Raw genomic sequence first — 115,343 nt, 5'->3', positions numbered from 1 at the left:
CTCCCTGGAAAAGTATATGAATACATTACGACTGCAGCCGGACTGATGTTGTTGTATAACTGGTCGTTTATTTTGCTGTCGTCTGGTCGACTTTTAAAATCAGGCAAGTTCGATACGGTCAAACGCTGGATCGGATTGTTCCTAATCGCTACTGCGGTAACAGGGACTCTCTTTCATGCACTCAGCAGACCCGGATTCTATATAAGCTTGCTACTTGTTTCCCTGATTGGCATCAGTGACTTTATTGTGCAACGAATTCGCAAGAAAAACTCGACCAAAACTACTAACAGCAAGTCGGAAGAAGAGGAGGAAGATGAACAAGGGGCCGATGAACCATCAGGATATCACATCACAGGTATTCGGCTGCGCAAAAAAAGCAGACTTAAATGAAAAAAAGAAATTGTATGGCTTGAAACCCAAAGTAACATCCAAAACCGACTAAGGATAACCCGGAAATTAGAGCTATGCCCTTGAGTACAGGAGAAGTGAGATATTTGCGAAAAAAACTTACCGCTGTTGCCATGAACAAGTCCCACAAAAGCACGCCAAAAATGATAGCTCCACTATAAATCAATAATTGATCCATAGGAGAATCATTTACAGCTTTGGCCAGAACAGAGCCATATATACCAAGCCAGAACATGATGGAGAGAGGATTAAACAGAGACATCAGGAATCCCTGAATGAATGACTTGGAGAGTTGTGAATGATCTCCTCTCATCTGAGAGGGAGCAAGCGTTCCTGCATTTTTGATACTTTCCACACCGGTATACACGAGTACAAAACAACCAAACATCCACAAGAATACCTTTACAAAAGGGAGTTCAAGCAAATGCACGATGCCAAAATATACGAGCAACATGTAAATGATATCTGCTGCGATGGCTCCCAGTCCAACAAACCAAGCCGGCATAAACCCTCCTCGGACACCCTTGTCCAATTGTGCGGCATTGATGGGTCCAATGGGTGCTGAGAGTGTCAGCCCGAGAAAAACATACCCTAGCATGATATAAATGAAATGGTCCTCCTTTCGCATACTATAAAAGCATATTCTTCTGATATCCAATATAGGACATGTTTATTTCTTTTAAGTCATTGGAGATGCATACTTTCGGCACAACTGACCCATATTAAGCGGAAAATAAAGGAGGTGATTCTATGCTGATGCGTTGGATTAAGAATGTATTTACATCTCAAAAAAAAGAAGAAATCCCCAAAAAGCGTACTCAGCATTCGGATAACCTGGATACATCACTACGAAATAAACTCAATACCATTTTAGAGGCATTTGAGCATAGTCCTGATTTTGTGGTTCGTGATTTTCCTGCTTCTAAGGCAGGAGGTAACTCTTTAGCCGTTTGTTACATGGAAGGTCTGACTGATTCGGTCCTGTTAGTTGATCTGATGGATAATGTCATTCAATGGGTTAACTCGACTTCACCAATCGAAGAACAGCCAGCAGATGTATTAGTAAAAAGAATATTACCCTCCGGAAATATCCGAAATATAGATTCGACAGAACGAATCTATGAAGCTCTGTTAACGGGTAACATCGTAATTCTTATTGATGGTGTAAGAAACGTCTTAGCGGTACCGATCGCCGGGGGAGTCAGAAGATCTGTGGAGGAGCCGACGTCCCAAACGGTCGTTAGAGGCCCGAAGGAAGGATTCACAGAAGAATTAAACACCAACATCACTTTGGTTCGACGAAAAATACGGACACCTGACCTGAAGTTTCAAATGCACAACATTGGAGAGCATACGCAAACAGCAGTTGCGTTGGCTTATATCCAAGGTATTGCCAAGCCGCAAGTGATTGAAGAAGTCACTAAGCGTCTAAATTCTATCAACACAGACAGCATACTTGAGAGTGGTTACATAGAAGAATTTATTCAGGACGCACCCCTTACTCCCTTCCCAACCATGATCAATACAGAGCGCCCCGATACTGTTGCAGGCAGTCTATTGGATGGGCAAGTGGCCATTCTGGTTGACGGGACTCCATTTGTCCTGATTGCTCCCGTTACTTTTTTTAATTTCTTTCAAACACCCGAGGATTATTACCAGCGCTATGATATCTCAACTTTTCTGAGAACGATCCGATTAATCTGCTTCGGGGTATCTTTGTTGTTACCTTCGACTTTCATAGCATTAACCACATTCCAGCAAGAGATGATACCGACCACGTTATTGGTTACCTTAGCTGCACAACGGGAAGGGGTTCCTTTTCCAGCTTTGGTTGAAGCATTACTTATGGAAATTACGTTTGAGGTCATACGTGAAGCTGGTGTTCGAATGCCGCGGGCGATTGGACCCGCCATCTCAATTGTTGGCGCATTGGTTATTGGACAGGCCGCGGTAGAAGCAGGATTGGTCTCAGGAGCGATGGTCATCGTGGTGTCTTTTACAGCGATCGCGAACTTTGCCATTCCTTATTTTAGTATGGCAACAGCAGTGAGGCTACTGCGTTTTCCGTTTATGTTACTGGCAGGTACGCTTGGTTTATTTGGAATACTGGCTGGAGCAGTACCTTTGCTTGCACACTTGGTTTCGCTGAAGTCATTTGGTGTTGATTACTTAATGCCGTACAGTCCATTTTTCAAGTCTAATATGAAGGATCTATGGCTGAGAGTGCCGTGGTGGGCAATGAAGACGAGACCCGATGAGAAGTCCAATTCTAAAATAAGACAAGCACCTCACCAATATCCGACAGGATCGAATAATGTGGTAGACAGTATTAACGAAGCTGAGAACGAATAGGGAGTGATATCGATGATTCGATGGAAGTCCATTCTAATGTTATTTGTGTTTGGTCTAGCCACTACTGGATGTGGAAATTGGACAGAATTAAATGATCTGGGGATCAGTACGGCAACAGGATTTGACAGGCAAAACGGAAAGTGGATTATTACCTATCAGATTATTGTGCCGCCTGTTAGCAGCCAAAATGGATCTTCGTCTGGTGGTTCTCAAGCCCCCGTAAACACGTTCTCGTCAGAGGGGAAAACCATACGGGAAGCCATTGCCAAAAGCAGTGTGGAGAATCCCAAAAGGTTATATTTTGCTCATACCAATGTTGTTCTGATCGGCGAAGAAGCTGCAAAGTATGGGATCGCAGAGATCCTGGATCACTATTACCGTAATATTGGTGCTCGGGAATCTGCCAAGATTATCATTGCAGGCGGTGAAGCAAGAGAATATCTTAAGAAATTGGTTCCTCCAGAAAAACAGCCAGGTCGGGCACTATCCGACATTTTGGCACGGAACAACGAGAAGGGGTCATTTTATCCTGTCATGAATCTTCATGAAGTTGGTCTGAAGATCACTTCTGATAGTGCTTCTGCGGGAATTCCGACTCTTAAGGTCAGAGGACACAACGCGGATCGATTGAATTCAATTGACATTTTTAAAGAGATATCGTCACCCAGTAAATTGAGTCTTGAAGGATTAAGTGTATTCTATAAAGACAAACAAATCGGAATACTGAATCAACACGAAAGTATGGGGATTTCTTGGCTGACGAACAGGGTGAACAGCTCTAACTTGACCTACTTAGGTGAAAAAGGAGAGGCTAACTCTTTTCTTGTGAGGAAAGCAAAAATCAAGGTCGCACCTGTGAAAAAGAGTCATCATTACGCCGTCCAGGTGGATGCCAGAGTTGACGCGGAGCTCGATGAGAGCACATCTGGAGAAGATATTATGAGCACACATACTATTCATGAGTTGCAGCGACAGGCTGAACAAATCATCAGGGAACAGATCATGGATGGATGGAAAGGAAACCAGCGGCTCCATGTCGATATGCTGGGGATCGCAAATACAATACATCAAAGGCATCCAAAAGACTGGAAGACATTGAAAGACAACTGGCGCACTGAATTGGCAAAGATGGATATAAACATCAAAGTGGACGTAACTCTGAAACGAGTAGGTTTGCTTCAAGACTCTTTCAGCAAGTTGCTTCGTTCTAAAGATGAAGGGAAAGACTAACAGCAAGGAGATGTGTAAATCATGAGATTAGCTAGAGGACTTCGCGTATCCGAAGTGGCTGTTTGTCTTTCCCTATTTGAAGTTGGAAGTACCACCTTGTTTCTGATTGGGGGAGAGGCCAAACAGGATGCTTGGTTAGCCATGCTTGCAGGGGCTGCTGGTGGTCTTGTGTTATTATTTCTTCATCTGGCTATTCATCATCAGGAACCCGAATTGGACTTGTTCCTGTTATGTCGTCGCTATATGGGTAAAATACTGGGCACATTCGTGAACCTTTCATTTATAGGTTATTTTGCTTATGAAGCTTCACGAAATTTACGTGACATAAGTGAGGTCACTGAATTGACTTTGCTGAATAGAACGTCAATGTGGATCATCAGTTCGATCACGATTATAGTGGTTTCCAACACGGTACGGTATGGATATCGTGTACTGTTTCTCACGTGCATGATCCTGTTCCCGGTCATGATGCTGGGATATATGTTTATCATCATTTTGATACCGGCTACAGGTCTATTTCACTCAGAACTGGCTTTGCCTGTGTTAGAGAATGGCTTGAAACCCGTAATCAAAGCTGCATTCCCGGAAATAGTCTCCTTTCCATTTGGACAAGTTGTCTTGTTTTTGGTTTTTTATCCATATGCCCGTAAAAACAGGAACCTAAATAAAGTGGTAGTCATCACCTATATTATAACTGCGCTCGCATTAACATTTATTAATCAACTTATCATTTTTGTCCTGGGTCCTCAGATTGCTGCATATAGTACCCTTCCACTGTTGGAGACGGTTCAATTGATTGATATGACCGAGGTGCTTGAGCGTATGGATGCTATGTTCACTTTGCTTCTCTTCCTGGGGTTAGGCATTAAAATGGCTGCATTTTTTCATGGAGTCGTGATTGGGCTGGAGAGAGTTACTGGAGCGAACTATAGGAAATGGGTGTTACCCGCGGGACTCGTTCTATACGGGTTGTCTTTCTTATCAACGACATTTACGGAACATATTGAGGTCGGGCGAGTGTTTACGTTGAATTATACTTCACCTGTGTTTCAGATCTTTCTTCCTGCATTATTATTTATAGTTATCCTCCTGAAAAAAAGAAGGAATACAAGAAACGAAAAAAAAATCAGCGAAGAAAAAAGTTGATGCCGTATCTAAACAGAAAAATACAAAAAAAGGAGAATTGTTGTCGATTCTCCTTTTTTGTCTCATCAAATTACTTCAAAATGTGGTTAGAGCGTCGCCAGAGGAAATTTATTCTGAATCTGGTCTTTTGATTTGAAGCGGTGGGGGGATGAGCCATCCTTTTTCTTTGTTCATTTGAAGAATTCGGACACCCAATGCTAACTTGGTCACATGATATTTGGCAAAAAGTACACCAATATCTTCTCTGATTGATTGCCCGATCGTTTGGCTCGCAGAAACCAGCCCCAGAGATGTATCAGCAGCGATTTTTGCAGCAATTTCAGGATCAGTGAATCTCGCGCCAGCCGGAATATCTTCCAAAGCTACAACCGGTCTTTCCGGAAGCGTTGGCGCAGGGGCTATACCATTTTCGGTCAATAACGTATCACATTCTTTAATTTCGAGTTTGGCTTGCTCCAGCAAGGCTTTCAGGATTTTCTTCAAATCTTTATCACCTGCATGGTTCAAATAGGCTTGATAGCAGGACACTGCACCTTTGGCTATCGTGGAAGTTTGCCACACACTAAAGATTTCACCATAATGCATCGGTTCGTTTTTGGGGTTACCACCTAAAATACCCATGTTTATTTCCCTCCCAGAAGTTCATTTTTACAAACTTATGCTCTCCTACTGCTGGGTGGTTTATGCGGAAGGAATAGGATTTAGATAACTTTTCTAAATTAAATAACATCATAATTATTATGTAAACCATTTACTGAGCAACAGTGATTTAAAGAGTGTTGAAAAGTGAAAACGCCAGCAATATAGCTCTGCTGGCGTTTGACATATGATGTTTTTAAGATGGAAACATGGGGTTCCCATTCATCCCAATCCAGAGGTCTGATTTTTCAAGCTGACCAGCCAGATGTAATAACCAATCTTCACGACCTTTGGTTGCCATGACTTGTACACCCATCGGCAAACCTTCTGGTGTCACATGCAGAGGTACACTCATCGCAGGTTGACCCGTCAGATTTGCGAGTTGAGTAAAGGGTGTATATGTGAGGCTTGGCTCAAACATCTCATAGATGAGTTGCTGCTGCTCGGTCTTGTCCAGCTCGCTAATCCGCATGAGGTTACGGATCTGTTCGTCATGAGGCGTCAATTTGCCAACCTTTGGAGCAGCGGATGCGTTCACAGGCGTGACGTAGAAGTCATAGCGCTCAAACAAAGTGGACATCTGAGCTGCAGCGACATCCCATTCAGCCAGACTATGTACGAATTCAGCAGCAGATACCTTTTTGCCAGCCTCAGCCAGAACCCAGGATTCAATCTCCATATCGTCGGAGGTCAGAACACGACCCAGGGAACGTTCCATGGAAGAGATCATTGCGGCCATCTCGCCACTGTTCATCATGTAATAATTCTCCATCAGCCTGACTCCGTTGACAGGGCTCAGCTTTTCTTCCACATGATGACCTTGATCTTCCAACCAGCGAACAAGCTTATAGACAGCTTCTTTGGCTTCTGCACTAACAGGTGTGCCTACTGGTGAGGCTGTCGTGTACGCAATTTTTAATTTTCGTTGATGAGGATAGTTCATGTCAGCAAAATAACTTCCTGGGAATAATGGAGCATGGAACGCCGCTTCAGGCTGAATGACTTGCAACGTATCGAGCAGGGCAGCACTGTCCCGAACCGAGCGGGATAGAGCAAAATCAATGGATGCGCCTTGCCATTGCCGACCTACACCAGGTCCTACAGGTGTGCGTCCACGTGTTGGCTTAAGTCCAAATAAGCCGCTAAAGGAAGCAGGAATACGGATCGAACCGCCTCCATCGCTGGCTCCCGCAAGCGGGACAATACCAGAAGCTACAGCCGCGGCGGCACCGCCGCTTGAACCCCCTGGGGAGTGATTGATATTCCATGGATTGCGACTTGGACCATGAAGGCGGGGCTCTGTAATATTTTTCAACCCAAACTCTGGCGTATTGGTGTGACCTATGATGATAAAGCCTGCATCGCGAAGTCGGGACACAAAATTGGAACTGCGCAATGCGCGATGCTCACTGAACAGACGAGAGCCTGAAGTCAGGAATTCACCTTCCAAAGATTGTGAAATATCCTTCAGGAGCAGGGGAACACCGGCAAAAGGCTGTTCTTCAGGGCGTACCAAGCTGGCTTCTTGACGAGCACGGGTTTCATATGTACGAATGACCGCATTAAGCTGCGGATTCACTTCTTCCAGGCGTGCAAACGCTGCTTCCAGCATTTCGACCGGGGAAATTTCTCGTGATCGGATCAGTTCAGCCAAACCTACGGCATCATAGGAGGTATATGAGAATGAAGACATTAATATCGTTCCTCTCTGAATATAGTTCATCGTTTATTCCATATGTCATCGTACCATCGGAACAGACAAAAGACAAAAGACAAAAGACGAATAGTCGCCTGTGAACCAACTATGCAGCTCGATGTGAATAGCTAAGATGAAAACCAAGGATCGGAGGGTTAGGTGGTTCAAAGTTCGGATAGTCTTGATAGAAGGTTCGACAGATAAATGGAAGGTCCTATAGATAAATCGAAAGACAGATAGTTAAATAAGAGTAAGATCAAGCCGATGTTGATCATATATCCAATGATAGATTACAGATCAATCATTGGATATACGATCATTACTTACAAAAAAGCACTGCTCATCCATTTCGATGTGCAGTGCTTTTAGTTTTATATTTTAGCCACCAAACAATATATTCACTTATTCTGTTCGCAGCTTCGGTGCTGCATCAGCTGCTGTCGCTGAGCGTTCCTGCTGCCTGGAGATGGCGAAGAGGGCTACCCAGATCAGGATGAAACCAAGCAACTGCTCCCAGGTAATGAGCGTACGGAAGGCAATCCAGTTGACCAATACACCCGCCATTGGGAAGCTAAGTTCCGCGAGGGTTGCAACCGAAGCCTTGGTTGAGGACAGACCTTTATAATACAATAGAAGACTGAGCAAGCCTGGCAACAAAGCCTGACCGAGAATATTGAGGATCACAGCAGCCTGTTCACCTGTTCCGGATGGAAGTGTCCATGGAGCACCTTCGTTCCATGTCATAAAGATCAGGAGCGGCAGAGCGACGACGAAGCGAAGGGAAGTGACCGTTTCGTAACGCGCCTGACCAAGCATCAGTCGGCCCATAACGGTTGAACCTCCCCATAAGGCTGCGGCCCCCAGAGATAACAGGCTGCCTGCATGAATCCAGTTGTCCCATTGACCAAGTGGCAGTGTGAAGCCGAATGTAAGCAGGTACGTTCCTGCCAGAGCGATGAAGAATAATCCGCCGAAGCGACGTGGCAACGTTTCTTTCAGTAATAGTTTTGCCAAAACAATAGCGAAGAGTGGTTGCATTTTTTGAAGCAACAGCACGGTATTCGGATCATTATGTGTAAGTGCCAATGTGAATAATACCGTCGCAAGCGCTGATCCTCCCCATGATATAAAGATCACGGCAATCCAGTGTCGTGCGCGCAGGTTTTTCAGATCAGCCCGGAATTTCCACAAGACGGGAATGGCTATAAGGCTGACGATAACATGTTCGACAAGTACAATCTGTGTGGATGTCATCGTGTGAAGTAAAATAATGCGGAAGAGTGGATCGACACCCCATAGGGCGGCTCCCAGAACAACTAGCCAGAAACCGGTATTACTTCGTTCCTTGCGATAAACCGTTGATGCAGATGATGTTTTTTCCATATTCAGGACTCCTTCGTCAGAACACGGAATCTTCAGTTGGCAAAATCGACAAAATCCCCCGTATTGGCATAAACCAAATAAACGGGGGACTATCCAAGGACATGCGTCAGGAAAGAGGCCTTCCCGTGAACGGCATGTCAATGTGTTGATCTTCTCTCATCCGGACTGTACCGTCGGCCTTGGATTCACACCAAGTCAGTCGCTGAATGTCCTTAGTTAAGTACAAACAGCGAGTCGCGGGCTGGTTCCGTAGAACATCACCGCCGGTTGGGAATTGCACCCTACCCCGAAGATCCTATTCAATTCGTTAGTATGTTAAACAAGCTGTAACATTAATAAGTTCATCTTATTCCTGTAAGCGCTAGCAGTTCAAGTGTTTTTTTAGAAAACGATAGTCCAGCTTCCCTGCTGTCTGCGGAGAAGGACAATCTGACCCGCATGATAGGCGTCATGAAGCATCCAACGGGCAATTGCTTGTGCCCATTTATCTTCGGAGTCCATATAAGTAGCTTCAAGCTCGGACTCCTCTAATGCCGCCAAGTGATTACGCAATTGCTGTGCCAACTGAGCTGTATCCTCCATAAGCGTATTCCAGCCGACTGTATTGGAAGGATCGCCGGAATGCCCAAAAGTAGATTCGTTGGAGTCCGCAGCGGGCACAGAAGAAGCATTGCCCTGAATCCGACATAACAAGCGATGATTGTAGTAATACATATGGTTAACCAACTGCCATATGCTTAGTCCTCCTGAAGGTGGAATCCAGGCCGCTTGTTCTGCTGTAAGTCCTTCCAGTGCCTTCGATAATGGAACAATCCAATTACATTGATCCCAAGAGTCATCTTTCTGAATCAGTAACACATCTAATGCTGTTGTCCTCGTCATTGCTTCATTCCACTCCTTAAATGTAATTGTAGTGTAACTAGCTAAAATGGTTCAATAAGGTTACACTTAATATAACACATTAAAGACGTGGTGTAACCTTCTTTTATAATATAAGGTAGTTACAACAAAACGGAGGCTTGTATGGACAGATTATGGACTGATTTCGTAAACAGTGATTATCATGATTGGCGTGGTGGGGATCGATCGGAGGACAGGCTCGGCAAGTCGAGCTGGCAGCAAGACTTTCTGAATCGATGGCAGCTTCACGCACCCGTTCCGGCTTCCTCGGAAGATGAATTCATGATGAGAAACGTTAGAAATGAAATGCTGGCTCTGGGAGCCCGCCTATCATCAGGCATATCAATAACTGATCAGGAACAGCAGTGGTTGAACTCCATTATGGAAGCTGGGAATGTGAAGAGAAGATTAACCTCAACCGAGCAGGGGATAAAAATTCAACTTATACCAGCAGAAGCTCATTGGCTTCAGGTCATGGCAGAGGTTGCTGCTGATATGGCAATGACTTTGGTGGAGGGGGAAGGAAGAAGGATACGAATCTGCGATAATACGGATTGTCGCTGGATGTTCTATGATGATACCCGCAGCAGAACGCAGAAGTATTGTGATGACAAGATGTGCGGGAATCTGATGAAGGTCAGAAGGTTTCGGGCGAAACGAAAATCCCAAAATTGACCATATTTAACTACAGCTATATAATGTATATATACTAGCGAAAAAATAGTCATAAGCAGCACAGATTTGTATGCAGGGTGTGATCGTCTTTTAAATTATAATTAGATGGGAGATGTATCTTGTGCAGACAAGCTATCTGTTGAAAAATGGCTGTGTGTTATCGATGGATGCTCGGGTTGGGCAGTATAGCAGGGCAGATGTTCTGATTCAGGATTCGCTGATCACGGCGGTTCAGCCTGATCTGGATATTCCGGATGCAGAGGTTATTGATGCTTCATCCATGATTATTATGCCAGGGCTGGTGGACACGCATCGCCATATGTGGGAGTCGCTTGTGAGAACAGCAGGTACTAACTGGTCGCTGCCAGTCTATTTGAAAAATCTGTATTACGGGGCCCTCGGAAGTAAACTCCGGCCGCAGGACTGTTATATTGCAAACCTGCTCGGTTCCTTGGAAGCGCTGAACGCAGGGGTGACAACGGTGCTCGATTGGAGCATGCCATATTCCCCAGAGCATACGGATGAATTGATTCGCGGACTTCAGGATGCAGGCATTCGGGCAGTATTCGCTCACGGTGTACCTGGGGAGACAGAATACTGGAACCGGGATAGTCAATTAACGTATTCGAACGATGTGAGAAGAGTCAAAGAGCGATATTTCTCGTCGCGGGATCAATTGCTCACCTACGGACTGGCCATTCGTGGACCGGAGTTCAGTCATTGGGATACAACCGTGAAAGAAATCCAGCTTGCACAAGAACTGGATGCGATCTGTTCCATGCATGTCGGCTTTGGCAGTTGGGGATCTGTGGATCGCTCGATTAGTCACATGTATGAGGCGGGGCTGTTGAGTCCACGATTGAATGTCGTTCATGGGAATACGATGGGGATGGATGAATACAAAATGCTGGCTGATCGTGGTGCTTCCCTGTCAGTCACACCTGAGGTTGAGATGATGATGGGTCATGGCTATCCGGCAACAGGCTTCTTCCTTGAACATGGGGGAACGCCTACACTTGGTGTTGACGTGGTAACGTCCACAGGTGGGGATATGTTCTCTCAGATGAAGTTTGCACTTCAGGCTGAACGTTCCAGAATGAACGAACAACTTCTGCAACAAGGTGAGATGCCTGGTGAGTTGAGTTTGCAGTCCAGCCAGGTACTGAGATTTGCAACTTCAGCGGGTGCGCAAGCGTTAGGGCTGGAGCAGAAGAGCGGTTCGCTCACTCCAGGTAAGGAAGCAGATCTGATCATGATTCGTACCACAGATCTGAATATGTTCCCGGTATATGATCCGATCGGTGCTGTCGTTCAATTTGCGAATCCTTCCAATGTAGATACGGTGTTTGTGGCAGGCAGGCTTGTGAAGCGAGAGGGCAAGCTGCTGCATGTGGATCTGGACGCAATTCGCCATACGGCGATGCAGAGCAAAGAATATCTGTTGACTCAGTATCAGATGTCCGATGCAGAGAGAATACCGTTTTCCTAATGGCAATCTAAATGAAAGAGCAAGAATGAGATGCACGATTATACTTATATGAATCTTCATCTATAAGAGAAACCGAAGGGCCACATAACGCTATGTGGCTCTTTAACATACCTGCGTATCGTGGATTAAGACAGGATAAGGTAGGAAGGGACAGCGGAAAAAGACGAAAAGAGCCTTCTTTCTCATGGATTCATATAACAAGGGTTAAACGTCGTTTTAATCGGAAAATAAGACTTCAAAAAACTGCGCATAATATAAATTATACGCAGTTTTGTTTTAAATCCATTTTCATATTCACCCGTGTGCAACAGATCATGATAATTTTCGTCCATAAAGCACAAAATAATACAACTTGCCGAAATTAATTTAATCAAGCAACGCGACAATGTGTAGAAATCATTAGTTTCCTATAGGTGGTCGGTAAGATAGAACAAACGACTTTTTCATAGAACAGATGAAGCGAATAAGCGCAATTGAAACAAAAGGCATATTCATCATTTCAAATTGAGAGGAAACTGTGTATGAACCAAAACCAGGAACGATCTTCATTGTTCAGAAAAAAACTGATTGCTTCCGGAGAACATGAAAGCAACAGCGCCCTGAAAAGGGTTTTGGGCCCACTCGATCTGATGACCCTTGGGGTTGGAGCGATTATTGGTACAGGTATCTTTGTATTAACAGGTGTTGCTGCTGCAACATATGCAGGTCCCGGATTGGTGTTATCATTTCTGCTGGCAGGTATCATCTGCGCCTTCGCTGCGTTATGTTACTCCGAATTTGCATCAAGTGTACCCGCCTCGGGAAGTGCATATACGTATAGCTATACCGCATTCGGCGAAGTCATCGCCTGGATTCTCGGGTGGGACCTCATTCTGGAATATGGATTTGCAAGTGCGGCAGTGGCCAGCGGTTGGTCTGGATATTTTCAAACGTTATTATCTGGATTCGGGTTGGAATTGCCACATGCACTCACCAGTGCGTTCAGTCCTGAAAAGGGAACCTATTTTGACATCACAGCTGCGATCATTACTTTGGTCATTACCTTCCTGCTCACGCGAGGGGTGAAGGAAGCAGCGCGTGCGAACGGTATCATGGTGGCGATTAAGATTATCGTGGTGCTGATTTTCATCGGGGTAGGTGTATTCTATGTACAGCCAGATAACTGGCAACCGTTCCTTCCTTTTGGCATCTCGGGTGTGACCGCGGGAGCAGCAACTGTATTTTTTGCCTACATTGGATTTGATGCAGTCTCTACCGCAGCGGAAGAAGTGAAGCGACCCCAACGGGACTTGCCGATTGGAATTATTGCATCACTTGCAATCTGCACCGTGCTTTATATCGTGGTATCTTTGATTCTGACAGGGATTGTGCCTTATCATATGCTGAACGTGAGTGATCCGGTTGCTTTTGCGTTTGAATTTGTGCAGCTGAAAGGTTTGTCCTGGATTGTTTCCCTCGGTGCGATTACCGGGATTACTACCGTATTACTGGTGATGATGTATGGGCAGACACGGCTGCTCTATGCCATGTCACGGGACGGCCTGTTGTCTCCGGTATTCTCCAAGGTCAGTGGCAAACGCCAAATACCGGCTACAGGAACTTGGGTGGCAGGAATCATCGTAGCTTTATTCTCGGGTTTCATCTCTCTCGGGCATCTGGCGGAGTTAACGAACATCGGCACGCTGTTTGCTTTTGCGGTTGTAAGTCTGGGGATTATTGTATTACGTAAAAACAACCCGGATCTCAAAAGAGGATTTCGCGTTCCTTTTGTACCATTGATCCCTATTCTAAGCGCCGTGGGCTGTATGTATCTCATGACACGTCTTACTGCTCTGACCTGGATTACATTTTTTGCTTGGTTGATGGTTGGATTAATCATCTACTTTGCCTATGGTCGTCATCATAGTCATCTGAACCTGGCACGGCGGATACCCAACGCATTCAAATCACAGGATAAGTAGACAAGCAGGTAATCCTTCCTCATCCTAAAGCGCTCAGGCGAAGCGGGATGGGGATTTTTATTTTTTTCATGATCGTAGTGAGTTGGAAATAGAAAAATCCGAGTTGGAGTAAGAAATATATGGGTATGTAATAAGTGGTGTGCCTGTACTAGTAATTGGGTACCGGGGTTGCGGTTAAGCCAAATATGAAATATATTTGGGGGTGTGACATGCCATCAGTCATAAGAGAGGGGATGTATCATGAACACACATTTACATACCAATCAACAACACAGAAACTCGAATTTTGGATTCGCACTGGCTGACTCAGCCGTACTTGCAGAGGCGCAGATGATTGTTTCGCATTCGGGAGAGGCGGATAGCTTGCATTTGGAGATTGATCCGCAGCGCTGCTTGAAGGATGGACGTAAAGTATCCGTAGTTGCACAACATATCGATACACCGGTGGATCGACAAGATGCCAGTGTGATCTATGGTCAGGAGCTTTCGTTTGTACAATACACCGTATCCTTGCAACCAGGTAGTACATTTTCACTTGGTCCCATTGAAGGGGTAGAGCAACCTGTCCAGTTAGGATGGTCAGACTTTGCAGAAGGAGAGTACGAGCTACGAATTTCTATGCATAGAAAAACACCCCGTATTGCTGAAGGTCCGCTGGAGCCTGAACAGAATGCAATGGTCAAATACGCTCAGGTCGTAACCGTATATATTTCTCTGTTTCCTGCAGAAGGCATACAGTTGAGTGCGGCATCTGCTCCAGTGTGGAGTCGGGACAATCATGTTTTTGACTCCTATGGCAGGGGCGGCTTCATCCTCGCTGACCTTCCTTGTATGGCCCAACGCGTAGAGGAGTTGATTGGACCCGGAAACCATAATCTGATTGAAAAATTCGGGGAAGGTAATCTGTCAGATACTTTGCTTGATGAAGGTCTGATGGCTATGGCCTGGGGCGTAACTCCATGGTGCTACTCACTTTATTCCGCGCCTGATCCGCAATCCGCTTCAACACTAGTTGTGGACAAGCTTGGCGATGAGCCTGAGATGCAGGGGGTATATCGGATCGCGCCCTCCATCCAGCAATTAAGCATCGTACCAGCAAATGAACTGTTGTCTTGGCCGTCCTGTGTCCAGAAAGAATGGCCGGTAATTGATGTGGCAGGTGCAGGTGAAACACTTCATATGGATTTGTACATGCAAATATGTGAATCTGTGAGTGGGCTTCACGAAAATCCACTGCCTTCCTTTGTATTAACACGTACTGAAGGGCGACCGGAAACGATCATCCCGTTGATTAATGTTGTAATTATTGACGAATAAATAAGAAACGTGGTGACGAATACAGATGATGACCGAGGAGATTCAGGAGCAGTACGCTGACGAACTTGAAGCTTTTCACATATGGATGAAGGATGCCGGTTACACGGGATATACGGTGAAATCATACACGGGTGACGTTGCTGAATTCCTCGTCTCTATTAATGGAAAGTCACTGGAGCAGGTCAAAAAGCTGCATATATTGTCTTTTCTGTCCCGTGCCCGGGAACGTGGGGTTAGTGATGCCACGAGAAATCGGAAACATGCGGCGGTGAATTGCTTTTACAAGTCTCTTATCGAATTGGAATTGTTGACGAATAATCCGGCGTTCGGTATCAAGAAGTCCAAAACCGAGAAAAACCGTGCTCCCGTTTTCCTTGATGAAAGTGGTCTGACGCGTTTTCTACAGTCCGTAGAGGGCAAGTACCGTACACGTAATCTGGCTGTTTTTCTGTTGATGGGTTATATGGGATTGCGGGTCGGAGAAGTGCATGCCTTGAACTGCAAAGACTATAATGCGGAGCGGCGTACATTGGATGTATTCGGTAAAGGGCGGAAATGGCGTACGCTGCCCGTACCTGAGACGGTTGCCGAACTGTTATCTCAGGCTTTGGCTGAACGGTTGGAGCCGTGGCGGGCGAAGGAGGAAGCGCTCTTTGTCTCGCAAAAAGGAAAGAGATTATCGATTCGCAGTATCCAGCTCATATCCACGGAAACGTTTGAACGCTTCCAGCAGGATTCGCCTTCCAATCAGCGTCTGAACTATTCCAGCCATAAGCTGCGTCACTCGTTCGCTACCATGATGCTGCGGCGCGGTGCGGACTTGCGTACAGTTCAGGAGCTGCTCGGTCACGCATCGATTCAAACCACGACAGTGTACACACACGTAACCAGCCGAGAGAAGGAAGAGGCGATGGCATTGCTGGATGTTAAACTTCCGACATATGCGGTAACACAACCACTTCATGATTAGGAGAGATGTAACAGCATGGAAGAGGAGAAGCAGATCCTGAAGCCGGACACCCCACATTGGAAAATACGCTCTCTTTGGGAGGTGCTCCTGGTATCAACTAAGCTTGGGTTGACGTCCTTTGGGGGACCTACTGCACACCTGGGTTATTTTCACAATGAATACATACGCAAACGGCAATGGATGGACGAACGAAGTTATGCGGATCTTGTGGGGCTGTGTCAGTTCCTTCCTGGACCGGCGAGTAGCCAGGTTGGCATGGGTATTGGTATAATTCGTGCCGGTATTGTTGGAGGACTGATTGCCTGGATTGGCTTTACGCTTCCATCCGTGATTGCTTTGGTGTTGTTTGCCTTTCTGTTAAAAGGATTTGATATCAGTCATGCTGGATGGCTTAGCGGGTTGAAAATCGTAGCTGTAGCCATTGTGGCTCATGCGATCCTCGGAATGGGGCAAAAACTTACACCTGATAAAGTGAGAGTTACGCTTGCTGTGCTAACAGCTATTGTTGCTTTACTATGGACAGCCTTATACAGTCAGGTGGTTCTTATTCTGTTTGCAGGATTGCTTGGTTGGTGGCTCTACCGGAAATCACCCGCTCCGCACGTTCCTGATCTTGTAGTTCCGATAAGCCGAACCGTCGCCGTGCTGTGTTTGTTCATCTTTCTCGGTCTATTCATGGCACTGCCGTTATTGCGGGAAATTACGGGGATCGAGTGGTTATCCTTATTCGATTATATGTATCGATCGGGTTCACTGGTATTTGGTGGAGGACATGTAGTTCTCCCCCTTCTGGAACAGGAGTTGGTACCCAGGGGATTGCTGAGCAAGGATGATTTTCTGGCTGGATATGGTGCAACTCAAGCTGTGCCAGGTCCACTTTTTACGTTTGCTTCTTATCTAGGTGCCATAACAATGGGGATTTCAGGTGCATTCGTTGCTACTATAGCGATTTTTTTGCCAGCTTTTTTGCTTATCATCGGAACGCTGCCTTTCTGGAGTGCTCTTCGTAAAAATCCGCATATACAAGGGGCTTTGACTGGTGTCAATGCAGCAGTGGTTGGCATTTTGCTTGCTGCGCTCTACCAACCGCTGTGGACGACAGCCATAGTAACACCAGCTGATTTCTCGTTGGTATCCATTTTGTTTATTATGCTTGCCTTCTGGAAATGTCCGCCCTGGGTCATTGTCGTTGCCGGAATCATCGGAGGTATGCTAATAGAGCTAATATAGGGGGAAGCGAAAGCTCTGAAAAGAAAGGATTCCATCCTTTCTTTTCCTGTAAGGTATTTTGGAAGCGCTAGCATCGTTGGGAATTTTCTATTCAAAGGAACAAGGCAGAAATACAAGATTAAGTTAATGAAAAAAACGTAATTATTATTATGTAAACTATAAGGAGTGCTGTGGAAATTGAAATCTTAAATCAAACTTCCAATGAAACTGGTAATAAGACGGTCAATGGATCAGTTGCTGATTTGGTAGAACAGTTCCTGATGGTGGCGTAACGTGTGCTGGATGGCACACTTGAGAAAAATAGAAAAGAACGAATCCAGCGATATGCCACTAACAGCCAGCCATTATTCATACATGATCCTGATAAGACCAAAGGACCATTCGAATCTTCTCTAAGGAAGACACAAATGGCCCTTTTAACTATATAAATTATGAACTTTCATTGTACTGATTGGATCAACACTTCATTGATTGCCTAGCTGGATTACTCCAGTCCGGCAATCTGTTCCTTCAACTTGTTCGCGGATGCCTGGAAAGCGATTTTCTCCGTCTCATTCAAAGGAAGTGGCAGAATTTCACGCACGCCGTTGCGGTCTACAACACAAGGAACGCCCAGATAGACATCCGATACGCCATTGTAATCTTCCAGCAACGTAGATACGTTCAGAACAGAACCTTCATTGCCAAGAATGGCAGCTACAATACGATCCAAAGCAAGCGCGATTGCGTAGGAAGTAGCGCCTTTGGCATTAATAATCTCATACGCTGCATTTTTGGTCCGCTCAAAGATATCCTGCTGTGTTTCTTCATCCAGCTCCAGGTCTGTACCTGCAACGTTCGCGATGCTCCACACCGGCACTTCGGAATCTCCGTGTTCACCGATAATATGCGCGTGAATACTGCGTGGATCGATACCTTTGTTTTTACCAATAAGATAACGGAAACGTGCACTGTCCAGCAATGTGCCTGAACCGATTACACGGGAAGCAGGCCATCCGCTTTGTTTCCATGAAGTATAGGACAAAATATCTACAGGATTGGTAGCGATCAATAAAATACCATGGGAATTAACCTCAGTAATGCGCTCAATGATGTCTTTGAAAATGCTTGCATTTTTCTTCAGCAGATCAATTCGCGTCTCTCCCGGTTTCTGGGAAGCACCCGCAGTAATAATGATGATGTCTGCATCTTTGCAGTCCGAGTAATCGCCAGCCCAGACTTTCACGCCTCCGGTAAACGGAAGACCGTGGTTCATATCCAGCATTTCACCGGTAGCCTTATCATGATTCACATCCACAAATACCAACTCGGACGAACGCTGTCTTAACATCAGCGTGTATCCCGTTGTTGTTCCTACCGCACCCATGCCTACAATAACGACACGGCTTGGTTTCAGCACTGCACTATTTGCCATTTTCATAACATCTCCTTTTTTGGGTATACTTCCATCCATATTAAGGGATACACGCAAGAAAAGCGAGTGATGTCTATAAACTTTTTCACATTCGATGTCTCTTTACGAAATATCTTGTCGAAAAACATGATTTGCGATTTATAAAAGAAGCGCCTCATCGAAATGGACCGCTATCTGCTCGCCTGGAGTGGGGATGACCCTTTTCGACATCGTTTGTGGTAGAATAGGAGCAGTGGATTCGGATGAATCGTAAAAACAACTTGAATGGTCAGGCATGCGCGCCTGCTTATTGGATGAGAGAGGTGGAAGCCACTTGCGTTCGCAATGGATCAAAATCGCGCAGACAGCACTGCTGTCTATAGGTATAGCAGCTCTTCTGGCTGCCTGCACGGATACAGGACAAACCCCGGTGGCTGAGCCGCCGCAAGAGCCGGAAGATGTCGTGAATACGGGTCAAACCCTTACGGTCGTTCCTCCTGTAAACAGTACTGAATCTGCGGACATGGCGAAATACCAGATTCAGACCCGATTAACCGACTTTCAGTTGCTGAATGGTAACGGGGGATTGGCATGGGGAGTGACGCGGAATGCCCTGCGTCTGTATTACACTCAGGATCAGGGAGCTACCTGGATCAATATTTCGCCTTCGGAGAATGTTCAGTTTCCCGCTAATCCGCAATATGGTCAAAGCATTTATTTTGTAGATAGTACACATGGATGGATTGTCCGTGAAGGAATGGGCGGAACGGATACAATGGTGCTTCGCACGAACAACGGGGGAGCGAGCTGGAGTTTATCTTCCTTGTCCAAGACGGACAAGGTTACTGCGATTTCATTTGTATCTCCCGAAAAGGGCTGGATACTAACGACGTTAGATACTTCGATTGGCAAGCAGGACAAGAAGTTGTATTTTACGGAGGATGGCGGTATTACCTGGAACCAGATGGCATCAAGTGATACAGACGGCAAATCCGCATCGGCAGAGATTCCTACACGGGGGTACACCACAGGCATGACGTTCTCGGACTCGAATCACGGGTTCCTGACCGTTCTTGAGTTTGGTACGCCTAAACTGTATGTCACAGCTGATGGCGGTGAACACTGGAAGGCAGGACCGTCATTTTTTGATCGTAACAAATTCAACGGATGTGGTAATTTCAACATCAGCTCACCACAGTTCTTTGGACGTGAGGCTGAGGGAGCTTGGATGCCATTCTCCTGTTCACAGGGGGAAAGCACCAAATATAACGGTTTCTTCACTACAGATGGGGGAGTAAGCTGGCAGCTCTCCACGTTTAGTTTGATGAAACAAACCGGACTCAACCGTAACCTCGTACCTGTCTTTCTGAACGCTTCGGAAGGCTGGGCTATGCAGAAAGGCAAGACTTATCATACGAAGGATTCCGGGAAAACTTGGAAAGCACTGCCTGTAAGTCAAGTGTTGGATGGCATTCTCGAAGACTATCCGGAAATTGTGAAGGTTCAGATGGTTTCATCAAAATTAGGCTGGGTTCTGGTCGAAAACACAGATGCCAAAAGGTCACTACTGTTACAAACCGTAGACGGCGGTGTTCACTGGAAAGTGTTATAAACACATGATAAATAGCGTGTTGTAAGAAGAGGAACCTGCGGGTTTCTTTTCTTTTTTAATACTTTGTGAAAAAAATCACAATAAATCCCTTCAAATGATGTTATATTGAATTCAAGAAGAGATGGGAGTGATGAACATGAGAACGAACGAACAAGCTCAATTCACGCAGGCGGACGAATTAACCAGATATATGCTTCAATTATGCTACACATGTGATGATGCCAACCGTTGTACAACCGAGGAAGAAGTTAAAGCCTGCATGGCAAAGTACGCACAAACAGACGAGACGGAACAGGCAGATGGTGAAGAAGTAACTCGCGGATTCATGGATCTGATGTACGCATAATTTACGAAATAAATGGAAAAGTGCTGTTGTATCAACGTTATGCCCCCGATGGATTGGGGGCTTTTTTATTGGACACTCATTTTTTATTGATTTATTCCGTGACTATTTATGACGTAAGGGATGAACCCTGAAAGGAGCGGAGAACAAACATCGAGTGAGTGTACGCATGAATATGATGGCCATCCAAACGAGGAAGCCGACTCAACACAATTGCTATGCCCTTTAGATATAGTGTAGTCTATAATTTGACTATAAAAAGGGGGGAGTTTGATGGAGCTTCAAACCATTTTAACCTTTCTGGGAACAGCAGTGTTGCTCACTATTATGCCTGGACCCGACAACATGTTTACATTGGCCCAAAGCATAGGAAAAGGTAGGAATGCAGGAATATTCACTACTTTAGGGCTTTGCACAGGATTGTTGGTTCATATTTTAGCAGCAACCTTCGGCCTCGCCGCGATGATCTACCAATCTTCCTTAGCATTTTCGGTAATCAAATACGTTGGGGCAGCATATCTTTTGTTTTTGGCATATAAATCGTTTAGAGCAAAAGACTCAGGATTTGAACTTAAGAGTGGGCAATCCCTGAATTACAAAGCATTGTACAAAAAAGGTGTGATCATGAATGTGTTGAATCCAAAGATATCACTGTTCTTCTTGGCCTTTCTGCCACAATTTATAAACCAAGAAAGTGGCAACGTATCCATTCAAATGCTGGTACTTGGTGTGGTATTCTTGGTGCAGACCTTGGTGATTTTTGGTTTGATAAGCATTTTTGCTGGAAAGGTAGGCTCTTTTCTTCGGAAAACCCCCACTTTTTCTAAAAAAATCAACTATATTCAAGGTTCATTATTTACACTCATCGGGCTGAAAATCGCATTCACACAAAAATAAAATACAAACACACCAGGACTGGCTGATGAGCCAGTCCTGGTGTGGTATGCTACGTTCCAACCGCGAAAAACAGAAATCCTACGAATTGGTTTCCATTGAAGACTTAGTTCCTCCAGATCATTTGCTCCGTAAAAAATCACATTTTTTCTGCACATACAATAAGGAGAAATTTCGCTCGAAATTCTAAATAACCATATATTCACAAAATTTAATGCATATGCTATGTTTACTATGAAAGCGCAACCATGACTGGGCAGATGGATTATTCTTTATCCTATTTGATATGGAAAGGAAGATGAAAATGAAAAATTTGCTCAAAAAGGCAAGCGCAGTGATGCTGGCATTTATTCTGCTCATTGGATTGATGACAGCGCCCGTACATGCAGGCACCCCACTTTTCACCATTGAAAGCGAAGACACTCAGCTCAGCTCCGATCTTCAGGTGGTGACTGAAATTTACGGACAACCCAAGCCCGGATTCTCCGGCAGTGGATTTGTCTGGATGCAGAATTCCGGCACATTAACTTTCACAGTGACTGTCCCGGAAACCGGCATGTATGCGATCTCCACCCGGTATATGCAGGAGCTTAGTCCAGACGGCAGGCTTCAAGATTTAAAAGTTAACGGCGTTACCAAGGGATCGTATATGCTGCCCTACACGACCGCGTGGTCGAATTTCGATTTTGGCTTTCATAAGCTAAATCAAGGAAGCAACACCATTCAACTGAAGGCCGGTTGGGGATTCGCTTATTTTGACACCTTCACTGTGGATTATGCCGATCTTGATCCTTTGGATGTGCAACCTGTCCTCACCGATCCTGAGGCCACAGCGGAAACGCAACTACTGATGAATTATTTAACGGAGGTATACGGAAACAATATCATTTCTGGTCAGCAAGAGATCTATGGAGGAGGGAATGACGGAGATACGGAGCTTGAATTCGAGTGGATTCATGATCTGACCGGAAAGTATCCGGCTATCCGCGGCTTTGATTTGATGAATTACAATCCGTTGTATGGTTGGGAGGACGGTACAACCGATCGCATGATTGATTGGGTGAATAACCGTGAAGGCATTGCAACAGCTTCCTGGCATATCAATGTACCTCGAAATTTCAATACGTATGAGCTCGGGGACTTTGTCGATTGGAAGGAAGCGACCTACAAGCCGACAGAAACCAATTTTAATACAGCAAATGCGGTGGTTCCCGGTACAAAAGAATATCAATACGTAATGATGACGATTGAGGATCTGGCGGAACAGCTGCTGATTCTCCAAGATAACAATGTGCCGGTTCTTTTCCGTCCGTATCATGAAGCAGAAGGTAACGGCGGCTTGAATGGGGAAGGCGCGTGGTTCTGGTGGGCTTCCGCAGGCGCTGATGTATACAAACAACTGTGGGATCTGCTCTATACCGAACTTACGGAGACGTACGGCTTGCACAATTTGATCTGGACCTACAACAGCTATGTGTATAATACGTCTCCTGCATGGTACCCCGGCGACGATCAGGTAGATATTGTCGGCTATGATAAGTACAACACGATTTATAACCGTAATGATGGTTTGTCCGGCGTACCGAATGAGGATGCCATCTCCTCCATTTTCTATAAGCTTGTTGATTTAACGGATGGCACGAAAATGGTTGCCATGACGGAGAACGATACCATCCCAAGCGTACAGAATCTGTTAGATGAAAAATCGGGATGGCTCTACTTCTGCCCATGGTATGGCGAGCATCTCATGAGTTCTGCCTTTAATAGTCCGGCCACCTTGACGACGCTCTATCAAAGTGACTATGTCATCACGTTGGATGAGCTACCTAATTTAAAGGTTAACAATCCCAACCCCAGTGCATCCATCACACCTGTAAACGTCGAATTTGATAAATACACGCCCAATCAAAGCGATAAAGCCGTAACCGTGAATGCGAACGGCCATACGTTAACCGCTCTCCGGGCAGGTGCCAATGCATTGACCGCGAATCAAGATTACACTTTAAACGGAAGTACGTTGCTGCTGAAAAAAGAATTTCTGGCCGGGCTGCCAGTTGGCGAGCATTCGATCGTATTTGATTTTAATCAAGGACAGGACCCTGTATTAAAAGTTAAAATTGTTGATTCAACACTGAGCGCTACGATTTCGCCCGTGAATGCGACATTTGATAAAGCAGCAAATCTAGGGCAGGATGTTTCCGTGTCCCTTACCTTAAACGGAAAACAGCTTACAAGCATAACAAATGGAACGTATACACTTGTATCCGGCCAGGATTATACGGCATCAAGCTCCGCTGTTGTTTTGAACAAATCCTATCTTTCCACGTTGCCGCTGAGCAAGAATACGATATCCTTTCATTTCAGCGGAGGAAATAATGCTGTTCTTACCGTAAATGTAGCAGACAGCAGTGTTCCTGTACCCGCAGGAGACTTGACGATCCAAGCCTATAACGGCAACACAAGTGCGTCCACCAATGGAATCTCACCCAAGTTCAAAGTCGTCAACAACGGTGATTCAGCGATTCAGTTAAGTGATGTAAAACTGCGGTATTACTATACGATTGATGGGGAAGACGCACAGAGTTTCTGGCCCGACTGGGCCAGTATCGGGAGTGCAAATGTAACCAGTACATTCGTTAAAATGGCGACTCCGGTTGCCAAAGCCGATTATGTTCTGGAAGTGGGCTTTTCGAGTTCGGTTGGAACGCTTAATCCAGGCCAGAGCGCAGAAATTCAGACACGGTTCTCCAAAAACAACTGGTCCAATTACAACCAGACTAACGATTACTCGTTTAAGGCATCCAGCAGTCAATTCGCAAATAACGAACAGGTTACCGGGTATATAGATGGTCAGCTTGTATGGGGAATTGAGCCGTAATTAGTTAAGGGTCATGGGTTGGTACGGGGCTTATACCCTGCGCCAACCCTTTTTGTTGTGTTAGATTAGGCAAGTGTGCTATCACAAATTCTTGTTTTCGTTAAATAGTATGGTAAAATATTGAAAAACATCAGAGGTGAGTACATGAAAAGTGGACAATTGAGCAAAATGACATGGATTCTTGCGGCATTATTATTCATTACGATCACGGCTTGCAGTAATAACAAATTCAATCCAAATGAGTTTTCTGTACAGGATATGGCTGTGACGAAAACCGATGGTGAGGACAAGATTACGTACGGAATGAGTCAGGAAGAGGCGGAGAAAATCCTCGGTGAGGGGACATCAATCGGTTTGAATCAAATGTATAAATACACCAACGGCATCATCATTGGTTATAGGGATCATAAAGTCGTGGGCATCATTCTGGATAAAGAATCGAAAGGGCACTTCAAGACAGCTCGCGGGGCAGAGGCGGGCATGACGCACGAAGAGATTCTAAATCTGTATGGCAAGGAGCATGTTCTGGGCGAATCCGACGAGACTATCGATTATGCTTATAATAGTCAAAAGGAAACATTCTTGGATGCAAAGTCGTTGCAAGCAGAAAAAGACGATTTGGCCACATATCGTGCATCGTTCATGCTGATAGAAGAGGGACAGGTCAATCAGATTATGCTGTTGGATCATCGATTTGCAACGACGTTTAAGTGAAACCCGGCTGCGAGCATGGTATTAAATATTTGAGATAGTACTCGTGTCTATTGTATGAAGTAACCCTCGGTATTTGGGGTCAAGCTGCTACTTTTTAGAAACTGAAAATTAGGCTGTAAGCTGCTTTTGGTACTTAACCGGAGGCAGCTTATTTAGTCTTCTTCTGGTAGTTCTTTTACACTTCGCATATAAGGGTATCTGGGTTATTATAGATGTAGTTCAGATATTTACCTAGAAATGTGGAGATTACGGAGTATATAAATTAGATGTTATCGGAAATTCCAGAAAATAAACAAGAGGTGCATTATCATGAAGTCCAAATTTTACGGTTATCAAAAGAAGTCGGAAGATAAAATCAATCAGGTTTGGGAAAATTGTATTTTTGTTTATGACACCAATGTATTATTGAATCTCTATAGATATAGCCAAGCTACTCAAATGGTTTTTTTGGGATTGTTAAATCAATTGAAGGAAAGAAGTTGGATTCCCTATTATGTTGGACATGAGTTTTTCAAAAACAGACTCGAGGTAATAAAAGATCAAGAAAACTTGTATGAAAAAATTGAGCGTATGTTTAACTTCGAAAAAATTAAGAATGAAATATCTCATTATAACGACAGACATTTTTCTATTAATGTTGATGAAATCATTACAATACTTGAAGAAACTAAAGAGAAATTAACAGACAAATTGAGTGCGTCAAAAGCTAGAGACGTGAACTACCTAAATAAGGATAGTGTATTAGCCCAAATATATGAAATTTTCGATAATAGAGTTAGTGAGCCGTTGTCAGATAAGGATTTAGAAGAAATATATAAGGAAGGAAAAATAAGATATGAGAAAAAAATACCTCCAGGTTATATGGATGAAAAAGAAAAACCTGGTAACGAGAAGTACAATGATTATATTATTTGGTCAATGATTTTAAATTACTCTAAATTAAATAATAAACCAATTATATTTGTAACTGATGACAGAAAAGAGGACTGGTGGCAAGAATATAAGGGAAGAACTATCGGCCCTAGATTTGAATTGATAAATGAATTCTATATTAATTCAGGATTAGATTGCTTAATTTACAAGCCACAGTTTTTTTTGAAGTTTGCATCTCAAAAATATAATATTCCAAATGACAATAACAATGTAACTAATGCGGTTGAAGAGATAATAAAGGTTCAAGAAGCGAAACAAGAAGATAAAGTAAACTTACTATTGAGAGCGGCACTAGATACACTTGAAGAAGGATATTCAATAAGTGTAGACGACATACTTAATAGTATCGATGAAGTCGACGATGAATTTACTACTGTTGATGTAGTAAGGGTACTTGATAACGGAGACTATATCGTTGGTTTACCAATAAATAAGGCAGTAGGTAGAATATTAAGTGAGATAAAAAATGAATTAAATTTAGAGTCACTTGGGAGAACTAATATTGTTGATGATCATGGAAATGCAACAACAACACAGATTTGGAGAAAGAAATTCGCTTAGTATTTCAGGGTTGTCTGGAACATCCGATAACACAATATTCGCGCTGCGGACCATGCGGTCCTTGATCTGCCAGGAGCGTTTTCGATGAAGTTGGATCAGGCAGATACATCGATTCCCTTAAGATAGGAGTTATCTAAGGGGAATGGACGTCGCGAATACGACAACGTTATGTCCCTAAGAGCTTTAAAACAAAATAACACTTTTTGGAGGTTAATTGATGGGAGCATGGGGAACTGGAATTTTTGAGAACGATGATGTATTAGATTGGAAGGCAGATTTACTTGATTCTGATGACATCGAATTAATTGAAGAGACGATTGAAGAAGTATTAGAAGAAGAATATATTGAGTCAGATTTAGCTTCAAATGCTCTAGGCGCAATTGAGATCCTTGCAGCATTACAAGGTAGTCCTGGGAAAGAGATATTGAATAATCAAAGAAATACAGAAGATCTATATGACTGGATCGATACACATAAAGGTAAAGGAAAAAAACTCATTTCAAAAGCTAAACGAGCAGTTAAAAAAATTAAGAAAGATTCAGAACTAAAAGAGCTATGGGAAGAATCAGAAGAATATCCGATCTGGTTAAATACAATAAATGACTTAGAAAATCGATTGTAAAGAAAGTGATAGCTTTTCGAGAAGAGGGAACTTCACATAACAAAATATTCAAGCAGCGGCTCCGTTGGAACCTTAGTCTGCGGGGTGGATTTCGAAGAGGTATTTCAGCGGACAACCCCTTCGGGGTGCATGAATACAGGAACGTTAGACGAAAGTTCTGTAATACATTATTTACAAGACCTAAATTCAAATTAATTGGGAGGGCTTGATTTGTCTAAGAATTTTTCAAAAGAAGAACTTATCAACATGGATGTAAATACAATCAAGTCACAATTAGGTGAGCATCTTTACACAGATTACATTCAATACCTTATTAGAAAACACAAGAAACCACAAATTGGAGAACTTTCTTCTTACTATTTGGGCCTATTCTCAGATGATCATGCGAAATGTAGACAATCAATAGGACATGAAACTGAATCAATCGGGACAGAATTCTGGAGATTAAAAGCAAAGGATGTTTTTGATTTAGTAGCTTCAAGATTTAATACTTGGGATGAGGCTGTTACTGATTCGCAAATAATAGATATGTTTCAGAATATATCTTTTTTATATGCAGCGAGTTGTTATATAAATAAGAATTTTAGAAAGTCTATTGGTGTAAAGATTGGATTATTTTCATAGCGAATTTAAATTTATTTATGTATCTCGATGAGGTCAGAAACTTTGTTTAACACTATATTCGCGTTGCGGGCCATGCGGCCTTTGATCTGCCAGAAGTATTTTCAATGTAGAAGATTCAGGCAGACACATCCATTCCCCTAAGACATGAGCTATCTAAGGGGAATGGACGTCGCGAATACCTGAACGTTAAGTGAAATCTTCGAAAAGCATTTCTGAAATTGATCAAGAAGTCGAGAGTAAGAATAAATGGTGAAGGTGTTAGAGAGAGAGTCTGTTGTAATAAGAACCTTATATTTATAAAAAGGAGGATTGCGTAATGACTAGTTTTTACGGATCAGACTTGCCTATTATAGGCGTCGATACATATGAACTGCGATGGGTTCTTCACTGGGAGTCTGACTTGTTTGAGAATGATCATCGACGACTAACTCGGCTGCTTGCCGATATTTATCCTGCTTATACTGCCCGTTTTAAAGAGGCCTGTTCTTGGTCAGGCGCACAGCCGGAAGGACGTATTGTTGGGTATCAAGGGGAGAATGCAGTTGCGCATTTAGGCTTTGTGCGACGGACTTTACGAACCGATTCCAATGAAATCGGTATACTTACAGCTGACGTTGGGCTGGTCGGAATTAGACCCGAGTTACAGGGAAAGGGAGTCGGTCGAGAGTTATTGCAACAGGTTGCGATTGTCTTCAGAAGTTTAAACCTACCTTATGCCTTTTTGACGTGTCGTGAAGCAGTCGTTCCTTTTTATGAAAGTGGTGGCTGGTTGCGACTACTTGATTCGAAGGTCAGAATGATCGACAATCATTATCTACCTGAGCTATATACTGGACCTGCAATGATCCTACCTGTCGTCCTTCCTTTTGAACAATGGCCTCATGGAGAACCCATTATCCGGGACGGACTCGAAGTTTAGGTACTTCAGCATCTAGCTCTGGAGAGAAAATGGTCCGGCGGAAGCCCGGTCACCTCGGCATTTGCTGGGGCATGAATACAGAAATGTTAACTGAAATCATCGCATAATCAAAGCAGGCAATTAAAGAGGTGAATGAATTGATACTATGGATTAATGGGGCTTTCGGATCTGGAAAAACAACAATTGCATATGAATTAAATAGGAGAATTCCTAATTCGTTTATTTATGATCCCGAGAATATTGGATACTTTATAAGAAAAAATTCCCCTAAACAAATTCTGAAAGATGATTTTCAAGATCATCGTATTTGGAGAGAGTTTAATTTCTCAATGCTTCAAATGATATACAGAGAATTTTCGGGAACAATTATTGTGCCCATGACTATTGTGAACCCTCAATATTTTGATGAGATCGTTAATAAGTTAAGGGCGGATGGAGTAGAATTGAATCATTTTACATTACTGGCCGCTCGAGAAACATTATTAAAGAGATTAAAAAGCCGTGGAGACTATAGTAATTCCTGGCCAGCAAAACAGATAGATCAGTGTATAACAAGCTTGTCTCAAAACATGTTTAGAAATCATATTGACACAGATCATCTAACTCCTGAAGAGATACTTGATCAAATAGCAATAAAAGCAAGTATTCAACTTCAACCTGATCATAGAGGGTTATTAAAGAAGAAAATGGATCGATTAATCATAAAAATAAAGCATATAAGAAGCTAGCAATCTGTAAGTGGATTAGAGAAAAGTAATGACATCAGCCAACATAACACCCGCTGTCGGTTATATAGCACTTGATCTGCCCAAGAGATTCAAACAATAAATAATAAAGGAGGACTATAGTGTGTTAGTCAGTCCACATGAGAGAATTCTAAGTGAAATAATTGCAGATATCAAAGGGAATCTGGGACTTATTACAGATAATGCAGAACAAAACCATTTTGGATTTGCTAATCTGAAATGGAAGCTTAATACGAATTCCGGAACCTACTTTGTTAAGCAATATAATGCTTCAAGATATTCAGATAACCTACTAGTTTCGGTTGAAAGGGCATTAGGTTTTCAAGATCGTTTACAGAAGGCAGGCATTCCTTGTCCTAAAGTTCTGCCTCATGGGAGAAGGTATATTCAAAGAACACCCTCTGGTGAACGGTATATGATATCAAGCTTTTGTAAAGGTACCATGGTTAATCCAGGAGAAGTTAATACAAACCAGATGTATCATTTGGGTTATGTAACCGGTAAGCTGCATAAATGGTTAAATTACAATGCGCCTAAATCAGTACCTTTACACTGGGCACCAATTTCAAAGGAATTGATGATATCTCGATGGAAACAAAATTGGGATGAAGCGCAAAGAGGTGAGTCAAGTAAGTACATATCTGCACTGGAACTTCAGAAGAAGATCATTGAAGAAATAGATTTAGCACAATTTGAATTATGCGAAGAAGGTTGGGTTCATTGGGATTTATTTGTAGACAACATATTGTTTTATCCTAATCAAGTTTCGGGAATTTTAGACTTCGATAGAATGCATTATATTTACCCTGAATTTGATATCTCAAGAGCCATTTTGTCAGGATGTATATTGAACAATAACATCAATATTGAATCCACTAGAGCATTTATTAAGGGGTATCGCGAGAGTATTCCTTTATCGGTATCCAAGATTGTGAGATCAATTAAATTAACGTGGTGGAAAGAAGCCTCTTGGATTAAGGTTAAATCTGAAGAATATAGAACTTTAAGAAGGTTTGTTGAAGAATTAATTTGGGTAAGTGAAAACTGGTCTAATTTAGATGAGATTTTTAATGATATGTGAGTGGAAACATAAGAGGCACTGACCACAGTATTTACGCATCGGGTATTCGCCTTTGATCCGGTATAGAAGGACTTCAGGAGACATATGCAGAATGATATGACCTTGAAGTAAATACTGAAGAGTTGAATCCAATAGAATGTGCCGAAAAGAGATTAATTTTTATTAAGTCCGATCAGGATTACTCGGCATCTAAGAAATTAAGTAAAAGAGAGATTAGTGTTTCATAGAAATCGTATCTATCAGATAACAATATATTCAGCATCGGACATTCGTCCTCGGCTCGGCAGTCGCCGGACACCCAGCATGTGCTGGGTTGTGAGTATAGGAGCGTTATACGACAGAATCAAAAACAATAGAAAAAGAGGGTCAGATGGCCCTTTAAATACTAGAATTTCGCAATTCACTAAATAGTTGTAGAGCATCTTTGAAACCTTGTATGTAGATACTTCTTTCTAGGATGGATTGGAGAGAATTTTGGGCGTCTTCGTAAAGAAAAACCGTATGTTGAAGTTGATCTGGCAAAGCACCACGAAGCGTTTTGAAATATTGATCTGTCTCCGAAGAAAGCTGAGTGTACTCCGTATGGTACTCCAAAAGCTCAGCAATGAGTAATTCTAAACGTATTCTTACAGGTGGCTCTGCCAAAGATTCTAATGCATTAATGGTTACTGATATGGGAGATAAGATAGAATTATGGAGGGGAAAAGATGACCGTAATCAAGTGCAATATAAGAGAACTCATGGCAGAACATCGAATAGATGATATAACAGAATTGATGGCGAAATCGGGATTGAGTCGGAATTCAATTAATAAGCTATATAGGGAACCGAATATAGAAACAACAAAGCTGGAAACCTTATTCAAGCTATGCGATACATTTAATTGCAAATTATCAGATTTAATTGAGTATGTACCCAAAGAAAGCTAAGTGGGGACGATCTTTATACCTATATTAAAGATTGACGGGTGAGTGTTTTGTAATTCACTGAATGAAAACGCAATCATCTTCTACCATGTTATACGAAACTCTTGAAGAAGGCGAGGCAAACCATGAAGCTATTTCATTTCAGTGAAGAACCAGATATCAGAATCTTTGAACCTCGTACCATTTATAACCAACTAGATGCGAAGGTCTGGACCATTGATGAGTATCATGCGCCACATTACTATTTCCCAAGGGAATGTCCAAGAGTTTGCGTTTGGCCCAAAGAAGATACCAATGAACTGGATTTTGCGCGTTTTTTTGGAATGTCGGCAGCTAGTCGGATGATTGCGATTGAGAATAGTTGGTACGAGCGAGTGAAGAATGGCTGTATATATCGATATATTTTTAATTCTGATGAATTCGAGTTAGAGGATGCCAATGCAGGCTACTATGTGTCGAGAAGAACAGTTAAACCAGTTGGTATTGAAAGAGTTAATCATTTGATTGAAGTGATATTAAATGAGGAAATAGAACTTCGGATAACCCCATCCTTAACGCTTTTAAAAGAGCGGATTCTTAACTCTACAGTCAACTTTTCTATGATCCGAATGAGAAATGCAATTAAACATACCCATACAAAGGAAGATGAGAAATATGGATAAAGGAAGAATTTATTTTTGAATGGCGTAACCAGTTCAGGTAAAACTTCAATCTTTGAAGCGATGCAAAATTACTCTGAACCCTTTTTTTATGTTGTGACCAATGATCTTTTTGAAAATACGATTGGTGATAAACATTTGCAAACAGACTATTGGAAGTATTTAAGTGAAGTAGTAGTTATGATGTATCATACAGCAAAATTATTTTCCGATCATGGAAAGAATGTTTTAATCGATGGGGTACTTGTTGAAAGACCGGAGTTAAAGCCGCATTATGATAAAGTCCAAGATATATTTGATGGTTATCCTTTGGATATCGTTGAGGTGTATTGTCCTTTAGATCTTTGTCGTAAGCGAAATGTAGAACGTGGTGACAGAAGAGAAGACCAATCCGATGAGCAAAATGAAATAATGTCACAAAACATTCGCTATAGATACTCAGTCGATACGAGTTTGATTACGCCAGAAGAATGTGCAGAAATGATTATCGCATCATTATTCAAAAATGTTCCAGTTCTCGATTGACGTATTTGAAGAGAAAAATACATTATCGAATTTATATCAATTTTATGAATATGATTTTAGTCCATTTACCAATCAAGAGATCAATAAGGACGGTCGATATGAAGTGAATATCGATTATTTTTGGGAAGGAGACAACAGGTGGAATCCTTACTTTATTGATTTGTCAGGAACGATCGTAGGATTCGTGGTTGTATTATTTGAAAATATGGATATTGATCCAGATCCCACACATGTTATATATGATTTTATGATTTTGCAAAAGCACAGGAGAAAAGGTTTAGGGTATTGTGCAGCGAAGAATGTATTTGAGTTATTTAATGCAAATTGGGCAGTTGCACAAATGGGAAATAATGATCCCGCGTTACATTTCTGGAGAAAAGTAATACGTGACTTTACAGACCATAATTACATCGAGTCGAGACATATAGAGAAGATTCTAAAAAATATATACAACAGTTCAGTACAAAGGAATAGGATTTTCAGCGCAAAAAAACTCTTTTTCAGGAGGAGCCGTTCAAATGAACACCATTTTTGAACAAGCTCAAACCAATGATTAACGTGCGCATCAATCAATTACGTCCTGATTCACAACCGCAATGGGGCAAAATGAAGGTTGCACAAATGTTAGCCCATTGCTCATCTTTTCAGGAAATAGCGACGGGGAACTCTACATCCTCCAGAAGTTGGCTGGGGTTAATAATAGGAAAGTTCGTGAGACCTATGTTTTATAACGATAAGCCACTTCCAAAGAATATGTCCACGATTCAAAATATCATGATTGTAGAAGAAAGAGAATTTGAGTTAGAAAAGAAATCTTGATCCAAAAAATAATGACGTTTCAAAATAATGGACCCGAGAAATGTACAACACAACCTCATCCTTTTTTTGGCAAGCTCTCTCCTGAAGAATGGGGCAAGGGTATATATAAACATCTGGACCATCATTTAAAGCAGTTTGGCGTATAGCTAATGAAAAATAATCATGTCGGTTATTTAAGTAAGCGCTAACATGTAATGAGGGGTGAATTCTTCAATGGAGCAACAAATCAAAGAGCTTATGAATGAGCAAATACTTGCAAATGCTGCGAAATCTTTCGGAATGGGATTGTCAGATTTGAAGTATATCGGTGGTTTTCAAAACTTTGTTTATGAGTATGTTAAGAATGGCAAGGCCTATATTCTAAGAATCACTCATAGCTCGCACAGATGTTCAAATGGTGTAAGTGGGGAACTTGAGTGGGTCGATTATCTTTATAACAATGGAGTGTCTGTCAGTAAACCAATAGCATCCGAAAAGGACAGACTTGTTGAGAGGATAGAACTTGAAAACTCTTATTTTATTGTTACTTCATTTGAGAAGGCATTAGGAAAGAAGATCTTCTACCCGGAGTGTATGAATAATGATTCACTCTCTGAGATGTGTGGAGAAATAACAGGACAAATTCACGAATTATCAAGAAGGTATGTACCAAGTAGAAAGGAGTTCGTCCGTCATGATTGGACTGAGAACTCTTATTTGAAGGATATGAAGAAGTTCATTCCTTTAAACCAGAATCGTGTGTATGAGAATTTTGAGCAACTCACTGCTCAGATCAGTAATTTGAAAAAAGAAAATAAATATGGGCTTATTCATGGCGATATTAATGTGGGGAACTTCTTTATCGAGCACCATAAAATGACGCTTTTTGATTTTGATGAATGTCAATATAGCTGGTATGAAGAGGATATCGCCATTCAAATTTTTTACATGGTTTATGTGGTGCTTAATGATTCGATGTTGGAGAGACATAAACAGGCTAGAAGATTTTTGAAGTGTTTTCTTAGAGGGTATGAACGATACACAGCAATGGATAATGAGTCACTAAATAACTTGAGTTTATTTCTTAGACTAAGGGAGCTTATCGTTTACATCGGGATGTACAGGAGTTTTGATCTTTCTAATTTGAACGACTGGACGAGTACATACATGAAAGAGAGCCAAGAAAGACTGGAACGAGGAGTACCGATCATTGAAGATATCTTGTGAACAATAATATTCAAAACATACTAAGGAGGCACTTCTTTGTCAGCGTCTAAATTACTCGTTCGTGAAGTCGTTCAAAAGGATATACCGTTTTTGGTAGAGTTGAATTACCTATTCAATGGAGTTCGACGAAATATAGAAGAGGTAGAGCGAGATCTGTTAAATACAAGAGAAACGATTGTAGTAGCTGTAATGGAAGAACAAGTCGTCGGATTTGCATGCGGGCAAATGTATAAGTCGTTTTGTTACGCGGAATATCAGGCTGAAATAACAGAGATGTACATTCAGGAATCTGCGCGAAGAAACGGCCTAGCTGTAAGGATGATCGAGCTACTGGAAGAAATATTTAAGAATGCTGGAGTAAAGAGTGTGAAAATTTTAACCGGATTAAAGAATACAAAAGCAATAAAGACATACGAAAAAGCAGGGTATATCCAAGAAGAAGAAATGGTACTGGATAAGAGGCTAGAGTAGACATATCCGACTACGCCAGGCGCCATGAATACGGGGCATTATGAGTCATCATCGTGATATAATCAAAGTAAAACGGATGAGAACAGGAGACACATTGCATATGGATGACTTTACGAAGAAGCGGATTACGAAGATTATGGACAAGTACACTAAAAATGCAGTACCCGAACATGCGAAGAGTCAGATTCGAATCGATTACAAAATCAGAGGAAATCATGTGACATTGCTGGAAGAAAGACAAGGATTTAGGAGTGATCAATGGGTGCAGATGCCTGTAGCACAGTTCAGGTTAGATGAAAAGAACGAATGGAACATCTATTGGCAAGACAGTAAAGAAAAATGGCATTTCATAGATGATATAGAACCAAATGAAGATTTTGAGACACAATTAAAGATTGTGGACGAAGGACATAACGGAATGTTTTGGGGTTAACAATCAGAACCCCTGTCAATTTCAATCCGGATAACAAGTTCCGCGCCCATGTGCATATACATTACTGGAGACGGGTCAAGACTCCGGCTGTCCTAGGTTTGATGAACGGAGGGGAGAGACATGGGCATTGAATCATCCTGGATGTTTGATTTTTTTGGAACCGTCTTTCCGGTAGTATTTGTCCTGATTATAGGTATTGTTCTCTTGTCGGTCGGAAAAGAAGTATGGAGATGGGGACGTAATAATTCAGAACCTCTGCTTACTGTCCCTTCACGTATTACCAGCAGGAGAATGAAGGTGAGTCAGTCGCAATCTGAACCAGGGAGTGCAGCCTGTACGCTGTATTACATCACATTTGAAGTGGAGAGCGGGGATCGGCTCGAATTCAAGGTGAATGGGGATGAGTACGGCTTGTGCGCCGAGGGAGATGAAGGTCGACTCTCTTTCAAGGGAACGCGTTATGTAGGCTTCGAACGCTATAATCGTTTGTATTCGGAGCGTGTACGCGGATAAACCGACTGGCTTGCGCCATAGTGGCGTAAGCTTTTTTTTATATTCTTTTCGGGGACAAGGGTTTCGTAATAAGCCAATCGTGTTTCTATATATAGAAGAGAGGGATTTCAAATTATGGTTACTGGGATCGCTTTATCCGTCTTGCGATCCCAGAATCATCTCAATAGAGGAGGAACTGAACATGTCATATACAGATCAAGTCGTGGTTGTGACGGGAGCAGCCCAAGGGATTGGGAAAAGTGTCGCTGAGGCCTATGCGGTTGCAGGGGCTAAAGTCGTACTTGCCGACTATCAGGAGGCCGAGGGAGCGGCAGCAGCAGCTTCGATTCGGAATGAAGGTGGGGAAGCCATCTTTGTCCAGTGTGACGTTCGGAAGGAAAAGGATATTACGAATCTCATCCAAACGGCCATCGAGGAATTCAAACAGATTGATGTATTGGTCAACAATGCGGGGGTTGCCCGTTGGAAGTCTCCCTATGAGCTAACACTGGAAGAGTGGGACGATGTGCTCAATACGAATGTGCGGAGTTGCTTTCTTGCAAGTCGAGAAGCCGCCAAACATATGAAGCACAATGAACATGGCGGTGCGATCGTGAATATGGCCTCTACACGGGCGTTTATGTCTGAACCTGAGACAGAGGCCTATGCAGCCTCCAAGGGTGCGATCGTCGCACTGACACATGCCATGGCGGTCTCCCTGGGCAAGGATCAGATTCGGGTCAATTGTATCAGTCCGGGATGGATTGAGAACGGTAATGTCGAGGAATTGAAGCCAAAGGACCATGAACAGCACCCTGCAGGACGTGTGGGCATTCCTTCGGATATCTCCCGCGCTTGTTTGTATTTGTCCGATCCAAGCAATACCTTTGTCACAGGGACCAACCTGATTATTGACGGAGGCATGACCCGAAAAATGATATATGAGGACTAGAACCGGGATTTATCTGGTTTTTGTAAATTTATGTAAAAGTAGTACAAATAAGCCCAAGTTAAGCACTTGGGCTTATTTGTTTTTGATAACTCGGTTGCTATAATAAATGTGATTTTACCACAGTACAGGAATGGAGGGAGAATATGTTCGGGAAACCAACCCGGAAAGTGTTTTGGCTACTACTGCTGATTGGAGGGATGATAATGACAGGTTTTGAGTCACCTGCTGAAGCTAGCGCAGATATACGTGCAGCCTGGGTATGGCAGGCCAAGTCTGTTAGTGACGGAGGGGATGAGCTGCTGGCCAATGCAGCTAAACATAAGATTAATCGCTTGTATGTGAATGTAGATATGAATCTATCCGATGAAGTCTATCATGCGTTTATAGCCAAAGCCAGCAAGGCCGGAATTGCGGTTGAAGCTCTCGGAGGAGATCCGTCTTGGGCGGTGACCGGTCGTGAAGGTCCAATGCTTAGGCTTGCCTCATGGGTAAGCAATTATAATGGTGCTGCTGCGCCAGAGGAGCAATTCGACGCTCTTCATCTGGATATCAAACCCTATGTGCTGCCACAGTGGAAAGAGGATGCAAAGCCGCTGGTCCAATCCTGGGTTGCCAATATGAAGCTGTTGCTTGCACAGATGGAACAGACTGGAGCGGTCGAGGTCAATGTCGACTTGCCATTTTGGCTGGATTCTTACACCGTAGCAGGCAACAGAATGGCTGAAGATGCAGATAACGAATCGTTGTCACGCTGGTTTATAGACCAATTTGATCACATCACTTTATTGGCTTATCGTGATAACGCACAAGGGAATAATGGGATTATACGTTTGATCGAACAGGAAATGACATGGGCTGATGCAAGAAATGGATCTGTGACCATTGGGGTAAACACCAAACCTATGCCTGGAGAAGAATTCACCTCTTTTGCAGGCAAAGGTGCAACCCAACTGGAAAGTGTCTTAGGAGAGGTCGCATCTGCATTCAGTGACCATTCTTCCTATGCGGGTTCCGCTGTACACGACATCGTATATTGGGGTCAGCTGGAGCCCGAGGAACAACCTATGCCGGAGAACCCATCCAATCAACCGGACACCCGGGGAACGTATATCTGGCAGGCCTCTCAGGTTACGGATGACGGGGGAGATCACATTCTGGCGTTTGCCAAAGAGCGTAAACTTAACTGGTTATATGTCCGACTTGATCTGGATCAACCGCACTCCAGCTATCGCAGCTTTGTGAAACGTGCACAGGCTCAAGGTATTGAAGTTCATGCCATGGGAGGCCATCCGATCTGGGGAAAAAAAGAGAATCGGCCACGTATTCAGCGATTGATTGATTATGTGAAAAACTATAATGCCGAATCCGAGCCGGATGAACAGTTTCAGGGAATTCATCTGGATATCGAACCCTACACATTGCCTGATTGGGAAAATAATCGCGATACGCTGTTGACCGAATGGGCTGCGAATATAGCATATTTCCAGGAAGAAACGAAGAAGGACAGCACCCTTGAAACGAGTGCAGATCTGGCTGTTTGGCTCGATACCTTTGCATTACCGGGAAAAGACATGTCTGTCAGTGAATACATGATTACCACACTGGATCACGTATCATTGATGGCATTCCGTAACATTGCCGAGGGCTCCAATGGTATTGCTAACGTGGTCAGTCAGGAGATGGAAATTGCCGATCGTCTGGGTAAATCCTTGTTAATTTCGGTGGAGATGAAAGAAAACTTTGAAGGCAATCATATTTCATTTCACGGTAAGGGAACCACGGAAATGGAGCGTCAGCTTGCCTTGCTTCCAGATCTCTTGAGGGACTATAAAGCCTACAAAGGGAACATTGTTCACTCTTATGATTACTGGATAGAAGCCAAGCCCTGAATAGGCGGGTTTTATAGGAAATGTTATGTCTCGGGACTTCACTTGTGGTGAGGTTCTGGGCTTTTTTTGTGGAAAAAAGATGGAATCGTGTCACCGAATAGGCTCCTGCACAATAGGATATACGGTGATGAAGAGGTTCAACAAGGGAGGAAACAGACTATGGCTGTTATTAAAGCCAACTCGGAAGACGTCAAGCTGCTGGCTAGGCTGATGAGGGCGGAGGCTGAAGGTGACGGCGAACAGGGCATGTTGCTTGTTGGCAATGTAGGTGTGAACCGCGTACTGGTGGATTGTTTGGACTTCCGTGATATTCGGGACATTAATCGAATGGTTTTTCAGAATCCAGGCGGCTTCGAGGCTACACAGAAAGGTTACTTTTATCAACGGGCGAGACAATCCGAGATTCGTCTGGCACAGCGTGTGGTGAATGGTGAGCGTATATGGCCAGCCAGCAATTCTCTTTGGTTCTTCCGTCCTGTGGGTGACTGTCCAGCAACGTGGTATGACCAGCAAAATACAGGCCGTTTCAAGGCTCATTGCTTCTTCAGTCCGACAGGCGATGACTGTCCGAGTGTATATTAAATTTTGGGAGGAATCATAATGATTAATCAACCGTATCAACCAACAACGCAATCCATGGGTATGCAGGCTAACTCGCAAGTACAAGGGACTTCTTACAAAGTTGGAAACGGCATGCCTATGATGTCGCCAACGCCAGGCATGGTTTCACCTAGCTCTACAAGCGTACCTCCACTGGTATCCAGCGGTAGTCCCATGACGCCAGCAGGTGGTGTTGTAACAACAACTGCACCGCAGTTTGAACAGTCCTACATCGAAAACATTTTGCGTCTTAACCTGGGGAAATATGGAACATTCTATATGACTTATGAAGGCAACAAAGAGTGGAATGCTCGTATTTTCCAAGGCATATTGGAAGCAGCAGGGCGCGACCATATCATAATCAGTGACCCGAATACCGGCAAACGGATCATGATGCTGATGGTGAATTTCGACTACGCTACATTCGATGAGCCATTGCTGTATCAATATCCAGGTGTCATCGGAAACTATCCGCAAGCACCGAGCAGACGTTAATCCGTAGTGGAAAACAGAACATAATATAACTTGGTCCTACACAGGCTGTCTCGAATGTGGAATTTATTCCGCAAACGGGACGGCTTTTCCTATTTATTATAAAATAGAAGTAACCTTTTCATGAAATCAGGGCACTTAAAGATAAATACAGCAAGAGCATCATGCACATAGGGAGGAGTTAGCGATATTGAAGTTTTGGGTTGAGGGCGCAATTAGAGGAGAAGCGGAGGCTTATGAACAGCTGGTACTGCAGTTTCGAGGGATGGCATTGGCTGTCGCCTACCAAAAGTTAGAGGACATGTTCCTGGCCGAAGATGTGGTACAAGAAGCGTTTACAGAGGCCTTTGCAAATCTGTCCAAATTGGAGAAGCCGGATGCTTTCCCCGGGTGGTTCAAAGTCATTGTGGAGAGGCAGTGTTACCGTCAGTTAAGGCGCAAACAGCATGCCACCATTCCGGTTCTGGACATTCAGCATGTAATGGAGGAAGAGGATCATGCGCATAATCCGGAAGAACAGGTTTTGAAAGGAGAGGTGCATCGCATTCTGCGAGATTCAATTGCGACATTGCCGACGTCCATGCGGCTTGCTGTTGACTTGTTTTATTTTCAGGGATACTCACTCAAGGAAATATCGGAATCTCTCGGCGTCCATGTTCCGGCTCTGAAAAAACGGTTATACGATGCCCGGTCCAAGCTCAAGCGTTCTTTGCCTGTGGCAGACGTAGTCTCTGTATTTAGTGATCTATATGAAGGAGGACAAGGTATGCTACACATTATGAATGGGGACCATGCGGCTGATCGGTTAAGGAAAAGTGGGATTCAGGGTGAAATTCTGGTCTGGCGAGAGCTGTACACATTTGGGCCGGTATTCAGGCATATGGGCAATGAGCGGGAGAGAAACACACGGGCACAGTATTTAGAGCAGCATTTGGGCATTCCCCAGACTGAATATTTGAAAATCAAAGCGCTTGAGCAAAGGCTACATGCCTTTCATCAATACAAAGAAATCGTCCTGTGGTTTGAGTATGATCTTTATGATCAGACGATGTTATCTTACCTTTTGCACTATTTCAAAGAGCAGGACCTAAAGGAAACCAAGCTGAATCTGTTATGTATAGATACTTACCCGGAAATCGAACAATTTCGGGGACTTGGACAGCTTACACCGGGGCAAATAGGACGTTTATCTGGGACCTGGCATGTCATGGGATCAGAGGAGATCCGAGCGGGCAGTCGGTTCTGGAAAGCTTATACTTCAACGGATATACAGAACCATAAGAATTATTTGTTGGAAGACACTTCAGTTTATCCATTTGCGAATGCTGCATTCAAAGCTCACCTATCCCGTCTGCCTTCCATATCGAACGGATTGGGAATTATTGAGCAGACGACACTGGAGGCCGTAAAAGAGGGCGTGGATCAGCCTTATCCCTTATTCAGGCATGTAGGAGAGCATCTTCATATCCTGGGACTGGGTGATCTGGAATACTGGGCTTATCTGAAGAGAATGACAGAGGGACCGCATGCTTTGCTTCAAGTGAGCGGTGTAGAAGCCTTTCCTGATTTTCAACAGCAGCCTGATGACTTTCGTGATGGAATCTTGTCTATGACCGCTCTGGGTACTCAGGTGTTAAATGGAGAAGCAGATTGGGCCTTGTTGAGCAAAGAGGAACCATGGATTGGCGGGCTTCAGAATGGAAAAGGGGAAGAATTACCTTGGCGCTGGGACACGGTTAATGAAACTGTAGTGACATTACAGAGGGGATAAAGAAGTTGTAGTAAAGAAACCAAAGAGTATTCCCGCCATGTCTAGCATGAGCGGGGATACTCTTTGGTTGTCCAACGTTATTCTACTTGGATGCATTCAATTGCAACGCGGTTACCATCTTGCGGAATACGTCCGTATTGTCCAGATAACCTGAGAACAGGTGAGACCCGGGTCCAGAGGCATTGATAGGCACATCGTCAAAGGTGTGAACCTCCTGGCCTTCGTCATGTGGAAGGTTACCGGTATAATGTACGCCGTGCGGGTCTTTGTCTGGATTGGCAATATACCAGGTCTTATCCTTCACGCTTGGGTCCTGAATGGTAGGGCTGATCGGTACAGGATTAGCGAGGTAATCCTCATTGTTATCTGGCATATTGCCCCAGCCTACAGCAATTTTCCATTTGGAATCCGGGTTGTCCGGGAAACCGTCACCGTCTTCGTCCACGTACGTAGGGAACTTGGAATCAGCATAAGTGCCGATTAATTCTCGGAGCTCGTCGCCAGATTTTCCTTGAGCAGCTTCGGTGTTGTAGGTTCCGTTCAGGGTCAGGGAATGACCGTGGTCGGATGTCACAATGACGAGGGTATCCGGGTGTTCCTTGGCATAAGCCTTGACTCGTCCAACCGTTTGATCGAATTCAATCGCATCCCATACGGAACGTTCAAAATCCATGCTGTGGGCTTGTTTATCAATAGATGCGCCTTCGACCATCAGGAAAAATCCACTTTTGTTCTGCTCCAGCACCTGCAGAGCCGTATCCGTCATTTCCATCAGTGTAGGCTGATCTGTATCCTTGCCAACGATATCCGCATTATTTGGCTGTGTATATTCTCTATCGTAATAGACGCTCATATTGCCTTTGCGGAATAATCCAAGCAGTGATTTGGTAGAGGTGGACTTGTCCAGATTTGTTGCATCCGTAACGTAGGTGTATCCTTCTTTTTTAAACTCTTCCACAATGTTGCGCCCATCCTTGCGTTTGCCGCCGTCAGTTGCAGGAAGGAACCACTCCAGACCACCGCCAAGGATTACATCCGGTCGGTTGGCTTCATTCAGATACATCCCTGCAATCGCCTCTTGCTCGCCCCGTTTACGTGTGTGTACGGCCATCGCCGCAGGTGTCGCGTCGGTTACATCGGCAGTAGTCACAAGCCCAGTGGCCATGCCACGGCTCCGTTTGACCAATTCAACGATATTCTCAACCTTGGGATCGTCAAAAGGGTCCGGCGTATTATCCGGGTAGACACCCTCGGCATTAACGGCAGTCTTGTGACCTGTTGCATAAGCGGAAGCGCTATTTGCTGAGTCGGTGACGATGGAATCCATACCGGATGTGGTGACCATGCCCATGGCTTCCATTTGCTCCATCTCCAGCCAGCCATTGAATTTGCCTTCGTTAATACCCTTGGAAACTACACGAGCGGCAGTGCGAATATTTGCACTCATACCATCGCCAATCATCAGCACCACATTCTTGGCCTGTTTACCGTTTGCGAGAGTCGCTGTATCTTTGGAAGGATCGAATACGTTATATACGACCCGCGAATATGTACGCTTGCCAGTAGCAGTCGTTTCGGCAGTTACCACGATAGAATTGCTCTCTTTGAAGATAACATCCCGAATAGTGTACTCTGTGCTCAGATCGCTACTGCTTGTCCACGTTCCGGATTTACCGAAGTATTGGTCTGGTGACAAGCCGTTGACCCGAATTTTAATATCTCCAGATTTCAGCTTGGCACCGTTCAGCTCGACTCTGAAATCCAGCTTTTGGCCTGCGAGAATCTGAGCGCGGTCAATAGGCAAAATGGTAAATGCAGCGGGTGCAGTCTGTTGCTGTGTGGAAACGGGTTCCGCATGTACCTGCCAAGGTACAGCTGTAATAGCAACAGCTGCGCTCAAGAGAAGAGCATTCCATTTCATTGCATGTTGGCTTTTCATGAACCTACCTCCGAAATCAAATTGTTGTTCTATTTCGAAGTATATAGCTGAATGATTATCGAAGTGTAAGACAAAGGTTAAACCATCAGGAAGAAGATCCATATATTTGTTAGTAAAACGTAAAAAAACAGCGTATTCGGTACATTTGTTAAAGTATAAGCCCGTTTGCACCATTTCGTTGTCATAGGACACGGATTGACTGTGTAGTGTAGAATTATATAATAAAAGAAGCATATCCTTGTTATTCGATAGAACAAAGGTGGAGGTGGAAGCATTGGGAAATTGAAACTGCATATGAGCGGCAGAATGGCAAATATCCTACATTTTCGAAGGAGGTGGACCTATTTGCCGAAGAATGACGGCGAATAGGATGAAAATTTGAGTGACCCCTTACCGAGTATTTTAAATTTATTTATAATTGTTTTGCTCGTACTGATGAATGGTTTCTTCGTCTCGGCAGAATTCGCGATGGTCAAAGTTCGTGGGAGTCGGATTGAAGCGTTAGTAGAAATGGGCAACAAAAATGCGATCTATGCATCCAATATTGTTAACAATCTGGATGCTTATTTATCAGCTTGCCAATTGGGCATCACATTGGCTTCACTGGGACTCGGGTGGCTGGGAGAACCAGCGATTGCTCACCTTTTAGAGCCTATGTTTACCGCATTTGGACTGGGACCGGTATACGTACATGGGATCTCCATTGCGATTGCTTTTGTAATTATTACGATTTTGCATATTGTACTCGGGGAACTTGCTCCCAAGACGATGGCCATCCGCAAATCAGAGAAAGTTACGTTGTGGTCTGCGGCACTGCTTACGTTTTTTTACAAAATAATGTATCCCTTTATATGGGCGCTGAATGGAATGGCAAACGGCTTGTTGAGACTGTTTGGAATGGCACCAGCTTCGGAGATGGACTCTGCGCATAGTGAAGATGAAATACGTATTCTGATGAAAGAAAGCAATAAGAGCGGTTTAATTGACAATACTGAATTGGCGCTTGTTGATAATATATTTGATTTTACGGATACAACCGCCCGTGAAATTATGATTCCGCGGACGGAAATGATCTGTCTGAATGCCAATCAGTCGATGCTGGAGAATCTGGAAATTGCCAGTGAGAGCATGCGAACCCGTTATCCGGTATATAACGGTGACAAGGATCATATTATTGGCTTTATTCACATTAAGGATCTGATGCGATCCCAACTTACGGATACCATCTCCGTAATCCGGCCCATCCTGGCTGTGCCAGATACAACGCTGATCAGCGATTTGCTCAAGCGTATGCAGCGTAGCAAGACACAGATTGCTATTCTGATTGATGAATACGGAGGAACCTCCGGGCTTGTCACGCTTGAGGATATTATGGAAGAGATCGTGGGCGAGATTCAGGATGAATTCGATCACGAGCGTCCTGTGATTGAGAAAGTGGATGAGATGGAATACTCCATTGACGGCCTGATGCTGATTGAAGAGGTTAGTGAGCGCTTTGGACTGGAGATGGACCGAGCCGATTATGATACGATTGGTGGCTGGCTGTACTCCAGAGTGGATGCCATCCCCCCTGAGGTTGGTCAATCCGTAGAGTATGGAGGCTATGTTTTCGTTATTCAGGAGACAGAGCATAAGCGGATTTCCCGTGTGAATGTCATTAAGCTGGAACTGTTGGTTGAAGAGGAAGGTGCCTGATATGGGCCAGATATTGTGCTTGCAACATAACAGGTAAACAGGTACAAACGTATGGAGCTGTGTCGTGATCTTTGATCACTGCACAGCTTCTTTGTATTGTTGATCATTCCGCAGGCGCGTGAATAATGAGATCGGCATAGCGATCCTCTGTTACCGGGCTGCTCGATATGAATACGTTTAAGAGAAGTGCTTCCCGGGCTGTGGACAAGAGATATATCAAGGTCCCGACGATAAGCATGCCAATCAGGATCAGAAGAATACGTTTGAACGAGCCAGAGACTTCGATGTTTAATTCATTGGGATTCGAGCTGTGGCGGATGCTTGCTTTGGCGTACCCAAAAGAAAGACGCTGCCGACGTGAAAGTCGGAGCGTCAATTTTTTTGAAACCTGTCACCCAATCCATCCGTTTAATACTTTACACAAAAACAAATATGGATGTGGAGGATGAATATATATGTGGAAAATGAGTATAGCGAGTATGCTCAAAGTCACACTTGTTGCTGCATTATCGTTACCAATGATCCTGGCCATACCACCCGCCAGGGTCGCAATCGCTAGTCCAAGCATCACGTCCGGTGCCCTTACTCCACCACCACCGCCATCAGAACCAAGTATTCACGCGATGGCTACTTTGAAATATATCTTTCAGGCCGTTGGAACGATCACACCTGGAGGTGGGCTTACAGCAAATGTAAATACAATGACAACAACCTTCTCGGAAGTGAAATCACTCCAAGTCGAGTATCGGCTTGAGCGCTGGACAGGATCGGAATGGGTATTCTATCGATCCAATGCCAAAAAGAAAACTCAAGCGCAATCCCTCAATGCCCAGTCCAGTTGGACGGTTATATCGGGGTATTATTATCGAGTCGTAAGTCTTCACACGGCTAATGACGGGACCCAACAGGAAACGACAACACATACGTCAACCACGATATTATTCTAATTCATCGCTTGGTGCTGCCCGGAAATTTCTGTTCCAGCAGATCATTGGCGATAGCTATCATTTCTTCTTCGGTGAGCGTGCCGAAGAGGCTCATATTAACGGATCCCATCATCCATTGAAAGGTGTTATAGGGAGGCCCAACCGACATGAAGGCATCACTTCCATCGTCCAGCTTGACGATGCTGGTTTCTCGGAGCAAGGAGCCTTCCAGTATCTGACCAGGGTATACATAGGCATAATCGAACTGAATAATTTCTTTCTCTTTGCCCTTAAGCAAACTGAGGTAGCGAACCCTCATACGTTGCGATTCATAATAATCATCAGGGTTGATCGGATTATTGACATCCAGCATCAATTCGTATGTGATGTCTGTGAAGCGCTCGGGTATGGCTTTCGATAGGATAAAGTCACCTATAAACCCTGAGCGCGCCGTTTCTTTACTTACCACTACAGGCTCCAACAAGTGAGACTCTAATGGGGGCTGGTAAACATCTGCAGTTTCATAATCAAAGAACAGGGGGGGCTGACTAATCCCATTTTCAGGCGGGGGAGCCGTCTTGGCTGTGGATGGATCAGCACCCATTGGTTTGGCTGTACGGTCCTGAATCACAAATGTTTTTACGCCATTGCCCCAATCCTTAATCGACTGTACAAAGGGTGAGACAGCTTGCGTCCCGGTTGGCAGACTGAAGATCACTGCGCCGATCGTTACGGAAGCCGCTACGATGATAGACAAGCGCAAGGTTCGTACTCTTTTCTTGCGTGCACCAAGCTTTGTGATTTCCTTTTGTACATTGAGCCAGGATTGCCGCATATTTTCTGTATTGGTCACAGGAGGGGGGGCAGAGACGGCCTGATCAAAAGCTCCATCAAATGCCAGATCAAATGCAGCATCGAAAAAGTCGTCTTCCAGCTCTGCATTCAATTGATACGTGTGCTTATCGGACTTGCCTGTGCTCAATGCTCCCACCCCATTCCTTATGTAATTGTTTCTTGATACTGCCACGGGCTCTAAACAGACGTTGCTTCACAATTTCTTCCGATGTATCGAGCAGGTCAGCCATTTCTCGGTAGGAAAGACCTTCTTTCCAGCGTAACTCTACGAGCACCCGATATTCCGGCTTGAGCTTTTCAAGATAGAATTCAATCGATTCCTGCATCATTTGAGTCTCCACCGTGCTTTCCACGGAAGCTGCCGTCTGATTCATGGTCTCCATATCTATAAAAACACTATCCGTATCCAGTTGGTTACGGTTATTTTTATTTTTTCTCAGATAATTAATGGCAGTGTTGCGTGTTACGACCTTAAGCCATGCTTTTAGCTTGACTTCATTCTCAAAAAGGGGTTTGTTTTTGATAATTTTAATAAAAGCTTCCTGGATGATATCTTCTGCAGCAGCACGTTCTTTGATGATGTAAACGATGAGACCATGTACCATATTATAGTATTCATAGTACACTTCTTCCTGGAGTGCAGGGCCCAAATTATGGAAATCTGAGGCTAATAGTAATTGGAGCCGGTTGGCCATGATGTTCTCCTTTCTGGTGAACAATCCACAAACATTGTTATCATTTCATTTTACAACATTATATGGAAGCCTTACAATGGGGGGGGAGTCTGACAACACAATCAGATGTAGGAGTATGTAAAGGATGAAGCCATGTACCTGGCATACAAATAAGCTGTCCTGTAACCATGAGATAATGGTTACAGGACAGCTTATTAATTATTAAAAGATAATATAGAGAATAAAATAAGAGGCGTCTATATTTAGAATGCCCAGTCTCCGTTTAGGAAGATCTCTTCACGTTCCCCATTGGCCGTAATGCCGTAAATGTTCGTTTCCCGGGAACCCATCATGAAGTCCACGTGTGTGATGCTAGAGTTCATGTCGCGAGCTGCAAGTTCTTCGGAAGACATCGTTTTACCGCCCTCGATATTAAAAGCATAAGAGCTGCCGATAGCCAGGTGGCACGAAGCATTCTCATCATACAGTGTTGTGTAATACAGGATGCCGCTCTCCGAGATAGGAGAATGGAAGGGCACCAAAGCGACCTCACCGAGGTAATGTGATCCTTCATCCATGTTAATAAGTCTCTCCAGCGTATCTTGTCCTTCTTCGGCATGGAAGTCCACGATTCGTCCGTTCTCAAACGTGAGTGAAAAACGATCAATGATACTTCCACCATAACTGAATGGTTTGGTACTCGAGACCTTACCGTTGACTCCGTGTTTGGCAGGAGCAGTAAATACTTCCTCTGTCGGAATATTGGCGACAAACGGTGTACCTTGCTCATTAATACTTCCAGCCTGAGCCCAAATATGACCTTCAGGGAGCTCAACCGTTAGATCGGTGCCTGGGGAGACAAAGTGCAGGGCCTTATACTTTTTGCTGTTCAACGCGACGGCCTTATGCTCCAACCGTTCAATATGCTGCTCCCAAGACTTTATAGGATCTTCCAGATCCGCTCTTACGGCGGCGAAAATGGCTTCCCAAAGCTGTTTCATCTGCTCGGCAGCAGGAAGGTCAGGGAATACTTTGGCTGCCCAATCTGGCGAAGGATAGGCCACGCCTGTCCAGCTCATTTTATCGGCTTGCTGATACTGACGGTACTTGGACATCGCCTGACCGTATGTACGCTGATGGGTAGAGATCCGCTCGGAGTCAATGCCTTTCAGCAGGTCCGGGCTGGATGACAGTACAGTCAGGAAAGCAGCATTGTTTGCTGCCAGTTCCTCAAGTTCGGCGGCATGCCACTTTGGAGGCTCCTGGAAGGAGTCCTCGGGAGCCATTTCAAACCGCAGGCGGTTTACGGTTTCATCTCCGTATTTGACGATAACTTTCTTGGCTCCAGCTTCGTAGCCTTTGCGCACCAGCAGACGCACGAATTCGGCTGTATCGATCATGGCGCTGATCACAAATATTTGTCCCGGCTGAACGTTGGCGCCTACTTTCACAGCAAGCTCAGCGTAGCGATCCAGTTTTTGTTCAAAACTTAACATAGGTTACCCTCCATAAAATAATTGCCTGCTGACGCAGGAAAAGAGAGGAGTGGCCTCCTCTCTCATTTAACCGTTATGATTAATATGCCCAGTTGCCTTGCAGGAAGATGGGCTCTTCGTTACCCTCTGAAGTGACACCGTGAATATTCATTTCTGCCGATCCAATCATGAAATCCACATGCGTGAGACTGGAGTTCATACCATGATCAATCAGTTCCTGTTTGGACATCTTTTTGCCGCCTTCAATACAGAATGCGTAAGCATTTCCAATCGCAAGGTGGTTGGATGCATTTTCATCAAACAGGGTGTTGAAGAACAAAATATTCGTATCGGAAATCGGTGATTGATGTGGAACGAGGGCCACTTCACCCAGATAATGTGATCCTTCATCCATCTCAATCAGATTTTTCAGTGCATCGAGTCCTTGTTCAGCAGTGTAATCCACGATTCGACCATTCTCGAAAGTAAGGGAGAATCCGTCGATCAGGTTGCCGCCATAGCTCAGTGGCTTGGTGCTGCGTACAGTACCATTTACTCCAGTTTTCAGTGGAGCGGTGAATACTTCTTCCGTAGGCATATTGGCAACAAAAACATGTCCCTGCTCATTGACGCTGCCACCGGATACCCACAAATGTCCCTCAGGGAGCTCAATGGTTAGGTCTGTCCCAGGGCCAGTATAGTGAAGCTTCTTGTATTTTTTCGTGTTGAGCAGATCAGCGCGGGTGTCGAGATTCAGCAAATGTGTTTTCCATTCGGCAACCGCATCCTGCTCGCCAATTCGCACGGTTTTGAAGATGACATCCCACAACCGATCAACTTGTTGTGTTTCAGGGAGATCAGGGAACACTTTGGCTGCCCATTCAGGGGAAGGTACGGCCACAATGGACCAGCTGAATTTATCAGCCATCTGATAGGAGCGATATTTCTCCATCGCTTTGCCACGGACTTTCTGGCTGGTCACGATACGTTCCTGCGGCACACCGGTGAGCAGATCCGGGTTTTCGGCAATAACATGAAGGATAGCCGCACCTTCTTCCACCAGTTCAGTCATTTCAGCTGCGAACCATTTCGGTTCAATGGAGAAAGCCTCATCTGGTGCGAGATCATAGTGAAGACGCGTAACGGTTTCATCGCTCCAGTTTACTTTGACGAGTTTGGCACCTGTGCCATAGGCTGCTTTGACGATCAGACGTACAAAATGTGCAGCTGAGATGGGTGCGTTAACAACGAGAGTCTGTCCGGGGTGAACATTGACACCGACTTTGACAGCCAGTTCGGCATATTGCTGTAAATTAAGTTCAAAATTATTCATGCTATTTTTTCCTCCAGTTTGGTATAATGTCGTAGCTGTTTGTTATTATTGTCCTCATTACATGTATGTAAGGAGTCAAAATGGTTCCTTCATTGAATAAGGTATACGTTGCTACGATATATATTGTACAATTAACCAATAATAATTACCAAACCAGGTTTACCATAAATTGTGGAGAACCGTTACAGATGAGAGATTAAAGGAGAGAACGACTGTGAATATTGAGATTATCCGAACTGAGATGCGTCGTGAAGGCGAGAAGAGTTTTGTAGGAAATACGGTATTTCGTGTTGAAGGCGAAAAATCCGTTTATGAGATTACGTTTATGAGCAAGAACGGCAAGGATTGGGATTACAGCCTGCATTTCACCGAACAATCCGGTGATGAAGAGGAATTAATGCGTATGGACGAGCTGCTCGAAAATGATGACGATATGTATAATCAGTTGCTTGATGCAGCTCTGGATGCTTTTCCAGCGTAACGAATGCGAGGTTATTGTTCTATTATGTAATACAGCTGACTATACTAGACGGTGTATGCCTGAAACAGGGTGTACATCGTCTGTTTTTTTATTGGAAATAAGGAATAGATGTTCCAGAAAAGGGAAGTCTAGAACAGATGAATGAAACCAGAGAGACAATCCGCCTGAATGGGAGGTAACCGTGAATGGCATCTGACAATCTGATTACAGCAGGAATGACGGGACTTGAAGAAGTCGCGCACGATATCCTCAGTCTGCGTACACTATTCGTTAATGTTGTGTTCATCGGTGAGCCGGGAAGCAGGAACTGGGTACTCGTGGACACCGGAGTGGCGAGGTTCACTGATCATATCGTTCATGTGGCAGCAGAGCGTTTCCCAGGACCGCCGTCTGCAATTATTTTGACTCATGGTCATTTTGATCATGTAGGAACCGTCATTGAACTGGAACAATTCTGGGGTGTACCTGTGTATGCTCACCCGCTGGAACTGCCTTATTTGACGGGATTGAAGGATTACCCTCCTGCGGACCCAACCGTAGGTGGCGGTTTGATGGCACGGCTGTCCTTCACTTATCCGAATGAAGCCATTAATCTGGATGATCGGATTTTCAGTCTGCCGAATGATCATTCGATTCCCGGAGTTACTGGCTGGAAATGGGTGCACACTCCTGGTCACACTCCGGGACATGTGTCACTATTTCGGGAAGAGGATCGCTTCCTGATCGCGGGAGACGCGATTGTCTCTGTGAAACAGGAATCGCTCTGGAGTGTGCTGCTTCAGGACAAACAGTTGCATGGACCACCGTCATATTTCACGACAGATTGGCAAGCAGCCCATCGATCGGTTCAAGATATTCGACGTTTGGAGCCGGCAATTGCCGTTACGGGGCATGGGCACGCTTTAACCGGAGATATGCTGAAGGATTCGCTAGAGCTGCTGGATCTGGATTTTGAGCAGACAGCTGTGCCGGATCATGGGAAATATGTGGATTAATGGAGCGGATTACATGATTGCTGTTCCAAGGGATCATGAATGATTCTATATAACATCAGTGCCGTTCAGAGACAGCCGCGTAGCTTCGTAGCTGTCTTTTTTGTCATTCCCTGATGAATTTGTTCTCTATCACAGATTGGTATTTTGTGCCCTGACATGATATAGTCGAGCCGTATAATATAACCTTAGTATGCAGGAGGTACATATATCAATGACTCATCAAAATGCAGCGTTCGAAGAACAATTTGGAGGTATACCCGCCGTCTGGCTTCGCTTTAATCAATTCGAAGCGGCCGTCATTCCGAGCGTGGGTGCCAATCTGGTTGCTTTCCGTGATACAGAGCAGGGATTCCGTTATTTGCGAGAGCCGAACCCGGATCAAATGGATGATTTTATGGCAGCACCTGCTGTATATGGGGTTCCAATTCTTTCACCACCTAACCGTTATGAGGATGGTCGCTTTCCTTGGAATGGCGAAGTCTACCAACTGCCTGTGAATGAACCGGCTACAGGCAACCATTTGCATGGATTTTTACATGATGCTAAATGGAAGGTAGAAGGGTATGGATCTGACCAGCTGGAGAGTTATGTACTGCTAAGTCAAGAAGTGAAAGAAGGTCATGTGTTCCACAAATACTTGCCATTCACCTTCACCGTCACGCTACGTTATTCTCTAAGCAGTCAAGGACTTCGGCAGCAATTGAATGTTCGAAATAACGGGAAGGAACGTATGCCGAATCTGTTCGCCTTCCATACGGCAATTAATGTTCCTTTTGTGCCGGGCAGCCAAGTTTCGGATTACACTGTAAAAATTACGATTGGTCAGCGTCGTGAATTAAATGAACGTTCTTTGCCTACGGGACAATTTCAACCGCTTACACCCGATGAAGAAAAAATGAAGGGTGATGGAGTAAGTCCGTTCTTTGCGGCTATGGACAATCATTATACTGCGGAACCACAGAATGGTCGTAACTATATGGAACTTACGAATAACCCTACAGGAGAAAAGCTGGTTTATGATGTGGGCACATCGTACAAGCACTGGATGATCTGGAACAACAATATGGAAGGCGGATTTTTCTGCCCTGAACCACAGATGAATCTGGTGAATGCTCCGAATGTGCAGGGATTACCAGCGGAAGAAATCGGATTGATCGGCCTTGAGCCGGGAGAAATATTTGAACAGGTGAGTCGCCTGTATCCGATTCGTTCACAAAACTAAACATTCTAACGTTTTGCTATGCGCTTACAATTTTGTCGAAAAGGTGAAAACCTGCTCTTAAATCATGTATAATATGACGAGATACACAAGCTTTGCTCATAAAAGAAAAGAATGTATATGTATTTTCTAGAGACCCAACCATCTTTTTGGAGGAGGAGAAGCAAGTGGAATACCGCATTGAGAGAGATACGTTAGGTGAAATGAAAGTACCAGCCGACAGGCTGTGGGGAGCTCAGACGCAGCGCAGCAAGGAGAACTTTCCGATTGGCCGTGAACATATGCCGATGGAAGTTGTACGTGCCCTTGCCATTTTGAAAAAAAGCGCTGCTGCCAGCAACCATAAATTGGGTAAATTATCTGCTGCCAAGTCCGATGCCATTGCTTATGCAGCTGATGAGATTATTGCAGGCCGAATTGACGATCATTTCCCACTCGTCGTATGGCAGACAGGTAGCGGAACACAGTCGAACATGAACGTAAACGAGGTCATTGCCAATCTGGGTAACCAGTTGCTTGAACAGAAAGACAAGGAAGAGCGTCTTCACCCGAATGATGATGTGAACATGTCCCAGAGCTCCAACGATACATTTCCAACCGCTCTGCATGTGGCAGGTGTACTTGCGGTTGAAGATCAGCTCTTGCCTGCGATTGCGGTACTGAAAGCCACCTTTGCTGACAAATCCGCAGCGTTCAAGGACATTATTAAGATTGGTCGTACCCATCTTCAGGATGCAACTCCAATCACGTTGGGACAGGAAATTAGTGGCTGGGAAGCCATGCTTGATAAGAGCGAGCGCATGATTCGAGACAGTGTTCAATATATGAAGGAACTTGCAATTGGCGGCACGGCTGTAGGAACCGGAATTAATGCACACCCGGACTTTGGTGATTATACAGCCAAGGAAATTGGCAAACATACGGGTAAGGATTTTGTATCGGCTCCAAACAAATTCCACGCTCTCACGAGTCACGATGAAGTGGTATACGCACATGGTGCGGTTAAAGCGCTTGCAGCTGACTTGATGAAAATCGCCAATGATGTACGCTGGCTCGCGAGCGGTCCACGTAGTGGTCTGGGCGAGATTCGTATTCCCGAAAATGAACCAGGCAGCTCTATTATGCCGGGTAAAGTCAATCCTACTCAGAGCGAAGCCATGACCATGGTGGTTACGCAAGTCATGGGGAATGATGCTGCGATTGGTTTTGCTGCAAGCCAGGGCAATTTCGAGCTGAATGTATTTAAACCGGTTATTATCTATAATTTCCTGCAATCCGTTCAGTTGCTTGCTGATTCTATCATAGCCTTCAACGATAAGTGTGCGGTGGGTATTGAACCTAATCTCAGTCAGATTAAACACAATCTGAATAATTCACTTATGCTGGTTACTGCACTCAATCCGCACATCGGTTATGAGAATGCAGCCAAAATTGCCAAGCTCGCGCATAAGGAAGGATTATCTCTGAAGGAAGCAACACTGCAGACCGGCCTGCTTACGGAAGAGCAATTCGATCAGTATGTTGATCCTGCCAAGATGATTGCGCCTAAGGCCTAATTTCATCTTCATTGGGCATATCGCACTACTTAAGAAGAAACGACCTGTGTATGCAGGTCGTTTTTTTTGAGTGGGCAGATGATCATATCAACATTTTTCATAAATTCAGGGGCGTCTTTTAATCTACAAAATACAGAGATCGAAGGGCATTTATTCATTGATAACTATCACCCGGGAGCATTCGGATTCGGATTAAGAAAAATGCTGAACTAAAGCTTGTCAGACTATACGCATACATATAAAATACAGATGCAACTATTTTATTTATACGATCAGGGAATTGTTTATTTCATTGGAGGTTTCCGTGTTGTTTAAAAAGAGAAGATTTACGATACGCTCCAAAATTCTTTTGGGTTATCTTGTCGTTTTGCTCTTATTTGGTGTGGTTTTACTGGTTCTATCGGCCCAAATTAATGTATTACAAAAAGAAAATGATTTTATCAGCCACCATGATCTGGAAGTGCACAACTTGACTAACGCGATTGAAAAAAATGTGTTGAACATGGAAACAGGACAGCGAGGATTCATGATTACAGGCAATGAAAGCTACCTGGAGCCTTATATTCAAGGTCTCTCCCAGTGGAAGTCCAACTACGACCAGTTGAATGCACTAATTAGTGATAATCCGTCACAGCAGCAGAGTCTGCAAAACATCAAAACACACATTACACGCTGGGTTGAAATCGCGGGTGTACCTTCGGTGGAATTGAAAAAACAAGGCGATCAAGCGAGTGTTGTTGCGTTTTTCCAATCAGATCCGGGAAAAAATGAAATAGATTTGGTGAGATCTCAGCTGGCAGATTTCCGCAATACAGAGGTCGCTCTGACCGAAACGCGGGTTAACGAGCTTGCTGTACGCAGTTCGGCATTGATTACTGTGATGTATACGTTGTGGGGGATTATTGCTGCATTGTCTATTGCCGCAGCCATCATTATTTCCGGAAATATTGTCAAAACGCTGCGTGAAGTCATGCAGACGATTAGCGATATTTCCAAAGGTGGCAACCTGACACAGCGGATTCATGTGCGAACACATGATGAAGTGGGGGATTTGGGCCAAGAGACCAATAAGTTGCTCGACACGGTTCAGGAACAGAATCGATTGAAGGGCCAAATCACCGATATTGCCACTTTGCTGCAGAATCCGACCAATCTTGAAGGGTTGTCACGCTTGTTCCTGAACCAGATTGCAATTCTGCTTGAAATTCCTTATGGCGTTTTATATTACATGAAAGATAATCGGTTGGTTCGTGTTGCTGCATATGCAGCAGATGGAGAGAAGGAACGTTCGCTCGGGAAAGTGTCACTTGCACCAGGTGAAGGACTGGTCGGTCAGAGTGCAATGGAGAAACGGATGTTGCAGATGAACGACTTACCTCAAAATTATATTCGGATCTCCTCTGGACTCGGATACGCGTCGGCAGCATCAATCACGGTTGCACCCGTCGTATTCGAAAGCAAAACCATTGCTGTAATTGAACTGGCTTCCATGAAGCAGCTCCCATCCAAAGACACGAAATTGCTGACTGAGCTGATCGAAATTTTCAGTGTCTCACTTCACTCGACAGCTACACGCATGGAATTGCAGGAGTTATATAATCAATCTCAGGTACTGAATGAAGAATTGCAGGCACAGTCAGAGAAACTTCAGGTTCAAACCGAAGAGATGGTGTCCCAGACGGAAGAGTTGCATATGCAAACGGAAGAACTTCATATGCTTAATGAGCGTCTGGAACAACAGAGAAATGCCGCTGAGACCTCTGCCAGCGAACTTGCAGAGGTAGCGGATCAGTTACGGACAAGCTCGGGATACAAGTCCGAGTTTCTGGCAAATATGTCGCATGAACTGCGTACTCCGCTGAACAGTATGCTGATTCTGTCTGAGATTTTGGCTGAGAACAAACATCAGCACCTAAACAGTGAAGAACAGAAATATGCTTCAGTGATCCATGCCTCAGGCAAGGATCTGTTGAACCTGATTAACGACATTCTCGATCTCTCCAAAGTGGAAGCCGGGGAGATGGAAGTGAATTGTGATGATGTCTATCTGGAGAGCCTGCCCGAAGCGATGAATCAGTATTTTCTGAAAACGGCTGAGCAAAAAGCAATCGATTTCCGTATTCAGCTGCAAAGTCCTTTGCCGAAAACGATTGTTTCAGACGAGATGCGATTACATCAGATTCTAAGGAATCTGCTCTCAAACGCATTCAAGTTCACCCATGAAGGAGTAGTTGCTTTAACCATCTCCAGGATGAGTTTGCCTCATCCTGAAAAACCGGGGGCAGAGACGGACGTCATTGCATTCGCGGTTAGTGATACCGGTATCGGCATTGCAGACAACAAACTACTGCAGATCTTTGATGCATTCAAACAGGCAGATGGGGCTACCGCACGTAAATACGGCGGCACTGGACTTGGATTGTCGATTTCTCAATCGCTTGCGAATCTGTTGGGTGGTTCAATCTCGGCAACAAGCCGTGAGGGACAAGGAAGTGTCTTCACCCTTTTCCTCCCGCTGAGAAGAGAAGAGCCTGAAGTGATAAACTCCTCTAGATTGTTCCAGAATGAGGTCGCCGTTACTTCGCCTGAAATAACAAGTACCTCAGGCTTGAATGTTACAAATGTGGAGATGTTGTTGACACCGCTGGAAGAGTCTTTACTGAATGGGCGCCAAGTTCTCGTTGTGGATGATGATATCCGCAATGTATACGCATTGGCTAATGCACTTGAGCAATATGGCATGCATGTGATCACCGCTCAAACCGGATATGAATGTCTGGAGATGCTGGAGAGCGAGGAAGCAAAGCCGGATATTATCATGATGGATATCATGATGCCTGAGCTGGATGGATATGAGACCACTCGCCAGATCCGTGAGAGATTAAATCTCAAAGAGCTTCCCATTATTGCACTGACTGCCAAAGCCATGAAAGAAGATCGCGACAAATGTATCGTGTCAGGAGCATCGGACTATATCAGCAAACCGCTGAATATCAAAGAGGTATTGTCCCGGATGAAACTACATCTGAGTCATGAAACATTGGGAATATGATATCTTGCTTCGTGAATACACCACCATGAACCCAAGAAACCATCATGAACCCAGAATTGAAACCTATGCCAGTTGCGGAATTTTTGCTGCAATTGTGTCATAGGTTTTTTTATTTTTGTTGATGTAAGCTTTTGAAAAAGAAATGATGTTATAATACTTAACAACATTCAGGGTTTTTCGTAAAGATATGGATGAAATCAATGGTTTTATACAAGTGCATGTCTTATACAGACAATGTAAACCGCATTTTGTGTTATATATATGGGAGGTAGTGTCCATGCAACTTACGGTAAAAGAGGCTTTACAGGTATACCCATTGTCTGAGGCTAGACTGGTTGCAGGTGGTGAAGGGACTTCACGGATGATGAAATCCGTGAACGTCATGGACGCTCCTGATATTGCAGATTGGATCAAATCTGGAGAACTGCTATTCACAACTGCATTTATTATGAAAGACAATGAAACGGATGCACTTCGTTTGATGCGCCGCTTGAATGAACGTGGTTGTGCGGGACTGGGCATCAAGTTGGGCCGCTTCTGGCAGTCCATCCCTCAAGGAATCATTGAAGAAGCAGATCGGTTGCGGCTACCCTTGCTTGAGCTTCCTTTCCAGTTTACCTTTTCCGATCAGATGAATGCATTGTTCAAGGCTGAACACGAACGCAGCAATCGTTTGCTGCATGAGGTTGTGCAAAAACAGAAGAAATTGATGCAGTTTGCACTGCATCAGCAACAGCACCGCAATGTATTTGCGGAACTTGCAATCGTATTGAATTACCCGCTTGCTGTGATTGGTTCTCGTGGGCATGTACTCTATGGTAGCGAAGGCATTAACGGAGATGCTGTAGTGCAGGGCTGGCCTTGGAAATCAGTCATGCACCGTGTGAAATGGAATCAGGGCAGCTGTCATCGTGTTCCTATCAAGCAAAATGATGAAGAATATGGCTCGTTGCTTGTTTTTACAGAATCGGCTTTGTCACTAAGAGCAGAGGAAGAATTGTTTCAGCAGGCTGCGGATGTTCTTGCGTTCTATATGGATATGACGTATCGAGAGCACATCAATCCAACGGTTCAAGATGAGATGCGTACCCTCCTCGCACAGTACTTGGATCATAAAATGACTGTGGAGGAACTGATCGATCGGAGTGAAAATAAAGGGATTCACCTGTTCCAGGGAACCTATCAATGTGTGATGATTACATTGGAGCCGTCTGCCTTTGCAGAAGGGAAATTGCTAAAACAGATTCACCGCGAGTTGCAATATAATCCGCTTATGCAATTCACAGCCTCGCAACATTTTCAGATCGAAGATGGCATCCTGTCTATCTATACCTGTCCAACGGGAAGGGATTATGGAGAGGAGTTGTCGGGTTTTCTGCTGAATCGGTTCGGTGATGTGCTCGCCGCACAGGAAGCTAAGGGCGCACCCGCACCGCGGTTCTGGATTAGCAAGATGAAACATGAGCCAAAGTCGTTACGGGAGGCATATCAGGAATGTCTGGATACACGTCAACTGGCCCGACAATTCGGGGTGAAGGATCGTGCCCTTCAGTTCGAAATGCTCGAATTTGCTTACGTGTTCCAACATGTTCCTGATCATATCATGGAGAATTACTGTAACAAAGTGCTGGAGCCTTTGCTGGCAAGAGATGGTGATCCCAGTCAGGTACTGATGAACACTTTGGAATCCTTCATAGAGAATGATGGGCTCATCAACGAGGCTGCCAAGCAGCTGTTTGTACACCGGAACACCGTCACGTATCGTATGGAGAAAATCGGAAGCCTGCTGCAAATGGATTTTAAGAAGACCAATGATTTGCTAAAATTAAAACTGGTGTTCACCTTCCGCAAGTTTGTGCGAGACAAAACAGTGGCAAAACCTCAAGGACAGCGTTACTAACCTGAGGCTGGAGGCGGCAAGGTCGCTTTTTTATAAACCGTTAAAGAATATTTACACTAGCCATAACTGTCACCTGAACATGTGTTGTGCATCATAACCATACATTGCGCTGATCAACAAAAACCGTATTTCCTCTAAGGAATTGCGGTTTTTTTTGATGTTTTATTACATCTTGTGGATCAAATCCCGTGCATTGCTAACAAATCATATCACTGATGTTATGTTATATCACAAATTTGCGTAAATATCGTTGCCGCAGTATAGATCGACACTTAAAATGAAGAACAACAATCTACAGAAGACCGGAGGTTCTAACATGAGCGACTTCATTAAACTTGTGAACAACTGGTCTACTACGCAGTTCGTGCATACGTTTGGCGGATTATTCGAGGAATCACCATGGGTAGCCGAGCGTTCCTGTCTTTTCCGGCCGTTTGAGTCATTTGAACAGATGATGAATGTGATGAAAAATGTAGTTCAGCTAACGGATGACAAGGTGAAGCTGCAACTGCTTCGCAACCATCCGGATCTCGGGGCACGGATCAGCATGAGTAGCAACTCTGTGCAAGAACAAGCTGGCGCTGGACTCGATGCACTCTCGCCAGAGTTATACAACGAACTCAATACAATAAACAAGGAATATACGAGCCAATTCGGTTTTCCTTTTATATTGGCAGTGAAAGGGCACACAACCCAGTCCATCCTGGAATCGATGCGGATGCGCAATCGGGGAGGCAGGGAAGAAGAATTCCAGACTGCCCTTAATGAAGTATTCAAGATTGCTTCCATTCGATTGGAACAGTGGCTGGTGCAGAGTGGTCATGAAGGCGGTTTGACGGCGATGGCGGGAGGACGAATTACCACGCATGTACTGGATACATCGAAAGGGGTTCCAGCCGCGGGAGTTCGGATTGAACTCTATCTTCTTAACAAGGACGGAGAGCAGGATAGTAAGGTAAAGGTTGCCGAATCCGTGACGAATACGGATGGGCGTCTGGATGCCCCGTTGCTGGACAGCGGAAAGCTTGAGCAGGCCGTTTACGAGCTTCAATTCCATGTCGAGGGTTATTACGCACAACGATCTCTTGAAGAATTGGGGCAGGCGTTGTGGACGGTTGTGCCGATTCGTTTTGCCGTATCCGACGCTTCAAGCCATTATCACATTCCTTTATTAATTGCTCCAGGAGGTTACAGTACATACCGGGGAAGCTGAACATGCACGAATCCGGTTCTGATGCAGGGGAGGGTCATCCATATGACAAGATTTGATACGATCATCCGGGGGGCCCGGGTAGTGTTGAGAGATCGTGTGGCGGAACTTGATATTGGTATTACAGGTGAAAAAATAACCGCTTTGTCTACTCATCTGGTAGAGGATGAAACGACAGAAGTGATAGAAGCAGCAGGGCTTACCGTGATGCCGGGAGTGGTGGACATTCATGTTCATTTCAATGAGCCCGGACTCGCACGCTGGGAGGGATTCCAGTCGGGATCGTCATCACTGGCTGCTGGAGGAATTACGACCTATGTCGATATGCCGCTTAACGGCGTTCCTCCAACGACAAGACCGGATGCATGGGATCTAAAAATGAAAGCGGCAGAAGGTCAATCTTATGTCGATTATGCATTTTGGGGAGGGCTTGTCCCTGGCAATCAGGCTGAGCTTGCGCCGTTAGCCAATTTGGGTGCTGCCGGATTCAAGGCATTTATGTCCGAACCGGGCGGAGAAGGGGAAGATATTTTCGCCAGAGCAGATGACAATACACTTCTGGATGGCATGTACGAGATTGCCAAGCTAAACCGTGTACTGGCACTTCACGCAGAAGACGAGGCACTGGTTGCTGAACTTGCTGCCAAAGCTATAGCCGAGGGAAGAACAGGGCCTATGGATTATGTGAAGTCACGTCCAGCAGAAGCTGAAGTAACGGCCGTTGCCCAGGCGCTTCACTATGGGAAGCAGACGGGATGTGCGCTTCATTTTGTTCATATCAGCACAAGGGAAGCACTCGATCTGATCGCAGAGGCGAAAGGTCGTGGGCAGGATGTAACCTCGGAAACCTGTCCTCATTATCTAACGCTGACAGATGAGGATGTTGTTCGTCTAGGGGCTGTCGCCAAATGCGCGCCACCACTGCGTAACTCTGCTGAGCAAGAGAAGTTATGGGAAGCGCTGACGTCAGGATTAATTGATGTTATCGCTTCCGACCATTCGCCCTGTCCGCCCTCGATGAAACAATCCGATCATTTCTTCGAAATCTGGGGTGGGATTTCAGGAGCACAAAGTACACTCTTGATCATGCTGGAAGAGGGGCATATCCAACGCGAAGTATCCCTTCCGTTGCTGGGAAGAGTTCTGGCTCTGCAACCTGCGAAGCGGCTTGGGTTGGAGAGCAAAGGAGAGATCGCCATCGGCAAGGATGCAGATCTGGTGTTGATTGATTGGGAGAAGAGTACAACCTTGAGCATGGAGGACCTGCTTTACACGCATAAACAGAGTCCCTATGTGGGACGGACGTTTGGATGTAGCATCAAGGAGGTATTGTGTCGGGGCGGACGCGTATACAGCAGGGAAGCGGGATTAACTCCTAAACCTGGAGGGAAATTTATTGCTTCCAGCGTATCTCTTCCCGTTGCGATAGATGGAACGGAGGGAACAACATGACAGAGTTTGGAATACACATGCCATCCGGGATGGAAGATTCGATTATTCCTTTGCCCCAGTTGGAGCAGGTGGAGCTTCTAGGCATGCTCGACTGGCTATCTGCATATGGAAGAGATGCTCAGGGAGGCGTGACACGTCTACTGTATGACCAAGCATGGTGCGAGGCGCAGCATGCACTCGCTGCCAAAATGCAGGAGAACGGGCTGGCTCCAGAATTCGACCAGTCGGGTAATTTGTATGGCACGTTGAAGGCCGCGGATTCGGCAGCAGGCATTGAAGCACTGCCGATTGTAACCGGGTCTCATATTGATTCTGTTGTGTATGGCGGAAAGTATGATGGCGCCTATGGGGTAGTTGCTGGAGTGCTCGCTCTGGCATATTTGCAAAAGCATTTCGGGGCGCCGAAGCGTACGCTCCAAGTGGTGTCGCTCAGCGAAGAAGAAGGCAGTCGATTTCCCTTTGCATATTGGGGATCACGGAGTATAACTGGCGTAACTGGGCTGGAAGAAGTTCAGTACTTGAAGGATCAAGATGGAATTACCTTTGCGCAGGCAATCCATGAGGCAGGTTTCGGCCCAGATAGCTCCTACAGAACGGCCTCACAAACGTACGGGGCCTTTATCGAACTTCATATCGAGCAGGGCCAGGTGCTTGAACGGCTCGGCCACTCGATAGGTATTGTTTCGGATATTGTAGGACAGAAACGATTCAGCATTTCCGTAAGTGGCGAAGCGAATCATGCGGGGACTACGCCGATGTCCTGGCGCAAGGATGCACTTGCAGGTGCAGCCGAGATGATTACAGCCGTAAGAAGCATCGCGTTGGAAGCAGGTGAACCGCTCGTAGCCACTGTCGGACGGTTAACGGCAGATCCGGGTGTTGGGAACGTTGTCGCATCACAAGCTGTATTCTCGCTGGATATCCGGCACATCCGGCAGGAAAGCATTGAACGCTGCTGGCAGGATATGCTTCAGGCTTTTAGTCGTATTGCAGCCGAGCAGCAACTCGGACTGAATTGGGAAGAACATCTATCCGTTACACCCACTCCGATGAATGAACAGATCATATCAGATATTCAATACATCTGTGAACGAGAACAATTATCCTATTGGTCTATGTCCAGTGGGGCAGGACATGATTCGCAGATTTTTCAGCCGGTTTGTCCAACGGCCATGATCTTTGTGCCAAGTCAGAAAGGGATTAGCCATAATCCTCTTGAATATACCGCTGAGGAGGACCTGATACGAGGTTTCCGGGTTCTGGTTCAGCTACTCTATAAATACGGTTACGGGAGTTGAGTGAAGATGTCCAACTATAAAGAATTGTCCCCGTCCCTGCGGACGATCATGACACCGGGGCCCGTTGAAGTCGACCCCAGAGTTCTGAGGGCATTATCCTTCCCCATACTGGGCCAGTTTGATCCGGAGTTCACTTCCCTTATGAATGAAACGATGGTGATGCTGCGTGAACTATACATGACGGATAATGAGTGGTGTTATCCAATTGATGGCACCTCCCGCTCAGGAATCGAAGCAGTGTTGGTTAGTCTGATCCAGCCGGGTGACAAGGTACTCGTTCCGATATACGGACGATTTGGACATTTGCTGGTGGAAATATCGGAGCGTTGTGGTGCCGAGGTTGTCTTTTTTGAAACCAAATGGGGAACGGTATTTGATCCGGAAGAGGTGATCAAGGCCATTCATGCGCATAAGCCGAGTCTGGTCGCGATGGTCCATGGTGAGACATCAACAGGGCAAATGCAGCCTCTCACCGAGATTGGCAAAGCCTGCCGTGAACTGGATATTTTACTCGTCGTTGATGCGGTCGCTACGATTGGCGGTACGCCTGTCGAGACAGATGCTTGGCACTTGGATGCAGTGATGGGTGGAACACAGAAGTGTTTATCCGTTCCATCCGGGATGGCGCCGCTGACGTACAACAGCCGTGTGGAGAAGAAACTGATGAGCCGCAAAACGGTTGAACGTGGACTTCGGGATGCCACAAGCGCTCGGGCTGAAGGTCGTACCATTGCAAGTAATTATTTTGACCTGAGCCAGTTGCAGGATTACTGGAGTTCAGCGCGGTTGAACCACCACACGGAAGCCACCTCCATGCTCTATGGTCTCTACGAGGGGCTTCGTATTCTGCTCCAGGAAGGGCTGGACGCCCGTTTCCAGAGACATCGGGTGAACGAGCGTGCGTTGGTGGCTGGAATTCAGGGTATGGGACTCCAACTGTATGGAGATATGTCCAGCAAACTTCCGGTAGTGACTTGTATCGAAATTCCGGAAGGCATAGACGGTGAATCGGTGCGAAATATGCTACTGGATGTTTTCAGTATTGAGATTGCCAGCTCGTTCGGACCCTTGAAGGGCAAAATTTGGCGTATTGGTACGATGGGATTCAGCTGTCAGCGCAAAAATGTACTGCATGTACTCGGTGCCCTGGAAGCCGTACTGTTGCGTCATCGCTACACATTGCCGGCAGGTGAAGCAGTACAAGCGGCGCTGGACGTCTATGCAGGAAAGGAGGAAGCCTTATGCTGAACCAGATGCCGATATCCAGGGAAGTGATGGTCACCTCCCCGCATTACCTAGCGAGTGCTGTTGGAAGCTCGATTCTCCAGCAGGGAGGCAACGCCTATGATGCGGCTGTTGCGATTAGTGCTGCACTCGGTGTAGTGTACCCCCACATGACGGGTCTTGGTGGCGATGCCTTTTTCCTCATCTACGATGGAGCCAGCGGAGACATTACCGCCTATAACGGAAGTGGTCGTTCAGCTGCGGGAATTCATGCCGATACATTCAAAGCGATGGGCATGAGTACCATTCCACAGCGGGGTGTGCTGAGTGCCATTACCGTTCCGGGAATGGTAGATGCGTGGTGGGAGGTCTGGTCCAGCTATGGCAGGTTGACGTGGGAACAGTTGCTTGAACCGGCAGCACAGTATGCGGAAAAGGGATGCCCTGTATCCCGTAACCTGCGCCTGTGGCTGGAACGGGATGAAGATTTCATTATGGGGCATACACCGCTGCGAGCGGTATTTGCCCCTTTTGGTACACTTTTGCAGGAAGGTGAGCTGCTGTTACAGCCTGAACTCGCCGCCTCCATTCGTCTGATCCAGACGGGGGGGCGGGATGTTTTTTATACAGGAGAACTGGCGGATCGCCTAACTTCGGCTATTCGAGAGGACGGGGGCATGCTTGCACCAATGGACTTTGCGGGTCACAAGGGGGAATGGGTGAAGCCGGTTAGCACCGACTACCGTGGTTATCAAGTTCACCAGATGCCGCCTAATTCGCAAGGGTTCTCAATGCTGATGATGTTAAATATGCTGGAGCATGTTGATCTGTCCTCCGTTGCACGTACGTCACCCGAGTTCTATCATCTGATGGCTGAGGTGGTGAAAAAGGCTTTTCGTGATCGTGACCGCTATCTCACAGACCCGGATTTCAGGGATATTCCTCTGGACCAGCTGTTATCCAAGTTTTACGGAGATGAATTGTGGAATGAGATCCAATCGGCCCCACCTGTTGCTCAGCCTTTTCTATCCAAAACGATGGGTCAGGATACAGCCTATGCTGCGGTTGTGGACAATGAAGGAAATGCCGTATCGTTCATTCAAAGTCTATACTTTGATTTTGGGGCAGCCTACGTGCCCGGGGATACGGGTGTGATTATGCAGAACCGGGGGTCCTTTTTCTCACTAGATCCGAAGGATGCCAATGTACTGGAGCCGAATAAACGCTCTTTTCACACACTTATGCCAGGCCTCGTCACACGTAATGGAAAACCTTATATGCTCGTAGGTACGCAAGGAGGAGAGGGGCAGCCTCAGACACAGTTATCGGTTCTGACAGGTGTTCTGGACTACGGTCTGAACATACAGGAAGCGATCAGCCTGCCACGTTGGGTGTACGGGCGTACCTGGGGAGAAGAGGGTGACACGATGCGAGTAGAGAACCGCTACCATGACGACGTATGTGAAACACTTGCCCAATGGGGGCATAACGTCGAAGCCAGAGCGCCGTGGGACGGGATTATGGGACAGTCGCAAGGCATTGTTATCCGTGAAGATGGCATGATCAGCGGTGCAGCAGATCCCAGAGGTGATGGCATGGCTATCGGATGGTAGCGTTCCTGACGGAGTGGGCTGAGAAATCTGGGGATCACAATGATATAAAGATGAAGGTTGTTCTGTCATCATAGTGGCCAGTGTAAATATGCTTTAGCTGAAATTATATAGATACGGATAGGGGAGATTATCATGGGAACGATCCTGTTGAAAGGCGCACAGCTCGTCACGATGAATGCAGAAGAGGACGTATTTACGGGAGATCTACTGATCGAGGATAACAAAATCAAAGAGATTGCAGAGCATGTCGACGTTCAGGCAGATCAGGTGATTGATGCTCGGGGCAAAGTACTGCTGCCTGGGTTTATCCAGACACATATTCATCTGTGTCAGACCCTCTTCCGCGGACGTGCGGATGATCTGGAATTGATGGATTGGCTCCGCCAACGGATTTGGCCGCTTGAGGCAGCGCATGATGAGGAATCTGTCTATTACTCGGCGATGCTCGGCTTGGGCGAATTGATCTCCAGTGGCACGACAACGATTTTGGATATGGAGACGGTGCATCACACCGATTCGGCTTTCCAGGCGATGGCACAGAGTGGCATTCGGATTATTTCCGGCAAAGTGATGATGGATCATGGAGATGAAGTTCCTGAACCACTGCGAGAAAATACAGCAACTTCGCTGCAACAGAGTGTGGATTTGTTGGAGAAATGGAACGGATTTGGCGGCGGTCGCATTCAATATGCCTTCTGTCCACGTTTCGTCGTATCGTGCACCGAGGAATTGCTGGTCGAGGTACGCGATCTCTCCAATAAGTACCATGTGAAAGTGCACACCCATGCTTCCGAGAATCGCGGGGAGATTGAACTGGTCGAGCATGAGCACGGGATGCGCAACATCGTTTATCTGGATCATATCGGTCTGGCTACCCCAAGACTGGTATTGGCCCACTGTGTGTGGCTGAGTGAGGAAGAGAAGGAGATTATTCGCAAGCGAGGCGTCAAAGTTACCCATTGTCCGGGATCGAATATGAAGCTTTCCTCCGGTATAGCGGATATCCCTGATCTACTGAACCGCCAGATTGCGGTAGGGATCGGTGCTGATGGTGCTCCGTGCAACAACAATCTGGATATGTTCCAGGAGATGCGCCTGACGGCCCTAATTCAAAAGGTTCCTCATGGCCCAACCGTAATGGATGCGCGAACCGTGCTTCGCATGGCAACGATGGGCGGTGCAGAAGTGCTCGGAATGTCCAAGGAGATCGGCAGTCTGGAAGTGGGCAAAAAAGCAGATATGGTGCTGCTGGACTTGGAAGATTTCCATACGTATCCCTCTTATGAGACCGATGTGTATTCTCGCGTAGTTTATTCGGCAACACGCAGCTGCGTGGATACAGTCATTATTGATGGAAGCATTGTACTCAAAAACCGCAAGATTCAAACGATTGACCGTGGCATCGTACTACGCGAATCGGATAAAAGTATTGCAAGATTAATGAAACGAATCTGATCGCGTCTAATCCATAAAACCAATCCCGGCACTTGCCGGAGCAGAGATCCGGGATTTGCTCCTCACGGAAATGTCTTGACTCATATCTTCGCATACTGATTCTTGAAAGGTGGAGACAATTATGGAAATGCATGATCTGTGTGCAATTGCAGCCCGTGAAAAGCGCTGTGTACTTGCGACAGCGGTCAAGGTAGAGGGTCATGCTTACCGCAAGCAGGGGGTCTCTATGCTTTTGACCGATGAAGGTGTCATGTATGGCAGTATTAGTCCAGGATGTCTGGAGAGTGATCTGCAGGTACGGGTGGATCATGTGCTGGATACGGAAGAGCTGCAGCTCGTTGAATATGATATGCGTCCGGAAGATGACCTGTCCTGGGGCGAAACGATTGGCTGTGGTGGGCTAATCGTTATACTGCTTGAGCCTGTCTGCGGTAAGCTCAGATCCATTTTGTCGGAGATGCATTCCTGTTTTCAGTCTGGATCAGCTGTGGAACTAACTCGTTCGTTTCAGCATCGTTATACAAGTATTCAATATGAAATGAAGCTGTCAGATCATGCTGGCGGTCAGGCATCCTCGCGTCCTTCCCTGGTTACGAAGGATGGGGGAGCGAGTAAGGTGGGTCGTATAGAAAAAGCGATTGAAACCAAAGTGGTTGAAATATCCAAGGACCCGGTGGAAAAGTCTCACCTTTCATTGGTGATTCCTGCACATTTTCTTGAATCCTCGAATGCCGTGAATGACCCCAGGAAGAATGGTCTTACCAGAGACAGAGAGGCTTTAGCTGAACCCAATGGCTGGGGTATCCCTTTACAGATTACGTCGATATACCCGCCGAAACCCCGTTTGATTATCATTGGAGCGGGAAACGATGTTATTCCTGTAGCCAGTCTGAGCAGAGCAGCAGGGTTCCGTGTAGTTGTGGGGGATTGGAGAGAATCGTTGTGTACAGCGATGCGTTTCCCGGGAGCGGAGCTTGTGCTTGGTTTCCCTCGTGAGATCATGTCCGTTCTGGAGATCAAAAGTGGGGATTATATCGTACTCATGAGTCATCAATTTCCAAGAGAACGGGAGTTCCTTGAATTACTTGGTGATAGAACCTATTCATATTTGGGTATTATGGGCTCCAGAACACGGACAGCACGTTTGCTGAATGGCCTGCCTCCTTTTGAACACGTGCATTCGCCTGTCGGTTTGACCATAGGGGCTGATGGACCCGAAGAGATTGCAATCAGCATTGTGGCTGAGCTGATCGCTTGCAGACGTACGGGAGCTGCAAAGAGCTGCAATCCACAGAGGGGGATTGCACATGCGACTGACGGGCATAGTGCTCGCGGCAGGTAAGAGCAGCCGACTGGGACGGGATAAACTGTCTGTTAGGATGCCTGATGGCAGGTGTTTGGCTGCCTGGGCATTGGAAGCTGCCTTGAATTCCGATTTGGAACAAATCATCTGTGTGGTTAAACCAGAGGATTCATTGGCATGGATACCCTCGGCACGGCTTAATACGGCATCGTATAGATGTGATAAACAAACGAGACTTCGGATTGCAGTCTGTACCGATTATTCTTATGGTATGGCGATGTCTCTCCACTGTGGCCTTCTGTCGGCTATGGAATACGAGCCAGATGGCGTGATGATGATTTTGGCAGATCAGCCCTTATTGCAAGCTCATGATATCAACAAGGTTGCTGAGGCGTTAGCTGCCAACAAGCTGTGTGATTATGCAGCGGCTACAGATGGTGAAGGGGGTAAACCTCCTGTGGCTTTTCGTGAGCATATGCTGGGGCCTCTTTTGTCGCTAAGTGGAGACGAAGGCGCACGCAAGATTATGCGTAATATCAAGTACTCGGGCACCCATGTACTCTTATCAGATGTTAGCTTTTGGGATGCCGATACCGAACCGGAGTTGGAGCGCATACTGAAATATGTGAATGGGAAAAGATGAATGAAGATCACGGCAGAAGGAGCGATTCCTTGTGTATCATTTCTCGATGTAAAGAGGTCAGCCAGACCATCTGGTTGGCCTCTTTGTTTTTGCATGCCTAGCCAAGCTAGACACAACTTTCCGGTGAAAGTCCTGTCGAGGTAAGAGCCAATTCACCTCGTAGCTGACTGGTAACACTCCGTAAGCCCGAGGATTCAACTCGGTTCTGATAGAAAGGGTATGCCACATAATTGAGTTGGAGACATCTTTAGTAGGAAGATTTTCTTCTAAGATGTTCTTCTTTTTTCTGATGCTGATTTCATAAAAGTGCCTTCTCCCAGTAGCAATATCCCACTGTTCTGGGATTGTAGGCGCATCATACTCTTTTATAATAATAGTAGACACCAAGGGTCAGATCTGCTTTAAAAACTAAGAAAATTTCTATTCAATCCATGAGATAAGTTAAAAGAGGTGTACTTGTATGTCAATAAAAATGATTCAGAATCAAACAAAGAATGAGCGCCTCTTTAAGGCAACTCAGGAATATGTAGTATCCCCCGAGAAGCAACTTCAACTACATAAAAGAACAATGGGGATTGTCATCGTATCTCAAATATTTGGTGGTGCAGGGTTAGCTGCGGGCATCACTGTGGGAGCACTACTTGCTCAGGAGATGCTAGGAACGGACCGTTATGCCGGAATTCCAACATCACTATTTACGTTAGGTTCTGCCGCAGCAGCTCTACTTGTTGGTCGCCTATCTCAACATAAAGGCCGTAGAATAGGCTTGGCCACAGGATTTCTGGCAGGTGGGATGGGCGCGATTGGTGTTGTGCTCGCCGCTATATTCAATAATCTGCCGCTACTCTTTATTTCATTGTTGGTCTATGGTGGAGGTACTGCCACAAACATGCAAGCACGTTATGCTGGTACAGATCTGGCATTGCCAACGGAACGAGCAAAAGCGATAAGCATGGCTATGCTTTTCACTACGTTCGGTGCGGTTGCCGGTCCAAACCTAGTAAATGCAATGGGGAGATTTGCTACTTCCGTGGGTGCTCCAGCATTGTCAGGACCGTTCATGCTGGCGGCAGTCGCATATATTGTAGCTGGTTTGGTATTACTCATTTTTCTGCGACCTGATCCATTCTTCGTTGCCAAGGCAATTGCGGAGGCTAAATTAGTAAAAGAAAGGCTTAATGGCACAGAAAAATCGGAGAAAATGATACCAAGCGTCCAAAAACGTGGTATCATCATTGGCTCAACAGTCATGATTCTTACTCAGATTGTCATGGTTGCCATTATGATAATGACTCCTGTTCATATGAATCATCACGGACATGGAATAAGCGACGTGGGAATTGTCATCGGTATTCATGTTGCTGCTATGTATCTGCCTTCTTTGATTACCGGCATCCTCGTCGATAAACTTGGACGCACAGTGATGTTTTATGCTTCTGGTGTGACATTGCTATTGGCAGGATTACTTGCTGCTTATGCGCCTGGAGACTCTTTGATGTTATTTATTCTAGCATTAACTCTTCTAGGTCTAGGGTGGAATTTCGGTTTAATCAGTGGAACTGCTGCCATAATCGATGCAACTCCACCCCAAGTTCGTGCGAAGATCCAAGGTAAGGTGGATGTGTTGATTGCTTTAGCAGGAGCATCTGGAGGTGCGATGTCCGGTATGATTGTAGCACAAACCAGTTTTTCCACACTCTCATTGATTGGAGGGTTCCTATCCCTACTGCTTATTCCCGTAGTCGTGTGGTCACGAACCAAACAACAAGACTGAAAGACAGAAGAGGTGTTATTTTAATTTCCTATAGTGACCCATAATAGCCGATTGCTCAAAATGAGCAATCGGCTATTATGCATGCTCAGGGAGATCGTGATGGGCCATTATATGACGACTTCAACTGTCCTCCAATGAAATTCCAGTTTCCTACTCTGCTTCTATATGTAGAATGAAATGTTTTGTGTTAGCTTTCTGAGATTAGATCATGCATGAGGCACAAATTGATTAGCTAATTTATACATTTATCCAAAAGCATGTGAAGGTAATTGACGTTATATCTGTAGTCCCATATGATTTGAAGAATTATTTGGATCATCCGGTCACTGCCAACGCCCCGCAGATTCAAGAAAGAGAAAGGGGATGGAACGATGGTTATGCCAGCATATGGCTCGGGAGCGATGCCAACAGTATGGCAGCCTGAAGACTTGGAAGAACTTCAGGATTTGAAGAACAGGCTGAAGGGAACGTATGGTTTCGCGGCAGGCGGAACATTGCTGAGAACCCAGTGGGAAGGAGGCCTAGTTCCTACACCTGAACACATGATTAGCCTTGCACGTCTTCCGAATACGAGCGGAGTACAGTTTGATGGAGATCAACTGGTGATCGGTGCACTGACCCGGTTGAATCCATGTGCGACAAACACATTGATTCAACAACTACCGTTACTGCAAGAAGCGGTGCATACCATAGCTGCCCCCTCTATTCGCAATGTGGCAACGATTGGGGGAAATATTGTATCAGGTGTAGGGGACACCATCCCGGCGCTGCTAGTATACGACGCACAGCTGCACTGGATGACGGATCAGGGCATGGAGACTCGCAGCTTGTCTGCCTGGTTGAGTGGAGGAACTGACGGCAGTCGCAACCCGAATGATGTGTTAATCGCCATTCATATCCCGATGAAGAATGCATCTCGGGTTGATATTGATAGCCAACCGATCCCTGTTGCACGAGAGATTTCATTTTACCGCAAACTGGGTCGGCGGGAGACATTCACTGCGTCGCTCGTGACGATTGCTTTTCACGGCGAAGTTGGCGCAGATGGACGTTGGAAGAACGTTGCGATAGCCGCTGGGGGAGGTTCAGGTATGGCGATGAGGCTTCCGGAGTCGGAACGGTTACTCCGTAGTGGTGAGATCTCCGCAATGCAGGTGGCAGCTCTGGGAACCTCGGCAGCTTCGGAATTCTTGACTTACGGAGATGCATTCGCTACGGAACGGTACCGCAAGCAGACAGCCGGCAATATGCTTGGGGCTGGACTCTGGGAAGCACTTTACTCCTAGGCGATCAATGTCTCTCTGAAGAGGCGAAGCCTAAGCCTATGTAAATTGAACTAAACATTTACACGAAAACGGAGCGGGCAGAAATAACCTGGAAAAGCGGAGCTAAAAGCTTTCTGAAAGAAAAAAGGGGGAGAGATCATGCTGCTGAATCGGGAACGTAGTGGAAAACGCTGGCATCTGCGCCCAGATGGGATAGGCAAAGTGACAGGACAGCTTCAATATCTGACAGACATGACCTTGCCCGGAATGTTATACGGAAGGGTGCTGCGAAGCTCATACCCCTATGCACGCATATTGTCTATAGATATTACCGCTGCTGAGGCCATGGAAGGTGTATTTGCCGTTCTGACATCCAAGGATATACCGGGCTTGAATCGATTTGGCATTGCTACTCCGGATCAGCCTGTATTTTGCGAGGACGTTGTACGTTATGTCGGGGATGCCATTGCTGCGGTTGCTGCGGATTCACCCGAACGTGCGGCACTTGCTCTGGATGCGATTCGGGTAGAGTATCAGGAATGGACCCCGCTGGACAGCACAGAGGCTGCATTGGCCCCTGGCGCGCCAGAGCTACATGAACATGGACCGGGCAATGTACTGCATCGCACTGAAATCAAACGAGGGAGTGTCGAAGAAGCCTTCGCTACATGCGAACATGTCGTGACGGAAACCTATTATACGCCACGCCAGATGCATGCCTATATGGAAACGGAGGGCGGGTTGTTTGTTCCTGATGAAGAAGGAAGACTTCATGTGTATGCGGCCACACAACATGGGTACAAGGATCGGATGCAACTTGCGCGTATTATAGGCTGTCCCGAAGAGGATATACGGGTTATCTCGTCTCCTATTGGTGGTTCATTTGGCGGTAAAGATGAACTGAATGTACAGCCTTACGGTTCGCTTCTGGCTCTGAGGTGTGGACGCCCGGTGAAGATGCACAATTCACGCAAAGAATCCGTGCGTGCAGGCTTGAAGCGGCACCCGATGAAAATTGAAATGCAGACCGGGATCAGCCGTGAAGGCATCCTTCAGGCTCACCGGGTTCGCATTACAGCTGACACTGGAGCATATGCCACACTGGGGGCCCCTGTTTTGAATTTTTGCACAGAGCACTGCCTTGGACCTTACTCCATTCCCCATGTGGATGTGGAGGGCATCTCGGTTTATACGAATAATGGTGTGTCGGGGGAGTTTCGTGGATTTGGCGGCAATCAGGCCATCTTTGCAATGGAAGGCCAGATGGATCGACTCGCCGAGATCATGCAGATGGACCCATGGGAGTTTCGTAGACGTAATATGAGGCAAAAGGAAGATCCAGGACCGTTGAATCAACGGATATTGGTCACAGATGGATTGTCGCAAGTATGGGAGGCCATGGATCGCTCTGAATTATGGCAAAAACATCAGCATCCACCGGCATACCCTTCCCTGCTTCCCTGGATTAAACGGGGTGTAGGGGCGGCTATTGCCATGCACGGTGCCGGACTCGGTTACGGCATTCCCGATCCGGCGGGTGGACGTCTATCCCTGAATCCAGAAGGCAAAATTGAAGTGGCATTCAGTTACGAAGAATTCGGTCAGGGTCTTATTGCAACTCTCGAAATCATGCTATGTGATCTGTTCCAGTGCAGCACTTCGGATCTGAGCATTATCATCGGGGATACAGATCGGGTCCCGCATAGCGGTTCAAGTACCGCTTCGCGTTCGACAACGATGGCCTGGATGGCACTTCAGCGATTACAGACCCCATTTCGTTCCAGACTCTTGGAAGTAGCATCCGTATTGTCATCTATCCCGGCAGATGAGCTGGTGACAGGGCCTGGCGGTGTATGGCGCAGAGGGCAGCTGCCTACAGAAGTTACAGGCGAGACAATAGCTATGTCCCCGGTAATAATCGGAGACACGGATGAACGGATGAGTGGGATCACAGAGGCACTGGATACTGCGAATAACATTGCGAATGATGCGGCGCTGACATCCGGAGTTGTTGTTTCTTATGAGGATCTGGTGAAGCAGGGTGAAGCCGATGAATGGATTTTTGATACTCATTTCGAATATCCGACTACGCCGGACAATGTGGTTGGCGGACATTATTTGTATACGTACGCCGCGGTTGCTGCAGAGGTAGAAGTGAACACGTTAACCGGAGAAGCCAAATTGCTGGATACACGTCATGTGGTTGCTGCAGGCCCTGTTATTAATCCCATGGGCTTCATCGGGCAGATTGAGGGTGGCAGTGTGATGGCGCTTGGATTTACATTAACCGAGGATGCGGTTATGCAAGACAGCCGATATGTAACAACCAATCTGGATACGTATCTGATCCCAACCATTCGAGATATTCATACCAACCTGGAGGTGGAGGCGATTGAAGACCTGCCCGAAGGGGATTCATTTGGGCCGAGGGGAATTGGGGAGATCGGTTCCGTAGCACTTGCCCCGGCGATAACAGCGGCAATTCATCAGGCTACAGGTGTATGGGTGAACCGTCTGCCCGTTACGCGAGAAGAATTGATGAAACCACTGGATGTACCACTACAGGAAGGGGTGAGTCCAGCATGAGTGAACCTCTGGGCAACAACTGGACAGCGCTCGTGAATGGCGAAGAGAAACATTTGCACATTGCCCAGACGACTCGCCTTGTCGATGTGCTGCGGACTCATCTGAATCTAACCGGAACGAAAGTATCCTGCGAAGTTGGCCGCTGCGGTGCATGTATGGTGCTGATGGATGGAGAACCGATTAATTCTTGTCTAGTTATGGCGTATCAATGTGCAGGCCGTGAGATAACAACGATTGAGGGCTTGCATGGTGACGAGGCAGGCAGTCTGCATCCGATTCAACAGGCTTTTATAGAAGAAGGCGGATTCCAGTGTGGTTACTGTACCCCGGGGATGGTGATTTCCACCAAAGCGCTGCTGGATCGTCATCCTCAGCCTACTCAGGAACAGATCGAAACAGGATTGTGTGGCAATTTGTGCCGATGTACCGGGTATGGAGGAATTCTTCGAGCCGTACGAAAAGCTGGAGAAACCTGGACATCCCCATGTTCTTTTACAACGAAGAGAGAAGAAGGGCATGAACTAGATTTAGTTGAATAACGGCGTAAAGAAGACCGGGTACTGGAGTATATCTCTGCTTCGCCCGGTCTTTGTTGTCTAAGGATAAATGGACAATGTCCATCTAACCTAGTCGAATAATTCTGAGTACCATTATTGCAATGAAGTAGTTACAGGGATTTATTATAATAGAATGAATGTTATGGAGATAAGTATAGCGTTTTATCTCTAAAACGATTAGGAGGGCTTACATGTCCCTTTGGAGTGCATCCCGCATTTTCTTACTTTTACTTGTTGTGCTGTTGCTCACGAGCTTCCAGACTCTTCAGGGGGAGCTTGAACTTAAACCGTCTATCTCAATGAATGAACTGCAGGCCTTTGCTGAGAACGGAGATCAACTAGGATGGGATGATTTTGCAGCATACGCTTATGAAGATGAAGGATCAGGACTATATATCCGCATGTTTTCAATTGAAGGTGGGCATCAATTACTGGTCATTGGCAAAAGTTTGGATCGACAACCTGATCATGTGTATGTCAAACATAAAGATGGTAAGCAAATCGACCTTTTGAAAGAAAACATCGAAAAAGCGAATCTTTTTTAACGTAATAAATATTATGTAAACTTATTATTTTTGATGGCCTCCATAAGCTGTATCTATATGGCTAATTACGTTTAAGAGGTGATATTGGCGGAGTTTCTGAGGGTTTTAGTACGAAATTCGGAAGGGAAAGTCACCATTTACGATTACTTTAATAAGGTTATATTAGCTGTATAGCTGGTCTGATTTCTCTTTTTTAAATCGTTTTCGATGCAAGGCGATAAGGGAGGGTTTGTCCTCTATAAATGCTATTTCAGTGTTTTATTTATGTTGTTTAATGAAGTTAATGCGATAATTATTTCTTCTTTCAAGCTTAACATCATTAATATGGAATTTTGAGGGATAAAAGGTAATTTGGATCTTATAAGAAGGCGTTATTTGATCAAATAGATCTAAAGAAACGCTTGCTTAAAGGGAAGTGATTTTGTTCATTTGAGGAACTGCAATAAAAAGGATATATTCCCCAAAACGAGGCCGCTGCGCCTATTTTAGATCAATTTCATATGGATTTGCGATGGATTTAGTACCGCTTTCAATGTATGCTTTGGGAAATTGGAAAGGAAGTGGGAAAATGGAACGCGAACTGGCGTTGGAAATTGTCCGAGTAACAGAATTGGCTGCGTTAGCTTCAGCACCCTGGATGGGGCGGGGCGACAAGAACAGTGCAGATGAAGCGGCTACTTTGGCTATGCGCGCCATGTTCGATTCCGTGTCCATTCGCGGCACGGTGGTTATCGGTGAAGGAGAAATGGATGAAGCACCCATGTTGTATATCGGCGAGCAAGTTGGTAACGCTGAGGGGCCCGAGGTGGATGTGGCAGTAGATCCATTGGAAGGTACAGAGATTGTAGCCAAGGGTCTGAACAACGCTTTATCGGTTATTGCAGTGGCGGGAAAAGGCAACCTGCTCCACGCACCGGATATGTATATGGAGAAGCTGGCTGTAGGTCCGGCTCTGGTGGGTAAGGTCAGTATTGAAGACCCGGTTGAGGTGACATTGGAGAAGGCAGCTGCCGCATTGAACAAAAATATCTCGGATCTGACCGTTATGATTCTGGACCGGGTCCGGCATGAGAGTACAATCAAAACGCTGCGCAAAGTTGGTGTACGTATCAAGTTTCTCAGTGATGGCGATGTTGCTGGCGCGATGGCACCAGCCTTCCCGGAGGCGGGAATTGATCTGTATGTCGGATCAGGCGGGGCGCCGGAAGGGGTGCTTGCTGCCGCAGCACTGTCCTGCCTGGGGGGCGAGATTCAAGGTCGCCTGATGCCTGCCAATGCAGACGAATTCCAGCGCTGCTTGCAGATGGGAATCGACAATCCCTATAAAGTATTAACGATGCAGGATATGATCGGCACGGAAGATGTTATTTTTGCAGCAACAGGTGTGACTCCCGGTGAGATTCTTGGCGGTGTGCGTTACCTTGCAGATGACCGGGCAGAGACCGATTCCATCGTCATGCGTGCCAAAACCAAAACGATCCGTTTCATTCGTTCCCAGCATTTCCTCCCTAATAAGGAAGTGTTGCATAAAGTAAGGCAGCTTCAATCCACCCCAGAACCTTCGGATCGCGTGTCGAGTCAGGTGACCATGCTGGAGCAGGCTGAATACAGTCAATCGGCGGTGGATAACGGTGTGACGACCTAATCTAGCCATGCCTAAAGCTCGCTTGTTTCTGCGCCATAACACTTTAATCCCATGTGCTAGAGTAGGAGCTATGGAACAAGACATCAACTATACATGACAAGTGCAGGATGGGGAATCTGTTCATACAGATTTCCATCCTTTTTTTTATGTTAAAAGCATTGACAACGGTTACAACACATGAGAAAATGTACGCGCGTACATAAATATTATTTTTTAAACATTTGTATCTAATTTTCAATATTTACAGGTAACGTGAAGGAGGGGGACCTATGGCATCGCGTAAAGAAGTAGCCGATCTGGCAGGTGTTTCTGAGGCTACAGTATCCCGCGTGCTTAATGGTGTTGGTCCTATTAAAGAGGAGACCCGACGCAAGGTAATTGAGGCTTCCGAGCAGCTAGGTTACGTGCCCAGCGCGCTGGCCCGCAGCTTTGCGAGAAGCAAAAGCGGAAATATGGGTGTTGTCCTACCCTATGTGCCGAAGGCGCATTTGTTCTCTGCATATTTCTTCTCGGAAATGCTAAGCGGCATTGGGAACAAAGCCAGAGATAGCGGTATGGATCTGCTGGTCATGTTCAGGACACCCGGTGAAGTGATGAGTTATACGGATCTGTTCCGGCGCCAGAAAGTGGATGCATGCATCATCCTGGGAGCCAGAGAAGATGACGGAGAACGGGCGGCTATACAGCAGCTTCATCAGGAAGGGCACCCCTACTGTGTGATGAACCAGCATTTTGCAGGAGAATCCTTCATGGAAGTGGATGCCGATCATGTGGAGGGCAGCAGGCTTGCCATACATCACCTTACGGAACAGGGGTACCGGAATATTGCGTTTCTCAATGGCCCGGATAGTTACTCCAACAGCCAGGAGCGGCTTCAGGGCGTTCAGATTGGATTGAAAGAAGCCGGGATGAGTACACAGCCCAGCCTGGTGTTGGAGGGGAATTATAGTCGACGAAGCGGAATGGAGGCAGCTGGCATCATTGCAGCCCGGCTTGGCGAAATAGATGCCGTCTTTGCGGCAAATGACCGGATGGCGATCGGCGTCATGCAGGGTTTGCGTGAACGTGGGATCAGCGTCCAGGATTTCCCGGCTTTTGTGGGTTACGATGACTCCGATGCCGCCGAGATGGCGGTTCCGCCACTGAGCAGTGTCAGGGTCCCTTTTTATGAAATGGGGGAACTGGCCGCATCCAAGCTGATCCATGGTTCATTGGGCATAACCCCTCCACCCGGGGAGTCAGGGCACACCTCAGAAACATCGGTAAGGCAATTGTTGCCCACGGAGCTAGTTATCCGGGCTTCTTCGCTCCGTCATTAGTATGAAGTAACTTATATTCCAAAGGAGGAAATGACCATGTCAAATCGTCTTCGTGTCGGAATGGTTGGATACAAATTTATGGGGAAGGCCCATAGCAACGCTTATCGCAGTCTGCCCATGTTTTTCCCGTCAGCGCCTTTGCAGCCTGAGATGTCAGTGATCTGTGGACGTAATGAACAGGGAGTTCAGGAAGCCGCTAGCCAGTTCGGCTGGTCAGAAAGTGTAACAGACTGGCGTGAATTGGTGCGTCGTGATGACATCGATCTGATTGATATCAACGCACCAAGTGATGCCCATAAGGAAATTGCACTGGAAGCCGCGCGTCAGGGTAAACATCTGTTCTGTGAAAAACCGCTGGCACTGTCACTCGCTGATTCGCGGGAAATGCTTCAGGCTGCGGAAGAAGCGGGCGTTGCCCATATGGTCGGGTTCAACTATCGTTTCTCCCCGGCGGTACAGCTGGCAAAGGAACTGGTGGAGAGCGGGCGATTGGGTAAAATCTATCATTTCCGCGCGTTTTTCCTTCAGGATTGGATTATGGACCCTTCGTTCCCGCTGGTATGGCGCTTGCAAAAAGAAGTAGCAGGTTCTGGCTCGCATGGCGACCTTGGCGCACACCTGATCGATCTGGCACGTTTTCTGGTAGGCGAATTCAAGGAAGTGATCGGTATGAGTGAGACGTTCATCAAAGAACGCCCGCTTGCATCGGAAATGACCGGACTTAGTGCAAAAGGCAGTTCAAGTGCAGATGCACCTATGGGTGAAGTGACGGTAGATGATGCCACATTGTTCCTGGCACGATTCGCTGATGGGGCGCTCGGCAGCTTTGAGGCAACACGTTTTGCAGCGGGTCACCGCAGTACGAACTCCTTTGAGATCAACGGCAGTCTGGGCAGCGTCCGATTTGATTTTGAACGGATGAATGAACTGGAAGTGTATTTTACGAAGGATGAAGAAGATGTGCAGGGCTTCCGCCGTGTTCTGGCTACCGATCCAGCGCACAAATATGCCGAAGCCTGGTGGCCTGCGGGACACACGATTGGATTCGAGCATACGTTCACGCATGAAATGCTGGAGCTGGTGACCGCAATCTCTGAAGGCCGTCAGCCTGAGCCAAGTTTCCATGATGGTGTTGCCTGTCAAGCGGTACTTGAAGCAGTGGAACGTTCCGTTACAGAGCGGCGCTGGGTTTCACTTGAAGAGATGTAACTGTTCAATTGCTGGGAAAGTGAACAGTTACATCTTGATAGCACTTGTTCTCATTTGAAATTTGAATGGCACTTATATGAAATGAAATGAAATGTACTCGAACTGGATATTGGCCGCTGAGAGGTTTGGAGTCGGCAAAAGGTTAGAGAGCATGACAATACGTAACTTGAGAAAGCGAGTGATAGGTGATGAGCAAAGCACTAATCGTATGGGGCGGTTGGGATGGACATGAGCCGGAGCAGGTAGCTGGGATTTTTGAACGCATTTTGAAGGAAGAACAATTCGAGGTTGAAGTCTCGGACACACTGAATGCTTATGCGGATGCCGAGAAACTGCTGGGTCTGGATCTGATCGTTCCGCTGTGGACGATGGGACAGATTGAACAGGAGCTGGTCAATAACGTATCTGCTGCTGTTCAGAGCGGAGTAGGTCTGGCGGGGATTCATGGCGGAATGTGCGATGCGTTTCGCAACAACGTTGACTGGCAGTTCATGACGGGTGGACAGTGGGTTGCGCATCCGGGGAACGACGGCGTGGAGTATACGGTGAACATGAAGCGTGGCTCCAGTCCGCTCTTGGATCATATTGAAGATTTCCAGGTGAAAAGTGAACAGTACTACTTGCATGTTGACCCTGCTGTAGAAGTGTTGGCCACAACACGCTTCCCAATCGTTAACGGGCCTCATGCGGCGAATGGCCCAGTGGATATGCCTGTCGTATGGACCAAACGCTGGGGTGCAGGCCGTGTATTCTACAACTCGCTCGGACACCATGCAGATATCGTGGAGATGAAACAAGTGACGGAAATGATGCGCAGTGGTTTCAAATGGACTGCCGCAGGAAAAGCACTTGCAAAGACTCGTACGGATGCAGCCGCCGAGGTATATACGGGCATGGCCGATAACCAAAGTCACTAATACATTCTCATCTGTTCAGATGATATATTTACCCACATTACAGCGAGCAGAATGTTGTTCCGCATCGCATGATGAAGTGGGAATTACGAAGGGAGTCCCGGCATGAAAACAATGAAAGTTGGTATTATTGGCTGTGGTAAAATCAGCGGTATTTATATGGAAAACTGTCACCGATTCGAGGTGCTCGATCTGGTTGCGGTTGCGGATCTGGACCGGAAACGGGCCGAGGAGCAGGCTGCTGCCTATAACGTGCCAAACGTATATACGGTAGATGAAATGTTGGCGAATCCCGAGATCGATCTGATTATCAATCTGACGATTCCTGCCGTTCATGCAGATGTGTGTCTGCGGGCACTTGAAGCAGGTAAACATGTTTATGTGGAAAAACCACTTGCCGTTACGCGGGAAGAAGGGCAGGCCGTGCTTGAAATGGCGAAGCGTAAAGGTCTGCTCGTAGGCTGTGCCCCAGAGACGTTCTTCGGCTCTGGCATCCAGACTGCACTTAAGCTGGTGGAGGATGGTGTCATTGGCAAACCCGTGGCGGCAACTGCATTTATGATGGCTCGCGGGCATGAACACTGGCATCCCGATCCAGAATTTTATTATGCTGCTGGCGGTGGGCCGATGTTTGATATGGGTCCTTACTACCTCACTGCGTTGGTACAACTGTTGGGACCGATTCAGGCGATTGCAGGCATGACGGGGAAAGCGATGGAAGAGCGCACCATTACCAGTGAGAAAAAAAGAGGCCAGACCATCCCGGTCGAAATTCCGACGCATGTGGCGGGATTGTTGCAGTTCGAACAGGGTGCCATTGGTACGCTGATTACCAGCTTTGACATTTTTGGCGGAAGTACACTGCCACCAATTGAGATATATGGCACACATGGCACTTTGCAAGTGCCAGATCCCAACACCTTTGGCGGCCCGGTTCGATACCAATTGATGGGTGAGCGGGAGTGGACGGAAGTGCCTCTGCTTCCCGGATATCAGGAGAATACACGTGGAATCGGTGTAGCCGATATGGCATATGCTGCGAGCAGTGGGCGTGCACACCGGGCGAGTGGAGAACTGGCCTACCATGTGCTTGAAGCCATGTGGGCGTTCCATGATTCTTCAGATGAACAAGTGTTCTATAAAATGAAGAGTACATGTCAGCGCCCGGCTGCCCTGCCGGCAGATCTGCCATTGTACACATTGGATCAATAATCGAACAATACAGTCTGTATACCAACTATAGCCCTGACTCCCGATATGAGGGAAGCAGGGCTGTTTTTTTATATCCAAGCATGATCACGGTTCGAAACCGGCCTGACTGATCCAGATCTCATTCTCCGCAAAATGCTCCTTCATTCGTTGGACTACAATGTTGTAAGCCTCCGGTCTGTACCAATCTTCCTCACCCACTTGCTGGTAAAACGATTCCATACCAAGTCTTCGCGTTCGCTTGCCCTCACTGCCATCTCCCATAAAGTAGTCGTCAATACATACCCTCTCGACAAGCGGTCTCAGGATGGCTGCAAAGTTATCGCTACTAGGTAACACAGGTGCAATGGCTACCTGTGTGGGGATTCCGGCATCCCGCAATTGTTCCAGTGCACGCAATCTGCCGGCAATTGGCGGAGCTGAAGGGCTGAAATGCTTGCGCATTTCGTCCAGGTCTGTTTCCACAGTCATGCTGACACGTACTCGGTCACCTAACTGCTGCAACAGGTCGATATCACGGGTTACCAGGGGACTTCGGGTCTGAACTAATATAAAATCTGGTGTATGTTCAATCATGATTTCAAGTAAAGAACGTGTAATTTGCTCTTTATACTCGACTGGTTGATAGGGGTCTGTGCTCGACGACATAAAGATGGTGACTTTGCCTTTGGCTTGTGCACGCTGCAACTCCTTGGCAAGCACTGTGGCCGCTTCCTGTTTAATATCAACCCAGCTCCCCCAGGGTTCTTTACGAAATAGAGATACGGGCATTTGTCTTACGTAACAGTAAGAACATCCGAAAGAGCATCCTGTGTAGGGATTTAGTGTGTGCGAATACCCTTTCAGGAACCCCGTCCCTTTATTCAGCAACGTTTTGGGTACTTTATATAGGAGATTGGTTTTCATAATTTGCCTTTCTTCTGCTCACGGTAAATTGCAGGTGTGCGTCCCGTGGTTTTGCGAAATACAGAAATAAAATAAGCCGGGTTGGATATACCCACATGGCGGCCAACCTCAGCGATGTGGAGCTGCGTGCCAGTCAGTAACCTCTTCGCCTCAGTTATGCGTTTGTCCTGAATATATTGAACCGGGGTCATGCCCGTTATCCGTTTGAATACCCGATGCAGATGATAGGGACTTCCGTGACTTACACTCGCAAGCAGATCCAAAGTAAGAGGTTCCCCATAATGATGCTCGATATAGTTGGTTACGACCGATATCCATTCCTGATCCGGGACCCGTTGACCTGTTGGTTTGCACCGTTTGCATGGTCTGAACTCCCGTGTTAACGCTTCTTCGACATCGGAAAATATGAACACATTCTCCACATTGGGTGCTTTTGACTTACAGGAAGGCCGGCAAAAAATGCCTGTCGTCTTGACGCCATAATAGAATATTCCGTCATAAGAGACATCATTTTCGATGATGGCTTTCCAGTACTTTTCATCTATAGAAAGTGAATTTAATATATGCTTTGTATGACTAACCATAGGATCACCTCCATTCTTATTATACCCCGCATCCCATACGGATCAACGAGTTACCCATTGAAAAAGCAAGATATCAATAGGATAGGAAAACACACTCCCTTCATTCTGAATGAAATATAGGCTACAATATACAGGACAAGTAAACGGGTTATGACATCAGATAACGAAAGAGGTAGGTAAGAATGGTTCGTTTCGGCGTGGTAGGTACCAACTGGATTACAGAAAGGCTCCTTGAAGCCGCTGCACAGGTAGAAGGATTCGAATTGACGGCAGTTTACTCAAGAACAGAAGATAAAGCTAATGCATTTGCTGATAAATATCATGCTGCACATCGGTTCACTAATCTTGAAGAGATGGCGGCAAGTGATGGAATTGATGCTGTATATATTGCGACACCGAATACGGTTCATGCGGAGCAGGCGGAGCTATTTCTGAGAAACGGTAAACATGTATTATGCGAGAAGCCTTTGGCTGCGAATAGCGCGGAAGTCCAGCGTATGGTGGATACAGCCCGTGAAAATCAAGTTTTGCTCATGGAAGCGATGAAGTCGACCCTTGTTCCCCAATTCAAATTAGTGCAATCCAACCTGCATAAAATTGGTCCGGTCCGCAAATATATAGCAGGTTACTCCCAGTATTCCTCGCGATACGACAAGTATAAGGAGGGGATAATCCTCAATGCGTTCAAGCCTGAACTCGCCAATGGCGCGTTGATGGATCTCGGTGTATATTGTCTCTATCCGCTGATTACGCTGTTCGGTGCACCGAATAAAGTCCAATCCCAGGCGATGATGCTAAAATCGGGAGTGGATGGTCAAGGCAGCGTTATACTGGAATATGATGAGATGGATGCGATAGTTACGTACTCCAAAATCTCCAATTCTCATGTGCCAAGTGAAATTATGGGGGAACGGGGCAGTATCATCATTGATAAGATAGGCTCTCCTGAACATGCGGAGATTCGATATAATGACGGTACGGTGGAGCAACTGACGGCAGAACAGATTCATCCGGCGATGTACTATGAAGTAGAAGAGTTCGTGAATTTGGTTCAGCAGGGCAAAAAGGAATCGGACATGAACACGCATGAGCGCTCGTATGTCACTATGCAGGTAATGGATCAGATCCGGCAGCAGATTGGTCTTGTTTTTCCTAACGATTAATTCAGGACAAAACAGTCCATTCTTCATGATGAAGGTTAATATATTTAAAATCGTACACCAGAACGGGGTAGGAGGGTTATCGAATGAAAAAGGTACTTATACTTGGCGGGACGCGCTTCTTCGGAAAACGTCTGGTTGATCACTTGCTGTGGGAAGGAAAATCACAGATTACGGTTGCTACCCGCGGCAAAACAGACGTGGACTTCGGACCTGAGGTGAATCGGATCAAAATGGATCGCGAAGATCCGGAATCTCTGGCTGAGGTTGCGCAAACGGACATGTGGGATATCGTCTATGATAACATTTGTTACTCGCCGGATGCGGCGAAGTCGGCATGTGAAGCCTTTGCTGGGCGCACCCAAAGATATATTTTGACATCAACACTCTCTGTGTATGGTGATCCCAAGCCCGGATTTTCAGAAGGGGATTATGACCCGTATACATATCCATTGCAATATGGGAGCCATGAGGATTTCTCTTATGGAGAAGGTAAACGGCTTGCTGAAGCTGTATTTTTCCAGGAAGCGGATTTCCCGGTGGCGGCGATGCGCATTCCGATTGTACTCGGAATCGATGATTATACACGAAGACTTCATTTTCATATCGAGCATGTACAAAAAGGAAAACCCATTGGCATGCCGAATCCGGATGCCGAGATTGGATTCATCAATTCCACCGAAGCTGCGAGATTTCTCGCCTGGCTTGGGCATTCCTCTGTCACTGGACCAGTGAATGCGGCTTCCAAAGGTACAATTACGCTATCCGCCATGATGAAACTGATCGAAACGGTAACAGGCATGCAGTCACAGGTATTGTCCGAAACAATGAAGGAAGATATGTCGCCTTTTGGCATCTCGGAGTCGTGGACGATGGATACGTCCAAGGCAGAGCAGGCCGGGTATACATTTGAAGCTTTGATGGACTGGTTCCCGGGTCTGGTTCGTGAAGTGGCTCTCGCGCTTCAGTCCGAGGGCTGATTCGAATCAATGTCTGGCATATCCACGATAGACAAACAGGATGCAGTCAGAGAGAAATCTCCGATGCGTCCTGTTTGTGGTTCTCTTTTACCAAAGAAAGGTTCTCAAATTCGACCTGATTCAATCCAGGTATTCAGTTTGTCCAGAAGGAGCAGAGGCTGAGGCACGTATGCGCAGTTCGGATGGCATAATGACCGTTTGGGGCTCCGGCGGAGCCTTGCCTTCAATGCGGTCAATCAACATCTGCATGCCAATGGCCCCGAAGTCGTATGCGGGTTGTGCAGCAACGGTGAGGAAGGGATCAAAGGCGGAAGCCAGATCCAGATCATCAAAACAGACGACAGAGATATCGTCAGGCACACACAGTCCCCGTTTACGCAAAAGTCGAATGACACCTATGGCGAGCATGTTATTTGCTGCAAAAATGGCTGTAGGTTTGTTCTGCTGTGCTAGCAGTCGGTCGATACCCTCTTCATCGCTGAAATCGCGGTAACCGGTTCGAAGAATGAGAGCCGAATCGACAGGAAGACCGGCTTCCTGCAATCCCTGTATGTAACCTTCTTCCCGCAGCCTGGCCGTCGAAACCTCGGAAGAACCGTTGACCAGCGCAATGCGGCGATGCCCCAAATCTGTCAGGTATCGAATTAGTTGAAGCGCACCTTCCCGACTGTCTCCGGCAATCACATCGGAAGTGATACCAGGTACGGTCCGATCCAAAATGACAAAGGGTATATTACGTCCATGCAATTGATTCAGGTGAGGGATTGAACGATCCCCCGCAGGTGCAAACAGCACACCATCCACGCGTGTAGACAGAATCGTATCCACATAATCTTTTTCCTTGTTGTAGTCTTCATCGCTGTTAGCGAACAACAGCCGGTATCCGCGAAGATTGGCTGCATCTTCGGCACCACGGGCCAGGGTGGTATAGAAGGGATTGGTAATATCGGTAATCAGCAGGGAGAGCATCTGGGTGCGTTGAAGCACAAGACTGCGTGCATTCGAGTTCGGAATGTATCCCAATTCTTCAATGACCTGTTGTACACGTTCTCGTGTAGCAGGGCTAATGCGCCCGGTATGATTAATGACTTTGGAGACGGTCATGGCGGAGACGTTGGCTTTTTTGGCAATATCATAAATGGTGATCAATGGAATCGAACCTTTCCGCAACATAGTCTTCCTATTCTATAGGATAATGCCGATTGACAGCAAGATAGGCTCATGCTATGTTAGGGTTACCGATAACCCTATTGAATAAAAAAGGTGATTTTTCTAAAGGACCGCTCATTTTTTTGCTCATATCGCTTCTAGCATTCTTCATTCAAAGGACAGCAACCTGAAGCCAGATCAATAGAGCGGTTTATGGATTTTATTTATTTGTAAACGCATTCAATATGAAAGAGAGAATGACTTTTGGCATGGAATTGACATTGCTTCCACCGGGTATCGGTAAACGGTGCTATCATCGGACCAGTCAAGCTGCGCACGGATAAGTCACAATCATTCGTACCTATTCTATGAAATTATTGAAGGAGGACGTTTAAGTATGACACATCAGGATTACCGTTATAAACAGGCTTTCCCCAAGATTGGTATTCGTCCCACGATTGACGGAAGACGCAAGGGCGTTCGGGAGTCTCTGGAAGAACAGACGATGCGAATGGCAACTTCGGTTGCAGAGCTGTTAGTGGCAGAACTTCGCTATCCCGACGGTTCACCGGTAGAATGTGTCGTGGCTGAGTCCTGTATTGGCGGCGTGGCCGAAGCAGCAGCGGCGGCAGAACTCTTCAGTCGATCCAACGTGGGCGTGACGATCACTGTGACACCGTGCTGGTGTTATGGGACGGAAACGATGGATATGTCGCCAGCCATTCCTACAGCCATCTGGGGTTTTAACGGGACTGAACGTCCGGGTGCAGTATATCTGGCAGCGGTACTCTCTGCCCATGCTCAGAAGGGGATACCTGCTTTTGGGATCTATGGAGAGGATGTTCAGGACGGAGGAGATACAACGATTCCCGATGATGTACGTGAGAAATTGCTCCGGTTCAGCCGTGCAGGTCTTGCAGCCGCTACCTTGAAAGGAAGAGCATATCTGTCGATTGGCTCGGTATCCATGGGAATTGCGGGATCGATTGTGAACGATTCATTTTTCCAGGAGTATCTGGGCATGCGGAACGAATATGTGGATATGAGCGAACTGACTCGCCGTATTGAAGAAGAAATCTATGATCCCGAGGAGTATAAGCTCGCGCTGGCCTGGGTGAAGGAGAACTGTAGCGAAGGTCCGGACAACAACGCAGCCCTCCTACAGACAGATCGCAAACGCAAAGAGTACGAATGGGAAACCGTTGTGAAGATGACCCAAATCGTGCGTGATTTGATGGCAGGCAATCCAAGATTGGCAGAGCTTGGTTATACGGAGGAATCGATGGGCCACCACGCGATTGTATCCGGCTTTCAGGGACAACGACAGTGGACGGATCATTCCCCTAACGGAGATTTTCTGGAGTCGATACTGAATTCATCCTTTGACTGGAACGGTAAACGCTCGCCTTATCTGGTAGCAACGGAGAATGATAGCCTGAATGGGGTATCGATGCTATTCGGTTCGCTGCTGACACATACGGCGCAGATCTTTGCCGATGTGCGTACGTATTGGAGTCCAGATTCAGTACAGCGTGTTACAGGGCATACATTGGAAGGAAACGCGAAGGATGGCATTCTGCATCTAATCAACTCGGGTTCCGCAGCATTGGATGGCACCGGACAACAGTCCAGAGATGGTAAGCCTGTACTCAAGCCTTTCTGGGAGATTACTGATGAGGAAGTTCAGGACTGCTTGCAAGCTACATCCTGGAGACCGGCATCCGTAGAATATTTCCGAGGCGGCGGTTATTCAGCTGATTTCCTGACCAAAGGCGGCATGCCTGTAACGATGACACGTCTGAATCTGGTCAAAGGACTGGGGCCTGTGCTGCAAATCGCTCAGGGATACACGGTCGATCTGCCTGAAGATGTACATGATACGCTGGATCAGCGGACAGATCCAACGTGGCCATCGACCTGGTTTGCACCTGTTCTGACAGGAACCGGAGCGTTTACTTCGGTCTATGAAGTGATGAATCAATGGGGTGCGAACCATGGGTCGATCTCCTATGGACACATCGGTGCAGATCTGATTACACTCGCTTCCATGCTTCGCATTCCGGTAAATATGCATAATGTACCTGAATCCGAGATTTTCCGTCCGCGTGCGTGGGGGTTATTCGGAACGAGTGAGCCGGAAAGTGCGGACTACCGTGCTTGCAGCGTATTTGGCCCGTTGTATCGTTAAAGCAAATCTCCATTCCTGTCATACGCCATGTTCCTTATAGAAATTAAAAGTAGCATGGCGTTCTCTTGAAAGCTGTGTTCAGAACTTGAATACGGCTTATCAAATAGAGCAAAGGAGGCATGAGAGATGGGCAATCAGGCAACATATGTGCTTGCTGCCGATTACGGCGCTGGAAGTGGCCGGGTAGTCCGGGGAGCTTTTGATGGAAGCAGACTCTCGTTACAAGAAGTACACCGATTCAGCAACGAACCCGTGCAGCTGGGAGATGGATTGTACTGGGATTTCCTGCGTCTTTTTCACGAATTAAAACAAGGGATTGTGAAAGGAACCCAAAGCATCTCTCATCCGATTCGTTCCATAGCGGTGGATACGTGGGGAGTGGATTATGGGCTGGTAGATGGTGCGGGAAGATTGTACTCCAACCCGCGCCATTATCGGGAAGCACTAAATGCGCAGTGGATGGAAGAAGTTCTGCACATTGTGAATGAAGAAGAACTATATACCATATCCGGTGTTCTACCTCAGCAAATCAATACGGTATTTCAACTGCTGGGGAGTGTACGAGCGCACTCCGAAGGTTTGCGTCCGGATCTGCGCATGTTATTTATGCCGGATTTATTTCACTATTATCTATCAGGTCAGCAGGCTTGTGAATATACGATTGCGAGTACCAGCGGACTGTTGCATGCAGGCAAGGCTCGTTGGAATGAGCACCTGATCGGGCGCCTCGGTATACCGGAAACATTATTTCCGCGTCTCGTTCTGCCTGGTACCGTGCTGGGGCGGATAACCGATGATTTGTGCGCCGAGTTAAGGATTGAACCGATGCAGGTCATCTCTGTGGGCTCACATGATACTGCATCTGCATTGGCGGCGATCCCTGCGACGGATTCGAATGTTGCTTTTATTAGCTGTGGAACCTGGTCTCTTATGGGTGTGGAACGTGATACACCTGTATTGGATGACCGAAGCCGTGAATTGGGATTTACCAATGAAGGGACGGTAAGTGGCAAAGTCCGAACCCAGAAAAATCGTTCAGGCCTGTGGCTGTTGCAGGAATGCAAACGGCAATGGGAGCGGGAGAATCAACTTTTTTCACACGGGGAACTGGTTCAGCTGGCCGCTTCATCAACGGCGCATCAATGTTACGTATCTCCGGGAGATGCAGTGTATTTGGCGCCAGGTAACATGCCTGAACGAATACGGCAACAGTGCAGTGCCAGCGGACAGATTGTACCCGATACGACTGGAGCGTTTGTTCGCTGTATTTTGGAGAGTCTGGCGTTGGAATTCAGACAGACGCTGGATGAACTGAAGTTGATCACGGGTGCAAGACCTCGTGTGATTCATATGGTAGGTGGAGGCGTACACAATCGGCTATTATGCCAATTTACTGCGAATGCAGCCGGTGTCCCAGTGGTTGCAGGCCCGGCAGAGGCAACTTCAGCCGGGAATTGCATGCTGCAATTCCTTGCACATGGAGAAGTGAGCAGTTTAGCCGAGGTTCAGGAGGTCATGGCTTCTTCCTTTTCCCCCGAGACCTATGAGCCTGCGGATACAGAACTGTGGCAGGAAGCTTATGAAATATATCAAAGTCTGAGGAGTGGAGAAGATCATGTCTGAACAACAAGTAAGGGAAGAGTTGACGAAATATGCCCGCAGAGCAGTTGCGCAAGGATTGGTGGTTGGTCCAGGGGGGAATCTGAGCGCCCGTTCCGAGGGGACGATGCTGTTGTCACCAAGTGGTTATGCACTTGAGGATCTGGAGCCAGACGAATGGATTGCGATTGATATTGCAACAGGAGAGACACGTGTCGGATCGACACGTCCTTCTTCCGAAGTATTGATGCATCTGTACAGCTATCGTGTGAATCCTGATATTCAGGCCATTGTGCATACACACCCGGCGTATACCATTGCCCTCAGTCTCGTTTTCGATGAATTGCCACACTTGTTCCCCGATCAGTCGGCGTTGGTGGGCGATATCGGATTCGTTCCATACGTCTTGCCGACTACGAAACTTCTTGCCGATGCAGTAGCAGCAAAGGTTGAAGAACATACGGCACTCATTCTCGTCAATCACGGCTTGGTCACTACCGGCAAAAACCTCCGTGAAGCCTATTACCGTACCCAGGTGGTGGAAGAAAGCGCCAAGGTCTATATGATCGCAAAGGCAGCTGGGGAACCCAAAGTGCTCACTGCCGAAGAATACAAGGAAATTCAGTCCCTTGAAAGTGAAGCCTACCGGGTACAGCTGCTGCAACAACTCAACTCCTAACGTGGTGGCATAAATCAACTTTTTCCGACAAGTATTGCATATCCCGAAATACCGAGTATAATACTTGGTAAATAGACGAAAAGGGGATGCAATAAACGATGAAAACACATGCTGAATTGAACTCACTTCTTATTGACGATTATCTGGATCTCCTGAACATAGCGAAACAGCTGGGTGATGAGGAGTGGAGACAGGCCATTCTGCAAGCGCTGAAAGAAGAGGTGGAAGCTAATCGTCATCTGGATTCAACAGAGGTAAGGCAGGATCTATGGAGTCAATTTGAGGGAATCAATGCACAGATGCATGATTTGTTAATGCAACTGAAAAATGCAGAGCAATCTGAGGATAAAGAGAAGATTATCGAAGCAATCTGGGGTTTGAAGATTGACCGTAATGCCATTACACGCAAACTTGAAACCATTAGCCGTGCCAGCGTTAGACAGCAATAACACCTTTTAGTTAATGATTGATTATATTAATATAAATAGAAGCCGATAGGTAACCCATTATCATTCCGGGTTAACCCATCGGCTTCATTCTTTTTCTGTCCAATTAAAATTGCTTTGCTAACGTGCGTGCCTGTTCTATGGCTTTTTGTTTAATCTGATCCGCTTGATCACGGAACTGATTGTGCCCTTCAACAAATATGCCATCTAGCTCTGGAATACCTAGGAAGGACATGATAATGCTCAGATAGCGATGTCCGGACTCCATCTCGGCGGCTGGACCTTCGGAATAAATGCCTCCACGAGCTTGAATATGCAATGCCTTTTTACCCGTAAGTAATCCAACAGGGCCTTGTTCCGTATAGCGGAACGTTTTGCCAGCTACGCAGATGGAGTCGATATAAGCTTTCAAGATCGGAGGAAAAGAGAAGTTCCACATCGGTGTCACAAAAACATATTTATCTGCTGCTGCAAATTGATCGGAGAGTTCATTCAGACGATTTACTTTGGCCTGTTCATCAGCGGTTAGATCACTGCCCGATTGCAGTTTACCCCATCCACTGAATACATCTGCATCAATATGAGGAATGTCTGATCGATACAGATCCAAGTGTACAACCTCATCCGATGGATGACTGTCACGATATGCATCGACGAAAGCTTTGCCTGCAGCCATACTGAAAGAGGTTTCATGATCATGAGGGTGGGCAGTAATATACAATAAGGTAGGCATGGAATACTTCCTCTCTGTGTTGTTTTTGCGTAGATGGATTGCATTATAAGGCGACCGCTGTAGTATGTAATCGTTTATAACGTTTTATACCTAAGCATTCTTACCGTAAATAATAAATTGTGTATAATAAACAGGATAAGTATCGTCATACGTGTAATGAAGCGAGAAGGGTATAGTGATTTCAAACGATAATAGGGATGAGTGAGATGAGCGCATATGGGAATGGATATGGAAAAGCAACGATTAAGCATTGAAGCAGCCAAATTGTATTATCAGTCCGATTACAGTCAGCAGGATATTGCAGTTAGATTAGGCGTATCACGTCCAACCGTATCGCGGTTACTTCAGTATGCCAAGGATCATGGTTACGTCCGTATTGATATTATGGACCCGCTGGAGGATATCGACATTATCGCCGGAGAGCTTAAGGCCAAATATGATCTTGATACGGCACTCGTTTGTTTTGCCCCGCTGAAGAGTGATGAAGAAATCCAGAAACATATTAGTAAAAGGGCAGCAGACTATTTACAGGATACGGTTCAAGATGCAGACATCATTGGTGTTACTTGGGGAACAACGATGTACGCCGTGGCTCGTCAGCTTCGTCCAAAGCAGGTCAAAGGGGTCGAGGTCGTTCAATTAAAAGGAGGCGTAAGTCATTCCCATGTGAATACGTATGCCGCTGAGATCGTTCATTTGTTTGCGGAAGCGTTTCACACCGTTCCCCGATATTTGCCTCTGCCCGTGATCTTCGATAACATTGAAGTCAAAAAAATGGTGGAAGCTGACCGGCATATCGGAAGAATTGTGGAATTGGGCAGACAGGCTAACATTGCCTTGTTTACAGTGGGTACAGTTAAGGAAGATGCCTTGCTGTTCAGGCTGGGATACTTCAATGAAGAGGAACAACAATTGCTGATGCATTCAGGTGCAGGTGACATCTGCTCACGTTTTTTTGATGCCGAAGGCCAACTGATCAGTGAAGAAATTAACAATAGGACTGTCGGAATTGATCTGGCAGAGTTGCGAAATAAGGAGAAATCCATCCTTGTGGCCGGAGGACAGCGTAAAATAGAAGCCATTCATGCAGCGCTCAAAGGCCATTACGCCAATATTTTGGTAACCGATCAGTACACAGCTCAGGCTTTGCTTCGATTATAATTCCATGCATGACAACATCTGCCACGCAATATGGGCGGATGTTTTGCTTTCTTAGGCAGAAGCTATATGGTAATGAATTCACTCACTTAGGTAAATTAATGCATATTCATAAATGGTCCATGGGATATGATGACATAATGTAAGAATTCATCATTGAACAAAAGTTCATATTGATTTTTACATATGTTCATGTTAGGGTAGGGATATAGAAAATAACTAGTTCAGATAAGGGAGAGATTCAATTGACTACACCTCAATTAGCGAAAATGATCGATCATACCTTGCTTCGTGCAGATGCAACATTAAGTGAAATGGCTAAGTTAACCGCAGAAGCGAAGCAATATCAGTTTGCTTCCGTATGTGTTAACCCAGCCTGGGTTGCTTATGCTGCTGAGCAATTGCAGGGTACTGGCGTAGATATCTGTACCGTTATCGGTTTCCCTCTGGGAGCATCCACAACAGAGACAAAAGCCTTCGAAACCAAGGATGCGATCGCTAAAGGTGCAACTGAAGTAGATATGGTCATTAACATCAGTGCTTTGAAAGATGGCAAAGATGATGTTGTGGAACAGGATATTCGTGCTGTTGTTGAAGCGGCAGCGGGTAAAGCTTTGGTGAAAGTCATTATTGAAGCTTGTCTGTTGACGGATGAAGAGAAAGTACGTGCTTGTCAGTTAGCAGTGAAAGCTGGAACTGATTATGTCAAAACATCCACGGGTTTCTCCACGGGTGGAGCAACCCCAGAAGATATCGCTTTGATGCGTCGCACAGTAGGTCCAGATGTGGGTGTTAAAGCTTCCGGTGGTGTGCGCAGTCTGGAAGATGTGCAAAAGATGATTGAAGCAGGAGCATCACGGATCGGTGCCAGCTCTGGTGTGAAAATCATGCAAGGCGAACAATCTACATCTTCTTACTAAGTCGTTGGAGTCTGATTTGTTAGAAAACATCTAGGCTTTGCTTTGCGGGAATGGACTTGTTCTTCATGTTAATTCTTAATGTGGAGAACAAGATTCAAGCCTGAAGGAGCCTTTTTCATTTTTTTAGCATGAAAAATTAATGCAAACCGAATTTATTGTAAGCGCTTTACTTGTTTTCTGAAAGGTTCATTTCATTTAATACATGAAAAACCTTTGAGCTGATTTCACATCCGGCTTCACTAACTTCAAAGGAGAGATAGCATGAAATTTCTAATTGCCATTATCGGCTTACTCGTTGTTTTTGGACTGGCTTATATCGCAAGCAACGGCAAAAAGCAGATTCGTTACCGGCCACTGGCTATCATGATTGTTTTGCAAGTTATACTAGCTTATGCTCTGTTGAATACAGGAGTGGGTACTTTTTTAATTGGCGGTTTCGCGACCGTATTTAAAAGTTTACTCGACTATGCGAATGAAGGTATCGCATTTGTATTTGGGGGTTTGACTACCGTAGGTGCAGAGAGCGGGGGGGCACCGTTCTTCCTCAGCGTATTGATGCCGATTGTTGTCATCTCGGCACTCATTGGGATATTGCAGTATATCCGAATCTTACCTTTTGTTATAAAATATATTGGTCTGGTATTAAGCAAAATCAACGGAATGGGCAAACTGGAATCATATAACGCGGTTGCTTCGGCTGTATTGGGGCAATCTGAAGTGTTCATTTCTGTGAAAAAACAAATTGGGTTGTTGCCAAAACATCGCCTGTACACCTTGTGTGCCTCGGCGATGTCCACGGTCTCGATGTCCATTGTTGGTGCTTATATGACCATGATCGAGCCGAAATATGTGGTTACAGCTCTTGTACTGAACCTGTTTGGCGGTTTTATCATTGCTTCGATCGTTAACCCTTATCGGGTGACGGAAGAAGAAGATATATTGGAAGTGCAGGATGAAGAGAAACAATCGTTCTTCGAAATGCTTGGCGAGTACATCCTGGATGGATTCAAAGTTGCTATCATCGTAGCTGCGATGTTAATCGGTTTTGTTGCCTTGATTGCGCTCGTTAACGGAATTTTCAGCTCGGTGCTTGGCATTTCGTTCCAAGAGCTACTTGGTTATGTGTTTGCACCATTTGCCTTCATCATGGGTGTTCCATGGAAAGAAGCGATTCAGGCAGGAAGTATTATGGCAACCAAAATGGTATCCAACGAATTCGTAGCTATGCTTAATTTGAAGGAGACTGCAATGTCTGCCAGAACAACGGGTATCGTATCCGTCTTCCTCGTGTCGTTCGCCAACTTCTCCTCCATCGGTATCATTGCTGGTGCGGTGAAGGGACTCCATGAGAAGCAAGGTAATGTGGTCGCCCGCTTCGGTCTGAAGCTGCTTTACGGTGCATCGCTTGTCAGCGTGCTGTCAGCGATCATTACTGGACTGTTCTTGTAAGCTGGATTATTTGGAAGGAGTGCTTAATTCATGTCAACGTTTAAAAGAGTACATTTGATCGTTATGGATTCTGTAGGAATTGGCGAAGCGCCGGATGCGGCGGAATTCGATGATTTCGATGTCGATACGTTCGGTCATATCGCTCGTGAACGTGGAGGTTTGAACATGCCTCACATGGCAAGTCTCGGACTGTCCAACATTAAGGAAATCGAGGGTGTTCCTGTAGCGGACGCACCCAAAGCGTATTACACCAAGATGCAGGAAGCATCCAGAGGTAAAGACACCATGACAGGTCACTGGGAAATAATGGGTCTCTATATTGATACACCTTTCCGGGTGTTTGAGAATGGTTTTCCCGATGAGCTGATCCAACGAATTGAAGAGAAAACGGGTCGTAAGGTCATCGGTAACAAACCGGCCAGCGGCACGGAAATTCTGGATGAGCTGGGTGCAGAGCATGTTGAAACTGGCGCCTTAATTGTATACACATCCGCAGATTCGGTTCTGCAAATTGCAGCGCATGAGGATGTTGTTCCACTGAAAGAACTATACGAAATTTGTGAGTTCTGCCGCGAAATTACACTTGAAGATCCCTACATGCTGGGCCGGATCATCGCACGTCCATTCGTAGGTGAAGCGGGTGATTGGAAGCGTACTGCCAATCGTCATGACTATGCGCTTAAACCATTTGGTCGCACTGTAATGAACGAACTCAAAGACGGTGGGTTTGACGTTATCGCTCTGGGTAAAATCGCAGACATCTATGATGGCGAAGGCGTGACCAAGTCCGTACGAACAGTCTCCAACATGGACGGAATGGACAAGCTCTCCGAAACGATGGACGAAGAGTTCACCGGTATCAGCTTCCTGAACCTGGTTGACTTTGATGCTTTGTTCGGACACCGTCGTGATCCACAAGGCTATGCTCAGGCGCTTGAAGACTATGATGCACGTCTGCCGGAGATATTTGCGAAAATGACGAATGATGATCTGCTGCTGATTACAGCTGACCATGGTAACGATCCAACTTACCGTGGTACAGACCATACACGCGAATATGTACCTCTGCTTGCCTACTCTCCGCGCTTCAAAGAGGGCAAACAGCTTGATCTGCGCAGCACGTTTGCGGATCTTGGTGCAACCGTAGCCGAAAACTTTGGTGTGAAAATGCCGGAATACGGAACCAGCTTCCTGAAAGATTTGAAATAGGTTCGGTTCTGGGTAGATAACGCAACTTTGGAAATGCAGCACTCTTTTCAGAAAACTGGACAGGGAAGGTCGGAGTGGCCGTGGCTGCTCCGGTGCCTGTCAAGCACGATAACCAAATGTATAACTGGAGGAGATTGAAACCATGAGTACACATATTGGAGCAAAACCTGGAGATATTGCAGAAACGATTCTTTTGCCAGGAGACCCTTTGCGGGCGAAGTTTATTGCAGATACGTACCTTGAAGATGTTGTATGTTACAACGAGGTTCGCGGAATGCTCGGCTTCACGGGTACATATCAAGGACACCGTATCTCGGTGCAAGGTTCCGGCATGGGGATTCCTTCATTCGCGATCTATGCCAACGAACTGATCAGCGAATATGGCGTGAAAAACTTGATTCGTGTAGGTACTTGCGGCGGAATGCAGGAGCATGTACGTGTTCGTGACGTTATTCTTGCGCAAGCATCATGTACCGATTCAAGCATGAACAAGCTCGTATTTGGCGGATATGATTTCTCGCCAATCGCTACGTTCTCCCTGTTGAAAGAAGCCTATGACCGCGCAACGGCCAAAGGCATGAAAATTCATGTCGGTAACGTATTCAGCTCCGATTCTTTCTATCGTGATGACCGTTCCGTGACTGAGAAATTGATGCAGCATGGCGTTCTGGGCGTGGAAATGGAAACAACAGCTTTGTACACCATCGCTGCGAAGTTTGGTGTAAATGCACTGACGATCCTGACGGTAAGTGACCACTTGCTGACAGGGGAAGAGACATCTGCCGAAGAACGCCAAAAAACGTTCAACGATATGATGGTTGTTGCACTGGATACAGCAATTACGCTGTAAATCAATTCATTTATTATATCAATAGATTTTGATCGAAACTTTTGTTTTAAGCACATAGTGAAGGAAACGGAATCGATTCTGAAGAAGCGAAGCGCTCGCCTTTGTCTCCGAATTTCAACCTTATTAAAGGTGATTCAAGAAAATTTGGAGACAACAGCGATCGAAAGAACGATCCGGGGCCGGAACGGATGCTGCACAAAGTGTTCTATAAGATGACAACATGATGTTGTTGCATTTTATATTCAATAATCAATTGATTTTGATCGAAACTTTTGTTTTGAGCACATAGTGAAGGAACCGGAATCGATTCTGAAGAAGCGAAGCGCTCGCCTTTGTCTCCGAGTTTTTTCCATTGCAAAATGGATTGAAAAAAACTTGGAGACAACAGCGATCGAAAGAACGATCCGGGGCCGGAACGAGCTAACAACAAAGTGTTCTATACAAATCATTTACCCGAGGAGAGATCATCATGAGAATGGTAGACATTATTGCCAAGAAACGCGACGGAAAAGAACTGACAACAGCTGAAATTGATTTTGTTGTACAAGGATATACAAAAGGTGAGATCCCGGACTATCAGGTCAGCGCATGGGCGATGGCAGTATTTTTCAAGGATATGACCGACAAGGAACGCGCAGATTTGACCATGTCTATGGTAAACTCGGGCGAGACAATCGATCTGTCCGCAATCGAAGGTATCAAGGTAGACAAGCACTCCACTGGAGGCGTGGGCGACACAACAACGTTGGTACTGGCGCCACTAGTAGCAGCTCTGGATGTTCCGGTTGCCAAAATGTCTGGACGTGGACTAGGTCACACAGGCGGTACAACAGACAAATTGGAATCCGTTGCTGGCTTCCATGTAGAGCTGGACAAAGAAGAGTTCATCCGTCTCGTTAATGAACACAAAGTTGCGGTTATCGGTCAAAGTGGCAACCTCACACCTGCGGACAAGAAACTGTATGCATTGCGTGATGTTACGGCTACCGTAAACTCGATTCCACTGATCGCCAGCTCCATCATGAGCAAGAAAATTGCAGCAGGTGCAGATGCAATCGTATTGGATGTCAAAACGGGTGCTGGTGCATTTATGAAAACAACGGAAGATGCCAAAGAACTGGCGCATGCGATGGTAAGCATCGGTAACAATGTTGGACGTAAAACGATGGCTGTTATCTCCGATATGTCCCAACCCCTGGGTCTGGCGATCGGTAACGCGCTTGAAGTGAAAGAGGCCATTCTCACACTTCAAGGTAAAGGACCGAAGGATCTGGAAGAACTGTGTATGGCACTTGGACGTCAAATGGTATTCCTTGCTGGCAAAGCAGACTCTCTGGAGCAAGCTGAGGAGAAACTGAAAGAAGTGATCCAGAACGGTAAAGCTCTGGAGAAATTCAAAGACTTCCTGGCTAACCAAGGCGGAGATGCTTCGGTTGTAGATCACCCGGATCGCTTGCCTCAGGCCAAATATCTGGTTGAAGTCCCAGCGGACAAAGACGGATATGTAGCTGGAATCGTTGCTGACGAAATCGGAACTGCGGCAATGTTGCTCGGCGCAGGCCGTGCAACGAAAGAATCCGAAATCGATCTTGCCGTAGGTTTGATGCTGAACAAAAAAGTCGGTGACCCGGTTAAAGCTGGCGAATCCCTCGTAACAATCCATGCCAATCGTGAAGACGTGGCAGACGTGATTGCGAAAATCAAAGAAAACATTACGATTGCGGATCATGCCGATGCTCCTGTATTGGTTCATGATATCGTAACCGAATAATAAAATCAGGGTAGATGAGGATAAACTCATCCTGATCTAAAAGAAAAGACCCGAAGCTATGTCTCCATAGTTTCGGGTCTTTTTCGTTTCGTATTTTTTAAAGAGATATGTTTCATGAAGTTTATTTGTTCTTCATTTTTTCATACGCCATCACTGAATCTGCACTCGTGTAAATATAAGGCGTGGGTGGCTCCGATACAGGTGTTACCTTTGTTGCCCGAATCTCAATCGTATCCTTTCCGTTCACCTGTGCAGACCCGATTCTGCCATTGATTTGCACCCAACTGTCTGTAGGGAAGCTGTCTGCATCCGAAATATGAATCATGACGCCAAAGGGAGCTGCATCAGCGGGGCAACACATCACGAGAAATCGCCCAAGTGCAAAATGCGATTCATGATCCATACTTTTATCGCGGTATACAAACCCGGTTAAAGAGATATCTTTGCCTGCAAATTGTCGCTGGAACATGTCGATGGCACCAAGTGTCTCGGAGAAGATTTCGGGATACACCTTAATGATCGATTCTGCATATAACTTCTCTGCCAGTTCGGCAAATTCACGACTGTACTCATCCGGTGGTACGAATTGTACTTTTGTGGCAGGGACGGAGGATTCATTAGCCGTGGTATTTTTTGTTCGATCTTTAATATCTATTTTTACTGCATCAGGTAAAGGCTCTTTTCGACGAATCTCGGGGGGAGCATAGGATAATGACATGCCTTTCTGGCTGGCCATGGAACTCCCGAGAGCACGATCAGGCAATAGAAAGCCGAGTAACAATGGAATGACAATCAGACCATAGACCAACGAGTTGCGTATCCACCCGGATGGAGACGGGTGCTCACAGTCGCAATGGATTAGACTTCTGCCGAACAGACCATGCCAAGCCATGATTACTGCAATAAACAGAAAAGGAATAGGGCAACAAAGCAACAATCGCTGCATTGTTGGCGCCAGATAATAATGTAGAGAATCATTTGTGTTTAAGTGAATGATGTATACCGCCAGCCCGCCGATCCACAGTGCGCGAATCAGGTTATGCCACTGGACGGGATGTGATTTGGGGACAGAAGCTTTGGTCATCATATACCCATGATGGTTCATAACATCACCTCATTTCCGTTATTTCGTTGAAATCGTGAATACCTTCGTTTATTCGGTAAATCGACCTAACATACCCGGTTTGTTGTTCAAAATAAAATTCATGTAATTAAATATTCATGTAATTAAACATTTTCTTGAATACTTATACCAGAAGGTTAATCAACCATGACCCAGCAAAAACCAACCCAATAATCGCTAGGCTCAAACCAATAACAAACCGGGTACGGAAGGTGGAGAGCAGCATCAGGGTGCTTTTGAAATCAAGCATGGGACCAAGAACGAGAAAGGACACCAACGGCCCGAGCGCAAACGTGTGAGAGAACGCAGAAGCAACAAAAGCATCGGAAGTCGAGCAGAGGGACAATACATAAGCAAATCCCATCATGAACACATAGGAAGCAACAGGGCCATTACCGAGAGAAATGAGATCACTACGGCTGATAAAGGTTTGGATGCAGGCTGTAATTAAGGCACCGATCACCAGATATTTGCTCATATCGACGAATTCGTCTCCGGCATGAATGAAGAAGCTGCGCCAGTTCTTCACATGATTGTGGTCATGAACATTTGCCTGGGCGTGTGCATGAGGTTGAGCCATTTTAAACCCTGGATGCGTCTTGACCTCCGTCACTGTAGTCTTTGGCTTACGCAGAGGATTCTGGCGAACGAACACATACACCAGACCGCCTATAGAAGCTGCTACAGCAAAGGCCAGTCCCATGCGGGCTATCGTAATTTCAGGGTGGGAAGGAAAAGCGAGCAATGTTGCGGTAAATACGATGGGATTCACTACGGGACCACTAAGGATGAATGTAACTGCGATATAGGGCGGCATGCCTTTATGCATCAATCGCCGTACAACCGGAATCATGCCGCATTCACAGATGGGAAAAATAATGCCTAGCGACCCCGCGACCAGCACACCTCCGACGGGGTTCTTAGGCGTGAGTTTGCGAACCATTTCCTCAGAAACAAACCATTGCATGAGCGATGACAACAGCACACCCATCAACAGAAAAGGGGCGGCTTCAAGGAAGATGCCTATGAATACCGTTTTCATATTTTGCAAGGCTTCACTGTTCCATGCCTCTTTCAGATCGGGAGCCATCGTGATTAACACGGGAACAAGAAATGCACAAGGGATCAGGAATGACAAGAGCTTCAGATTGGCTGCCATTTTCATGAAACAGACCTCCACAACTAGGACTTTGCTAAAATATATGCTTGTACCCTGCGCAACATACTAAGGCAATACCAGCGTAGCTGATATCACTTGCAAACAAGTGAATACCAGAAGTCTTGGCTGACAAGGTAAGTGAAGGTGACTCATCCTTTTGGTCGCCCGGAAGGTGGGAGTACGATGGGAGAAGTGATCAACTTTTTTAGTGTCTGTCCATGATGGTTAAACGTCAGCTCCATGCAGGAATGTTAGAGACAGAAGTTGAGGGATCATTACAACGGCGGTCTCTCTTTCTTCTGTTATTTGGATTGGTACATACCGTTTATCATTCTAGGGGTGGATATTCTTGCTTTCTACGGAATCTCAGGGCTACTTATTGGTAAGCTACTGTTCCGTCAGGATCGGATACTGATACGAGCCATATTGTTGGTCAGCTTGTTATTCCTCGGTGAATTCCATGCCAGATTCATATGTAGCGGCTGCTCTTCATAATCTTATCAGGATTCCGTTCATGATAATTGCTCAGCTTTTCATGTACCCGATGCTTCTTCCGGTACTTATCGGGATATGGGCAGCACGTCAGAACTTGTTATATGGAGATATTCACCGTAAACGTCTGATTCGTATTGCGATCATTGGGATCTCTATCTCAATTGCTGGGGCGCTTCCGCTGGCCATGGTTGGTGTGAAACTGTGGACCCCACATCCTACGATGGTTGGGTTGGTCACTGATCTTCAAATGCTGACCGGACTTGCTGGTGGCTTCGGATACGCCGCAGTTTTTGGGTTTATTGGCCCGGGTACGAATCGCACAGGAATAGTCATTCGGTCACTGGGAGCTCTGGGTAAGCGATCGCTAACCTTTTATCTGTTCAATGAGGCCATGTTGGTTATTATCATGTCTCCGGTTGCGTTCGGCATGGGTAATATTTTGCATAGTACTGGAGCGTTTATTGTTGCCGTGCTCGTATGGATAACCAGCCTCTTATTAGCAACAGTTTTAGAGCGTAGGGGGATATCAGGCCCTGCTGACGTTTTGCTTCGTCGACTTATCTATCCAAATAACTGAAAAATCCAATTCCGAGCCGGAGTTAAATTGAAAATTAAAAAGATCTTCAAGTGCAATCGTGCACCTGAAGATCAATGATTATATTGAATTATGGATTTTAGCTAAAGTACAAATCGCCAAGATAAAAATCGCCGTTGCCGCTTTTTTGCGGACTAAACACAAAGGTAAGGTGCACTCCAAAGGAACCCGTCCATCCTTGTGGATAATAAATGGCTTTGTAACTTTTACTTATTTTGGTTTTGTCATTCATTGAAATCACTTTAAAATCAGCTGATTTGACGTTAATCAATTGATCTGCATATTTAGTCACTGTTTTTTTATCATTTGCTGCAATGATATCTTTAACTTTAGTCTTGAATTTATCTTTTTGATACTGCTTGCCCCGATCAAAGAAATCAATCTCGACATTTTCAATGACTTTGTCATCTATGTACTTATCAAACTCACTAGTACTGCCCGTTTTAAGTGCTTTGCCATACATTTTAATCAGGGTTAACGATTCTTTTTGCAATTTGGCTATCATTTGAGCCTCAGTTCCAGTCATCTTGATTGAGCCTGAAGTGCTCGAATTACTTGCTTTGCTTGAATCTTCAGAACCTTTGGTACCTGTACTGCTGTTGCTGTTTGAACCGCTGGACTTTCCGGTATTGCCTGAGTTGGTGATACTTACGATCTTGTTACTTACATTCAGAGATACGTTGGCTCCTAATGCTTCTGCTGTGGTACTTACAGGCAAGTAGACATCACCGTCATATACCAGTGCGTTCAGTTTGTCTCCAGCTTCATTTTTGGGTGTCCAGGACAAACCATTTACTTTAAAGCTAATGTTGCTGTCGAGTGCTGCTTCAATATCTTGAATTCCGTTTGAAGCTGCAACACCCAGGGCACCGAAAGCCAAACTGCATGCTACCAATGACCCAATAAAAGTTGTTTTTTTGATCTTCATCTAGTTCCTCCGTAGGTATAGTATAATGATACCAAAGAAGTATATCATATGAATTTGTATTGTGCATACAAATTATTACTGTAGCAGATATGGAGTTGACAAACGAAAAGGCATAGGCTAGTATCATTAAATAGTAATAATTACGATTAAATAATTAAAGGAGGACATATCCATGAGAGTCATTGTAACCTTAGCCTGCACCGAGTGCGGAGATCGCAACTATACAACAACCAAGAATAAGCGTAACCACCCGGAACGAATTGAATTGAAGAAGTACTCCCCACGTTTGAAGAAGATGACGATTCACCGGGAAACCAGATAAATTTTTTTGTTATTTTTAAATCGTAATAATTACGGAAAGAAGGAAAGTCATGATTCTATCTTCCATGCGTGATGTGGTATTTGGATACGGCAAAGAGCCTGTCATTGATCAACTGTCGCTGGATATCCATGTGGGAGAATTCGTGGGCATCACAGGTCCCAACGGTTCTGCCAAAACGACCATGTTAAAGTTGCTGCTGGGGCTATTAAAGCCCTGGAGCGGCACAGTACATATGAATGCACAGACAGTACGTGGCAACAAGCTCAACATCGGGTATGTGCCTCAGCAGGTGGCCTCGTTTAATGGCGGATTTCCCAGTACAGTCATTGAACTTGTACGATCTGGATGTTACCTCAAGCTGGGCCTGTTCCGCAGATTCAAAACCGAGCAGGAGGCCATTGTAGAGCGCAATTTGCGGGAAGTTGGCATGTGGGAATACCGCAATACACGTGTGGGTGAGTTGTCCGGTGGACAGAAGCAGCGGATCTGTGTTGCTAGAGCCTTGGCAGGACAACCACAGGTGCTAGTGCTCGATGAGCCCACAACAGGCATGGACCAACGCAGTCGTGAAGGCTTCTATGATCTGATGCGCCATTATGCAGATGTTCACGGGATGACCATTATTATGGTAACCCACGGACTGGAAGAGATAGGAAACCGACTGGACCGTATGATTACCCTGGAGCGGCAAGAAAGTGAGGAATGGCAGTGTTTGAGTACGAATTCATGCAGCGTGCGTTCTGGGCAGGCGGACTGATCGGAGTCATTGCTCCGATTCTGGGAGTCTATCTGATGCTCCGACGACAGGTGCTGATGGCGGATACATTATCCCACGTTTCACTGGCAGGGGTTGCGCTAGGATCTGTAATGAATCTCGATCCGGTGATCTGTGGATTCGCGATTGCGATTATCGGCGCATTATTGGTAGAACAACTCCGGCGAAACTATCTGACATATAGTGAAGTGCCTGTAGCGATCATCATGACGTCGGGGCTGGCTCTTGCTGTGGTACTTATGAGTTTGAAAATCAATCTGTCCAAGACATTCAGCTCCTACTTGTTTGGCTCCATCGTTGCTGTAAGTGATATGCAGTTGTGGATTATGGCGTCTGTGAGCGTCATTGGGTTACTTTTTTTCATGGTGCTGAGAAGACCATTGTACAATCTGACATTTGATGAAGAGACGGCTTCCATCGGAGGCGTACAGGTGAAGGGGTTGTCGTTTGCATTTGCCGTACTGACAGGAATGACCGTAGCTTCAGCCATGCCCATTGTGGGCGTATTGCTTGTGTCTGCCTTGATCGTACTGCCCGCTGCCCTGGCACTGAGATTGTCACGTAGTTTTGCAGCAGCGATCCTTATCGCGGTTGTCACCGGATTAATCGGTATTTTTAGCGGTTTGACGACATCGTACCATTTGAACACACCACCAGGAGGGACAATCGCTCTCATTCTGTTGGTCTTTCTACTGATTGGAATATCGGCGCAGAAGCTGATTGGACGATATAACCGTAAACGTCAACGCAAAGAGAGAAAACAACAGCGCGCAACTCTATTCATACATTCAAGGGAGAATACACCACATGAAATTCAATAAAAAATCAGCTCTAGCACTGTTATTCAGTCTTACACTAATCGTAGCCGGTTGCGGACAAAATCAATCCTCATCTGATTCCAGTACCGGTTCGGCCAACACTCCAACTCCAGCCGAGACCGAGGAAGCTAAACTAAATGTTGAAGTCAGTTTCTATCCAATGTACGAATTCACCAAAAATGTGGCAGGTGATCTGGCCAATGTCCATACACTTGTTCCTGCGGGTACGGAACCCCATGACTGGGAGCCTACACCAAAGGATATGGCGAGTATGGAGAAGGCAGATGTACTTGTCTATAATGGGGCGGGCATGGAGTCCTGGATTGATCAGGTTACCAATACTCTAAGCAATGATAAACTCATTCAAGTGGAAGCGAGCCATGGCATCGATCTGCTTGAAGGCACGGAAGAAGATGAGCATGAACACGAGCATGGGGATGCCGATACCACAGAAGTCCATGAGCATGCGGATGAAGCCAATGCGGAGGAACATGATCACAATCATGACGCTGAGGCTGAAGAAGGACATGCACATGATCATGGTGGACTTGATCCCCACGTATGGTTGTCACCTGCACTTGCCGTGAAGGAAGTACGGAATATTGAAGCAGGACTTGCACAGGCTGCGCCTGAACATGCTGAACAGTTCAAGCAAAATGCCGACGCCTACGTTGCCAAACTTGAGGCACTGGATCAGGATTTCAAGACGGCTGTAGCGAACAGCAAACGTAAGGATTTCATCACACAACATGCAGCATTCGGTTATCTTGCTAAGGAATACGGTCTTCAGCAAGTACCGATTGCTGGGTTATCTCCTGAACAGGAGCCTTCCGCAGCGCAGATGGCATCCGTTATCCATTTTGCCAAGGAGCATCAGGTGAAGACGATTTTCTTCGAAACGCTGGTTTCGTCCAAAGTGTCGGAGACGATCGCAAGTGAAGTAGGGGCCAAAACCGCCGTATTGAATCCGATTGAAGGACTCACCGAAGATGAGATTACTGCGGGAATGGACTACATCCGTGTGATGCGACAGAATCTGGAGGCTCTGAAGCTGGCACTGAATGAATAGTGTTCTTGTTTCACCTGAGTTGAATATTGGAAAAAGAATAAGCATTTGATGCCTGTCATCGAAAAAGGTACAATAATACAACATGCTGAGGAATGGCATAGCCGTTCCTTTGCCTTTTGCCACGCAGAGAGCACAGGGATGTGCTCTTTTCGTTGTTCAGGGCGACCGGAGGAGATTCCGCGGGGAATGGGAGGACGCGTCTTATGGATTTAAATGAAGAACAGGAAGTACTGCTTACGCAACAGCCCGCCCACCTGTGGCGAAGACGCAAATTGGAGCTGATGCATTGGACGGAGCGTGAGAAACATACTGTATCAGCAAAGAGAACGGAGATATGGAACGGCATTGAAGTGGATGCCGAGCTGGTAAAGGCTTTGTCTTTGCTTGAGGGTGCAGGGGTAGAAACAGAGTTTTCATGTGCAGGTGTGAGTCCGCTCGATGAACCTGTAGATCATTCCCTCTATGCCTACGTGACCCTTGTGCAAGATGAAGCAGCAGACCAATTTGTACAATATGCGCTGACTCATATGCGAAACAGATTGCTCGTCACACTGGAGACTGGAAAAGGCCGCTATGATCTGTCTTCTTTTTTCATCGGTCACAATCGCAGTTTCTGCTGGTGGATGCAGCATTGCGCTGCGCATTTCATGGGTCGAAACAATTAGAGGTACAGCAGCGTATTATAATGATAGGCTTGTTTACTTGAAGGCAAGGGAGGTAAGACAGCATTGAATAAATGGCTCAAAACCATACTGTTTCTGATGGGCTCAGCGATACTGACACGCTTTATTCCGTTTTCTTCATTGTTCCGGAACCTGGATACGATGATTCACGAATTCGGTCATGCTCTGGTAACACTGTTGTTGTCCGGCAAAGTATTGCGCATTGAATTATACGCTGATCACAGCGGTGTAACGTATTCGTCCATGCTGACACCTGGAAAATCGATTCTGGTTTCCCTGGCAGGATATGTGACGGCATCCCTCTTTGCCTTGCTGCTATTCTATCTGTACCGGAAAGGGCTACAGATGTGGGGGCTGGGCATTATGACGGCTGTAGCTCTTGTATCGCTTCTCTTCTATGTAAGGGGAGAGTTCGGCATGTTATGGCTGACAGGCTTCATTGCCCTGAATGTCGTTATTATGATTTTTGGTGCCAAAATTATGAAGTTCTATTATCTGTTACTGGCCTTCCTTACACTGGAAGAGTCCGTGGTTAGTGCCATGTATGTTGGACTGATGTCCTGGACTCAGCCTTCCAGGGCAGGGGATGCAGCGAATCTGGCTCAGCAGACTTTCCTGCCAGCCTTGTTCTGGGGAACACTATTCGCCTTGTTCGCACTGTGGTGCGCCAAAGGGGCACTGACTCTCTTTTTCCGCAAAGAAAGCACGGCTCGAACGTCAAGGTCCCGTGGATTACGAAGAGCGTAACGTATAGAAAGTTATAGAAAGCAAAGAAGGCACTTCCTTTTTTATTTAAGGAGAGTGCCTTTTACCTTTGGACTTATCTCTGATATTGGACCTAATTTCCAAGATTATCCCATAACACATAAAAGTAATAAATCTCTTCCATAATCGCCTTATCATCCTGTGCCGCAACGCCGCCCTTGATCCGAGCGAGGGTGCCTAGAATATCGTAAATCGTTTCACGCTCCACACTGAACTGAATGCGGTTGACGACTTTGTTCCAGGCTTGCATTGCGTAATCGACTTGAGACTTGGCTTCAGTCCATTTTTGGCCCACAACCTGTTTCTCTAATGTTTGTATAGATTCAAACAAGCGATCATCCGTGCCGAAGGGCTTTTTGAGAATGGCTCCGCTAGCCATAATCGCCACGAACAGGAGAATGAGGCAGATCGGAAGCACATACAGCAACCAGAAACGTGTTTTCATTCAACCGCCTCCTTCATCTAAGAGTTTAGAAAGGTCCCTCATAATCTCCCATATCGATTTTTTCTGTGAGCTTATCTTTGAATAGATCAATATACAATTTATCGTTAGGCAATATGGCAGCAAAAGCAATATCCTGTATCGTCACTTTCTGCTTTTCAAGCTGCTCGCTGAGCCAATTCGTGTCCTTGTTTCGTTCCTCCAGATTTTGCTTAATCAGCAAACCGTCAATGATAATCTCGGTCATCAGCCTGCTCTTGGGCGGATGCATATTCATGTCCTTGGCAGTTAACGGTTGATGCTCAGGTTTCAAAACAACCGAGAGGCTGCCGTCCGGCTCCAGAATGGCATAATCCACTGTGGTGATATCAAATACATCCTTTTGCCGCAGCATGACGGTCAATTCGTCGAATTTCACACGCATTTTATGCAGGTTCTGTTCAAGGATTTTACCGTCCTGGATGACCAGTGTAGGGTCAGAGTCCATCAGTTTGGAGATGGTGCGATTTTTCAACGTAATAAACTGAAAGATGATCGTAATGATCGTGAAAATGGTCAAAGCTACAAAATGAATCCACGCTTTAGATGATAGATCGGTCGCAAATGTACCTGCAATGGAACCGATGGTAATGCCGTTAATATAATCAAAATACGTCAAGTTTCCCATTTGCTGTTTGCCCAGCACCCTTGTGTAGATGATCAGGGTCAAGAAGGCAATAATAGACCGTACTGCAACAACCCACGTTTCTTCCATCATGTATGTATCACCTTCCTTCGCTTTGCCAAGCCTATTTGAAAATGTGGACACTTGAGTCGGATTTTCCATGTTATACGACAGTTTGTTGTACTATAACAAGCTTTGCCTATGCCGGATATTCTTATTCTTGAACGAAAAAAAACCGAAACCTGGTTAAATGTCCCAGGCTTCGGATTCCGCATTCGATACACTATTTAGTTCGCCTATTCTATGCAAATAGAATAGAAGTTATACACCAGAGTATGCCATAAATCCGCCATCCACAGGAATAACCGTGCCTGTAACAAAACCAGACTGCCGTTCATCTGCAAGCCACATTAACGTGCCCAGCAAATCCTCAGGTTTGCCAAAACGCCGCATCGGTGTGTGGGCAATGATTTTACTTGAACGTTCAGTCGGTGAACCATCCGGTTGAAGGAGTAGATTACGGTTCTGATCTGTCAGGAAGAATCCAGGTGCAATGGCATTCACCCGAATGCCCGATTCTGCCAGATGCACCGCAAGCCATTGTGTGAAATTGTTAATGGCAGCCTTGGCCGCACTATACGCTGGAACTTTGGTCATGGGCGATGGGGCACTCATGGATGAAATATTGATGACTGTTGCCGGAACATCACGGTCAATCATCTGTTTTGCAAAGATCTGGGTAGGAATGAGCGACCCGACAAAATTCAGATCCATGACCTGACGGAATCCAGCAACACTTACATCAAAAAAAGTAGTGATATCCGGCTGTTCCAGATCTTCCAGCCTGAAAATTTCATTCGTCGTATTGGCACTGGAATTGTTGCCGCCGGCTCCATTAATAAGGATATCGCAGGGACCAAGCTTCTCCAGAACAACAGCTGCCGCTGCCGTTACACTATCGGTCTGAGTCACATCACAAGCTACAGCGATCGCTTTCCCACCTGCAGCTTCGATGGCCGCAACGACTTCTTCGCCTTTGGACACGGTCCGGTTCAGAATGGCTACGCCTGCACCATGACGCGCAAGCTCTTCAGCCATGGAACGGCACAGCACACCTGCTCCGCCTGTAATAACAGCGGTTCTGCCTTCCAGACGGTTTGATCTTTCTTTGGCAAATTCATTCATGATTTTGACCTCCTTTGCAGGGAGTCCCAGACGCCCCACAGATACATGATTCCCAGAGCCCGGTCATAGAGTCCATACCCCGGTCTGCACTGTTCACCCCAGAGATGACGTCCGTGATCCGGTCGTGCATAACCTTCGAATCCAATATCGTGATAAGCTTCAACCACACCTGCAATATCGACATTCCCGTCCTGACTGCGGTGGGAGGTTTCAATAAAGTCCCCGTTATCGTAGACTTTGACATTACGAATATGGGCAAAAGGAATTCGATCCTGAAACTCGTGAATCATACCGATAATATCATTGTTTGGATTGGCTCCAAGAGAGCCGCTGCACAGAGTCACGCTATTATAAGGGCTATCATAAAGGTTCAGATACTTGCGAATATTGTCCTGGCTGGTAATAATCTTCGGCAGACCAAAGATCGGCCATGGGGGATCATCCGGGTGAATAGCCATTCGAATACCCAGCCGTTCAGCCGTAGGAATAATCTCCTGCAGGAAATAACGGGCGTGTTCCCACATCTGATCCTCTGTTACATCCTTATATGCTTCGAAGAGGCCGGTTAAATACTGCAATCGTTCCGGTTCCCAGCCAGGCATCGTTAATGCAGTATTTTCGGTAATACGTCGAACCAGTTCCAGCGGTTCAATATCGGCGAGTTTACTATTCTCATAGAAGAGGGCGGTGGAGCCATCCTCCATTTCCTTATGCATATCGGTCCGGAGCCAGTCGAAGATGGGCATGAAATTGTAACAGATGACTTTAACGCCGACTTGGGCGAGTTTTTCCATCGTTTTTTTGTAATTGGCAATATATTGGTCACGTGTAGGCAGACCGAGTTTGATATCTTCATGAATATTGACACTTTCAACAACATCGAGATGTAATCCTGCCTTGTCCGCAGCGGCTTTGACCGCCAGAATTTTGTCCATGGGCCATTCTTCACCTGCAGGAACATCATGCAGTGCCCATACAATACCCTCAACACCAGGAATTTGCCGAATGTGATCAAGCGTTACGGTATCATTGCCTTCACCAAACCAGCGAAAAACCATTCTCATCACGTTCACCTCATCAAGATTAGTATTATAGTGCGTGTTCAAAAAGACCGGTTTTCAGTACCGAGAAGATGGGATGAAGCTAGAAATGGAGTAGCGGAGCGTAGGGAAAACTACGTGAGCAACGGACATTTCGGCTGAATTCCATCTTCGATGCTGAGGATGCCACTAGGCATCCTTCGTAATCAAAAGCGGACTTTTTGAACAACCTCTTAAAGAACAGGTCTATCCATTATTGAAAATAGGAAGGGTATGTATCCCGCAGGACAGCCAGATCCGTGACCGTTAAATGCAGATGTTCCTCCATGATACGTTCTGCGGTTGTGGCATCATGCTGCTGTATGGCTTGAACCATGGATCGGTGCTGCTCAACCAAGTGATCCCAATGATGATCTGAAGACAGACGAAGCATTCGGCTTCGGTTCAGATGCACGTTCATGTGCTGGATCACGGACCATGTATTGCTTTTATTGCAGCCTGCAAAGAGAGTGCTATGGAATTCCTCATCCAATCCGAACATTCGTTCATCATCCGGGTTGAGCATGCATTCCTGCTGTTGTGCAAGATTTTGTTCCAATTTCATCATGGACTGATCTGGAAATTGAACACATGCAAGCTGTACAACGGCACGCTCAAGCTGCTCACGCATGAATCTCGCTTCCTCTACAAGGTCAACCTGAATCAGAGAGACATATGTACCTCGCTGTGGATAAACTTCGAGTAGGCCTTCCTGCGCAAGTCGAACAAAGCTTTCCCGAACAGGGGTCCGGCTCACATTGAATTCAAGCGAGATCTCTTTCTCCGAGATGGCGGTTCCAGGAGGCAGCTTCAAGCTCAGAATCTGCTGCTTCAACGATGTATAGACCGCATCACGTGAAGAGTAGACTTGCTTGCTCAAGGAAGAGGGGCTTTGCAATGATGGTAATACATCGGCTTTGGACGGTAACTTAGGGGTATATTCCACAACTTCAACTCCTTCATTACCATACTACCATACTTGTATGGTAGTATGGAAGCGCTTTATATTACTTGTTTATATCCTTTTTTAGTCAAGGCTTGCAGTGCGCATGGAAGAAGAGTAGAATATAATTATTAAGTTTAAATGTTTAAACCAACAGACAGAATAGTTGTAATATTTAGAATAATTGAGGTGAAACTAACCATGGGACAAAAAGCAATCTCCATTTTTCAAACCTGTATCCCCTTGTTTCAGGTACTTAGCGATAACCATCGACAGGCTATCTTGCTGATGCTCAGTGAGAAGGGTAAAATGACGGTTAATGAAATAACAGAACAATCCAGCCTGTCTCGGCCAGCCATATCTCATCATCTCAAACTTCTGCTTGAGAAGGGGCTTATCTCCGTAGAACAGAAGGGCACACAGCGATATTACTCCGCTTCATTGAAGTCATCGGTGGAACTATTGAAAGAACTGGTCGCGGCGATGGAGGAAGAGTGCTTGTAGGCTACAGTTTCTAACATGTGTAAACATGTGGGCAATATGTTCGTAGGTTTAAACGGATGATCAATAAATGAATCACTAAATAACTTGTGAAGGAGTTTTATTCAATGAGTACCATACAAGAAATAAGCGAAAATGAAGTCGAAGAGATTCTTCAGCAGCAAGGGCAATTCTTTCGATCAGGGGCCACTCGTTCTGCGGAGACTCGCATTGCACATTTAACTCGGTTGAAGCAAGCGATTCAGAAATATGAGTCCCGCCTTACCGGTGCGCTATATCAGGATTTGGGTAAAAGTGAATTCGAATCCTATACCACCGAGATCGGTTTCATGCTGGATAGCATCACGCATACGATTCGGCAAGTGAAGAAATGGGTCAAACCTGTGAAAGTAAAAACCCAATTCGCGCTGATTGGCTCCAAAAGTTATATCATTCCTGAACCTTATGGTGCGGTGCTGATTATTGGACCCTTTAACTATCCATTTCAGCTGCTGATTGAACCGCTGGTTGGCGCGTTAGCGGCAGGGAACACGGCAGTCCTCAAAGCATCAGAGAACACACCGGCTGTCTCCGCTGTTATTGGCGAAATGATCGCCTCGGTGTTCGAACCTGCTTATGTACGAGTCGTTGAGGGGGCTAAAGATACAACAACAGCGCTCATTAACGCCCCGTTTGACTATATCTTTTTTACAGGCAGTGTACCGGTAGGCAAAATCGTCATGGAAGCTGCTTCCAAAAATCTCG

The 115,343-nt window shown here is 45.8% G+C and carries 105 protein-coding genes, 3 pseudogenes and 1 riboswitch (2 of these 109 only partly in view); of the genes and pseudogenes, 83 read left to right on the top strand and 25 right to left on the bottom strand.

The window, feature by feature from the left end; all coding sequences use genetic code 11:
* A protein-coding gene (locus ACR32F_RS17795) for an amino acid permease (RefSeq protein WP_440109243.1) crosses the window boundary here: on the top strand, positions 1-390 show its 3' portion. It extends 1,053 nt beyond the left edge of the window; the window shows 390 of its 1,443 coding nt (coding positions 1,054-1,443); its start codon lies beyond the left edge, outside the window; the stop codon is at positions 388-390.
* Here the strand turns inward: ACR32F_RS17795 and ACR32F_RS17790 are convergent.
* Positions 383-1,015 (bottom strand): LysE family transporter, encoded by a 633-nt coding sequence (locus ACR32F_RS17790; RefSeq protein WP_440119932.1) that lies wholly within the window; start codon positions 1,013-1,015, stop codon positions 383-385. The two genes, ACR32F_RS17795 and ACR32F_RS17790, sit on opposite strands and share 8 nt — an antisense overlap.
* Positions 1,016-1,158: 143 nt before the next feature.
* Between ACR32F_RS17790 and ACR32F_RS17785 the strand changes: the two genes are divergently transcribed.
* The 3 genes from ACR32F_RS17785 to ACR32F_RS17775 are packed head-to-tail and all read left to right on the top strand — an operon-like array spanning position 1,159 to position 5,136.
* The gene (locus ACR32F_RS17785; RefSeq protein WP_440109241.1) at positions 1,159-2,760 is read left to right on the top strand and encodes a spore germination protein; all 1,602 of its coding nucleotides are present in this window, start codon (positions 1,159-1,161) and stop codon (positions 2,758-2,760) included.
* 12 nt (positions 2,761-2,772) lie between these two features.
* The gene (locus ACR32F_RS17780) at positions 2,773-3,990 is read left to right on the top strand and encodes a Ger(x)C family spore germination protein (protein WP_440109239.1); all 1,218 of its coding nucleotides are present in this window, start codon (positions 2,773-2,775) and stop codon (positions 3,988-3,990) included.
* Between the two features lie 21 nt (positions 3,991-4,011).
* On the top strand, positions 4,012-5,136 hold the full coding sequence (locus ACR32F_RS17775; protein ID WP_440109237.1) for a GerAB/ArcD/ProY family transporter: 1,125 nt from the start codon (positions 4,012-4,014) through the stop codon (positions 5,134-5,136).
* Positions 5,137-5,244: 108 nt separating this feature from the next.
* Here ACR32F_RS17775 and ACR32F_RS17770 read toward each other — a convergent pair whose 3' ends face one another.
* The 4 genes from ACR32F_RS17770 to ACR32F_RS17755 form a co-directional block, all read right to left on the bottom strand.
* Positions 5,245-5,757 (bottom strand): DUF3231 family protein, encoded by a 513-nt coding sequence (locus ACR32F_RS17770; RefSeq protein ID WP_440109235.1) that lies wholly within the window; start codon positions 5,755-5,757, stop codon positions 5,245-5,247.
* A 214-nt stretch (positions 5,758-5,971) separates the two neighbouring features.
* On the bottom strand, positions 5,972-7,468 hold the full coding sequence (locus ACR32F_RS17765) for an amidase (protein ID WP_440109233.1): 1,497 nt from the start codon (positions 7,466-7,468) through the stop codon (positions 5,972-5,974).
* A 405-nt stretch (positions 7,469-7,873) separates the two neighbouring features.
* The gene (locus ACR32F_RS17760) at positions 7,874-8,854 is read right to left on the bottom strand and encodes a DMT family transporter (protein WP_440109231.1); all 981 of its coding nucleotides are present in this window, start codon (positions 8,852-8,854) and stop codon (positions 7,874-7,876) included.
* 144 nt (positions 8,855-8,998) lie between these two features.
* Positions 8,999-9,152: riboswitch (FMN riboswitch) on the bottom strand.
* 83 nt (positions 9,153-9,235) lie between these two features.
* Positions 9,236-9,736: a DinB family protein gene (locus ACR32F_RS17755; protein WP_440109229.1), complete on the bottom strand. Its 501-nt coding sequence runs from the start codon at positions 9,734-9,736 to the stop codon at positions 9,236-9,238.
* Between the two features lie 141 nt (positions 9,737-9,877).
* On the opposite strand from ACR32F_RS17755, the gene ACR32F_RS17750 reads away from it, so the two are divergent.
* The 6 genes from ACR32F_RS17750 to ACR32F_RS17725 all read left to right on the top strand — a co-directional run bounded on the left by ACR32F_RS17750 (position 9,878) and on the right by ACR32F_RS17725 (position 17,396).
* Positions 9,878-10,429, top strand: coding sequence for a CGNR zinc finger domain-containing protein (locus ACR32F_RS17750; RefSeq protein WP_440109227.1), 552 nt, complete (start codon positions 9,878-9,880; stop codon positions 10,427-10,429).
* Positions 10,430-10,550: 121 nt separating this feature from the next.
* Complete coding sequence (locus tag ACR32F_RS17745; RefSeq protein WP_440109225.1) at positions 10,551-11,918, top strand: amidohydrolase family protein; 1,368 nt, start codon at positions 10,551-10,553, stop codon at positions 11,916-11,918.
* 521 nt (positions 11,919-12,439) lie between these two features.
* A complete protein-coding gene (locus ACR32F_RS17740) occupies positions 12,440-13,879 on the top strand; it encodes an amino acid permease (protein ID WP_440109223.1) in 1,440 nt (479 codons plus the stop codon).
* A 240-nt stretch (positions 13,880-14,119) separates the two neighbouring features.
* Entirely contained in the window at positions 14,120-15,196 is a 1,077-nt protein-coding gene (locus ACR32F_RS17735) for a hypothetical protein (RefSeq protein WP_440109221.1), read from the top strand.
* A gap of 25 nt (positions 15,197-15,221) precedes the next feature.
* Entirely contained in the window at positions 15,222-16,166 is a 945-nt protein-coding gene (locus ACR32F_RS17730; protein WP_440109219.1) for a tyrosine-type recombinase/integrase, read from the top strand.
* Between the two features lie 15 nt (positions 16,167-16,181).
* The gene (locus ACR32F_RS17725; RefSeq protein ID WP_440109217.1) at positions 16,182-17,396 is read left to right on the top strand and encodes a chromate transporter; all 1,215 of its coding nucleotides are present in this window, start codon (positions 16,182-16,184) and stop codon (positions 17,394-17,396) included.
* Positions 17,397-17,880: 484 nt separating this feature from the next.
* Here the strand turns inward: ACR32F_RS17725 and ACR32F_RS17720 are convergent, their stop codons facing one another.
* On the bottom strand, positions 17,881-18,810 hold the full coding sequence (locus ACR32F_RS17720) for an L-lactate dehydrogenase (protein WP_440109215.1): 930 nt from the start codon (positions 18,808-18,810) through the stop codon (positions 17,881-17,883).
* 313 nt (positions 18,811-19,123) lie between these two features.
* Between ACR32F_RS17720 and ACR32F_RS17715 the strand changes: the two genes are divergently transcribed.
* The 12 genes and pseudogenes from ACR32F_RS17715 to ACR32F_RS17660 form a co-directional block, all read left to right on the top strand.
* The gene (locus ACR32F_RS17715; protein WP_440109213.1) at positions 19,124-20,401 is read left to right on the top strand and encodes a YCF48-related protein; all 1,278 of its coding nucleotides are present in this window, start codon (positions 19,124-19,126) and stop codon (positions 20,399-20,401) included.
* A 136-nt stretch (positions 20,402-20,537) separates the two neighbouring features.
* On the top strand, positions 20,538-20,747 hold the full coding sequence (locus ACR32F_RS17710) for a hypothetical protein (RefSeq protein WP_440109211.1): 210 nt from the start codon (positions 20,538-20,540) through the stop codon (positions 20,745-20,747).
* A 270-nt stretch (positions 20,748-21,017) separates the two neighbouring features.
* Positions 21,018-21,641 carry a LysE family translocator gene (locus ACR32F_RS17705; protein ID WP_440109209.1) on the top strand — a complete coding sequence of 208 codons (624 nt, stop codon included), beginning with the start codon at positions 21,018-21,020 and terminating at the stop codon, positions 21,639-21,641.
* Positions 21,642-21,942: 301 nt separating this feature from the next.
* Positions 21,943-24,516, top strand: a complete 2,574-nt coding sequence (locus tag ACR32F_RS17700) for a glycosyl hydrolase (protein ID WP_440109207.1) — start codon at positions 21,943-21,945, stop codon at positions 24,514-24,516.
* A 144-nt stretch (positions 24,517-24,660) separates the two neighbouring features.
* Positions 24,661-25,230: a hypothetical protein gene (locus tag ACR32F_RS17695; RefSeq protein WP_440109205.1), complete on the top strand. Its 570-nt coding sequence runs from the start codon at positions 24,661-24,663 to the stop codon at positions 25,228-25,230.
* A gap of 309 nt (positions 25,231-25,539) precedes the next feature.
* Positions 25,540-26,724, top strand: a complete 1,185-nt coding sequence (locus ACR32F_RS17690) for a PIN domain-containing protein (protein ID WP_440109203.1) — start codon at positions 25,540-25,542, stop codon at positions 26,722-26,724.
* A 217-nt stretch (positions 26,725-26,941) separates the two neighbouring features.
* Complete coding sequence (locus ACR32F_RS17685) at positions 26,942-27,346, top strand: DUF4259 domain-containing protein (RefSeq protein ID WP_440109201.1); 405 nt, start codon at positions 26,942-26,944, stop codon at positions 27,344-27,346.
* A 210-nt stretch (positions 27,347-27,556) separates the two neighbouring features.
* Positions 27,557-27,970: a hypothetical protein gene (locus ACR32F_RS17680; protein ID WP_440109199.1), complete on the top strand. Its 414-nt coding sequence runs from the start codon at positions 27,557-27,559 to the stop codon at positions 27,968-27,970.
* A 316-nt stretch (positions 27,971-28,286) separates the two neighbouring features.
* On the top strand, positions 28,287-28,889 hold the full coding sequence (locus ACR32F_RS17675) for a GNAT family N-acetyltransferase (protein ID WP_440109197.1): 603 nt from the start codon (positions 28,287-28,289) through the stop codon (positions 28,887-28,889).
* 137 nt (positions 28,890-29,026) lie between these two features.
* The gene (locus ACR32F_RS17670) at positions 29,027-29,617 is read left to right on the top strand and encodes an AAA family ATPase (RefSeq protein WP_440109195.1); all 591 of its coding nucleotides are present in this window, start codon (positions 29,027-29,029) and stop codon (positions 29,615-29,617) included.
* 121 nt (positions 29,618-29,738) lie between these two features.
* A complete protein-coding gene (locus ACR32F_RS17665; RefSeq protein WP_440109193.1) occupies positions 29,739-30,716 on the top strand; it encodes a phosphotransferase in 978 nt (325 codons plus the stop codon).
* A 95-nt stretch (positions 30,717-30,811) separates the two neighbouring features.
* A pseudogene (locus tag ACR32F_RS17660) lies at positions 30,812-30,943 on the top strand (chloramphenicol phosphotransferase CPT family protein); the annotation flags it as partial.
* 151 nt (positions 30,944-31,094) lie between these two features.
* Here the strand turns inward: ACR32F_RS17660 and ACR32F_RS17655 are convergent.
* Positions 31,095-31,379: a DUF6809 family protein gene (locus ACR32F_RS17655; protein ID WP_440119930.1), complete on the bottom strand. Its 285-nt coding sequence runs from the start codon at positions 31,377-31,379 to the stop codon at positions 31,095-31,097.
* Between the two features lie 44 nt (positions 31,380-31,423).
* Here ACR32F_RS17655 and ACR32F_RS17650 point away from each other — a divergent pair, with 44 nt between their 5' ends.
* The 14 genes and pseudogenes from ACR32F_RS17650 (at position 31,424) to ACR32F_RS17585 (ending at position 41,951) form a co-directional block, all read left to right on the top strand.
* Entirely contained in the window at positions 31,424-31,645 is a 222-nt protein-coding gene (locus tag ACR32F_RS17650; protein ID WP_440109191.1) for a helix-turn-helix domain-containing protein, read from the top strand.
* Positions 31,646-31,767: 122 nt separating this feature from the next.
* Positions 31,768-32,304 (top strand): DUF6886 family protein, encoded by a 537-nt coding sequence (locus ACR32F_RS17645; protein WP_440109189.1) that lies wholly within the window; start codon positions 31,768-31,770, stop codon positions 32,302-32,304.
* Positions 32,297-32,826 (top strand): annotated as a pseudogene (locus ACR32F_RS17640) (phosphotransferase-like protein). Before ACR32F_RS17645 ends, ACR32F_RS17640 begins: the two are co-directional and overlap by 8 nt.
* A gap of 103 nt (positions 32,827-32,929) precedes the next feature.
* The gene (locus ACR32F_RS17635) at positions 32,930-33,361 is read left to right on the top strand and encodes a GNAT family N-acetyltransferase (RefSeq protein ID WP_440109187.1); all 432 of its coding nucleotides are present in this window, start codon (positions 32,930-32,932) and stop codon (positions 33,359-33,361) included.
* 14 nt (positions 33,362-33,375) lie between these two features.
* Positions 33,376-33,791 (top strand): annotated as a pseudogene (locus tag ACR32F_RS17630) (DUF1569 domain-containing protein).
* 67 nt (positions 33,792-33,858) lie between these two features.
* The gene (locus tag ACR32F_RS17625; protein WP_440109185.1) at positions 33,859-34,851 is read left to right on the top strand and encodes a phosphotransferase enzyme family protein; all 993 of its coding nucleotides are present in this window, start codon (positions 33,859-33,861) and stop codon (positions 34,849-34,851) included.
* A gap of 36 nt (positions 34,852-34,887) precedes the next feature.
* Positions 34,888-35,322, top strand: a complete 435-nt coding sequence (locus ACR32F_RS17620; protein ID WP_440109183.1) for an N-acetyltransferase family protein — start codon at positions 34,888-34,890, stop codon at positions 35,320-35,322.
* A 100-nt stretch (positions 35,323-35,422) separates the two neighbouring features.
* Complete coding sequence (locus ACR32F_RS17615) at positions 35,423-35,755, top strand: DUF3024 domain-containing protein (RefSeq protein WP_440109181.1); 333 nt, start codon at positions 35,423-35,425, stop codon at positions 35,753-35,755.
* 120 nt (positions 35,756-35,875) lie between these two features.
* Positions 35,876-36,268, top strand: coding sequence for a DUF2500 domain-containing protein (locus tag ACR32F_RS17610; protein WP_440109179.1), 393 nt, complete (start codon positions 35,876-35,878; stop codon positions 36,266-36,268).
* A 181-nt stretch (positions 36,269-36,449) separates the two neighbouring features.
* Positions 36,450-37,199: an SDR family NAD(P)-dependent oxidoreductase gene (locus ACR32F_RS17605; protein ID WP_440109177.1), complete on the top strand. Its 750-nt coding sequence runs from the start codon at positions 36,450-36,452 to the stop codon at positions 37,197-37,199.
* A 203-nt stretch (positions 37,200-37,402) separates the two neighbouring features.
* Positions 37,403-39,088, top strand: a complete 1,686-nt coding sequence (locus ACR32F_RS17600) for a hypothetical protein (protein ID WP_440109175.1) — start codon at positions 37,403-37,405, stop codon at positions 39,086-39,088.
* 159 nt (positions 39,089-39,247) lie between these two features.
* Entirely contained in the window at positions 39,248-39,670 is a 423-nt protein-coding gene (locus tag ACR32F_RS17595) for a cell wall hydrolase (protein WP_440109173.1), read from the top strand.
* 60 nt (positions 39,671-39,730) lie between these two features.
* Entirely contained in the window at positions 39,731-40,183 is a 453-nt protein-coding gene (gene gerQ, locus ACR32F_RS17590; protein WP_440119928.1) for a spore coat protein GerQ, read from the top strand.
* 187 nt (positions 40,184-40,370) lie between these two features.
* Complete coding sequence (locus ACR32F_RS17585; RefSeq protein WP_440109171.1) at positions 40,371-41,951, top strand: sigma-70 family RNA polymerase sigma factor; 1,581 nt, start codon at positions 40,371-40,373, stop codon at positions 41,949-41,951.
* An 82-nt stretch (positions 41,952-42,033) separates the two neighbouring features.
* Here ACR32F_RS17585 and ACR32F_RS17580 read toward each other — a convergent pair whose 3' ends face one another.
* On the bottom strand, positions 42,034-43,890 hold the full coding sequence (locus tag ACR32F_RS17580) for an alkaline phosphatase (RefSeq protein WP_440109169.1): 1,857 nt from the start codon (positions 43,888-43,890) through the stop codon (positions 42,034-42,036).
* A gap of 378 nt (positions 43,891-44,268) precedes the next feature.
* On the opposite strand from ACR32F_RS17580, the gene ACR32F_RS17575 reads away from it, so the two are divergent.
* The gene (locus tag ACR32F_RS17575; RefSeq protein ID WP_440109167.1) at positions 44,269-45,585 is read left to right on the top strand and encodes a hemolysin family protein; all 1,317 of its coding nucleotides are present in this window, start codon (positions 44,269-44,271) and stop codon (positions 45,583-45,585) included.
* A gap of 103 nt (positions 45,586-45,688) precedes the next feature.
* On the opposite strand, the gene ACR32F_RS17570 is transcribed toward ACR32F_RS17575, so the two are convergent.
* Positions 45,689-45,961 carry a hypothetical protein gene (locus tag ACR32F_RS17570; RefSeq protein ID WP_440109165.1) on the bottom strand — a complete coding sequence of 91 codons (273 nt, stop codon included), beginning with the start codon at positions 45,959-45,961 and terminating at the stop codon, positions 45,689-45,691.
* Between the two features lie 79 nt (positions 45,962-46,040).
* Between ACR32F_RS17570 and ACR32F_RS17565 the strand changes: the two genes are divergently transcribed.
* On the top strand, positions 46,041-46,532 hold the full coding sequence (locus tag ACR32F_RS17565; RefSeq protein ID WP_440109163.1) for a hypothetical protein: 492 nt from the start codon (positions 46,041-46,043) through the stop codon (positions 46,530-46,532).
* Position 46,533: 1 nt separating this feature from the next.
* Here ACR32F_RS17565 and ACR32F_RS17560 read toward each other — a convergent pair whose 3' ends face one another.
* From ACR32F_RS17560 to ACR32F_RS17545, 4 genes are all read right to left on the bottom strand, one after another.
* A complete protein-coding gene (locus tag ACR32F_RS17560) occupies positions 46,534-47,493 on the bottom strand; it encodes a hypothetical protein (RefSeq protein WP_440109161.1) in 960 nt (319 codons plus the stop codon).
* A complete protein-coding gene (locus tag ACR32F_RS17555; RefSeq protein ID WP_440109159.1) occupies positions 47,471-48,061 on the bottom strand; it encodes an RNA polymerase sigma factor in 591 nt (196 codons plus the stop codon). The genes ACR32F_RS17560 and ACR32F_RS17555 overlap by 23 nt, the downstream gene beginning before the upstream one ends.
* 242 nt (positions 48,062-48,303) lie before the next feature.
* Complete coding sequence (locus ACR32F_RS17550) at positions 48,304-49,536, bottom strand: aminopeptidase (protein WP_440109157.1); 1,233 nt, start codon at positions 49,534-49,536, stop codon at positions 48,304-48,306.
* Between the two features lie 79 nt (positions 49,537-49,615).
* On the bottom strand, positions 49,616-50,848 hold the full coding sequence (locus tag ACR32F_RS17545) for an aminopeptidase (RefSeq protein WP_440109155.1): 1,233 nt from the start codon (positions 50,846-50,848) through the stop codon (positions 49,616-49,618).
* Between the two features lie 214 nt (positions 50,849-51,062).
* Between ACR32F_RS17545 and ACR32F_RS17540 the strand changes: the two genes are divergently transcribed.
* From ACR32F_RS17540 to ACR32F_RS17425, 24 genes are all read left to right on the top strand, one after another.
* Entirely contained in the window at positions 51,063-51,329 is a 267-nt protein-coding gene (locus tag ACR32F_RS17540) for a hypothetical protein (protein ID WP_440109153.1), read from the top strand.
* A gap of 185 nt (positions 51,330-51,514) precedes the next feature.
* Positions 51,515-52,324 carry an MBL fold metallo-hydrolase gene (locus ACR32F_RS17535; protein WP_440109151.1) on the top strand — a complete coding sequence of 270 codons (810 nt, stop codon included), beginning with the start codon at positions 51,515-51,517 and terminating at the stop codon, positions 52,322-52,324.
* Between the two features lie 211 nt (positions 52,325-52,535).
* Positions 52,536-53,546, top strand: a complete 1,011-nt coding sequence (locus tag ACR32F_RS17530; protein ID WP_440109149.1) for an aldose 1-epimerase — start codon at positions 52,536-52,538, stop codon at positions 53,544-53,546.
* Positions 53,547-53,710: 164 nt separating this feature from the next.
* A complete protein-coding gene (gene fumC / locus ACR32F_RS17525; RefSeq protein ID WP_440109147.1) occupies positions 53,711-55,099 on the top strand; it encodes a class II fumarate hydratase in 1,389 nt (462 codons plus the stop codon).
* 307 nt (positions 55,100-55,406) lie between these two features.
* Positions 55,407-58,151, top strand: coding sequence for a CHASE3 domain-containing protein (locus ACR32F_RS17520; RefSeq protein WP_440109145.1), 2,745 nt, complete (start codon positions 55,407-55,409; stop codon positions 58,149-58,151).
* A 277-nt stretch (positions 58,152-58,428) separates the two neighbouring features.
* Positions 58,429-60,051, top strand: a complete 1,623-nt coding sequence (locus ACR32F_RS17515) for a PucR family transcriptional regulator (protein WP_440109143.1) — start codon at positions 58,429-58,431, stop codon at positions 60,049-60,051.
* 316 nt (positions 60,052-60,367) lie between these two features.
* Positions 60,368-61,264 carry a 2-oxo-4-hydroxy-4-carboxy-5-ureidoimidazoline decarboxylase gene (uraD, locus tag ACR32F_RS17510; protein ID WP_440109141.1) on the top strand — a complete coding sequence of 299 codons (897 nt, stop codon included), beginning with the start codon at positions 60,368-60,370 and terminating at the stop codon, positions 61,262-61,264.
* A gap of 42 nt (positions 61,265-61,306) precedes the next feature.
* The gene (gene allB / locus ACR32F_RS17505) at positions 61,307-62,713 is read left to right on the top strand and encodes an allantoinase AllB (RefSeq protein WP_440109139.1); all 1,407 of its coding nucleotides are present in this window, start codon (positions 61,307-61,309) and stop codon (positions 62,711-62,713) included.
* The gene (locus tag ACR32F_RS17500; RefSeq protein WP_440109137.1) at positions 62,710-64,011 is read left to right on the top strand and encodes a Zn-dependent hydrolase; all 1,302 of its coding nucleotides are present in this window, start codon (positions 62,710-62,712) and stop codon (positions 64,009-64,011) included. Before allB ends, ACR32F_RS17500 begins: the two co-directional genes overlap by 4 nt.
* Before the next feature lie 6 nt (positions 64,012-64,017).
* The gene (locus ACR32F_RS17495; protein ID WP_440109135.1) at positions 64,018-65,259 is read left to right on the top strand and encodes a pyridoxal-phosphate-dependent aminotransferase family protein; all 1,242 of its coding nucleotides are present in this window, start codon (positions 64,018-64,020) and stop codon (positions 65,257-65,259) included.
* Complete coding sequence (gene ggt, locus ACR32F_RS17490; RefSeq protein WP_440109133.1) at positions 65,253-66,848, top strand: gamma-glutamyltransferase; 1,596 nt, start codon at positions 65,253-65,255, stop codon at positions 66,846-66,848. The genes ACR32F_RS17495 and ggt overlap by 7 nt, the downstream gene beginning before the upstream one ends.
* 132 nt (positions 66,849-66,980) lie before the next feature.
* Positions 66,981-68,303 carry a 5'-deoxyadenosine deaminase gene (locus tag ACR32F_RS17485; RefSeq protein WP_440109131.1) on the top strand — a complete coding sequence of 441 codons (1,323 nt, stop codon included), beginning with the start codon at positions 66,981-66,983 and terminating at the stop codon, positions 68,301-68,303.
* A 121-nt stretch (positions 68,304-68,424) separates the two neighbouring features.
* Entirely contained in the window at positions 68,425-69,645 is a 1,221-nt protein-coding gene (locus ACR32F_RS17480; RefSeq protein ID WP_440109129.1) for an XdhC family protein, read from the top strand.
* Complete coding sequence (locus tag ACR32F_RS17475) at positions 69,611-70,249, top strand: nucleotidyltransferase family protein (RefSeq protein WP_440109127.1); 639 nt, start codon at positions 69,611-69,613, stop codon at positions 70,247-70,249. The genes ACR32F_RS17480 and ACR32F_RS17475 overlap by 35 nt, the downstream gene beginning before the upstream one ends.
* Positions 70,250-70,721: 472 nt before the next feature.
* A complete protein-coding gene (locus ACR32F_RS17470; protein ID WP_440119927.1) occupies positions 70,722-72,023 on the top strand; it encodes an MFS transporter in 1,302 nt (433 codons plus the stop codon).
* 371 nt (positions 72,024-72,394) lie between these two features.
* On the top strand, positions 72,395-73,309 hold the full coding sequence (locus ACR32F_RS17465) for an FAD binding domain-containing protein (protein WP_440109126.1): 915 nt from the start codon (positions 72,395-72,397) through the stop codon (positions 73,307-73,309).
* Positions 73,310-73,447: 138 nt separating this feature from the next.
* Positions 73,448-75,874: a molybdopterin cofactor-binding domain-containing protein gene (locus ACR32F_RS17460; protein ID WP_440109124.1), complete on the top strand. Its 2,427-nt coding sequence runs from the start codon at positions 73,448-73,450 to the stop codon at positions 75,872-75,874.
* Positions 75,871-76,413, top strand: coding sequence for a (2Fe-2S)-binding protein (locus ACR32F_RS17455; protein WP_440109122.1), 543 nt, complete (start codon positions 75,871-75,873; stop codon positions 76,411-76,413). Before ACR32F_RS17460 ends, ACR32F_RS17455 begins: the two co-directional genes overlap by 4 nt.
* Before the next feature lie 209 nt (positions 76,414-76,622).
* Positions 76,623-76,976 (top strand): hypothetical protein, encoded by a 354-nt coding sequence (locus ACR32F_RS17450; RefSeq protein ID WP_440109120.1) that lies wholly within the window; start codon positions 76,623-76,625, stop codon positions 76,974-76,976.
* 568 nt (positions 76,977-77,544) lie between these two features.
* A complete protein-coding gene (gene glpX / locus ACR32F_RS17445) occupies positions 77,545-78,621 on the top strand; it encodes a class II fructose-bisphosphatase (RefSeq protein ID WP_440109118.1) in 1,077 nt (358 codons plus the stop codon).
* A gap of 269 nt (positions 78,622-78,890) precedes the next feature.
* Positions 78,891-79,940, top strand: coding sequence for a LacI family DNA-binding transcriptional regulator (locus ACR32F_RS17440; protein ID WP_440109116.1), 1,050 nt, complete (start codon positions 78,891-78,893; stop codon positions 79,938-79,940).
* Between the two features lie 36 nt (positions 79,941-79,976).
* Positions 79,977-81,149, top strand: a complete 1,173-nt coding sequence (locus ACR32F_RS17435) for a Gfo/Idh/MocA family protein (RefSeq protein WP_440109114.1) — start codon at positions 79,977-79,979, stop codon at positions 81,147-81,149.
* Between the two features lie 188 nt (positions 81,150-81,337).
* Positions 81,338-82,066 carry a ThuA domain-containing protein gene (locus ACR32F_RS17430; protein WP_440109112.1) on the top strand — a complete coding sequence of 243 codons (729 nt, stop codon included), beginning with the start codon at positions 81,338-81,340 and terminating at the stop codon, positions 82,064-82,066.
* 102 nt (positions 82,067-82,168) lie between these two features.
* Complete coding sequence (locus ACR32F_RS17425) at positions 82,169-83,275, top strand: Gfo/Idh/MocA family protein (RefSeq protein WP_440109110.1); 1,107 nt, start codon at positions 82,169-82,171, stop codon at positions 83,273-83,275.
* 84 nt (positions 83,276-83,359) lie between these two features.
* Here ACR32F_RS17425 and ACR32F_RS17420 read toward each other — a convergent pair whose 3' ends face one another.
* Positions 83,360-84,178, bottom strand: a complete 819-nt coding sequence (locus ACR32F_RS17420; RefSeq protein WP_440109108.1) for an SPL family radical SAM protein — start codon at positions 84,176-84,178, stop codon at positions 83,360-83,362.
* Positions 84,175-84,762 (bottom strand): bifunctional transcriptional activator/DNA repair enzyme AdaA, encoded by a 588-nt coding sequence (locus ACR32F_RS17415; protein WP_440109106.1) that lies wholly within the window; start codon positions 84,760-84,762, stop codon positions 84,175-84,177. The genes ACR32F_RS17420 and ACR32F_RS17415 overlap by 4 nt, the downstream gene beginning before the upstream one ends.
* Before the next feature lie 182 nt (positions 84,763-84,944).
* On the opposite strand from ACR32F_RS17415, the gene ACR32F_RS17410 reads away from it, so the two are divergent.
* Positions 84,945-85,925, top strand: a complete 981-nt coding sequence (locus tag ACR32F_RS17410; RefSeq protein WP_440109104.1) for a Gfo/Idh/MocA family protein — start codon at positions 84,945-84,947, stop codon at positions 85,923-85,925.
* 83 nt (positions 85,926-86,008) lie between these two features.
* Positions 86,009-86,902, top strand: a complete 894-nt coding sequence (locus ACR32F_RS17405; protein ID WP_440109102.1) for an NAD-dependent epimerase/dehydratase family protein — start codon at positions 86,009-86,011, stop codon at positions 86,900-86,902.
* Positions 86,903-87,022: 120 nt separating this feature from the next.
* Here ACR32F_RS17405 and ACR32F_RS17400 read toward each other — a convergent pair whose 3' ends face one another.
* Positions 87,023-88,051, bottom strand: coding sequence for a LacI family DNA-binding transcriptional regulator (locus ACR32F_RS17400; protein ID WP_440119925.1), 1,029 nt, complete (start codon positions 88,049-88,051; stop codon positions 87,023-87,025).
* A gap of 397 nt (positions 88,052-88,448) precedes the next feature.
* Between ACR32F_RS17400 and ACR32F_RS17395 the strand changes: the two genes are divergently transcribed.
* The 4 genes from ACR32F_RS17395 (at position 88,449) to ACR32F_RS17380 (ending at position 92,966) form a co-directional block, all read left to right on the top strand.
* Positions 88,449-90,239 carry an L-fucose isomerase gene (locus tag ACR32F_RS17395; RefSeq protein WP_440109100.1) on the top strand — a complete coding sequence of 597 codons (1,791 nt, stop codon included), beginning with the start codon at positions 88,449-88,451 and terminating at the stop codon, positions 90,237-90,239.
* A 126-nt stretch (positions 90,240-90,365) separates the two neighbouring features.
* Positions 90,366-91,862 (top strand): rhamnulokinase, encoded by a 1,497-nt coding sequence (locus ACR32F_RS17390; RefSeq protein WP_440109098.1) that lies wholly within the window; start codon positions 90,366-90,368, stop codon positions 91,860-91,862.
* Positions 91,855-92,517 carry a class II aldolase/adducin family protein gene (locus tag ACR32F_RS17385; protein WP_440109096.1) on the top strand — a complete coding sequence of 221 codons (663 nt, stop codon included), beginning with the start codon at positions 91,855-91,857 and terminating at the stop codon, positions 92,515-92,517. Before ACR32F_RS17390 ends, ACR32F_RS17385 begins: the two co-directional genes overlap by 8 nt.
* A gap of 98 nt (positions 92,518-92,615) precedes the next feature.
* Entirely contained in the window at positions 92,616-92,966 is a 351-nt protein-coding gene (locus ACR32F_RS17380) for a hypothetical protein (protein WP_440109094.1), read from the top strand.
* Between the two features lie 103 nt (positions 92,967-93,069).
* Here the strand turns inward: ACR32F_RS17380 and ACR32F_RS17375 are convergent, their stop codons facing one another.
* Positions 93,070-93,696, bottom strand: coding sequence for an FMN-dependent NADH-azoreductase (locus ACR32F_RS17375; protein ID WP_440109092.1), 627 nt, complete (start codon positions 93,694-93,696; stop codon positions 93,070-93,072).
* 222 nt (positions 93,697-93,918) lie between these two features.
* On the opposite strand from ACR32F_RS17375, the gene ACR32F_RS17370 reads away from it, so the two are divergent.
* The 6 genes from ACR32F_RS17370 (at position 93,919) to ACR32F_RS17345 (ending at position 101,053) form a co-directional block, all read left to right on the top strand.
* Positions 93,919-94,857, top strand: coding sequence for a sugar-binding transcriptional regulator (locus ACR32F_RS17370; RefSeq protein WP_440109090.1), 939 nt, complete (start codon positions 93,919-93,921; stop codon positions 94,855-94,857).
* Between the two features lie 266 nt (positions 94,858-95,123).
* On the top strand, positions 95,124-95,774 hold the full coding sequence (gene deoC, locus ACR32F_RS17365; RefSeq protein ID WP_440119923.1) for a deoxyribose-phosphate aldolase: 651 nt from the start codon (positions 95,124-95,126) through the stop codon (positions 95,772-95,774).
* 261 nt (positions 95,775-96,035) lie between these two features.
* Positions 96,036-97,223 carry a NupC/NupG family nucleoside CNT transporter gene (locus ACR32F_RS17360; RefSeq protein ID WP_440109088.1) on the top strand — a complete coding sequence of 396 codons (1,188 nt, stop codon included), beginning with the start codon at positions 96,036-96,038 and terminating at the stop codon, positions 97,221-97,223.
* 30 nt (positions 97,224-97,253) lie between these two features.
* Positions 97,254-98,432: a phosphopentomutase gene (deoB, locus tag ACR32F_RS17355; RefSeq protein ID WP_440109086.1), complete on the top strand. Its 1,179-nt coding sequence runs from the start codon at positions 97,254-97,256 to the stop codon at positions 98,430-98,432.
* Positions 98,433-98,574: 142 nt separating this feature from the next.
* Positions 98,575-99,282, top strand: a complete 708-nt coding sequence (deoD, locus tag ACR32F_RS17350) for a purine-nucleoside phosphorylase (RefSeq protein WP_440109084.1) — start codon at positions 98,575-98,577, stop codon at positions 99,280-99,282.
* 469 nt (positions 99,283-99,751) lie between these two features.
* Entirely contained in the window at positions 99,752-101,053 is a 1,302-nt protein-coding gene (locus tag ACR32F_RS17345; protein ID WP_440109082.1) for a pyrimidine-nucleoside phosphorylase, read from the top strand.
* Positions 101,054-101,174: 121 nt separating this feature from the next.
* Here ACR32F_RS17345 and ACR32F_RS17340 read toward each other — a convergent pair whose 3' ends face one another.
* Together ACR32F_RS17340 and ACR32F_RS17335 are read right to left on the bottom strand one after the other, a co-directional pair.
* A complete protein-coding gene (locus ACR32F_RS17340) occupies positions 101,175-102,158 on the bottom strand; it encodes a TIGR03943 family putative permease subunit (protein WP_440109080.1) in 984 nt (327 codons plus the stop codon).
* Positions 102,159-102,300: 142 nt separating this feature from the next.
* The gene (locus ACR32F_RS17335; protein WP_440109078.1) at positions 102,301-103,341 is read right to left on the bottom strand and encodes a permease; all 1,041 of its coding nucleotides are present in this window, start codon (positions 103,339-103,341) and stop codon (positions 102,301-102,303) included.
* A 508-nt stretch (positions 103,342-103,849) separates the two neighbouring features.
* Here ACR32F_RS17335 and ACR32F_RS17330 point away from each other — a divergent pair.
* Positions 103,850-104,407 (top strand): DUF418 domain-containing protein, encoded by a 558-nt coding sequence (locus ACR32F_RS17330; RefSeq protein WP_440109076.1) that lies wholly within the window; start codon positions 103,850-103,852, stop codon positions 104,405-104,407.
* A gap of 97 nt (positions 104,408-104,504) precedes the next feature.
* On the opposite strand, the gene ACR32F_RS17325 is transcribed toward ACR32F_RS17330, so the two are convergent.
* Complete coding sequence (locus ACR32F_RS17325; RefSeq protein ID WP_440109074.1) at positions 104,505-105,353, bottom strand: stalk domain-containing protein; 849 nt, start codon at positions 105,351-105,353, stop codon at positions 104,505-104,507.
* A 172-nt stretch (positions 105,354-105,525) separates the two neighbouring features.
* Between ACR32F_RS17325 and rpmG the strand changes: the two genes are divergently transcribed.
* The 6 genes from rpmG (at position 105,526) to ACR32F_RS17295 (ending at position 109,767) form a co-directional block, all read left to right on the top strand.
* Positions 105,526-105,675, top strand: coding sequence for a 50S ribosomal protein L33 (gene rpmG / locus ACR32F_RS17320; RefSeq protein ID WP_024631975.1), 150 nt, complete (start codon positions 105,526-105,528; stop codon positions 105,673-105,675).
* 49 nt (positions 105,676-105,724) lie between these two features.
* Positions 105,725-106,432, top strand: coding sequence for a metal ABC transporter ATP-binding protein (locus tag ACR32F_RS17315; protein ID WP_440109071.1), 708 nt, complete (start codon positions 105,725-105,727; stop codon positions 106,430-106,432).
* Positions 106,378-107,271, top strand: coding sequence for a metal ABC transporter permease (locus tag ACR32F_RS17310; RefSeq protein WP_440109069.1), 894 nt, complete (start codon positions 106,378-106,380; stop codon positions 107,269-107,271). The genes ACR32F_RS17315 and ACR32F_RS17310 overlap by 55 nt, the downstream gene beginning before the upstream one ends.
* Positions 107,258-108,337 (top strand): metal ABC transporter substrate-binding protein, encoded by a 1,080-nt coding sequence (locus tag ACR32F_RS17305; protein WP_440109067.1) that lies wholly within the window; start codon positions 107,258-107,260, stop codon positions 108,335-108,337. The genes ACR32F_RS17310 and ACR32F_RS17305 overlap by 14 nt, the downstream gene beginning before the upstream one ends.
* Before the next feature lie 203 nt (positions 108,338-108,540).
* A complete protein-coding gene (locus ACR32F_RS17300) occupies positions 108,541-109,002 on the top strand; it encodes a hypothetical protein (protein WP_440109065.1) in 462 nt (153 codons plus the stop codon).
* A 63-nt stretch (positions 109,003-109,065) separates the two neighbouring features.
* Positions 109,066-109,767, top strand: coding sequence for a M50 family metallopeptidase (locus ACR32F_RS17295; protein ID WP_440109063.1), 702 nt, complete (start codon positions 109,066-109,068; stop codon positions 109,765-109,767).
* Positions 109,768-109,858: 91 nt separating this feature from the next.
* On the opposite strand, the gene ACR32F_RS17290 is transcribed toward ACR32F_RS17295, so the two are convergent.
* The 5 genes from ACR32F_RS17290 to ACR32F_RS17270 form a co-directional block, all read right to left on the bottom strand.
* Positions 109,859-110,230 (bottom strand): DUF4363 family protein, encoded by a 372-nt coding sequence (locus tag ACR32F_RS17290; protein WP_440109061.1) that lies wholly within the window; start codon positions 110,228-110,230, stop codon positions 109,859-109,861.
* Positions 110,231-110,255: 25 nt separating this feature from the next.
* Positions 110,256-110,984, bottom strand: a complete 729-nt coding sequence (locus ACR32F_RS17285; protein ID WP_440109059.1) for a DUF421 domain-containing protein — start codon at positions 110,982-110,984, stop codon at positions 110,256-110,258.
* 228 nt (positions 110,985-111,212) lie between these two features.
* Positions 111,213-112,076, bottom strand: coding sequence for an SDR family oxidoreductase (locus tag ACR32F_RS17280; protein WP_440109057.1), 864 nt, complete (start codon positions 112,074-112,076; stop codon positions 111,213-111,215).
* On the bottom strand, positions 112,073-113,140 hold the full coding sequence (uxuA, locus tag ACR32F_RS17275) for a mannonate dehydratase (protein WP_440109055.1): 1,068 nt from the start codon (positions 113,138-113,140) through the stop codon (positions 112,073-112,075). The genes ACR32F_RS17280 and uxuA overlap by 4 nt, the downstream gene beginning before the upstream one ends.
* A gap of 229 nt (positions 113,141-113,369) precedes the next feature.
* Complete coding sequence (locus ACR32F_RS17270) at positions 113,370-114,053, bottom strand: GntR family transcriptional regulator (protein WP_440119921.1); 684 nt, start codon at positions 114,051-114,053, stop codon at positions 113,370-113,372.
* A gap of 246 nt (positions 114,054-114,299) precedes the next feature.
* Between ACR32F_RS17270 and ACR32F_RS17265 the strand changes: the two genes are divergently transcribed.
* Positions 114,300-114,602 carry an ArsR/SmtB family transcription factor gene (locus ACR32F_RS17265; protein WP_440109053.1) on the top strand — a complete coding sequence of 101 codons (303 nt, stop codon included), beginning with the start codon at positions 114,300-114,302 and terminating at the stop codon, positions 114,600-114,602.
* A gap of 104 nt (positions 114,603-114,706) precedes the next feature.
* Positions 114,707-115,343, top strand: partial view of an aldehyde dehydrogenase gene (locus ACR32F_RS17260; protein WP_440109051.1) — the start only. It continues 764 nt past the right edge of the window; 637 of the gene's 1,401 nt are visible here — the first part of the coding sequence; the start codon lies at positions 114,707-114,709; its stop codon lies beyond the right edge, outside the window.

Source organism: Paenibacillus hebaui, assembly GCF_051934385.1.
GTDB lineage: Bacteria > Bacillota > Bacilli > Paenibacillales > Paenibacillaceae > Paenibacillus.
This window is presented reverse-complemented; position numbering and strand designations above follow the sequence as displayed.

Coding starts and splice junctions, on each gene's coding strand:
- ACR32F_RS17580 (WP_440109169.1), bottom strand. CDS start 43,890: ATGAAAAGCCAACATGCAATGAAATGGAATGCTCTTCTCTTGAGCGCA.
- ACR32F_RS17470 (WP_440119927.1), top strand. CDS start 70,722: ATGATTCAGAATCAAACAAAGAATGAGCGCCTCTTTAAGGCAACTCAG.
- ACR32F_RS17345 (WP_440109082.1), top strand. CDS start 99,752: ATGAGAATGGTAGACATTATTGCCAAGAAACGCGACGGAAAAGAACTG.
- ACR32F_RS17280 (WP_440109057.1), bottom strand. CDS start 112,076: ATGAATGAATTTGCCAAAGAAAGATCAAACCGTCTGGAAGGCAGAACC.
- ACR32F_RS17600 (WP_440109175.1), top strand. CDS start 37,403: ATGACAGGTTTTGAGTCACCTGCTGAAGCTAGCGCAGATATACGTGCA.
- ACR32F_RS17285 (WP_440109059.1), bottom strand. CDS start 110,984: ATGATGGAAGAAACGTGGGTTGTTGCAGTACGGTCTATTATTGCCTTC.
- ACR32F_RS17710 (WP_440109211.1), top strand. CDS start 20,538: ATGAGAACGAACGAACAAGCTCAATTCACGCAGGCGGACGAATTAACC.
- ACR32F_RS17410 (WP_440109104.1), top strand. CDS start 84,945: ATGGTTCGTTTCGGCGTGGTAGGTACCAACTGGATTACAGAAAGGCTC.
- ACR32F_RS17425 (WP_440109110.1), top strand. CDS start 82,169: ATGAAAACAATGAAAGTTGGTATTATTGGCTGTGGTAAAATCAGCGGT.
- ACR32F_RS17725 (WP_440109217.1), top strand. CDS start 16,182: ATGGAAGAGGAGAAGCAGATCCTGAAGCCGGACACCCCACATTGGAAA.
- ACR32F_RS17595 (WP_440109173.1), top strand. CDS start 39,248: ATGGCTGTTATTAAAGCCAACTCGGAAGACGTCAAGCTGCTGGCTAGG.
- ACR32F_RS17390 (WP_440109098.1), top strand. CDS start 90,366: ATGGGCAATCAGGCAACATATGTGCTTGCTGCCGATTACGGCGCTGGA.
- ACR32F_RS17700 (WP_440109207.1), top strand. CDS start 21,943: ATGAAAAATTTGCTCAAAAAGGCAAGCGCAGTGATGCTGGCATTTATT.
- ACR32F_RS17545 (WP_440109155.1), bottom strand. CDS start 50,848: ATGAATAATTTTGAACTTAATTTACAGCAATATGCCGAACTGGCTGTC.
- ACR32F_RS17460 (WP_440109124.1), top strand. CDS start 73,448: ATGCTGCTGAATCGGGAACGTAGTGGAAAACGCTGGCATCTGCGCCCA.
- ACR32F_RS17550 (WP_440109157.1), bottom strand. CDS start 49,536: ATGTTAAGTTTTGAACAAAAACTGGATCGCTACGCTGAGCTTGCTGTG.
- ACR32F_RS17625 (WP_440109185.1), top strand. CDS start 33,859: ATGGAGCAACAAATCAAAGAGCTTATGAATGAGCAAATACTTGCAAAT.
- ACR32F_RS17455 (WP_440109122.1), top strand. CDS start 75,871: ATGAGTGAACCTCTGGGCAACAACTGGACAGCGCTCGTGAATGGCGAA.
- allB (WP_440109139.1), top strand. CDS start 61,307: ATGACAAGATTTGATACGATCATCCGGGGGGCCCGGGTAGTGTTGAGA.
- ACR32F_RS17705 (WP_440109209.1), top strand. CDS start 21,018: ATGGAGCTTCAAACCATTTTAACCTTTCTGGGAACAGCAGTGTTGCTC.
- ACR32F_RS17750 (WP_440109227.1), top strand. CDS start 9,878: ATGGACAGATTATGGACTGATTTCGTAAACAGTGATTATCATGATTGG.
- ACR32F_RS17420 (WP_440109108.1), bottom strand. CDS start 84,178: ATGAAAACCAATCTCCTATATAAAGTACCCAAAACGTTGCTGAATAAA.
- ACR32F_RS17395 (WP_440109100.1), top strand. CDS start 88,449: ATGACACATCAGGATTACCGTTATAAACAGGCTTTCCCCAAGATTGGT.
- gerQ (WP_440119928.1), top strand. CDS start 39,731: ATGCAGGCTAACTCGCAAGTACAAGGGACTTCTTACAAAGTTGGAAAC.
- ACR32F_RS17415 (WP_440109106.1), bottom strand. CDS start 84,762: ATGGTTAGTCATACAAAGCATATATTAAATTCACTTTCTATAGATGAA.
- ACR32F_RS17375 (WP_440109092.1), bottom strand. CDS start 93,696: ATGCCTACCTTATTGTATATTACTGCCCACCCTCATGATCATGAAACC.
- ACR32F_RS17325 (WP_440109074.1), bottom strand. CDS start 105,353: ATGAAGATCAAAAAAACAACTTTTATTGGGTCATTGGTAGCATGCAGT.
- ACR32F_RS17360 (WP_440109088.1), top strand. CDS start 96,036: ATGAAATTTCTAATTGCCATTATCGGCTTACTCGTTGTTTTTGGACTG.
- ACR32F_RS17440 (WP_440109116.1), top strand. CDS start 78,891: ATGGCATCGCGTAAAGAAGTAGCCGATCTGGCAGGTGTTTCTGAGGCT.
- ACR32F_RS17300 (WP_440109065.1), top strand. CDS start 108,541: ATGGATTTAAATGAAGAACAGGAAGTACTGCTTACGCAACAGCCCGCC.
- ACR32F_RS17765 (WP_440109233.1), bottom strand. CDS start 7,468: ATGTCTTCATTCTCATATACCTCCTATGATGCCGTAGGTTTGGCTGAA.
- ACR32F_RS17555 (WP_440109159.1), bottom strand. CDS start 48,061: ATGGCCAACCGGCTCCAATTACTATTAGCCTCAGATTTCCATAATTTG.
- ACR32F_RS17340 (WP_440109080.1), bottom strand. CDS start 102,158: ATGAACCATCATGGGTATATGATGACCAAAGCTTCTGTCCCCAAATCA.
- ACR32F_RS17290 (WP_440109061.1), bottom strand. CDS start 110,230: ATGAAAACACGTTTCTGGTTGCTGTATGTGCTTCCGATCTGCCTCATT.
- rpmG (WP_024631975.1), top strand. CDS start 105,526: ATGAGAGTCATTGTAACCTTAGCCTGCACCGAGTGCGGAGATCGCAAC.
- ACR32F_RS17315 (WP_440109071.1), top strand. CDS start 105,725: ATGATTCTATCTTCCATGCGTGATGTGGTATTTGGATACGGCAAAGAG.
- deoD (WP_440109084.1), top strand. CDS start 98,575: ATGAGTACACATATTGGAGCAAAACCTGGAGATATTGCAGAAACGATT.
- ACR32F_RS17650 (WP_440109191.1), top strand. CDS start 31,424: ATGACCGTAATCAAGTGCAATATAAGAGAACTCATGGCAGAACATCGA.
- uxuA (WP_440109055.1), bottom strand. CDS start 113,140: ATGAGAATGGTTTTTCGCTGGTTTGGTGAAGGCAATGATACCGTAACG.
- ACR32F_RS17405 (WP_440109102.1), top strand. CDS start 86,009: ATGAAAAAGGTACTTATACTTGGCGGGACGCGCTTCTTCGGAAAACGT.
- ACR32F_RS17380 (WP_440109094.1), top strand. CDS start 92,616: ATGAAAACACATGCTGAATTGAACTCACTTCTTATTGACGATTATCTG.
- ACR32F_RS17615 (WP_440109181.1), top strand. CDS start 35,423: ATGGATGACTTTACGAAGAAGCGGATTACGAAGATTATGGACAAGTAC.
- ACR32F_RS17465 (WP_440109126.1), top strand. CDS start 72,395: ATGGTTATGCCAGCATATGGCTCGGGAGCGATGCCAACAGTATGGCAG.
- ACR32F_RS17515 (WP_440109143.1), top strand. CDS start 58,429: ATGCAACTTACGGTAAAAGAGGCTTTACAGGTATACCCATTGTCTGAG.
- ACR32F_RS17675 (WP_440109197.1), top strand. CDS start 28,287: ATGACTAGTTTTTACGGATCAGACTTGCCTATTATAGGCGTCGATACA.
- ACR32F_RS17385 (WP_440109096.1), top strand. CDS start 91,855: ATGTCTGAACAACAAGTAAGGGAAGAGTTGACGAAATATGCCCGCAGA.
- ACR32F_RS17720 (WP_440109215.1), bottom strand. CDS start 18,810: ATGGCAAATAGTGCAGTGCTGAAACCAAGCCGTGTCGTTATTGTAGGC.
- ACR32F_RS17695 (WP_440109205.1), top strand. CDS start 24,661: ATGAAAAGTGGACAATTGAGCAAAATGACATGGATTCTTGCGGCATTA.
- ACR32F_RS17780 (WP_440109239.1), top strand. CDS start 2,773: ATGATTCGATGGAAGTCCATTCTAATGTTATTTGTGTTTGGTCTAGCC.
- ACR32F_RS17610 (WP_440109179.1), top strand. CDS start 35,876: ATGGGCATTGAATCATCCTGGATGTTTGATTTTTTTGGAACCGTCTTT.
- ACR32F_RS17530 (WP_440109149.1), top strand. CDS start 52,536: ATGACTCATCAAAATGCAGCGTTCGAAGAACAATTTGGAGGTATACCC.
- ACR32F_RS17645 (WP_440109189.1), top strand. CDS start 31,768: ATGAAGCTATTTCATTTCAGTGAAGAACCAGATATCAGAATCTTTGAA.
- ggt (WP_440109133.1), top strand. CDS start 65,253: ATGCTGAACCAGATGCCGATATCCAGGGAAGTGATGGTCACCTCCCCG.
- ACR32F_RS17330 (WP_440109076.1), top strand. CDS start 103,850: ATGATAATTGCTCAGCTTTTCATGTACCCGATGCTTCTTCCGGTACTT.
- ACR32F_RS17480 (WP_440109129.1), top strand. CDS start 68,425: ATGGAAATGCATGATCTGTGTGCAATTGCAGCCCGTGAAAAGCGCTGT.
- uraD (WP_440109141.1), top strand. CDS start 60,368: ATGAGCGACTTCATTAAACTTGTGAACAACTGGTCTACTACGCAGTTC.
- ACR32F_RS17370 (WP_440109090.1), top strand. CDS start 93,919: ATGGATATGGAAAAGCAACGATTAAGCATTGAAGCAGCCAAATTGTAT.
- ACR32F_RS17430 (WP_440109112.1), top strand. CDS start 81,338: ATGAGCAAAGCACTAATCGTATGGGGCGGTTGGGATGGACATGAGCCG.
- ACR32F_RS17685 (WP_440109201.1), top strand. CDS start 26,942: ATGGGAGCATGGGGAACTGGAATTTTTGAGAACGATGATGTATTAGAT.
- ACR32F_RS17450 (WP_440109120.1), top strand. CDS start 76,623: ATGTCCCTTTGGAGTGCATCCCGCATTTTCTTACTTTTACTTGTTGTG.
- ACR32F_RS17605 (WP_440109177.1), top strand. CDS start 36,450: ATGTCATATACAGATCAAGTCGTGGTTGTGACGGGAGCAGCCCAAGGG.
- ACR32F_RS17305 (WP_440109067.1), top strand. CDS start 107,258: ATGAAATTCAATAAAAAATCAGCTCTAGCACTGTTATTCAGTCTTACA.
- ACR32F_RS17435 (WP_440109114.1), top strand. CDS start 79,977: ATGTCAAATCGTCTTCGTGTCGGAATGGTTGGATACAAATTTATGGGG.
- ACR32F_RS17775 (WP_440109237.1), top strand. CDS start 4,012: ATGAGATTAGCTAGAGGACTTCGCGTATCCGAAGTGGCTGTTTGTCTT.
- glpX (WP_440109118.1), top strand. CDS start 77,545: ATGGAACGCGAACTGGCGTTGGAAATTGTCCGAGTAACAGAATTGGCT.
- ACR32F_RS17690 (WP_440109203.1), top strand. CDS start 25,540: ATGAAGTCCAAATTTTACGGTTATCAAAAGAAGTCGGAAGATAAAATC.
- ACR32F_RS17535 (WP_440109151.1), top strand. CDS start 51,515: ATGGCATCTGACAATCTGATTACAGCAGGAATGACGGGACTTGAAGAA.
- ACR32F_RS17755 (WP_440109229.1), bottom strand. CDS start 9,736: ATGACGAGGACAACAGCATTAGATGTGTTACTGATTCAGAAAGATGAC.
- ACR32F_RS17740 (WP_440109223.1), top strand. CDS start 12,440: ATGAACCAAAACCAGGAACGATCTTCATTGTTCAGAAAAAAACTGATT.
- deoB (WP_440109086.1), top strand. CDS start 97,254: ATGTCAACGTTTAAAAGAGTACATTTGATCGTTATGGATTCTGTAGGA.
- ACR32F_RS17310 (WP_440109069.1), top strand. CDS start 106,378: ATGGCAGTGTTTGAGTACGAATTCATGCAGCGTGCGTTCTGGGCAGGC.
- ACR32F_RS17565 (WP_440109163.1), top strand. CDS start 46,041: ATGTGGAAAATGAGTATAGCGAGTATGCTCAAAGTCACACTTGTTGCT.
- ACR32F_RS17770 (WP_440109235.1), bottom strand. CDS start 5,757: ATGGGTATTTTAGGTGGTAACCCCAAAAACGAACCGATGCATTATGGT.
- ACR32F_RS17475 (WP_440109127.1), top strand. CDS start 69,611: ATGCGACTGACGGGCATAGTGCTCGCGGCAGGTAAGAGCAGCCGACTG.
- ACR32F_RS17760 (WP_440109231.1), bottom strand. CDS start 8,854: ATGGAAAAAACATCATCTGCATCAACGGTTTATCGCAAGGAACGAAGT.
- ACR32F_RS17265 (WP_440109053.1), top strand. CDS start 114,300: ATGGGACAAAAAGCAATCTCCATTTTTCAAACCTGTATCCCCTTGTTT.
- deoC (WP_440119923.1), top strand. CDS start 95,124: ATGATCGATCATACCTTGCTTCGTGCAGATGCAACATTAAGTGAAATG.
- ACR32F_RS17485 (WP_440109131.1), top strand. CDS start 66,981: ATGGGAACGATCCTGTTGAAAGGCGCACAGCTCGTCACGATGAATGCA.
- ACR32F_RS17495 (WP_440109135.1), top strand. CDS start 64,018: ATGTCCAACTATAAAGAATTGTCCCCGTCCCTGCGGACGATCATGACA.
- ACR32F_RS17735 (WP_440109221.1), top strand. CDS start 14,120: ATGAACACACATTTACATACCAATCAACAACACAGAAACTCGAATTTT.
- ACR32F_RS17730 (WP_440109219.1), top strand. CDS start 15,222: ATGATGACCGAGGAGATTCAGGAGCAGTACGCTGACGAACTTGAAGCT.
- ACR32F_RS17500 (WP_440109137.1), top strand. CDS start 62,710: ATGACAGAGTTTGGAATACACATGCCATCCGGGATGGAAGATTCGATT.
- ACR32F_RS17335 (WP_440109078.1), bottom strand. CDS start 103,341: ATGAAAATGGCAGCCAATCTGAAGCTCTTGTCATTCCTGATCCCTTGT.
- ACR32F_RS17785 (WP_440109241.1), top strand. CDS start 1,159: ATGCTGATGCGTTGGATTAAGAATGTATTTACATCTCAAAAAAAAGAA.